The following is a 111,891-nucleotide window of genomic DNA, read 5'->3' on the forward strand; positions in this document are numbered from 1 at the left end:
ACGTCACGCGCACCCACGTACGTGGCGTGGGTGATGGGTGCAGGCGTGTGCGGGTCCACAGAACGGATCCGCGCCGCAGGTGGCTGGGACGAACGGTATTTCCTGTATTACGAGGACCACGCCTTCGGCCTGGATGCTTGGGCCCGTGGACAGGAGGTGATCCTGGTTCCCGGTGTTTCCTGGGTGCATGCATGGAAGCGTGATACCAAGAAATTCCGACTTCAGCCTTGGACTAGGGAGATCGCCTCGGCTTGGCGCTTTTACTCGAGGCATCCGGAATTGCTTATGGTGCCGCTCCCAGGGGCCCGCCGCAGGTGGCGGGGGCAGTTCCACAGATTTGGGGATCCCGTCGAGCAACAGGGTGATTTGTGAGCCGGTATCTGGGCGCTCAGGCCAAGAGTGGCGCCGCCCCTCTAAGCCGCTATTCGTTTCCGGCCCTTACATCACAAAAGTCATCCCTATTGGAGGTTTAGCAGTGTCCAACCTGTCGAGCGGGGTGCCGTCCCTGACTGTCGCATACTACCTGCCTCAGTTTCATCAGATTCCTGAGAACGACGAATGGTGGGGGCCCGGTTTTACAGAATGGACAAATGTCAGCAAGGCTACGCCGCAGTTTGATGGTCATGACCATCCACGGCAGGTCGAGACACTCGGGCAATACGACTTGCGGACCGTTGAAGTCATGCACCGTCAGGCAGCACTTGCCAAGCAGTACGACGTGGATGCCTTCTGCTTCTATTTCTACTGGTTTGATGGCCGCCGGCTACTGGAGCGTCCGGTCGACAACTACATCCGGTCAGGTCCGGAATTCCCCTTTTGCCTCTCATGGGCGAATGAAAACTGGACGCGACGCTGGGACGGCAAGGAGCACGAGGTTCTAGTGGGGCAAAATTACTCAGGCTCCACAGCGGAGGAGATTTTTGCAGATTTTCTTCCGTACTTTCGGGATGAACGTTATCTTCGGGTGGACGGCGCCCTGGTCCTTGTTATCCACCGAATCGATCACATCCCAAATGCTGCAGAGCTTGTGTCCCAATGGCGCGTTTTGGCGCAGGAACACGGACTTGGTGAGCTTCATGTTATTGCCGCCGAAACCAGGTTCGGAATCCAACCAGGGTGGTACGGTGTCGACGCGATCGCGGAATTCCCACCCGTGGGCTCGAACACCCTGGCATCAGCACAGCTGCTTCCGGTTAAGGGGCTCCGAGACGATTTCGCAGGCCGGATCATGTCCTATCAGCGCATGGCGAAACGGTTCATGCGCAGAAGGCAACCGTCATTCATCCGATATCGGGGCGTTGCCCCTGGCTGGGACAATACGGCCCGCCGCGGAAATAAAGCCACGATTTACGTGGGCCATAACCCGAGGGACTACGCGGAGTGGCTGTCCCATGCGAGAAGTACGGAGGATAACCGGCAAGGCACGGGACTCGTCTTCGTTAACGCGTGGAACGAGTGGGCCGAAGGCGCGTATCTTGAACCGGACGCCAGCTGGGGATTCGCATTTCTAGAGGCAACTCAGCGGAATTTCCGTCCTCTTCCAGCTTCGCCGAAGCCGGGAATGGGGGAACCCTCGTGGGCCTGGCTACGGTCGCTCGCACTGGCCGGCATGGGCAGCGTGCTAGCGGTGCTGCGCCGTGCCCGGCGCCCGGTGCAATGAGGGCTTGTAGTCCGGAGATGTCCAGCCTGGCAAAAGAGGTTGCAGACTCGCTGAAGCAAGGCGACCACCTGCGCCACCGCCACCAATGCCTTAGGGCCGTGGTGACTGCGGCAGTGCTGGTGGTTCTGCTCGTGGTGCCCGCACGTAGGCCAACTAAGCCCGTATCTGCGAAGCTTACTTTCGTCCTTGCAAATCCAGTCGCACATGGGGCGCGTCTTGGAGCCGCCGTTGTGGAGGCGCTTGGCGGCGTGACCGTAAACCTCGTGGGAGACACCAGGCTCGCAGATGCCCCCCTGTCCCGCGGAATGTACCATTTCCCCAGCCTTACTGTCCGGTCCTTTGGCCCGAGCCTCAGTCCCGCCCACCTGTGGCGTGCTCTTGGACTGCGTCGGCGGACGGTACTCAGGGCCACCCATTACCAGGGCCTTTCACAGACTTACCTTGAGGTCCTTTTTGTCCTGCAGGCAGTGCGCTACGATTTCGCCCACTCATGGGTATCCAGTTTGCCCAAGGATCATTTATGGCTCGCGGACTTCGACCGGCCCGCTTATTGCCGGCCGCTGATTTGGCAGGCGAAGAAGCTCGGTCGGAAAACCGCTACCTTGGTGCATGGCAGTCCCAACCAAAACTATCTGCCGCCAGTCGCCGACCAGGTGCTGGTATGGGGTGACTCCCAGCTTCGGTGGTTTCGCGCGGCAAGCCCGCAAAGCCACTGCCACGTTGTCGGGAGACCGGAAATTCGAAAGTCGGTTGCACCCGCGCCGCCACGACGGCTGAGGGTCATGCATTCGATGGAACGGCTGTCCGAGACGGAACGGGAGTCCCTGGTCCGTCTCTGCGCGGCGGCCACGGGTTGGGGCCTGAAGTGCAGTATCCGGCCACACCCCAGTTTGTCGGGGGCAGACCTCGACGATGACTGGAAGGCCATAGCAGGCTCTTTCCGGATTGAGGATGGTTCCGATTTCTGGGAGTCGCTCATTCCCGGCGATATTGTGGTAGGTATCAATTCGACGGCGCTCATTGATGCGCTGACCATCGGCGTACCCGCGCTGACTCTTGCGGATTCTGAAAGGGAGCTTCCGTGTGATCTGGACAATCTCCGGGAGGCCTCGATTCCGCTGAGGGCCGCGCTGTTGCGATTTGAGCGGGAGCCGGCTTTGGAACGTTCAGGGGCGGACATACTCACGCATCCGGGCCTGCTGGAGGTGGCACCTTTGCTGGTCGCCGCTACTGGCACAAAGGCTGCAGGATTGGTGCGAGACACAGTCGCGGGGATGGTGGCCTAAGAAATTCCGTACTCCGGGGCATGTCGTACCGATAAAAAGGCGACTTGCGAGACATGGTCCGCCGACTCAGAAGTGCCTGGAAGCGCCAATTTCGGGAGCCGCGCCAGTAGCATGCCTTGGCCAAGGAACGGCAGTCCGCGTTCCATCTTCTCTCGGCAACTCCGATGACAGTTCTGCTGCCCCAGGGTGCGCCCGACGGGACCTGGATGCGGCCACGGAACGACCACCCTTCGATGGCAATTCCTTCGAGTAGTACCCGTAGTTGTAGGCATCTGCGCCCTTGGCGGGGACGCGGTTGAGCACAACCCCCAGAAGGTTGGCCTCGACCAGCCTGAGGTTCGAAAGGGATTTTTCGAGATCATGCCTCTTTATTTTTTGAACGCCTACCACAAGGACGACTCCCCCAACGTGCTGGGAAAGAACTGCCGCGTCCGTCACGGGCAGTAGAGGTGGCGCATCAATGATCACTGTGTCGAAAGCCTCTCCCAGCCGTTCGATCAGATGCTGCATCTCTGATGATCCAAGCAGTTCACTGGGGTTCGGGGGTATCTGCCCGGACGCAAGGACGTAGAGTTCGTCGTCGCCCCACGGCTGCAGCAGGTCATTCACGTTTGCCGCGCCGACGAGGGCTGTAGTGAGGCCGGCATTGCGCTCAAGCCCCAAGTATTCAGCAACCATTGGGCGCCGCAGATCCGCGTCAACAAGGCAAACGGTGCGGCCGGCCTGAGCCAATGCGATCGCAAGGTTGGTCGCCGTTGTGCTCTTACCCTCCCCAGGGAGGGACGAGGTAATAAGCACGGTGTTTGCCGTCCCTGTCACGTTGGCGAACTGCAGATTCGTGCGCAGTTGCCGAAACGCCTCGGCCCTGGGACTTTGGGGGGCGTGCTGGGTAACCAAAGGCCTGCCCTCGGCGTCCTGGTCGTAGGAAATTGCTCCGAGCAGGGGACTCTCGGTCACTTGGCGAAGGTCGTCCTCATTGCGGATTCGGGCGTCCAGGGTAGTGCGCAACAGTGCAAACCCAACTCCGAGCAAAGTGCCTGTCAACATGCCAAGTATGAGGTCCAAACGGGTATTCGGGGCAGAGGGGTATAGCGGCGCAACAGCCGGCTTTATCACCGAAAGACTTACCGGGGAAGTCCCTCCAGCCTTGGGCTTCTCAAGCATGTCCACGGCTTTGATCAGGCTGTCACCGACGGCCGCGGCAATGGCGGAAGCCTGGACAGGCGAACTATCCTCTACGGCAATGCTAATTAGCACCGTGTTAACGTCGGTACGCGCTTTTACTTTGCCTGCCAATTCTTCAGCGGTGAGAGTCAGCCCTAGGGTGTCTATGACGGGCTGCAGCACCACAGGGGAAACTACGGTCTTTACGTATGACTGGACACGCGCTTGGGTAAATGTGTTTCCCTGCTGTAATTCCTGAACCGTGCCGGAACCTTGTATAGCAACAAAAAGTTGGGTCTCAGCTGTGTAGGTGGGCTTCGAGAAAAGAGAAACCGCACCCCCCAACAGCAACCCGGCGAGGGCGAACGCAACAATAATTGTCCAGTTGCGGCGCAAGATCCGCAGGTAGTCGCGCAAGTCCAAGCCTGTTTCCCCCTGAGTAGACGCCCGTCAGCTCTGCCAATTATCCAGGCAGCCATTTGCGGATTTTTCGATTATACCTGTGGCGGCCGGCTCAGGACTCGGGGCTCGTTCAGATGCCTCGGGGTCGTTGTGGTGCCAGCTCCCAAGATTCGCGCCTCTCCACGACGGGAGGATCTCGTCTGTCCAACTTGTCCTTCCGTGCTAAGTAGGAGAACGTCAAAGCAACCGCATATGCAAGAAGTACGTAACCCAGCACTTCATAAAGTGAGCCGCGGAGCACGATGAACAATAGCGCGGCGAGGGGAATCTCCAGCAACGACGTGAACAGGGTGGCATGTTGGACCCTGCCCAACACGAGGCCCACGACTGTAAACACGACAAGCACCCCGGACCCGGCCCCGATCAGGTCGGCTTCACCCCAGAGTGGCATCGATACATTGGTGTATCCCATCCCAGTCGACGTCGCGACTGCAGGGCCGGATGCGTCGCCCTGGACTCCTTGACTAAGCACGGGAATCCAGCGCAAGAATGGTGCAATGGCCAGATCGGCCCGGCTTATGTCGGTGTTGAGTTCGCCGTGCAGGGACACCTCACGGGTCAGCATTTCGAAGGCATCGTAGTCGAATGTTGTCAGTGTTTCCGATGGTGCCGTAATTGCCACTTCGGTCGCGCCAGTTCCGTCACCACGTAGGAGGTCAAGGGTAGGGAATACGGTCACGAAAGCCAGGATGACCCCTGCGGGCATCCAGCGCCGCGCTTGTGGACCAACGAGTGCGGCTGTGAGGGCAACAAGGAAACTGCCTGTCAGGAACCGCGAGCCGATCAGCGGGTTTGTGACCAAGAACGAGAGCAGCGCCGAAAGGACCAGAGCGGGAACGGGTATGTTGAGCCCCTTTTTCCGCAACAGGATGGCCATCGCGGGTAGGACGATTGCGCCCGCGTTCGACAGAAAGTACAGGCTCCCGAACCCTGGAAGCCCTTCGTTTGCGGCAAGGCCGGATTGGAACGCCTGGCGTCCAGAAAACATCGCAGGCCCCATTAGTATGGAGAACAGGGCGCCGATACTTCCGTGAACAAGTAATGCGCTCATGACTCCGGTTTTCAACCGGGGCGAATCGGTCGTGCGCTGGGATGAGTTATTGCATGTTTGTCCCCGCTCGCGGAATCTCATCGCCACGAACCCTGTGATGACGGCGGCGTGGCCCATAAGGACTATCCGTTGCGCGTTTGAAATGTCTCCCTCATGAAGCATGCCTCCCCAAGGGAAGGTCCCCTCGGCCAGTTGATAAGCGGCGGCGAGGCCGAGGAACACCAACGACCAAGTCCAGTAGACCGACCATGCAAAACTGTGCTCTCGCGACAGCACAGAGTAGTAAAGCGCAACTGTGGGAACTAGGACCATCAGCAAGGCCTGCACAGTCACGTCAGGCGGCCAGTCAATGTGGCTCGCCGAAAAATTCAGCGCGGGTATGGTGAGCGCCGCGAGAAGCCCCGCATAGATGGCTGCCAAGGCGGGTCTTTGTATGCTCACTTTTCGCAGTATAGATGAACTGACGCCTCGACCGTCGACTACCCGCGGGTGTATAGAAATCAACCGAGCGAGTGAAGGCACCCGTAATGATTGGATGCACACTGCCGATGAACTAATCTGGTCCCCGCGGATCAACCACTTCGGACGAATTGAACGCCGATTAGGGCCACCTTGGCGCGGTACGTGTCTCCCGCGGCAGCTGCGTTGCGGTCCACCCGCACTACTATGGGCGCTGTGCCACGCGCCTTCCCGGATGCAATCTTGACTCGGGCCACCCGTCCGGCCACCCCTGGCGAAGGCTGCGCCGTACCGGGGTTGGGGGTGATTCCGCTGCTGGTCAGTTGGCCCTGGATGATGAACGAGTAGTTCAAGTCCCACACCACATTTCCTGCTGACCCATCAGTGGCTGTCCAAACGATGTATGCGTCGAAAGACTCCCAGTCGTTGGGGAGCGCGCCTATTTGCCCAACGACCTGTTCAACGCTGGATGCGTCCAGCAGCCATGACATCGGATAACCGACGCCCGGCACGCCGGCCAGTGTTGGGATGCCGGTAATAGCGCCCATGCTGGAAGCTGGAAGGAAAACCTGTTCGGGACTGAACGTGTTTGAATTGATCCCGCCGAGCGTGCAGGTCCGAAACTCATATGTGCCGAACTTTGAAGAGGTAGGAGAGCCTGTAAACCCCCAGCCGTCCGCTCCTTCGGTAATCAGCCGGTCGAAGTTGCCCAGGCTGTTCGTGGAATCCACGTCGAACCCATGACCCTGGGTTGAAGGGTCGGTGCCTATCCTACGGAGCTGAACATTGCACAGTCGGAGTCTGGTGTTGTTGCGGGCCACCACACCAGACTGTCCCAGTTGTATCGCGAGGACGTTCTCAACCGTCACAGTGTCAGTATTCTGGAGGACGAATCCGTTGCTGAGCGATCCTTCCGCTCCGGCGTTTCCAAGGATGTCGGCGTCACGTATGGATGAGTTGTTTACATACGTGAGCGTATAGACGTCGGCTTTGGCTTCTGTGTGTTTGTTGCCAGACATTGTTAGGCCTCGGTGTGGGGCCAAGGGTGTGCCGGTGGCCACTATGTGCCGGCCTCTCCCGTTGCTGTCGAAGTAATTGCCTGCGATGAGGGCGTGGAGAAGTCTGGCGGCTGGGCTGATTTCTATTGCCGCGTCAGCTGCTGTGTGGCCTATGTTGTGGAATCGGTTGTCCTTGATCACATGACCACGGTTTTGGTCGGCGTTGGGACCCGAGTGGTAGGCGCTGTCTTTCCCGTCGACCACTATCCCCTTCAGACAATTAGAGAAGAGCGAACCTACAGCTTTCACGTTTCGGCAGTGTGTGCGATAGGCCTCCGACAGGCCTTGGAAGGTGACGCCCCGGAATTCGGCATCGCCGTTGCCGTCGACGTCTCCAAAAATCTCTGGACCACGAACAGTAGCCCCTTCGCCGTTAACGTTTGTCGAGTCACCGACGAACGCCACATCCTCGAATACAATTCCAGGTGCCTTGACCCTGACCGCTCGCAGTCCCGGGGTTGTGAACTTCAATGCCATCGCGTAGCCGTCGCGCGGGACACCAAGAAGCCGTATGTTGCTCTTAGTGATATCAGCCCAGGCAGTCGTGAACAGATAGCCGCCGCCCGTGGTCCGCTGTGGAAAGAAAATCGTTTCACCCTGATCGGCATCCGCTATTGCAGCATCTACCGCCGGCGTCCAGTTCTCCCCAAATGTTCCGGCCAAGGAAGAGTAGCGCATGATGCTGCGCATGTACCCGTACGTCGCGGAAAGATTGGGCAGTTGGGCAAGAGGTACCTTCGAGTTTCCGTCCAAAGTCGCTACGCCGCTGGCAGCTCCTTTTTCTGCCACCGGTACGTAGGTCTGGGCGTTCTTGTCTCCCGCCGCCGCGAAAGCGGTATTGCCGTTTAACGTTGAGACTGCAGAGGATCCTGTGAAGACTGTGATCAACGCTCCAAAGTGAAATAAGCTTCGCCGGTTGACACTGGCTCTCGTTGACAGCGGCGGTTCTGCTTTCTTTCGCCATCCCACAGTCATCCACCTCCCTTAGGGAGATAGACGTTTGGATCTAGTGCAGTCGCCAACATGGCTACAAACTATTTTTTTGGAAGTGTCCGAACAACAGTGGGGGATACTTGGATTTTTTACAGGAATTACTTACGTGCGGGGCTGGGTACTTGCTGGGTGTAATGATTACCGCCGGTCAGGCAACCTCGTGGGCGAGCTGTCCTACGGTGCGGGCGCGGAACAACTTACCGCGTATCCAGATCCTCAAACACCAGGAACGTCTGCGTATCCAGCACCCCAGGCATGGACTGCAGCTGGTCGAAGATGACCCGCCGGAGATCGGTGTTGTCGGTGGCTCGGACCAGCAGGATCACGTCGAAGTCCCCGCCCACCAAGGCGATGTGGTGGACCTCTGGAATCGCCCGCAGCTGTTCACGGAGCTCCCGCCACGAATGCTGCCGCACTTTCAGCGTCACATACGCGGAAGACTTCAGGCCCGCCTTGATCGGGTCCACCAGAGCCGTGAACTTCGTCAGGACGCCCTCGCCGGTCAACCGGGAGATCCGAGTGTAGGCGTGCGCCCGGGAAATGTGGACATTCTCCGCCACCTGCGTCACGGACATCCTGCCATCGCGGGTCAGCTCGGCGATGATCTTCCGGTCCACATCATCCAGGGGAACCGCTTCGTCCGCCTTCAGTTCAGTCAATTTGTCCACAACTCCCGCCCGTAGCGCAGCTCACACATGCAATTCGTCTTTCAGACTAGGCCAACTTGGCGCTCATCTCCATGATTCAACAATTGGGTGGATACGAAACGATCCTCAGGGCCATACTGGGAACGAATAGTGGCTACAGAAGGACGGACCAATGACGATCTCCGCAGACGAAGCTGTCAAGAAATTCGGGATCACCGTGGAGGATTACCTGCTGCCGGCGCGGCACATGATCCAGATGGTGGACCCGGATGGCCGGCTCCGGGCCGAGGCCGAGCAGGGCACCGAACCTGGCCATGAGTACCCACTCCCGGGTGATGACGAACTTCTGGCCGCCTACGAGCAGCTGGTGGTCGGACGCCGCGTCAATGACCAGAACTCCGCACTGGTCCGGCAGGGCCGCATGGCCGTCTACCCTTCCAGCCATGGCCAGGAGGCCTGCCAGGTAGCGGCCGCGCTCTGCCTCTCCGACGGGGACTGGATGTTCCCTACCTACCGGGACGCCGTCGCCGTGATGGCCCGCGGCGTGGACCCGGTGCAGGTGATGACGATCTTCCGCGGTGACTGGCACGGCGGCTACAACCCCGCGGAGCACAAGGTGGGCATCCAGTGCACCCCGCTGACCACCCAGCTGCTGCATGCCGTCGGCGTCGCCCACGCGGCCAAGCTCCGCGGCGAGGACACCGTGGTGCTGGCCATGTGCGGCGACGGCGCCACCAGCGAAGGCGACTTCCACGAAGCACTGAACTTCGCCGCCGTGTTCCACCTGCCTGTGGTCTTCTTCGTGCAGAACAACAAGTACGCGATCTCGGTGCCGCTGGCGCACCAGTCCGTGGCACCGTCGCTCGCCCACAAGGCCGTGGGCTACGGTATGGCCGGCGAACGCGTGGACGGCAACGACGTCGTGGCGCTCCTCGCCGTCCTGGACCGCGCCGTCAAGCTCGCCCGGGAAGGCTCCGGCCCGCTCCTGGTCGAGGCACACACGTACCGCATGCAGGCGCACACCAACGCCGACGACGCCACCCGCTACCGCGCGGACAGCGAAGTCGCCGAGTGGGTCGCCAAAGACCCGGTCACCAGGATGACCGCCTACCTGAAGGACCGCGGAATCCTCGACGCGGAGGAAGAAGCCCGGATCGCCGCGAAGGCGGAAGACGTGGCCACCCAGCTGCGCGAAGGCCTTAGCGAAGACGTCCCGGTGGACCCGCAGGAGCTCTTCCGGCACGTCTTCTCCAGCCTTACACCCCAGTTGGAGGAACAGTCCGCCATGCTCGCCGACGAACTGGTACGCGAAGCAGCATCAGAGGAGGCCGCGAAATGAGCCCCACCATCACCACCTCGTCCGAGGCGAATGGCAACGTCAGCGCCGCCACCGCCCGGGCCGCAGCCACGGCGGCTGCCACTGCCGAAGCCACCGGGCCGCAGCCGGTCACCATGGCCAAGGCACTCAACACCGCCCTGGCCGACGCCATGCGCGCCGACGAATCCGTCCTGGTCTTCGGCGAGGACGTGGGCATGCTGGGCGGGGTGTTCCGCATCACCGACGGGCTCACCAAGACCTTTGGCGAGCAACGCTGCTTCGATACACCCCTGGCCGAGTCAGGCATTGTAGGCATGGCCGTAGGCATGGCTATGAACGGCATGCGCCCCGTCATCGAAATGCAGTTCGACGCCTTTGCCTACCCGGCGTTCGAACAGATCGTCAGCCACGTGGCCAAGATGCACAACCGCACCAAGGGCGCCGTCAAACTGCCCTTGGTCATCCGTGTCCCCTACGCGGGAGGCATCGGGGGAGTGGAACACCACTGCGACTCTTCCGAGTCCTACTACGCGCACACGGCGGGTTTGAAGGTCTACACTCCGGCCACAGTGGCGGACGCCTACCGGATGCTGCGCGAGGCCATCGACTCCGACGACCCCGTCATGTTCATGGAGCCGAAGAAGCTCTATTGGTCCAAGGACATGGTGGACCTGGAGCAGTTGCGGGAACAGCACTTGGCCAACGCGGACGCCGGGACAAGCTCGGAAGGCCGCGCCGCCGTCGCGCGTTCCGGCACTGACGCAACGCTCATCGCCTACGGCCCGTCCGTCCCCACCGCGCTCGCCGCCGCTGCGGCAGCCGCCGAGGAGGGGCGCTCGCTGGAGGTCATCGACGTCCGCTCCATCGTGCCGTTCGACGACGAAACCGTCTCCGCGTCCGTCCGCAAGACCGGACGCGCCGTGGTGATCGCCGAGGCGCATGGGTTCGCGTCCGTGTCCTCCGAGATCGTTGCCCGGGTCCAGGAACGCTGCTTCCACTACCTGGCCGCGCCCATCCGGCGCGTCACCGGCTTCGACGTGCCCTACCCGGCGCCCAAGCTCGAACAGTATTACCTGCCCAGCGTGGACCGCATCCTCGACGCCGTAGACGACCTCCAGTGGGAGAACTGACCATGAGTGACACGAAAGTATTCCTCCTGCCGGACCTCGGCGAAGGCCTCACCGAAGCCGAACTGGTCAACTGGCTGGTATCCGTTGGCGATGAGATCCGCGTGGACCAGCCCATCGCCGAAGTGGAGACCGCCAAGTCCATGGTGGAGGTCCCATCCCCATATGCCGGAACCGTCGCCGAGCTGCACGGCGAACCGGGGCAGACGCTCGACGTCGGCAAGCCGCTTATCTCGGTGACTCCCGCAGGTGCCACGCCGCAGAAGCCCGAGGAGGCAGCTGCCGAGACCTACCGCGAGGAGGAGAAGGCTGGGTCCGGCAACGTCCTTATCGGCTACGGCACCCCCGGCGGACACGGCGCAACCCGCCGCACCCGTGCGCCCAAGCGGGCCGCGACTGCCACGGTCGGCGCACCTTCAAAGGAGGCTGCGGCTTCTGAGCCCGTCTCCTTGGGGACCGACCCTGCCGAGGCGCCGGAACTCACCCTGCTCCGGACCCGCGTTCCCGGGAAGATCGGCGCCGTCATCTCGCCCCTGGTCCGTCGTATGGCCCGGGAGCACGGTGTGGACCTGGGCTCCGTGAGCGGTTCAGGCGAGAGCGGTCTGATAATGCGCCGCGACGTGGAGGCAGCCATCCATACCCCATCGGTTAAGACCGTTGAAACTGCGCAGGTTGAACCCTCCACGGCTCCGGTGCTTGAGCCCGCCACTGCCAAACAGGTTTCGGAGCATACTGATGCGCGGACCGGGCTGGGCATCTCTTCGCGTACGCCGGTCAAGGGCGTCCGCAAGGCCGTTGCCGCCACGATGGCACGCAGCCGCTCCGAAATTCCCGAGGCAACCGTCTGGGTGGACGTGGACGCCACCGGTTTGCTGGAGCTTCGCAAGGGACTCAAAGCCGGCGGTTCCCAGGTGCCTGGGCTGCTGGCCTTCATTGCACGTTTTGTCACAGCCGGGCTAAAAAAATACCCGGAGCTCAACACCCGGATCGAAACTTCGGCCGACGGATCCCAGGAGATCATCGGCTTTGACGGGGTCAACCTCGGCATCGCCGCCCAGACCGACCGCGGCCTGGTGGTACCCTCGGTCCGTGCCGCGGAGAAGTTGACCGCCCGGGAACTGGACGCTGAGATCCGCCGGCTCACCGACGTCGCACGCCAGGGCAAGGCGACCCCCAGCGAACTGGGCAGCGGCACCTTCACGCTGAATAACTACGGCGTGTTCGGTGTGGACGGTTCCGCCGCGATCATCAACTACCCCGAGGTTGCCATCCTCGGCGTTGGCCGGATCATCGACAAGCCATGGGTGGTGAACGGTGAACTGGCTGTCCGCAAGGTCACCGAGCTGACGCTCACGTTCGACCACCGCGTCTGCGACGGCGGCACGGCGGCGGGTTTCCTGCGATTAGTGGCAGACGCGATCGAAAGTCCGCAGGGGCTGCTGGCGGAGATGTGATCAGGGGTACCCAGTCCTTGCGCAGGAGACACCCAGAGATGAGTCAGTTCCCCTGTGCTGCCTTCGGGTCGTCGAGCAGGTCCAAGAGGTATTGGCCATAACCGCTCTTAGCGAGGGGGAGAGCACGATCGCGAAGCTCGTCGTCGTTGAGAAAACCTAGCCTCCATGCGATTTCCTCAGGGCAGCCAATGGCGCGGCCCTGACGTTTTTGAACGGTGCGCACGAAGTCGGCCGCATCGTTGAGGTCGTTGAAAGTTCCCGTGTCCAGCCAAGCTGTGCCCCTTGGGAGGATTTCTACTTGGAGTTTTCCACGGTCAAGATAAGCCCGGTTCACATCCGTGATTTCGAGTTCGCCGCGGGGGGATGGCTTCAGATCGCGCGCGATTTCGATGACCTCGTTGTCGTAGAAGTAAAGGCCCGGGACGGCGTAGTGGCTTTTCGGAGCGGTCGGCTTTTCTTCGAGAGACACTGCCCTGCCGGTCGTATCGAACTCGACGACACCGTACGCTTTGGGGTCGGCCACGCGGTAGCCGAAGATGGCGCCGCCGTCTATCTTGTCGAAACGGCGGAGCTGAGCACCAAGTCCCTGGCCGTAGAAAATGTTGTCGCCCAATACGAGTGCAACTGGACCCGTGCCTATGTGCTCGGCGCCTAGGATAAACGCCTGGGCAAGTCCGTCAGGGGACGGCTGTTGGCTATAAGTCAGGTTTACGCCGAACTGGGAGCCGTCTCCGAGCAGTCGTTGGAACTGGTCTGCGTCATGGGGTGTTGTAATGATCAGGATGTCCCGTATCCCCGCGAGCATTAGTGTCGACAGAGGGTAGTAGATCATCGGCTTGTCATAAACCGGCACCAGTTGCTTGCTAATTCCCGAAGTAATCGGATGAAGTCTGGATCCGGTCCCCCCGGCGAGAATGATTCCACGCATAGGAACATCCTTGCCGCCATTCAGAGTTCGGCCAAATCCAGCTGCTGTGGAACGATGATTTACATGCAGAATTTCCTCGTTACCGGTGGCGCGGGCTTCATTGGTTCCAACTTCGTCCGCTACCTGGTTGACAACACTCCCCACCACGTCACCGTGCTCGACAAGCTGACCTACGCAGGAAATCTCGAATCACTTGCCGACCTCCCCGACTCGCGCTTTGCGTTCGTGCGCGGGGATATCGTTGATGCCGGGCTGGTCGACAGACTGGTGGCCAAGGCCGACGTCGTAGTTCACTACGCGGCAGAGTCCCACAATGACAATTCGCTGCAGGATCCCAGGCCATTCCTGAATACGAACATCATCGGGACATACACTCTGATCGAGGCTGCCCGCAGATACGGTAAGCGTTTCCACCACATCTCTACCGACGAGGTCTATGGGGACTTGGAACTGAATGCTCCGGACCGGTTCACTGAGTTGACTCCCTACAACCCGTCCAGCCCCTATTCCTCCACAAAAGCGGGGTCCGACCTGCTGGTGCGGGCATGGGTGCGTTCGTTTGGCCTGCAAGCCACGATCAGCAACTGTTCCAACAACTACGGCCCCTACCAGCACGTGGAGAAGTTCATCCCGCGCCAGATCACCAACGTCATCGACGGTATACGACCGAAGCTGTATGGCAAGGGGGAAAATGTCCGCGACTGGATCCACGCTAGTGACCACTCATCCGCGGTTCTTGCCATTATTGACAGGGGGACCATCGGCGAGACGTACCTCATTGGAGCAGACGGTGAGAAGAACAACAAAGACGTTGTGGAACTCGTCCTCAAGCACATGGGCCAGCCGTCTGATGCATACGACCACGTCATAGACCGACCCGGCCACGACCTCCGCTACGCCATCGACTCCACCAAGCTGCGAACGGAACTGGGCTGGCAGCCTGAGTTCTCAAATTTTGACGCCGGTATTGAAGACACGATCGAATGGTACCGGGACAACGAAGCATGGTGGCGTCCCCAGAAAGCCGCTACCGAAGCCCGCTACAAGGCCCAAGGCCAATAACGATGTCAATCGAGTTCTCCAAAAGGCTAGCTGCCCACGAAACGCCCATCCCCGGCGTAGTCCTCTTCGATTTGCCGGTCCACGGCGATAACCGCGGGTGGTTCAAGGAAAACTGGCAGCGTGAAAAGATGGTGGCGCTCGGGCTGCCGGACTTCCGCCCGGTGCAAAACAACGTCTCTTTCAACGCGAAGACCGGCACGACCCGGGGCATCCACGCCGAACCGTGGGACAAGTTCATCTCTGTAGCTACGGGGCGGATTTTCGGAGCCTGGGTGGACCTGCGTCAGGGCCCGTCGTTCGGTGCAGTTTTCACCGCTGAATTGGATCCCAGCCAGGCGATCTTCATTCCGCGCGGCGTGGGCAACGCCTTCCAGACCTTGGAAGACAACACGGCGTACACGTATCTGGTCAACGATCACTGGTCGGCGGACGCGCAAGGGAACTACACATTCCTCAATCTCGCGGACGAAGAGGCTGGGATCGGGTGGCCGATTCCCTTGGAACTGGCCGAACTCTCCGAAAAGGACAGGGCCCACCCGCGGATGGCCGAGGTGGCTCCAATGCGACCTAAGAAGATCCTGGTCATCGGCGCGGACGGGCAACTGGGTAAAGCGATGCGCAGCGTGTGGGGCGCCAATCCGTCGGTGGAGTTCGCATCACGAGCTGAGTTCGACCTCGCTGATGCAGATTCCTTCCGCAGCCGGAACTGGAACAATTACTCAACGATCGTCAACGCCGCAGCCTACACCGCGGTGGATGCAGCGGAAACGGCTGAGGGGCGGACAGCCGCCTGGGCGATCAACGTGACAGCAGTCGCGCAGCTTGCGCAGGTAGCGGTCGCCCACGATCTCACACTGGTTCACGTGTCGTCGGACTATGTCTTCGACGGCACCCAGGGATCGCACCGTGAGGATGAGCCGTTCTCCCCGCTGGGCGTCTACGGACAGACGAAGGCAGCAGGGGACGCCGTGGTCAGCGTCGTCCCACGGCATTACATTGTCCGTACGAGCTGGGTGGTGGGCGATGGACACAACTTTGTCCGGACCATGGCATCGCTAGCCGAACGCGGAGTTGAGCCCTCAGTGGTCAACGATCAAGTGGGCTGTCTCAGCTTTGCTAGCGACATTGCTGCGGGCATCGTGCACCTCCTGGAATCCCGGGCTGCGTTCGGAACCTATAACCTCAGCAACGACGGCCCGCCGCAATCATGGGCTGACGTTGCCGCCACGGTATACGAACGGTCCGGCAAATCCCCTGCAGCAGTTCGGGGAGTGAGCACTGCGGCGTACTTCTCCGGTAAGGACGCCGCCCCGCGCCCCGCAAACAGCGTCCTTGACCTCAGCAAGATCAGGGCCACAGGATACAATCCAAGGACGGCCGAAGATGCGCTGGCAGACTATCTGGGGAAGTAGGCCAAGCTCGCTGTAACGCAGATGGCTACGATGTTTGCACCCCGAGGATGACGCATCAAACCCCAAGATTTCCCCATCCCGCCAAAGCCCCGTGAAGGGTTTGCCTAGGTTATCCACATAAGCGCCTGTTTTTGCTTTCTTGGCGCCGGCGCCGTGCTCCCATGGAAGAAACCACCGTAAATCTCCGCCTCGCGGCGGCTTCCATGGGAGATCTTTTGGGGAAACATCTGGCACGGGCAGCTGCACGGCGCAAGGCACAGCAGCGGCGCAGCATCATCCGGCTGACCGTCGGCGCGGGAACGGCCGTCGTGGCACTCTCGGCCCTCGCGCTGACCGCCAACGGCGCCGTGGCCACCCCGCAGTCCGTACCGTCCAACGCCACTGCCGCGGACGGAGCCGCCGTAGACGCTCCCGAAGCCGGTGCAGCGGTGGCCGTCGCGGCGCCGTCCTCCGCTTCGCTGTCCTACACCCGCACCACCGTGGCCACCATGGCAAAACCGAAGCCCAAGAAGCTGAAGCTGGCCGTAGCCGCGGCCACCCCGGTGCGGCCCGCCGCCGCGACCGTCGCCCCGGCTGCCCCGGTGCGGCCTGCCGACGGAGCCCTGCTGGCGCCGCTGGAATTCCTCAACCCCAGCTCACCGTTCGGCCCGCGGACCAGCCCGATCACCGGCAAGCCCGGCGAGTTCCACTGGGGCAAGGACTTCGCTGCCCCCTGCGGCACCGGCGTCCACGCCGCCGACGAGGGCGTTGTCCGCGCTGCCGGCTGGGCCAAGGGCGGCGGCGGAAACCATGTTGCAGTGGACCACGGCAACGGGCTGGTCACCACCTACAACCACCTGGCAAGCATCGGCGTCCGCGAAGGCCAGGCCGTCAAGCCCGGCGAGCTCATCGCCACCGTGGGCACCACCGGCTCCTCCACCGGATGCCACCTCCACTTCGAAACCATCAAGAACGGAGCGCATACGGATCCGGCCGCCTGGGAACTGCTTCCCGTGCGCCCCGCGGCGGCCGCCGTACGGTAGCTCCCGGCGCTGGCTCCCCGAAACTCCATGCCCCGGTAGGTAGAATCGACGCCAAGACGAACGAACACTGCTTTGCCGGAGGTACGGAGAAACAATGTCAGAATGGCTCGAAGTCGGCGCGGACAACTATGTGCTGGTCACCGAAGGATCGCAGCTGAACACCGGACTCGTCGTCGGATCCGAACGGGCCATGGTCATCGACACCGGTTGCGGGCCGCGCCAGGGCAGGCAGATCCTCGATGCGGTGCGGGAAAAGACCCAGCTGCCCCTCGTCGTCGTCAACACCCACGCGCATTACGACCACTTCTTCGGCAACGCCGTGTTCGCCGAGGCCGGCGTCACGGAATTCTGGGCCCACCAGAACTGTGCCGCGGAAATCGACGAGCGCGGGGATCTGCAGCGCCGCTTCGTCGGCACCTTGGAACCCGAAATGTCCGCCGGCGAAGGCGAGAACGTGGAACTCGTTGTCCCCAACGTCATCGTCAAGGACCAGCCCATCCTCGTGGACCTGGGCGGGCTCACCGCCACCCTCTTCTACCTGGGCCGCGGCCACACCGACGGCGACCTTCTGGTGGGGACTCCCACCACCCTGTACGTCGGCGACCTCGTGGAACAGGGCGCCCACCCCTCCTTCGAGGACTCCTACCCGGAGGAATGGGCGGACGCGCTCCGGCATATCTCCGCCCTCCGCCACCGCTACGAATTCCTCATCCCCGGCCACGGCCAGCCCTGCAGCGACCAGTTCGTCAAGACCATGGCCAACACCATGAGCACCGCCGTCCGCCAGGCCAAACAGTCCATCCGGGACACCCCGTCGGACGCCACCAAGGCCATCCCCGTACTGCCCTACGGCCCCGAACAGTCCCGCTGGTTCATCAAGCGGCTGCAGGAGACCCGGCACGACCACTAAAGGCTCCGCGGGGCTCGCCTGTCACGAAGTTTGACGTGACTTGTCAAACGCGCGGAGGCCCGGTAGCGTCACGCGTGATCCGACATGGGGGATCGACCGCGACCACTGGAGGCACTGATGGCCTTGCACGACTATGCCCTGGCGCTCTGCGCGCTCCTCGGCACCTTGCTGGTTCCATTCGCCGTCCTGTACCAGCTGCTGCGGCATAAGCGCCGCACCGTCCCGGCTCCGGTCCCCGCCGCCCCGCAGAAGGACCAGGTGTAACCGTGCCGTACGTCGACATCAACCCGCACAAGAACCGGCCCAAATGGCAGGGCTACACCGTTCTGGTGCTCCTCCTGATGGTCACCGTTTCGGTGGTGGGAGCGGCGCTGACCCGCGTTTGACCACGGCATCCGTGCCAAAAACCCCTAGACTTACTGTGAAAAGCAGTGTTGCAGAACCTATGCCGAACGTCCGGGGGGACAGACATGCCTGATCCGGCGGATCACAACGCACGCGCCCATGCAGACGATGCAGGGCAGCCGCCGCTGCGCCGACGCCGCGACCTTCGTCGCGCCGCAGGCGACCTTGGCGATGCCCGGACAGGAACCATGCCAGCCGTACCCCCACCCCCTTCCAAAGCGCCCGACGCCGGCACCACAGACCTGCGCCGATCCTCCTGGGCGGAGGCGGCCGCCGCAGCCGGCGAGACAGAGACGGCGGGGGAGCCGCCGTCGTCGGACGCCGCTCCCGAAACCCGGACCTCCCGCCGCGCCCGCCCCACCGTGGCGGATACCATCGCCGGCAGCCCCATGCCGGACTTCATCAGCTCGCCCGGCCTCTTCGTCAAGGAGCAGAAACCGCGGCCCGTGGGCGGCGTCCGCGGGGCGTTGTACAGCCTGACCGGCGGCGCCGTGAACCTCGGCCCCGGCGCCCGGCAGCGCGAGGAAGAGGAACTGGAGCAGCGCATCTCGCGGCAGCTGCAGGGCCACTACAACACCGCGATCCTCAGCCTCAAGGGCGGAATCGGCAAGACATCCACCACCGTGGGCGTGGGCCTGACGCTTGCCCAGTACCGTGGCGACGCGCCCTGCGCCATCGACGCCAACCCGGACTCCGGCGACCTGGTGGAACGCGCGCTGGGGGAGGGCATCTACCAGCAGTCCGCTCCCCGCACCATCAGCGACCTGCTGGAAAACATCGACTCCGTGGACTCGCTCACCGCGCTGGCCCGATACATGCACCACGCCGGCCGGCTGCACCTCATTGCCGGCGAGCAGGACCCTGAGGTCTCGGACTCGCTGACGGCCGAGGAATACCTGCGGATCCGCCGGCTGATCTCCTCCTATTACACGGTGGCCCTGACCGACTGCGGCACCGGCGTCACCCACAACGCCATGCGCGGGATCCTGCAGTCCGCGGACAGCCTGGTCATCGCCGCCGGGTACGCCGTCAGCGGCGCCAAGCGCGCCCGCAGCACCCTGCACTGGCTGGCCAGCCACGGCTACGAGGAGCTGGCCCGCAACGCCATCGTGGTCATCACCGACAAGGACGCCGTCTCCTCCCGGGTGGACAAGGACGCCATCGAGGACCACCTCGCCGGGATCTGCCGCGAGCTGATCGCCGTGCCCCACGACCGTGGAGTGGCCGACGGCGACCTGGTCACCCTGGACGCGCTGCGCCCCGAAACGCGGCGGGCCTACAAGGAGATCGCCGCGGCCATCGTGGACGGGTACCGCTAAGGCCGCTCCCCGTGAGTGGCCCGTGCCAATAATGTTGACCGCGCTATGTCCAGGAGTTCCGTGCGGCTACCCCTGAGGCGAAAAACGGCCGAAAGCAGCAGATTGATATAGCCGTGCCCAACCCATGTGGAATCGTCTGCAAGTGCTGCCCCGATCGATTTCGGATCCAACGAAATAAACGTCAGCTCGCTCGACTCCCAGTCGTCCGGCGCAGCGCCTAGCTTTCGCGCGCTGTGAATCTCGGCATTTGTCCATTTGGTCTGGCTCAGATTCACATGGCCCAATAAGGCCCACTCGTATCGGGTTACGTCGCAGATCAGACTGTGAAAAGTAATCCTTTGCCGGACGTCGGGTTCCCCGCTCAAATCAATTCCGAGTTCCTCCTCAATACCGCGAAGCGCAGTCAGATAGGGATCAGGAAGGTCGGTCTTTGCGTTGATGTCTGCAAGCGCCATTCCCTCGTTGACCGAGACATGACGTAGGTTCTTCGCACTGCTGGCTTTGCCGCTCCGCTGGGTCAGCACCAAGTGGTCGTCTGCCGTCTCTACCGTGAGATTGATGCCGAAGGAATTGGACAGGCCGGGGAGAACGTCCCACAGGTCCTCTGCGGAGAGGTCCCGACCAGCGTCATCAAGGCTCTTATAGCGATTTTCCCAAGCCTCGGCGATGGCTTGAAATGAGGCGTAGTCGGTGACGGCGTAGCCGAGGTCAATGGTGGGTTCTTCATGGTTGCCTGTCCGGCTGATCCTGATTCTCCTCAGAGCGACTTTCTGCGCGTTCCAGGCTTCAGGAGCGGCCTCCAGTGCCATCCGTTTTTCCAGAATGGCTGCCTCGAGAACCGCAGGTGACGCCGGGCGCAGCGGTTCGCGAAGGCTTTGAATGAGACTTGGCGCTGGCTGGTCTGGAAGCCTGCTCGCGGTCAAGTGACGTTCGGAAAACCCGCGTGGGGCAAATTGCCGTATGTAGATCTGATGCTTGGCGGCACCAACCGCAAACGTTTCGGAAAGGCCGATTAGCTTGGCGTCCTGAGCCGTCCTGCGTCTGCGAAGAAATTTTCCGGCCGTGACATTCCAAACCGGGTGAATAACCCGGCTGGTGATATTAAGGAACTTCTCGGCAAGAATTCCTGCGACGGCACCACCTACAGTGGTTGATGCATAGGAGAGCGTTTCAAATAACCAAAGAGGCACGCAGCCAGCTTATGTGAACAGCGTGACCGTTTCGCTGGATGGTCGAATCGACACGGCGCAGTGCCCGGTCTAGACCCCTCCCTAACTCAGGCCGGGACGTCCGGTGCCTCCTCGTCGAAGCTGAAGCCGCAGGCGCAGCGGTAGGTGAGCGGGCCGCCGTCGTTCTTTTCGTCTGCCCGCTCTGGCGGATGTTCCGCGAGCAGCTGCATCGGCTCGCCGCAGTGGATGTGGGTGGCCATCATCTTCAGCAGCTGCGGGTCCTCCACGGGACGGTAATGGACGCGTGCGCTGGGCTGTACAGGGGTCATGGGTTGCTCTTTCCAAGTGTGTTCAGCAGGGACTGGCACGGGGCACTGCCGACCCGTCTATGTCCTGCTGATGGAAAGTTCCGCCAGTGTGAGCGCATGGGATTCCGGTTGCGCCGGCGGCCCGGTGGAGAGGACGGCGTCGCCCGGCAGCCGGTGGAACAGCTGCGGAGGATCCACCACGCCGGTGCGCAACGGGGCAGGTTCACCGCGCGGGGCGAACCTGCGCTCGGAATCGTCCGACAGCTCTTCCGGGTCACTCGAGGCGCCGGGCTCGTCAGAGCTGGTCACGGCGGCCGCAGCCGGGAAGTTGTTGCCGGGGAGGTCGTAGCGGGTGCCGTGCGAATAGGTGGCTGCCCCGGTCAGGAGGAGGGCTGCCAGGACGCACACGAAAAGGCTTCGCAGCGACCGGAGGCGGCGAAGCGGGCTGACAGCTGGCCGCCTCATCGCGGCCACTTTCCCGTTTCTCAAAAGCACCTCTTCCAGCGTAGCCCACGCCCATGTGCCATGGGTCACACCTTGGTTACTTTTGATCAGTCGCATCCGCCCCGCTTCGCTGCACCAAACGTCCGCTCGGGCTGGGACGCCCGGTTTTCTTGAGCGAACCTTTGGGCGGTTCTTCGGCGGTTCCTGAGCTTCCGGACTTACCTTAGGGCTAAGAATCCGGGCGCGGAGGGAGCGGTAGCAATGAGCATCACCGAATACGTTGTGGCCCTGGGCGGAATGCTGGCCTCCATCGGGGCGGCCGGGCTGGCTGCCGCGGGCGTGATCCGCTGGAAGGCCCGGCATTAGGCCCCGAGCTTGGAGCTATCAATTGACTTTCGATAGGTTTTGATCGAAGCTCAATCTATGACTGCAACTCGCCTGGCCGTGCCGGCTCTTCGGATCGTCCTGGTGGTGGCGTTTTTGCTGCTGCTCGTCTTCCAGACCCTGTCCCTGCCCGGGCAGTTCGCGCACATGGCCCGGGAGAACCCGAACGACGCCCCGCTCCAGTGGCCGCTGACCGTCTTTGCCGTGCTCGAGTTGGCATGCGTGCAGGTGGTCATCATCAGCACGTGGAAGCTGCTCACCCTGGTCCGGCACGATCGCATCTTCACCGCGGCCGCCATGGTGTGGGTCAATGCGATTGTTTGGGCCATCGCTGCCGCCTGGCTGATGCTCGCAGGGGTGAGTGCCGCCGTCGTACTCAATGCAGACGATCCGGGCCTTCCCATGCTGCTGATCCTGCTGCTGGTGGCCGGTGCCGCGCTGGGCCTTGTGGTGGTGGTGCTCCGCGCGCTGTTGAGCCAGGCCACGGAACTGCGCGCGGATATGGAAGCGGTGATCTGATGCCCATTGTGGTCCGGATCGACGTGCAGCTGGCGCGGCAAAAGATGAGCGTGGGAGAGTTCGCCGAGCGGGTAGGCCTGACGCCGGCCAATGTGGCAGTGCTGAAGAACGGGCGCGCCAAGGCGGTCCGGTTCAGCACGCTTGAGGCAATGTGCCGGGTGCTGGACTGCCAGCCCGGCGACCTACTGGAATTTGTGGAGGAATAGTCCCGCCTGCTGTGCAGCAGCGGGCGGTCGCTTCAGCTCCTGAGGCTGCTGGCCGTCACCTCGAATTCCTCAACGGCAACGATCTCCCGCTTCTCCGCCGCGCTCACTTCGTTCCTGATCCTGTTTGCGGCCTCGCGGCTGGCGGCGATACTTTCCTCGCTGTCCCAGAGCGTGATGGAAAGATCCTTGCCGTCTTTACCGCTCAGGTAATAGATGCCTTGGCAGCCGGGGATTGCCAGGACCGCTTGGACGGTCTCGTCAGGGACCGAATCCGAGACAGTCTCAGGCCCTGTTTTGTATGTGCTGACTCTTGCGAACATTGCAGTTCCGCCCCTTTGAATGCCTGGGATGGGCGGCCCCACTGGCAGGGCCGGTTTCTGAACCCAGCCCATAAGGCGAACTTTACGCCCGTGCCAGGGCTGCGGCTACGGCTTCCTGCAACCCTCGCAGCAGGCCTCTTCAGCCGCTGCGGCTGGGCCATCAGGCACAGCCGGAACGGTGCAGCAGGCGTCACCGCGCCAGGCGTTGATGCCCTCGCGGACGGCGATCGCGGCGATGGCCAGGGCGGCAACGGAGTCGGCCCACCACCAGCCCAGTGAGCTGTTCAGGAGCAGGCCAACCAGCAGCACGGCTGAAAGGTACGTGCACAGCAGGGTTTGCTTGGAGTCCGCCACGGCCGTCAGTGAACCGAGTTCCCGGCCCGCCCGCCGCTGCAGCCAGGACAGCAGCGGCATGATTGCCAGGCTGAGTGCGGCGATGACCAGACCAGGCGTGGAATGTTCCGCCCGTTCGCCGCCGATCAGAGCGCCCGCGGCATCAAACGCCACGAATGCAGCCAGCGCAAAAAACGAGAGGGCAATAATCCGCAGCGTGAGGTGCTCGCGGCGTTCCGGGTCCTTGGCGGCGAACTGCCAGGAAAGCGCGACGGCGGACGCCACCTCGATCAGCGAGTCCAGCCCGAAGCCGAGCAGCGCCGCGGAATCCGCCTCGCTGCCAGCCCACAGCGCCACTCCCGCCTCGACCAGGTTGTACGAAATGGTGAGCGCGGCGAAAAGGCGGATGCGGCGCGTGAGGAGGCTCCGCCGTCGTACGTCCAGTGCGGTGCTCACGCGCGGCATGTCCCGTCCGGAGCGCAGCAGGCGGGGTCCACGGCAAGCACGACGCCGATCAGGTCGCGGATGGCGTGGCCCAACCGGCCGTCGGCCAGTTCGTAGCGCGTTCGCCGGCCGTCCGGCACCGCCACCACCAGCCCGCAGCCGCGCAGGCAGGTGAGGTGGTTGGACATGCTCTGCCGCGACACCCCCAACGCCTCCGCGAGGTCCGAGGGGTAAGCGGCTGAACCGGACAGTGCCAGCAGGATCCGCGCCCGCGTGGGGTCCGAGACGGCGTAGCCGAACCGGGCCAGCACCGGGGCGTGGGTCAGTGTCTCCATACCTCCCAGAGTACATCCTGGGATGTACTAATCAGGAACCGCTCTGGTCGAACGCCCGCTTGGCCGCTGCCTGTGCGTCCTTGAGGGCCTGCTCGGCCGGCTTGGTGCCCAGGAGTGCGGACGCGATGGCGTTGTTGAGCTCGGTCTTGATGGCCTGGCCCGCGGGGGAGGCGCCCAGTGATTTCCCTTCCGGCAGGACGTCGTAGAACGTGCCGATGGTCTGGTCCAGTCCGGCGTTGCCGCTCGGCTTCACGAACTGCTCGCGCACCAGTTTGTCGGCAGAGGGTGAACCGGTGAAGAGTCCGGTGTTGACCGCGCCCGGCTTCGAAGCGATTTTCTCTGCCCGTGCCTTGCCGGCTGCCTCCCACGCGTCGTCGTTGACCAGGGCAGTCATCCATGCGCACGCGGCATCGGCGTTCTTGGCTCCGGCGGGTATGACGAACGAGGTGCCGCCGGCGACCGTGAAGGGCTTGCCCTCCTTGTCCTTGAACGGCGTGGCACCGATCTTGACGTCAGGGTTGGCCGAAGTCAGCACGTTCACGTACCACTGCGCGTTGACCTGCGCGCCCACCTGGTTTTTGGCGAACTGGTTGTCCTTGCCGAAGGTGTCGAACGAATCTGAGAAGCTCTTGGCCTTCGCGTAGCCGCCCTGCGCGTCGTAAATCTCCTTGAGGAAGTTGACCGCCTCAACGTTGGCCGGATCGTCCAGGGCCGGGGCGCCGTCGTCGTCCATCAGCTTTCCGCCCTGGCCCAGAAGCCACAGCTCGCCCTGGCCGCCGGCCACTGGATCAAAGCCCAGTGTGCCGGGCGTGCCGCCCTTCGCTTTGTACGTCTTCGCGATGGCTGCCAGCAGCTTGTCCTTGTCCGAGGTGTCGATGTCCTCCGCCGACACCCCTGCCGGTTCCAGTACCGCAGGGTTCGTGATGATTGCCGCGGGCTGGTAGAACTGCGGCACCGCCCAGATCTTGTCCTGGTAGGTGACCTGCTCGGTCACGGCCGGATAGAACTGCTCCGCCGGGTCCATCTCGTGGGCCTTGAAGCAGCCGTCGAGCGGCTTGATGAGGCCCTTGGCTGCATACGTCGCCACGAAGGCGCGGTCCATCTGCACCACGTCGGGCACGTCTCCGCTGGCGGCCCGGGTGGTGAACTTCTGGGCGTCGAAGGACGTCTCGTCCATGGTGATCTTGACGTCAGGCATCTGCGATGCGGCGTAGTCCATGCGGGCCTTCCCCACATCGTCGGCGTTATCGAAGGCCCACGCGCTGAGTGTGCCGGTCGCTTCTTTCTTGAAATCCGCCGCTTCTTCGGGGGAGTTTTCCTCTCCTCCACCACACGCGGTCAGGGTCAGGACGGCCATGGTGACAACTGCCAAACTCTTCTTGGGAAGACGTGCTTTCATAGGTTCCCGGTTCCATTCATCTCAGAGCTGTCAGGAAAAGCTTCGGCCTGGAGCTAATGTAAGTATGCTTACTCAACCGAAAGCTAGCTGAAGGAACATCCGGAAGCAAGCGCGGCCGATCGCGTCATCCGGCCTCGTTGGGGGCGGACCAGAGCGGGAGGAGATCTTATGGGAACGCGGAAGTACAACCGCCGGGAAGCGCTGGCGGGGTATCTCTTCATTTCTCCCTGGATCCTGGGATTCACCGTCTTCATGCTGGGGGCAATGGCCTACAGCCTGGTGATCTCCTTCAGCCGCTACAACCTGGCCACCGACGTGGCAAGGCCCGCCGGCATCAAGAACTACACGCTGCTCTTCGAGGACCCCAAGGTGGCCGTCTCCCTGGGCAACACCCTGTTCTACGCCGTCATGGCGGTCCCGCTGGAGATCTGCGTGGCACTCGCGCTGGCTCTGCTGCTGAACCAAGTGGGGCGCGGCGCCGGCTTCTTCCGCACGGTTTACTACCTTCCCAAGATGACGCCGTCGGTGGCCACGGCTGCGGTGTTCCTCCTGTTGCTCAACGGAAACACCGGCGCCATCAACCAGGTCCTGGGATTTTTCGGCATCGCGGGTCCTCAGTGGCTCATTGATCCCGCCTGGGTGAAGCCGTCCATCGTGCTGATGACCATCTGGGGCGTGAGCGGGACGATGGTCATCTTCCTGGCCGCGCTCAAGAGCGTGCCGAAGGAACTGTACGAGGTGGCTGCCCTGGACGGGGCGGGGCCCGTGCAGAAGTTCTTCAACATCACACTGCCGATGATTTCCGGGGCCATGTTCTTCAATGTGATCGTCCTGACCATCGCGGCCCTGCAGGTCTTCGACCAGGCCTACCTGCTGTTCTGGCGGGACCAGACCAACGCGTCCCCGGAGGCCTCGCTGTTCTACGGCATCTACCTTTTCCAACAGGCGTTCCGCGAGTTCAACTTCGGCTTCGCTTCAGCCATGGCGTGGGTCCTGTTCCTGATCATCCTGGGAATCAGCCTGGTCCAAGTGAAGCTTGGCAACAGATTTGTTTACTACGAAGGGGAGAAGCGCTGATGGCCACCACCTCTGTCCAGCAGCAGGCGCCGCAGCTCCCTAAAATCAGCTCGGGTAAACCCAGGGCTCGGCCCCGCTTCGGCAAGATTGCCTTGTGGGCGCTGTTGCTGGCCATCAGCGCGGCGTTCCTCTACCCGCTGGTGTGGCTCATCGCCGCCAGCCTCAAGCCACGCGGCGAGGTGTTCGACAACGCCCTGATCCCGCGCACGTTCACCCCCGAAAACTACATCCAGGTCTGGTCCGAACTGCCGCTGGTGAACTGGGTGACCAACAGCTTCCTGATCGCGGTACTTGCGGCCTCCTTCGTCACCATCAGCAGTGCCATGGTGGCTTTCGGCTTTGCATACTTCCGGTTCCCGGGGCGGAACTTCCTATTCGGACTGGTCCTGGCCACCATGATGCTCCCCGGCGCGGTGACGATGGTGCCCCAATACCTGATCTGGAAAAATCTCGGCGCTCTGGGGACCTGGATTCCGCTCTTCGGCATGAACCTCTTCGGTTCGGCGTTCTACATCTTCCTGCAGCGGCAGTTCTTCCTCGGGCTGCCGCGTGAACTATTCGAAGCGGCCCGGATCGACGGCGCGAGCTACTTCGGACTCTTCCGCCGGATCGCCCTCCCGCTGTCCGTCCCCTCGCTGGTAGTGATCTTCATCTTCGAGTTCCAGGCCAGCTGGAACAACCTGCAGTCGGCACTGATCTACCTGAACGCCGGGTCGGTGGAGGGCTTCACCGCGCCGTTGGGTATCGCTTATGCCATGACCAGGTACAGCCCCACCAACGGCGGCCAGGGCGACTACCAGTTCGTCATGGTGGCCACCCTTATCATCACCCTGCCCATGCTGCTGCTCTTCGCCTTCGGACAGCGGCACTTCATTGAAGGCGTGGCCACCGAGGGGCGCAAGGGCTGACGGGCGTCCGCGTCGCCGTTCAGTTTCACGGCGTCCTGTTTAAACCCAAAAGTGCAGCTACCCGTATCTTCAGGTACAGCTGCACTTCGGAGGTTTTAGCACGGCCTTGCGGCCAAAGTTTGGGGGCTTCCCTGGGCCCGTAGCTGGGCGCGGCGGGAGCCGGAACGTTTTATGCGGCGAGCGGCGCGGCTGCCTGCGCGGTGGCGCGGCGTGGTGCCAGGACGCTGATGGAACACGGCGCCTGCCCGGGGTCGATTTTGACCGGCAGGTGGTGGGTCTCCGAAGACGCCCGGAGCATTTCCAGGGCCGCCTCATCCACGCGGGCGTGGGAGATATCCAGTTCCAGATCGAGGCCGTTCTTGAGGGAGTTTGCCCTCTTGGCCACTACATACAGTGCGTTGACGCTGTGGACGGTGATATGCCCCTTTGCAATCACCTGCGCCTTGGCGTGGTCCAGATCCACCCGGACCACGATGTTGAGCTTCGAATTCATTTGTTGGAAAAACCTTCCCCTGCATTGGCTGCGACGCTGCAGCTTCTTGCCTTGGCCGTTTGCATCAGCCTCAACCAGAGTAGGGGCCGAGTGTGACGTGCGCAACATTTACGCGTTTATTACATCGGATGGGCATATTCGACTCTGGGCGTGGCACCCGTTCCGGCGCAGAATGGGGGGACCACACGGGGACGGGACGGGGCCGATGCAGCGGGATCCAATCGACGTACTGATCGTGGGCGCCGGACCCACGGGGCTGACCCTTGCCGTCCAGCTGGCCCTGCTCGGGGTGCGCATCCGGATCATCGACCGCAGCGCGGACCGGGTCCACGAATCCCGCGCGCTCGCCCTCCAGCCGCGCTCCCTGGAGGTCCTGGCCGGACTCGGCGTGACGGACGGACTCGTGGCGGCCGGCAACCGTGCCGTGCAGGTCAAGCTGCACCTCCGGGACCGGGTCCTCTCCGTGCCGCTGTTCGACCTGGGTCTCGAGGACACCGAATACCCCTACCTCCTGTTCCTGTCCCAGGCAGAGACCGAGCGCCTCCTCGAGGAACGGCTGGCCGGGCTGGGCATCACGGTGGAACGGCAGGTGGAGCTGACGGACCTCACCCAGGACGCCGGTTCCGTGACGGCGGTGCTGCGCCACGCTGGAACCGGCCCTGCCGCCGACGAGACTGTGCGCGCCGCCTACGCCGTGGGGTGCGACGGCGCCCGCAGTGCCGTCCGCCGCATCGCCGGAATCCCGTTCAAGGGCAGCACCTACCCGCAGACCTTCCTCCTCGCCGACGCCGAAGCGGACGGGCTCGAGCGCGGCGCCGCCCATGCGTTCGCCTCAGCGAAGGGCATTTTGCTGTTCTTTCCGCTGGGCTCCCCGGCCACGTGGCGGCTACTGGCCATCAAGCGGACGACGGCGGCCCGGCCACCGGGCGCTCCGGAGGCCACCTTGGATGAAGTCCAGGCAGCCGTCGATGACTACACCGGCGGCACGGTGCGGCTGCACGACGCCGCCTGGATCACGGAATTCCGTATCCACCTGCGCGCCGCCGCCCGCTACCGGTCCGGCCGGCTGTTCCTGGCCGGCGATGCCGCGCACGTCCACAGCCCGGCCGGCGCGCAGGGCATGAACACCGGCATCCAGGACGCGGTGAACCTCGGTTGGAAACTGGCGCAGGCCCTCGCCGGCACCGGCGGCCCCAATCTGCTGGACACGTACCAGGCCGAGCGGCAGCCCGTGGGCAAGGCGGTGCTGCGCCTGAGCAACCGGCCGTTCCGGATCGCCACGTCCCTCAATCCGCTGGTCAGGTTCGCCCGGTCCCGGGTATCGCCGGTGGTGGCGCCCCTGGCCGCCAAAGCCACGTGGGGGCGTGCCCGGCTTTTCCGCACCATTTCCGAGCTCGGGATCGGTTACCGGCGCAGCGCGCTGTCGGTCAACGGGCCGGGCCCGCGGGTTAACTGGCGGCAGGTTAGATGGGGGCGCGTTAAATCGCGGCACAGCGGACTGCGTGCCGGAGACCGGCTGCCCGATACGCCCGTGGTCTACGAGGGTGAAACCACCACCCTGCACCGGGTACTCGCCGGCCCGGCATGGCACCTGCTGCACTGGCGCCTGCCGGATGGAGGCGCGGCTCACTACCTGGTGCGCCCGGACGGGTACATCGGCTACTGCTACATGGGAGATAACGACGAGGGGGCCGCCGGGCTGGCGGAGTACCTCAACCGCTGGGTGGGATGACGACGGCGGACGCATCCCGCCGTCGTACGTTCACCCCACCGTTTCCGGGAGCCTCCCGGTGAGCACCGTGACGGCGGCGGCGGACCAGCGCTCGCGCTCCGGTTCGTACGAGATGACCACCGACTCGTCCGACTCCTTTGCCTCATCCATGGACAACAACAGCGCATCCTCCACGTGCCTGGCATACTCAAGCCGGTCGGCGAGGCTGCCCTGGAGGTCGGCGTCGTCGATGAGCGCGTGGCCCTTGCCGTCCACGATGACCTTCAGGGAGTACCCCTGTTCCTCGTGCAGGGAACCCCTCGTGGACGTGATTTCGGTGATTCTGTCTGCCCGGACCAGCCCGTTGCCCAGCGTGCGGATCCATACATCACCCATGGAAAGACCTCCTTGTGGTTGGGGGCGCGGAACAGTGCCCCTAAGGCGAAATGTACTCCTCCGCGGCCCGTTTGTGACCCCCGGATTTTCGTGTGCCTGGCTGCGCAGCGACGCGCGGGCTCGCTGCGCAGGGACAGTCCCTGCGCACCGAACCCGGACCTCGGGCCGCAGGCAGGATCGGGGGAGTGGACCGCTATCCTCGAGACATGACTGAATCCGCCCTCGAGGCCCGGCCCGGCCCCGCACAGAAGGCCCTCTGGTGGCTGCAGGACTACCTGTACGCGGCGGGCTGGCAGGTGCGGGGGATGCTCTCGCGCGTGCAGCCGGGGTCGTTCCACCAGGGCCACCGCAGCCCCGTGGTGATCATCCCCGGTGTGTACGAGAACTGGCAGTTCATGCTCCCGCTCATCCATGCCATCCACGACGCCGGCCACCCGGTCCACGTGGTCACCGTCCTGCAGCGGAACAAGCTGGAGGTCCCGGTGGCGGCACGGCTGGTGGCCCAGCACCTCGAAGAAGCCGGGCTGCGTGATGCCGCGCTGGTGGCGCACAGCAAGGGCGGGCTGATCGGCAAGTACGCCATGCTGAGCCTGGACCCCGAGCAGCGGATCAGCCGGATGGTCACGGTGTGCACCCCGTTCCTGGGGTCGCGTTACGCCCGTTACATGCTGCTGCCCAGCCTCCGGATTTTCTCTCCGCGCAGCGCACTGACCCGGGAACTGGCGCGCGAGGAAACCATCAACAGCCGGATTACCTCGCTGTACGGGCCGTTCGATCCGCACATTCCCGAGGGGAGCGTCCTGCCCGGGGCCACCAACATCGAGCTGCCCGTGGCGGGGCACTTCCGGATCCTGGGCGACCCGGAAACCGCGCGGATCATCGTGGAGCAGCTGAACCTTCCCGGGCAATGACCTTCAACGGAAAATACAACGGCGGCCGGCAGGCGCCGCTGGAACCTGACCACTCGCCGTCGGGCAACCCGGCAGAGCGGCGGCAAAGCAGGTGGGCCACTGTCCTGGCGGTTCTGCAGCGGCTGCTGTACCTGCTGGTGACCGTCGCCGTGGGCTGGGCGGTGTACTACTTCTTCCTCGCGCGGCTGGCCCGCGGACCTGAACAGGCCTGGGTATTCCTGCCCGTGTGGCTGATCCTGGCCTACGCCCTGCTGCCGCGCATCCACAAAATCCTTAGCAGCCTGTACATCCCCGATTACTTCATCGGCCGGGCCAGGACAGGCGACGGTGTGCTCGGCGACCCCGTGAACCTGGCGGTGGTGGGGACCGGGGAGGAGCTGCGGCGGGCGATGCGGACCGCCGGCTGGGTGGAGGCGGATCCGATAACGCCGGGGACGGCGTGGCGGACGCTGACCTCGACGGTGCTGGGGCGGAGCTACCCGGAGGCCCCGGTCAGCGCGCTCTACGTCTTCGGTAATCGGCAGGACCTGGCGTTCCAGCGGGAGATCGACGGGAACCCGCGCAAGCGGCACCACGTCCGCTTCTGGAAGTGCCCTGACGGGTGGATGCTGCCGGGCGGCCTCTCCGTTGACTTCGTGGGGGCCGGGACCTACGACCGCAGCGTGGGGCTCTCGCTCTTCACATTCCAGATCACGCACAAAATCGCCGACCGGACCGACGAGGAACGGGACTTCATCATCGAAACGCTGCGGATAGCCAAGGCCGTGCAGTCCGTCCACGTCATCCGCAACTACTCCAGCGGCTACCACCACCGCAATGGCGGCGGTGACTCCATCCGCACGGACGGGCACCTGCCCATCATCGACCTCTACCAGCCCGGCCGGCCGGATACGGGTTCGGCCGGATAGGCTCGGTTGCTTAGCTGCAGCTGACGGTGCGGGTCAGCGGGGTGGCGCTGCGCCAGGTGTTGGTGGAGTTGACCGGTGTGTAGAGCCCGCGGACCGTGTACGTGTAGTCCACGGTGCTGCCCTTTGCGGCCGAAATGGTCAGCGTGTGTGACTCAATACTCCCGACGGGCTGGACCCGGTTGGTGCTCTCGGTCCCGCTGGTGATAGTGACGTCCAGGAAGTTGGCGTAGGGAACGGTCTCCCTGACGTTGACCGTCAGCGTGAGGGTCTTCTTGCTGGAGCACACCGGGACCACACTGGTGTCGGTGGGGGACCCGATGGTCGCGGTGCCCACCACGGCCTGGGCCACTGCCTGCGTGGTGAATGCCGCCTGGGCTGCCGGGGCTGCCGCAAAGCCCAGCAGCAGGCACCCTGCCGAGGCGGCGGCGGCCCAGCACGCAACGGCGTCCCTGGCCGCGGGCCTAGCCATTCTTCCCGGTGGACAGGGCAGGCTCCCGCCGCCAGATGGAACGCAGCACACCAAGCACCAGGATCGCAGGCGCGCCGTACATCAGCGAGTTCAGCACTACAGGCTCGCGGAGGGCGCGGACGGCATGTCCAAGGGCAGGAACAGTGAATACGTGTTTGTGGACGGTTTTGCCGTTCAACGATGCTTCCCAGGGATCCACGCCGTTGTTGGCATCACCCTTGGTGCGGACCGCCGTCGAGCCGTCCGCGGCAGTGAACACCTTGGTGACCCGGTGTGTCTCCACCCTCCTGTCCTCAACCGGGATGCGGTACGTGATGATGTCCCCAGCCCGGATATCGGAGACAGGCACCGGGACGGTGACCACGACGTCGCCCGGATTGATCAGGGGGGACATGGACCCGGTCAACATGGTGGAAGTCTGGTAACCGAAGATCCGGGGACCGACGGCGAGGAACAGCAGGGCGGCGACGGATATGATGACCAGCCCCGTGGTGAGGACGCCGACGGCGCGGCGAACTACTGCCGGCACGGAAGAAGTCCCGCCGTCCACGTGGGGGGTGCGGGGACGGCGGGACAGGGTGGGGGTGCTGCCGGTGGTTACCGCAGGATCGGTTCCGATGCTCATCGCGGTGCAGCCCCCTGGGTTGAGTTTGTGATCCTGCGGTGGTGTTGCCCGGCGCAGCCAGCTTCTCGACGGCGCCGGGCAAATCTCGGTGGCCTAGCTGACCTTGCTGGTGCGCTGGGTGGCGTCGAAGGTGAACTTGATGGTGGTGGTCAGGCCCTGGAAACTGTTGTCCGCCGTGGCGGGCAAAGAGGTGGTGATCTTCAGGTTGTCCGAGGCCCCGGCCGTCACCGAGGCGAGGTTGCTAAGCGCTCGGGCGCCCAGGACGCCTGTGGTGGCCAGGACCGTTTGGGAAGTGCCGCCGCAGGTGTCGGGACCGTCGGCTACGGTGGTCCACGTCGTGCTGCAGGACTCAATTTTCAGCTGAAGGCCGTTGGTGGCGTCGGTAGTGAGGACGTTCGCCGTGGCACCTGTCGGAAGCGCGGTGGTGAGCGTAACGGTGTTGAAGCCGGAAGTACCGGCGTTGCTGAGCGTTGCAACCCTCTCCACCGAGTCGCCGGGCAGGAGGCCCGTGACGGTGGTGGTGAGCGTGCCGTTGGCCAGATCGATGTTGGTGCTGCCGGCCGTGACTTGCTGGTCTGCTGCGGTGGTGCTGTCCGTGAATCCACCGTACGTGCCGAGGCCGGCTACTGCAGCCGCCGTTCCGACAAGCGCTGCTGAGGCCAGGACCTTGCCGGCCGTGGTGCTGATGCTGAGACCCATGAGAATGTCCTTTGTGTGTCAAAAGGTCCGCTCCCCACGCGGACCGGCCGCCCCCCAGTGGACCAGCCGTACGCCGAATTTTTTGGTTCCGGCACAACACATCCTTCCCGGGGCACATCAAATTACGCCGGTGTATTTCATCAAGATTTGCTCAAATTTGGCGATGTTTTCGCAGGTCAGCGCGTTGGCGCGTCCCGGCGCCGAGCGGCAAAAGCGAACAGCGACGTGGTGGCCACGGCGCCCAGATATCCTGCGATGACGATCAGCGCGATGCCCGCCCAGAAGTAGTTGGTGCTGCTGGCCTGCGGGCCCCCGGGCGCGATCAGGGCCAGCGAATACACGGCAACAGCAGCTGAGACCAGCCCGATGGCGACCGGCAGCGTCAGCCACATCCGCGCCGATCCCAGGTGCCGGCCAAAGCCTTCCCACGCGTTCCACATGCCGCGGCGCATGATCAGCCAGCCCGCCGGAATCATGAACGCGCCCACGACCAGGAAGGCGGCCACCACGTCGGCCGGCCGGTGCCACTGGTTGATCAGGGTGGACACTCCGGACGCGATCGCGAACGTCCCGCCGATGAAACCGGCCATCGGACGCCACCGCGGCGATGCCATCAGGAACACCGCAGCCGCCGCGGAGGCCGCAAGCGTGGTGTGGCCAGAGGGGAGCGAATTCAGCTCCAGCGTGATCACACCCTTGTCCGGGCGGGCCGGGAGCAGCGCCTTGAGCACCTGCGTGGCCACGTTCGCGCCCACGCACGCGCTGATGGCAATCGCTGCTTCCGCCCAGTGCCGCCTGATGACGGTCACAAACAGGACCACGACGGCGGCCATCACCAGTGAGATGGTGGGCAGCAGGTCAAGGAACTTGGTGCTCGCCTTGCCGGCCGGACCGTGGATTTCCACCGCTTCCACCAGCGCGGACTCGTCGATGAACTGGCCCGTGGTCGTCTGGACAAAAAAGTAGTACGTGGCCACCAGTCCCGCGACGCAGGCCAGGGTGGCCGTGGCGAACAGCGCCGCCGAACCCGGAGCAGGGCGCGCTGCTGCCCGGACCTGTGCCAGCCGTGAAAAAGTCATCGGATTAAGCGTGTCACAAAAAGCTGGGAGCCTGCTCCACCCAACTATGTCGCGCTAAGTGCCGTTTTGGGGCCTCAAAACGGCACTTAGCGCTACCTAGTTGGGCTCGGAGGACGGAGCGGGGGCTGCGTCGAGGCGGGGGAGTGCTGCCGCCGCGATGAGCGCCGCCAGCGCACCCAGCCCGAACGGAAGCACCGTCAGCGTGGCGACGCCGCCCACCAGAAGCGGTCCGCCGGCGTCGCCCAGTTCCCGGCCCAGCTCCGCCGAACCCATCGTCCGGCCCATCCGCTCCGGCGGCGTCGTGTCGGCCAGGTGCGCGAACGCCAGCGGGGTCGCCGCGCCAATGCCCGTACCGATTGCCGCAGCCGCAAGGAAAATGGTGACCGGACCGGGGGCTGCCGCCACCAGACCGACGCCTGCGGCGATAAGGAGGAGCCCCGCCGTCGTGCCCTTATTGTCCGAAACCCGGTGGAGGTCGCGCATGCGCCCCATCCATGGCTGCGCCAGGACGGAACCCAGCGCCACCACGCTCACCGCGGCGGTGCCGGCCACTGCGTCCATGCCGTGCCGCGTCGCCAGCGCCGGGAGGAAACCCACCGCCGCGCCGAGGGCCCCCGTCGACGCCGCCAAAACCAGCGTGGGCACCAGGAACCGCCGCTCGCCCACCTGCCGTGCCAGGTCCACGACCGTGTACCGCTGGCGGGGGAGCGGCTCAAGGTGCGGAACTGCCACGAGCACCCACACTGCGGTGACCGCAGCCAGCGCCGACAGCGCTCCGAACAGCAGCGGGAACCCGCCGGCGAAAATCAGCCCCGCACCCAGCAGCGGCCCGATGATGTAGCCCAGGCTCTTCCACGACCCGTAGCGCCCAAAGTAGGTGCCCGCCTGGCCGCCGCGCGCCAGCCTGGCCACCATCGCAGAGGACGACGGCGAGAAGGCCGACGCCGCCGCGCCCTGTCCCAGCCGGGCAAGGGCGAGCATCAACGGGTCGGCCGCCCACAGCCCGATCAGGGACAGCGCGGCGAAGCCCAGGAGGCCGCCCACGATCACCGGTTTGGGCCCGATCCGGTCACTCAACGCGCCGAAGACGGGCTTGAGGAACACCTCGGACACGTCGTAGAGCGCCAGCAGGATGCCCAGGTTCAGGAGGGTCAGGCCGATGTTGTCACTCTGCGCACCCAGGCCGGCCGCGATGCTGTGCGCACCGAAGGCCGTGACGAACCCGGCGGCATAGAGGGGCGCGGTGGCTGCTCTTGTCGTAGTGATGCTCATGCCCTTTTGGAGTAGTTGTGGTCCCTTAGGCGATTTGCTCCAGAATACGTTGGCTGCCCTCGACTCCCGGCAGTGACATGTGGCGGGTGGTGACGGCGGCGGCGAGGCTGTGGTCGTGGGTGACGAGCACCAGCGCCGTGTCATGCTTAGAGACTTGATCCAGAAGGCAGCTCATGGTCTCCTCCTGGGTGAGCAGGTCCAGGCGGGATGTGGGTTCGTCCGCGAAGAGCACTTTTGGTTTGACCAGCATGGCCCGGATGATCGCCAGGCGCTGCAGTTCCCCGCCGGAGACACTGGCAGGCCAGCGGTCCAGCAATGCATGGTCGAGGCCGAGCCGGTCCAGGAGCACTCCGACCCGGCGCGGGTCTGCACGGTGGCGGCGGACCACGTCGTTGAAGCTGTCCTTGATCCTGACCCGGGGCGCGAAGGCGACGGCAGGGTCCTGGTAGAGCTTCTGTGCCTGGCCTCCGGACAAACCGTGGTGCTGGACCGTTCCCGTGTCGGGGCGGAGCAGCTTGAGCAGGATCCCTCCCAGCGTGGTCTTGCCGCAGCCGCTGGGGCCGGTCAGCGCGAGCCGTTCCCCGGCGGCAATCTTCAGGTCGAGGCCCTCGAAGAGGGGGCGGTCGCCGTAGGCTTTGCGCAGGCCCGTTGCCTCAATGAGGGTGGTGCTGCTGCAGTCAGGGGTGCCCCGCCAGGACGGGTTCCACTGGCTGGGCTCAGCCGCGAGCAGCCGGCGGGTCCATGGGTGGGCCGGCGCCGTGAGCACCTGGTCTGCGGGACCCTGCTCGACGATGGCGGCCTGTTGCATGACCAGGACTGTTCCGCCCAAGGCCCGCGCGAGGTCCAGGTCATGGGTGATGGTCAGCAGTGAGCCGCCGCGCCCGATGTGCTGAATAAGCATCTCGGCCAGGGCGTCCCGGGATCCGCTGTCCAGGCCCTTGGACGGTTCATCGGCAATGAGCACTGCCGCCCCGCCCATGGTGGCCGCCGCGAACGCGACCCGTTGCGCCATGCCGCCGGAGAGGGTGTGCGGATAGGACCGGCCGACTCCGTCCAGGCCCAGTCCGGAGAGACGTTGCTCAGCCCGGGTGAGCGCCGTTCGCCGCCCGTGCCGGTTCTTGAAGAACGCGGGGTTTCCCTCGGCAACCTGGGCGCGCACCGGCATGGTTGGATCGAGCGCAAGGACCGGCTCCTGGGGAAGCAGGGCGAGGTGCCGCCCCCACAGCCGCTGCTGCGCGCCGGTGTCCGACAGGGAAGACCATTCGTCGCCGATGCGGAGCCGTCCGGTGACGTCCAGGCTCGACGGGAGGCTTCCCATCAGGGCGTGGGCCAGGAGGGACTTGCCCGACCCGCTTTCTCCTACGATGGTCACCGCCCGGCCGGGTTCCAGCGTCATTCCGGGGACGTCCACCAGGGTGCGGCGGTTGTGACTGACACAGACGTCGAGCAGTTCGATGGTCATCGGCGGTCCTCCTGGGAACGAAGTCCGAGCAGCCCCACCAGCAGCAGGAGCAGTACCGCAACGGGCGCCAGCACCATCCAGGGGGCTTCGTGGTAGTAGGGCAGGGCTTCGGTGATCAGCAGTCCCAGTTCAGCGGTAGGCGGTTTCAGGCCGACGCCGACATAGCTGAGCGTGGACATCGCCAGGACTGCGGTCACGAGGCCGAGGGTGGCCATGCTCAGCAGTACCGGGGCCAGTTCCGGCAGAAGATGGCGCCGCACGATGTGCACCGGTCCCAGCCGCAGCATGGTGGCGGCCTCCACCGCGGGACTGGCCAGGATGCTGACGGAACGGGCCCGCACCACCCGGAAATACTCGACCCACTGGGCCAGTGCGATACCGAGGTAGATCGTCCACAGCTGCCCGGACGCCAGCGCCGCGAAAATGAGCACGATCAGCAGGGCAGGCAGCGCCAGGAAGACCTCCGAGATGCCGAGCAGCGCCTGGTCCAGCCAGCCACGCCGCCATGCCGCGAGCAGGCCCAGGGAAATGCCGGCTATGGCGGCTGTGGCCACGCACAGTGCCGCCAGCCCCAACGACAGCCTCGTGGCGTGTGCCAGCCGGGCCAGCACGCTGCGTCCCAGGTGGTCATGCCCCAAGGGCTCTATCGGCGAAGGGGGCTGCAGGAACTGGCTGAGGTCCTGTCCCGAATACTCTCGCCACACCAGCGGGCCGATGAGGGCAAAGAGCACCAGGGCTGTGAGCAGTGCGGCGGAAACCAGTCGGGCGGTGTCTGCGCTGCGGAATCGTTCCGCCGTACCCCATTGGATGGCGGGCTGCAGTTGGGTGCGGGTGGTCATCGGTCCTCCCGGGTACGGGGGTCAAGGGCGAGTACGGCGAGATCCACTGCCGTCGAAACGACGACGACGATGAGAGCCAGCGCCAGGACGGTCGCCTGCATGGCGGGAATGTCACGCCAGAAAACTGCATGCACCAGGGCGTGGCCGAGCCCGGGCCAGGCGAAAAGGCTCTCAACCACCACCACGCCTTCCACCAGGATGAGGATTTGCACGCCGACGTAGGCCACCAATGTCACCCCGGCGTTGCGCAGCACGTGCCGGGCAAGCACCATTTTCTGTGCCAGCCCCTTGGTCCGTGCGAAGTGGACCTGTTCGGACTGCAGGATCCGGGCAACAGTATCCCGGGTCACCCGCGCGAAAAGTCCGGACAGGCCGATGGCCAGGGTCAAGGCGGGGAGTACGATATTGCGGCCCTCGCCGTGGCCGGCTGCCGGAACCCAGCCCAGCTGGACGGAGAACACGATGATGAGCAGCAGTCCGAGGGCGAAGGGCGGTAAAGCGCGGACGAGTGCAACGTAGGTGTCGGTGAGCCGGTCAAATGCCCCGCCCCGGGAGCGGGCAGCGAGTACTCCGATAACCGCGCCTACAGCGACCGAGACCAGCAGCGCCACCGCGGCCAGCTGCAGGGTGGCTGACAGGTGATGGCCCAGTTCACCGATGACCGGGGCGCCGGTCACCAGGGAGGCTCCAAAATCCAGGCGCACCGCGTCCAGGATCCAAGCGCCGAGCTGCTCCCATGCCGGCGCGTCCAGGTTCAGGTCCGCGCGGATTTCGGCAGCGGTGGCGGCATCCACCTTGTCATAGCCGTAGCGCCCGGCCGCGATGCGGAAGGCGATATCGCCCGGCAACTGCTGGACGATGACGAAGCAGGTAACAGTGACCACCAGGGCCACACCGGCCGCCTGGGCGGCGCGGCGCACGAGGATCCGCGCGGCGGCGGCCGCAAGCGAAGGGCCGGCCGCAGCCTGGAATACGGTCACACTCATTTGGCGTAGGAAGCTGAGGCCAGGTTCCAGCTGCGCTCCAGCGGGTCAAGGACGAACCCCTCAACGGAATCGTTGACGATCACGCTCTGGCGGTACCAGGAGACGGGGATGACCGGCAGTTGGTCCTGCAGTGTGCCCGCTACTGCCTCCCGGGCGGACTGTGCCTTTTCGCCGGTGTGGTCCGGGTCCGTGGCCAGGCGGCCCAAGGCATTCTGCATTCCCGCATCGCTCCAGTTCATGGCGCCCCAGTCGCCGCCGCCAGCAGCGTAGTCCTTCAGCAGGGTCACCGTGGGGTCCGGCACCAGGGCGAAGTTGCGGGTGAACAGTGCCATGTCCAGCGAACCATCGGCGTGGCCTGCGGGAATCTCACTGGAGTTGTCCACCCGTACGTCGACGGTGACGCCTACCTCAGCCAGGGCCGCCTGGATGGCGGTGGCCATTGTCGGCAGTTCGGCACGGTCGGGGAACGTCAGCAGGGTCAGCCGGAGGGGTTTCCCGTCCTTCTCCCGGACGCCGCCGGAACCCTTGGACCAGCCGGCTTCATCCAGGAGGGCAGCGGCACGGTCAAGGTCCTGGGCCAGGGGTTCCAGTGCCTTGTCATGCCACGCCTCCAGGGACGGCGGGAACATCTGCGTGGCGGCGATGTCGGGGTCCCGCAGCACGGCAGTGGCCATCGCCGGACGGTCCAGGGCCAGGGACAGCGCCTTGCGCACCCGCTCATCGGACAGGGCGGGATGTTCGGCGTTGAGCTTCAGCACGATGGTGCGCGGCAGCAGCGCGGATTCCACCCGGACCCCTGGCTTGCCCTTGATCCGCTGCAGGCTGGTCGGGTCCATCCCGAAGGTGATGTCGGCCTGTCCGCTCTCGGCCATCAGGGCGCGATTCTCAGCCCGGCCCACGCTTTTGTAGACCACCCCCTCAACGGCAGGTGCCTGCCCCTCGTAACCGTCAAAAGCTTCCAGCTCGATCCGTGCGGGCGGCGCCACCTCCACCACTTTGTACGGGCCGGACCCCACCACCTGCGTCACCGTTCCGTCCTTGGCGTAGGAGGACGGGGCCAGGATCTGGGTGCTGGTGGCGGCAAGGACTGCCGGTAGCGGGGCGAACTGCTTGGACAGCTCGATGACGACAGTTTCGCCGTGGGCACGGACTGCCGTGATCGGTGCCGTGGCGAGGGTGTTGGCTTCAGAGGTTCGGGCCTTTTCCAGGGCTGCGACGACGGCTGCCGCATCTACCGGAGTTCCGTCGTGGAACGCTGCCCCTTCCCTTAGCGTGAATTCCCAGGACAAGCCATTTCCTGCCGCCTTCCAGTGAGTGGCGAGGCCGGGGCGGAGGCGGCCGGCGCCGTCGGCGTCCACCAGGGTTTCAGCTACCTGGAGGCGGGTGAAGATGCCCTCCGCGGCAGCGGGGTCCAGGCTGTGGACTTCGTAGGGGCCGATGACGTCAAGCACGTCCTTGCCGGCGGCGCCTCCCGCAGTGTGGGGAGTGCTGCCGCAGGCCGTCAGCGCAGCAAGGGAAAAGGTGATTGCGGCGGCGGCCGACAGCAGGAAGGAGCGCAAAGGCATGGGTGTTTCCTAGGTTGAAAGGTGTGCGGGTGCGGGCACGGGCGCCGCGGTCTTGCTGACGTCTGAATCTACTGGGCGCCCGAAGGGGTGGGCGCAGACCGGAGCGGCGGCTGCGGGCAGCAGGGGGCTGCGCATGACGCTTCGGCTGCCCGCCGGTCCTCCCGCTCCCGGTCGAGGGCCTGTTTGGCTTTCTTGCGCACTTTGCTCTTGGGCATGGGTTCCTAAACGTGGATAGCGGGGGCGGGCCCAAGGAACTCTATATGAGAAGGATTCTCATTAGCAAAAGGCGACTGACATCTCTGTACGGAAATGCGTAACTTTTGGCAGTGAGTCCGGCTCCAGCCGCCAACCCGGGGTCCGCCCCGGCCCGCGGGTCCAGAAAGTTACGCAAACCCGCAGGGGGCGCTCGGTACAGTGAACGGATGCCCCCGCTTTCCGCCGCTGTCCCGCCCGACATGCCCCCCACAGTGCCGCCGCTCGAACAACTCCTGGCCGGCGCACACGTGGTCAGACTTCCCATGCGGGTAAAGTTCCGCGGCGTGACGGCCCGGGAGTCGCTGCTGATCCAGGGCCCGGCGGGATGGGGGGAATTCTGCCCGTTCCCCGAGTACGGCGACGCGGAGGCCTCCCGCTGGCTAGCAGCTGCCGTCGAGGCCGCCTGGCAGGGTTTCCCTGCGCCGCTGCGCGACAGTATCCCCGTTAACGCCACGATTCCGGCCGTCCCCGCGGACCGTGTGCCGGAGTTGCTGGCCCGCTTCGGTCGGGTGGATGCGGTGAAGGTCAAGGTCGCGGAGCCGGGGCAAACACTCGCCGAGGACGTCGCCCGCGTGGAGGCCGTCCGCGCAGCCCTTCCGCAGGCCGCCCTCCGGGTGGACGCGAACGGAGGCTGGGACGTGCCAGGGGCTGTCGAGGCACTGACCCGACTCGCCGCCGTCGGCCTTGAATACGCTGAGCAGCCCGTGCCGTCCATCGAGGGGCTGGCGGCCGTGCGCGCTCAACTGCGGGACGCCGGGACGCCTGTCCTGATCGCCGCGGACGAGAGCGTGCGCAAGGAAACCGACCCCCTCCGCGTGGCCCGAGCCGGCGCGGCGGACCTGATCGTGGTCAAGGTGGCGCCGCTTGGGGGAGTGCGGCGCGCGCTGGAGATCGTGGCGCAGGCCGGGCTGCCCGCCGTCGTAAGTTCGGCGCTGGACACGTCCGTGGGAATCCGCGCCGGCCTGGCGCTCGCTGCGTCCCTGCCGGAATTGCCGTACGCGTGCGGGTTGGGGACAGTGTCGCTGTTCGAGTCGGACGTAACCCTGGACCCCTTGACGGCCGACGACGGCGCCATCCGCCTCCGCGACGCGGCCCCCGACGCCGGGCTGCTGCAGCGCTATGCGGCTCCCGCGGAACGGCGCGATTGGTGGCTGGCCCGGCTCCGCCGCGTCCACGCCCTGTTCTGAGAGCGTTCCTGTAGGCAACTCTCAGTTCACCTGGACTTCATCTCGGCGACCCCTGCGTGTAGGAAACGGCTGGCAGGGTGGGCGGGACCCCACAAAGGATTTTGGAAGGCCCCCCATGTCTGAAACGACTGCCCGTAAGTTCCCCCTCCTGCCGATGCTCGGCCACACCAAGGGCAAGCGCAGCGCCGTTACCTGTGCGCTCAAGTGCGACAACGCCTGTGCCGGCGATGTCTGCAACACCAGTTCCAACAGCTACTTCCGCGACATCGCCTCCGCAACGATGTCCCGCCGCGCCGCCCTGGGCTTTGGCGCCGCCGGTGCCCTCGCCGTCGTACTCGGGGGTGCTGTCACCTCGCCGGAGAAGGCGAATGCCGCCGGCCTGTCCAAGGCAGCCACCGAGGGCTTCGCCAAGTCGAAGCTCCAGTTCTCTCCCATTCCGTCGATTGACGCCATGGTGGACGCTGTTACTGTCCCCGAGGGCTTCACCTGGAAGCCGGTCATCCGCTGGGGCGACCCGATGTTCAACGACGCCCCGGTGTTCGACATCAACAACCAGACGGTTGAGGCGCAGGAAAAGCAGTTCGGCTACAACAACGACTACACGGATATCCTCGAGATTCCGGGCAGCAAGGGCCGCCGGGCAGTCATGTTCTCCAACCACGAGTACACCAACGACGCCCTCATGTTCCCGCCCACAATGCCGGCAGAGCAGGTCCGCGCCGTGGGCCAGGCCGCACACGGGCTGTCCGTCGTGGAACTGGAGCGCCACAACAAGAACCAGCCGTGGACCTACGTCAAGGGTGCCGGGCTGAACCGCCGCTACCTGAACAGCACCGTTTACGAACTGACCGGCCCCGCCGCCGGTTCCGCCCTGGTCAAGACCGTGGAGGACCCCGCAGGCCGCTTCATCAAGGGCACGCTGGGCAACTGCGCCGGCGGCACCACGCCGTGGGGCACCATCCTGTCCGGCGAGGAGAACTTCCAGGGCTACTTCGTCTCCGAAGGCACCTCGGCGTCCGACAAGCGCTACGGCCTGACCTCCAAGGCCACCGCCCGCAAGTGGGAACTGGACGACCCGCGCTTCGACACCCGCAACGCCGGCTACGAGAACGAGTCCAACCGCTTCGGCTACATCGTGGAAGTTGACCCGTTCGACCCCACGTCCACCCCGAAGAAGCACTCGATGCTGGGCCGCTTCAAGCACGAGGGCGCCAACGTGATCATCGCCGAGTCCGGCCACGTGGTGGCCTACTCCGGCGACGACGAGCGCTTCGACTACCTGTACAAGTTCGTCTCCAAGGACAAGTACATCGAAGGCGACCGCAAGCACAACATGACGCTGCTCTCTGCCGGCAGCCTGTACGTCGCACGCTTCACCGGCAACTCTCCGGCAGCGGAGATCGATGGCACCGGCAACGTTCCGTCCGACGGCGCCTTCGACGGCATCGGCGAATGGCTTCCCCTGGTGGTGGACGGCAAGTCCGCCGTTCCGGGCATGTCCGTCGAGGAAGTCCTGGTTTACACCCGCCTCGCGGCGGACAAGGTCGGTCCCACCAAGATGGACCGGGCCGAGGACGTGGAGCCCAGCCTGCACACCGGCAAGGTCTACGTGGCCTGCACCAACAACTCCGCACGTGGCACCGGCACGAAGGAAGGCGCCACCGAGGTCAACCCGCGCAACCAGAACCGCGACGGCCACATCGTGGAAATCACCGAAACCGGCGACCAGACGTCCACCACCTTCACATGGAACCTGCTGATGGTGTGCGGCGATCCGGCCCAGGGTGACGTCACCTACTTCTCCGGCTTCCCGGTGGACCAGGTTTCGCCCATCTCCTGCCCGGATAACCTTGCCTTCGACTCTGTGGGCAACCTCTGGATCTCCACGGACGGTGCACCCAGCGGCATCGGCCGCGCCGACGGGCTCTTCAAGGTCACCTTGGAAGGTGCTGAACGCGGCAAGGTGGAGCAGTTCCTGGCTGTCCCGCGCGATGGAGAGACCTGCGGACCGATCATCCACGACGAAGAGCGCACCGTGTTCGTCGCCGTGCAGCACCCGGGCGAGGACGGCTCGTTCGAGAACCAGGTGTCCTTCTTCCCGGACTACGTTCCGGCTGGTACGACGCCGGCACCGGGCCAGGCGCGCGCGCCCCGGCCGTCGGTGATCCAGGTGTTCCGCACGGACGCCTAGCTCCCGTTCCCTCCCGCCTCCCCGGGACGCTCTCTCACTTCCTGCGGTTTCGGGCCAACGCTCTCTCACCCTTCGCGCCTTACGGTTCGCAAGGTGAGAGAGCGTTTGGGTTTAAGCGACGGTAAGTGAGAGAGCGTCCGGGGGTGGGAGACTGGTTTGGTGACTTTCCTGAACTCTCTCGAGGCGGCGCGGATCGCCGTCGGGATAATGCTCGACGGCGGTGTGCGGCACGTGGTGGTCTGTCCCGGTTCGCGGTCCGCGCCCATGGCCTACGCGCTCGCAGAGGCGTCCGCAGCGGGGCGGGTGGAGCTGCTGGTCCGGATCGACGAGCGGAGCGCCGGGTTCACCGCGCTCGGCCTGGCGCTGTCCACCGGCTCCCCGGCCGCCGTCGTCACCACGTCCGGAACCGCCGTCGGAAACCTGATGCCCGCCGTCATGGAGGCCAACCACGCCGCCGTCCCGCTGCTGGTGATTTCCGCAGACCGGCCCGAGGAGCTCCGCGGAACCGGCGCCAACCAGACCACGGTTCAGCCGGACCTCTTCGGTGAGCAGGTGCGGTTCGCCGTCGACGTTCCGGCCGGAACCGACCCGCAGCGTGCCGTAGAAACCGCACTGTCCGCCGCCACGGGTGCGTTCCCGGACCTCCCGCCCGGCCCCGTGCAGCTGAACCTGGCCTTCCGGGACCCGCTGGTTCCGGCCGCCGGCGAGAAGATGCCCGCGGCCGCCGGGACACAGCGTTTCCGGGTGGGAGCCGAACCGCTGGTGATGAACCTGCCTCCGGCCCCGGAACATCTTCCGGAACGGCGCACCGTGGTCCTGGCCGGGCACGACGCCGGACCCGTGGCCGAGGCTTTCGCGCGCGCACACAGCCTGCCGCTTCTGGCCGAGCCGTCCTCCAACGCCCGCTTTGGCCCCAACGCCGTTGGCCCGTACCGGCTGCTGCTGGAGCACTTCGGCCCGGACTCTGCCCAGCCGATTGAGCGGGTGGTCCTGTTCGGCCGGCCCACACTGTCCCGCCCGGTCGCCGCTCTCCTGGCCCGCCCCGACGTCCCGTCAGCGCTCTATCAGCCCGTTCCGGTCGCCTGGTACGAGCCAGGCCGGCGCACGGAACTGCCCCTCGAAAGCCTGGCCGACCTCGCCGATTTCGCCGGCCGGGGGAGCGGCGGCTGGCTGGATGCCTGGCTGCTGGCCGGGTCCGCCGCGCAGCACGCGCTGGACGGAGTGCTGTCCGCTGAAGCTCCTGCCAGAGGCCCGTCCGTCGCGTCGCTCGTGTGGAAGCACGCGCGCGGGCAGCTGCTGCTGGGCTCCTCCAACGGGATCCGCGACGTGGACCTGGCCGGCCTGCCCGCCCCTGAACCCGCGGCCACCGTCTACGCCAACCGCGGCCTGGCCGGGATCGACGGCACCATCTCCACCGCCACCGGCTTGGCGATCGGCGCCGGCCAGGACACCACGGTCCTGCTGGGCGACGTCACCTTCCTCCATGACGCCGGCGGCCTGCTCCTCGGCGCCGGCGAGGACGAGCCAACCCTCCGCATTGTGGTACTCAACGACTCCGGCGGGGCCATCTTCGGACTCCTGGAGCACGGCGCCGTGGAGGAGTCCGGGAACTACGGAGACGCCGTCGAACGCCTCTTCAGCACCCCGCACTCGGTGGACATCGCGGCACTCGCCGCAGCGTACGGCGTCGGACATTCAGCGGTAAGTACGACGGCGGGTCTCGCCGAAGCGCTTGGCCAGCCGCTGCAGGGGCGCACGATCATCGAGGTGCGGACGAACCGGCGGGGGCTGCGGGGCCTGCACGCGCGGATCAAGGAGGCCGTTGCCGCGGCGGTGGAGGGTGTGCTGGCCGGGTAGGCGCTGGTCCGGGCAAAGCGCGCTGGTTTCGGACTGACGCCCCGGTTTCGGACTGCGGCTGCCCGGGCCCCGGGCGCGGACGACTGGAACCGCAGCCTCGGTCCGGAACCGCAGCGTCGGGTAGTTGTCCACATGGCCTCTGTGCCCCCTTCCTGCCCCCGAGAGTAGGGCAGAGCATCGTGCCATGGACCAGATTCCCCTGATTCTCAGCAGCGACTACGCACGGGTTGGCCAGGACAGCCGGACGTTGTCCCGCCGCGCTGCGTCCAAAGAGCTCTGCAGGATCCGGCAAGGGGTCTACGTATCGGCAAAAGAGTGGAACGCGCTCAAACACTGGGAGCAGTATCCGTTGCTGATTCGGGCGGCCGCTGCGACGCTCCAATCACGGACGGTGTTCTGCCGCGAGTCCTCTGCTGCTGTTTGGGGCATTCCATTGCTCGGGACCCAGCAGATCGTGCACGCGTTGACAGCTGATGGCGGCGGAGGACGTTCGCGGGCGGGTGTGCGACGGCACCGCGGGGATCCGGAAGCGGCGGACGTTCAGCTACGGTCCGGTCTGTGGGTGACCGGAAGGCTGCGCACGGTGTTGGACCTGGCGGCGTTTGGAACGTTCGAACAGGGCGTGGCCGCGGTGGACCATGTGCTCAAGCCGGACCCCGTCCAGCGGCTCCTGCCCCTGACCTTGGCCGAACTCGAAGGGTCCATAGGCCCGGAATACAGTGCAGCGGCTGCCCGGCGCATTCGAATGGTGCTTGGCTTCGCGGACCCGGCCTCAGGCTCGCCCGGGGAGTCACTCAGCCGCGCCTATATGTACATGGAAGGCTTCAAGGAACCGCGCCTCCAGACCGAAATCCGTGACCGGAGGGGATTTGTGGCGTTGCTTGACTTCGAGTGGCCGGAGGAGGGGCTGGCCGGGGAATTCGACGGGCTGGTGAAGTATCAGAAGGCCGAGTACCTGAGCGGCCGCACGCCGTCGGACGTGGTGGTTGCGGAGAAACGGCGCGAGGACCGGATCCGTGCCGCCGGCCGCAGGGTCATCCGCTGGACGTGGACTGACCTGGCGGACCGGGCGGCTTTCGCGGCCATGCTGGAGCGGGCGGGCGTTCCCCGGACCCGGTTTCGGGCCTGCGCTCCGGGCATCTGCTACGAAAACGGACAGCCGCCACGTGGATCCACGTAGCGGCTGTCCGAAATCGGTGCGGAAGTCCGAGCCTAGTCCTCCAGGTCGATGTGCGTCGGGTCCAGCACCCGGCGCAGGAATTCCTTGGTACGCGGCTGGGTGGGGGCACTGATGACCTGTTCGGCCACGCCTTCCTCCACCACCACGCCGCCGTCCATGAAGACCACGCGGTCCGCCACTTCGCGGGCGAAGCCCATCTCGTGCGTGACCACCAGCATGGTCATGCCTTCCTTGGCAAGGTTGCGCATGACGGACAGGACATCGCCCACCGTTTCAGGGTCCAGGGCGGACGTGGGCTCGTCGAAGAGCATCAGTTCCGGGTCCATGCTCAGCGCCCGGGCAATGGCAACGCGCTGCTGCTGGCCGCCGGACAGCTGGTCCGGGAAGCGGTCCGCCAGGTGCCCCAGGCCGACGCGCTCAAGGTTGTGTTGGGCCACCTTGTCCGCCTCTGCCTGCGAACGCTTCAGTACCTTGGTCTGGGCGATGGTGCAGTTGCGCCGGGCGTCCAGGTGCGGGAACAGGTTGAACTGCTGGAACACCATGCCCACCTTGCGGCGCATCCGGTCGATGTCCACCTCGGGGTCCGTGGCTTCAAAGCCGCCCACATGGATGCTGCCCTGGTTGGGTGTTTCCAGCAGGTTCACGCACCGGAGCAGGGTGGACTTGCCGGAACCGGACGGACCGATCAGGCACACCACCTCGCCGGGGGCCACGCTGAGGTTGATGCCCTTGAGCACCTCGTTGGAGCCGTAGGACTTGCGCAGGTTGCTGATGTCCACGCCTGCCGCGTTGATGGGGGAGGTGCTGCCGCTGGGGTTAGTGACGACGTCGTTCATTGTCTTCCCTGCCTATCGCTTGGTCCGCGCGGAGCGGCTTTCGAACTTCCGGGCCAGGAGGCTCAGGGGGATGGTGATGACCAGGTAGAAGGCACCCGCTACGAGGAGCGGCGTGAGGCCCGCACCCAGCGAGGAGATGCCGTCGCGGCCGAACTTGGTGAGTTCAAACTGGGAGGCAGTCAGGCCCAGGACGTAGATCAGCGAGGAGTCCTTAGTGAGCAGGATGACCTCGTTGGTCAGGGGCGGCAGGACGATCTTGAAGGCCTGCGGGATCACGATGGTGACCATTGCCCGCCACTGCGGCATGCCCAGCGAGCGGGCGGCCTCGAGCTGGCCCTTGGGCACGGCCTGCAGGCCTGCGCGGAGGGTTTCTGCGATGTAGGCCGAGGCCACCATTCCCAGCGAGATCATGACCACGACGGTCACGTTCCACGAAACGCCAAAGGCCAGGGGAACGCCGTAGCCGAAGGCGATGAAGACCAGAAGGGCCGGGATGCCGCGGAAGAATTCGATGTACGCGGTGGCGATCCACCGGTAGAGGGGGAAGCTGGAAAGCTTCATGAGGGCCAGAAGGAGGCCGCCGGAAAGGCCCACGATAAAGCCGAGGGCGGTGTAAATCAGCGTGTTGCTCAGGCCCGTCAGGATGATTCCCGGGAACATCGGGCCGATCTTGCCGAAGTTGAAGACGCTGTTGGCGACGGTCTTCCAGTCGGTGGCCAGGACCAGCGCGGCAACTGCGACGATGAAGATGCCGGCCTGGACGTAAAGGCTTACTCTGGCGCGCTGACTTGCGGTCATTGCCATGGGGTGCTCACATTCGTTGTGCGTGGCTGAGGCCCCGGACGGACTGGGGACAGTGCGTCCGGGGCCTCAGCTGCGTGTTCTCAGGGGCTATGCAGGAGCCGTGGCCGCGATGGCCGTGGGCTGCCTACTTGGCGGTCTCGCCGAACCAGGTGGTTTCGAACTTCTCCAGGGAGCCATCATCCTTCAGGCGCTTGAGCGTGGCGTTGACCTTCTCGGCCATCGCGGTGTTGCCCTTCTTGATGCCGATGCCCAGCTGCTCGCCCGTGCTGTAGTTCTCCACGCGCTCCCACTTGTCGTTGTCCTTGATGGCGTAGGCCAGGACGGACTGGTTGCCCAGGGCGGCGTCGATGGTGCCGGCCTGGATGGCCTGCGTGAGAAGCCCGGTGTCCTCGAACTGCTGGGCGTCGATGCCCTTCTCGGACGCGTACTTGGCGCCGGTGGTGGCCTGCTGGACGCCGACCTTCTTGCCCTTGGCGTCCTCCAGGCTCTTGATGCCGGAGTCCTTGGAGGCGAGCAGCGTGAGGTCGTCATCCATGTACGGCGTGGAGAAGTCCATGACGTTCTTGCGTGTGTCCGTGATGGAGACCGAGGAGATGGACAGGTCGCACTGGGTCAGTGCGGTGCCGGTCTCGATGGCCTCGAAGGAGCTGTCCACGATGCTCAGCTCGGCGTCGAGGTCCTTGGCGATTTCCTTGGCGATGTCGATGTCGAAGCCTACCGTCTCGCCGTCCTTCTCAAACTCGAACGGCTCGTAGGGGACATCGGAGCAGACCGTGAGCTTGCCGGCGTTGATCAGCTGGACGCCGCCTTCGGACGCGGCCGGGGTGGAGTTGCCGCCACATGCCGTGAGCGTCAGGGCTCCGACGGCGAAGAGTGCTGCTGCCTTGGCAGTGATCTTGGCCGTGGCCAGGGACTTGAGCTGCATGTTTCTTTACCTTTTGTTGCAGGGAATATGCCGTACTAAATCGGTACATAGTGTAGCGCCGATTATGAGATGTGCATCACAGGAAACTTTGTTTCACTATTGGATAACTAAATGGGCTCAGAAATCAAGCGGGCACCGCCGGTGGGTGTCTGTTATTTCGGACTCCCGTTGGGTGGGGGTCAGTTGCGGATGCCGAGGGACTCCAGCATCGGCCGGAACTTGGCCCACGTCTCCGCAAGCTCGGCCTCCGGCTGCGATCCGTCGACGATGCCACAGCCGGCATACAAACGCACGGTATCCCGAGACTCGATCACGGCCCCGCGCAGCGCGATGCCCCACTCGCCGTTCCCTGCCGCGTCCAGCCAGCCCACCGGCCCGGCATACGGTCCGCGGTCCAGGTGCTCCAGCTTGCGGATCAGCGCGCCCGCCACCTGCGTCGGCGTTCCGCATACGGCCGCGGTGGGGTGCAGCGCATTGATCAGCGCCAGGCAGGTGGGCACGTGCCCCTCCACCTCGGCCAGCTCCGCCTTCACGTCCGACGCCAAATGCCACACATTGGGCAACTCCAGGATGAAGGGCTCGTCGTGCGCGTTCATGGCTTCGGAGAACGGCGCCAGCTGCGAGGTCAGCGACTGGATGGCGATCTCATGTTCGTGCCGCTGCTTCTCCGAACCGGCCAGGACCCGCGTGGCGTAGTCCATCGGCGCGCCGTCCTCGCCGTGGGCATCGCGACGGTCCAGGGTCCCGGCCAGCACGCGCGCCTGGGCCGTGCGGCCCTCCACCTGGATCAGCATCTCCGGGGTGGCGCCCACAAGGCCATCGACGCCGTAGGTCCAGCACTCCCTGTAGCGGGAAGACAGTTCACGCAGGACGTTCGCGGCATGTACGCCGGCGGGAACAGTCGCCACCACGTCCCGCGCCAGCACGAGTTTCTCGAGGGCTCCCGTGCGGATTTCCGCCACGCCGGCGGCCACCGCGGCCATCCATGCCTCCTCGGTCAGGGATCCCGTGTGCAGGGTTGCGCCGGCGGCCAGGGTGACGGGACGTACGACGGCGCCGCCCGCCTGCCCGGGAACGGCACCTTCCGCAGCGTCCCCGGCGGAGTCCGCTGCCGCCGTCGTTCGTTCTGCGTTGGAGCCACTGCCCGGAACCGGACCCATGCCCGGAACGGAACCGGCGCCCAGCCAGCGCGCCAGCGCGGCGAGCGCTCCCGCTTCGGTGAGGGGGCCGTCGTCGAACGTTAACTGGGTCAGCCAGGCTTGGTTGTCCCGCACGCCTACCACGATCTCGGGCACGATCAGGCGGGACTCGTGCGCCGAGGTCTTGGAGAAAGCGAAGGAACCGAAGGCCACGGGGCCGGTGCCGGGAAGCTCCACGGCGTCGGTGACGTCCGCTTCGAGGACCAGGTGCCGCCACCAGATGTCGGCCTCGAGGAAGCGCTCCGGGCCCGTGGCCGTGAAACGCGCGAGCTCACCAAAACCCGCCAGCCCGGCTTCGCGGCGGGTCCAGCAGAGGACATCGTCGCGCACCAAAAACGACGGCAGCCCCCCGGGGAATGCTTTTCCATCCAGGGGGACTGTCAGTGACTTTATGAGGCCGGTGCGCGTGCTCGTCATGATGGAACAACACTACTCCGGCGCGCCGCGCGCCCCCGCGGAAGGCCGGCAGCGCCGCGGGGGCGTCCCCGGTGGTCCGCGCCCAGCCGAACATTTGAGACAATGTCATGGTGAACCGAGCATCCTTGGATAAGCGTCCGGACGAAGTAGCCACGATGTTTGACGACGTCGCACCGAAATACGATGTCGTCAACGATGTCCTTTCGATGGGGCAGACCCGCCGCTGGCGGAAGATCGTGGTGGAGGCGATGGAGGTTTCCAAGGGCCAGCGCGTCCTGGACCTGGCCGCCGGCACGGGCACTTCCAGCGAGCCATATGCCGATGCGGGCATAGACGTGGTGGCCTGCGACTTCTCACTTGGCATGCTGAAGGTCGGCAAGCGCCGCCGCCCGGACATCAACTTTGTCGCCGGGGATGCCACCAACCTGCCGTTCGCGGACAACACCTTCGACGCCACCACCATCTCCTTCGGCCTGCGCAACGTGAACCGGCCCAAGAAGGCGCTGGAGGAGATGCTCCGCGTGACCAAGCCGGGGGGCCGCCTGGTCATTGCCGAATTCTCCCAGCCGGTGGTTCCGCTCTGGCGCACCATGTACACCGAGTACCTCATGCGGGCCTTGCCGGCCATCGCAGTGAAAGTCGCCTCCAACCCTGACGCCTATGTCTACCTGGCAGAGTCCATCCGCGCCTGGCCGGACCAGGACCACCTCGCCGCCTGGCTGCAGGAAGCCGGCTGGGAAAACGTTACCTACCGCAACCTCACCGGCGGCATCGTCGCCGTCCACCGCGCCTTCAAGGCCCCGGAGACCACCCCGGATGGGGCAGCGGCCGCCATTGCCGCGCATAAGGGCCCGGTGGCCAAGCTGCGCCGAAACATCGTCCGCTGACCTGTGAAGGTACTGATTGTCGGGGCCGGCCCGGCCGGATCCACCGCCGCGTACTATCTGGCCAAGGCCGGGATCCAGGTCACGGTGCTGGAAAAGACCAGCTTTCCGCGCGAGAAGGTGTGCGGTGACGGGCTGACGCCGCGGGCGGTCCGCGAGATCCAGAAGCTTGGGCTGCCGCACCCCGAGGGCGAAGGCTGGCGGCGGAATAAGGGCCTGCGCCTGATCGCGGGCGGCCGTACCATCGAGCTGCCGTGGCCCGAGGTATCAGACTTTCCGCAGTACGGGCTGATCCGGACGCGCCTGGGCTTCGATGAGGAGCTCGCGCGCCATGCCCAGGCCGCAGGCGCCGTGATCCTGGAACGCCACAGCGTCACCGAAGCCGTGCGGGAGGAGGACGGCCGCGTTACCGGTGTCCGCGCAGCGCTGCTTGACGAGTCCGGACGCAAGACGGGGGAGACGCTCGAATTCAGCGCCGACGTCGTACTTGCCGCGGACGGCAACTCCACCCGGACTGCTGTATCCCTCGGAATGCATAAGCGCGACGACCGCCCGCTCGGCGTCGCCGTCCGCACCTACTTCACCTCGCCCCGCACCGACGACGACTGGATGGAGGGCTGGCTGGAACTCCCCGGCCGCGACGGCAAGCTCCTGCCCGGCTACGGCTGGGTGTTCGGTGTGGGGGACGGGACCTCCAACGTGGGCCTGGGCATCCTGAACTCCTCCAAGGAATTCGGCAAGCTCGACTACAAACAGGTCCTGCGCGAATGGACCGCAGCGATGCCCGCAGAATGGGGCTTCACGCCGGAGAACCAGGTGGGCGAAATCCGCGGCGCCGCGCTGCCCATGGGCTTCAACCGCACACCGCACTACTCTCCGGGCCTCCTCCTGCTGGGCGACGCCGGCGGCATGGTCTCCCCCTTTAACGGGGAGGGAATCTCCTACGCGATGGAGTCCGCGCGGTTTGCGGCAGAGTTCATCATCGACGCTTCCTCGCGCACACATGCAGCAGGCGGAATGTACGACGCCGACGCGCACCTGTCCCGGTACGCGGACTATGTACGGAACCAGTGGGGCTCGCACTTCACGCTGGGCCGGGTGTTCGCCGCGCTGATTGGGAAGCCCTCGGTGATGAAGCTGGCGTTGCAGACGGGCATGCCGATTCCGGTTCTGATGCGGTTCGTGGTCAGGCTGCTGGCCAACCTGACCGACCCGTCCGCGAAGGGAGTCCAGGACCGGATGATCAGGATCCTCGAATCATTGGTCCCCGCCACATCCAATGCTCCGGTTGCCTCGAATCAGCGGTATCCGCAACAAAAAGTTAGGGTTAACCCGTGACCAACTCCGCAGACCACAGCTGGACGCACGCCGGGCACGGCCTTCCGGACACCGAACCCAGCCTCGACACCACCGCCATCGCCACGGGACTGCAGCTGCCCGCAGGGTTTGCGGCGATCGCGGAGGACCCTGAGCTCGGCCCCGCCATCACCAACAACCTGGCCCGCGTGGAGAAGAAGCTCCGGGAGGCCATCGCCAACTCCGACCCCCTGGCTGACGCAACGTCGCGGCACCTGGTGGAAGCCGGCGGCAAGCGGATCCGCCCGCTGTTGACCCTCCTCTGTGCCCACCTCGGAGACGCGAGCCGTCCTGCTGTGGTGCAGGCCGCCGTCGTCATGGAACTGACGCACCTGGCCACGCTGTACCACGACGACGTGATGGATTCCGCCCCGTTCCGCCGCGGCGCCCCCACGGCACATGAGGTCTGGGGCAACTCGGTGGCGGTCCTCACCGGTGACCTCATCTTTGCCCGCGCGTCGATTCTGGTGTCCGAGCTCGGTTCGCGCGCGCTCGGCATCCAGGCGCGGACGTTTGAACGGCTGTGCCTGGGCCAACTGCACGAAACCGTGGGGCCGCGCCCGGACGAGGACCCGGTGGAGCACTACCTGTCCGTTATCGCGGACAAAACCGGTTCGCTGGTGGCTGCGTCCGGCCAGCTGGGAGCGATCTTCGCCGAGGCGGATCCCGCCTACGAGCCCGTCCTGGTGGAGTACGGCGAGAAAGTGGGCGTGGCGTTCCAGCTGGCTGACGACGTCATCGACGTGACTGGCGTGAAGGTCAAGTCCGGCAAGTCGCCGGGGACGGACCTGCGCGAAGGTGTGCCCACCCTGCCGGTGCTGCTGCTGCGGAAGGCCGCCGATGAAGGTGACCAGTCCGCCGTCGAACTCCTGAAACTGATTGACGGCGATCTGAGCTCAGACGAAGCGCTGTCCGCTGCGGTGGCCGGGCTGCGCGTGCACCCTGTCACTGCTGAGTCCTGGGTCGTGGCGCGGCGGTGGGCCAACGAGGCCATTGCCGCCCTGGCCCCCCTGCCCGAGGGCGTGGTCAAGGACTCGCTGTCCAACTTCGCACTGGCCGTGGTGGACCGCGCCAGCTAGGTCAACTGCTTTTTTAAGGCCCGGCTCTCCCTGGACGTTGTCCGCGGCGCGCCGGGCCTTTTTTGGCGCTGCTTGGAGTCGCTGCTTAAAAACGATAGCCCCGGTTCGCAGCAACGATACGAGTCATACGTTGCGTTGAACCGAGGCTATCTCTCCGTTCGCATCAGACCCGCCGGAGGCGTTTAGCGGATCCGTGAACAGCTTATGACAGCTTTGTCATATTACGCAAGTCCCGATTTACGGTGTCTGTCACAGGGTTTTCCCCGCCGGGTTTCCCCAGGTTTGAATCCGGCAACTGGCTGACAGGCGGCGAAATTGGGGGACACGCCGTCGGACGCTCTGAAAGGTGGGGAAAACCGGCGCGGGGTGCCGACAGGCTTTGCACATAGAGCTGATTGGGGCTGACGGCCGGGGCGCCGATCAAGTGTTCTGAATCTATGGATCTCTGCAGGTTTCTGCACTATGCCGGCTCAGTAGCCCGAAGGACTACACTCCTGAAGGCTGGATTCTCGGAGCGGGAAGTTCGCAATGCCGTGGCTGCCGGGGAGATCCGAAGGCTGCGGCATGGTGTCCTGGCCCTCCCGGAGGCGCCGGCGGACATGGTGGGCGCCGTCTTGGGCAATGGGCTTCTGACCTGTGCGTCCGGGGCGGCGCACCGAAACCTCTGGGTGCTGCACCAGCCGGAGCAACTTCACCTGGCCTGCCGGCATGGCGGGACCAAAACCGCCGTGGTGCACCGTGAAACCTGGGTGCCTCCGGATACTCCCAGGCCGGTGGCCAGCACCACCGATGTACTCTTGCACGGGCTTCGCTGCCTTCCTGGAGTGGAGGCCGCAGTGATGACCGAGAGTGCTGTGCGGCAGGGGGTGACTACGCTCCCTTACCTCCGCGCGCGGCTCCCCGGCAACCGGAACGGCGCTGCCCGAAAAGTCCTCGATTTGGTGGACGGCACCGCGGACTCAGCCATTGAGGTGGTGGCCCGGCTGATCTTCCGCAGTGAGGGGATCTACACCGAAACCCAGGTGGAACTGGAGGGCATCGGCATAGTGGACTTCCTGCTGGAGGGATTCCTGATTGTGGAAATCGACGGTTCCACTCACCTGGAGCCGCGTCAGGTCAAAAAGGACCGGAAACGGAACAACGCCGGCACCCTGAATGGCTATGCAGTACTCCGGTACGGCTACGCCGAGGTGGTCTACCACCCGGAGCGGATCATCAGCGAGGTCTGGCAGGTCCTGCGGGGCAGAGTTGTCCGCTGAGTTTCCCCAGGTTTGGATTCGGGACGTGGCTGACGCGCCGGAAATCCGGGGGGACACGCCGTCGGCCACTCCCAAAGGTGGGGAAACCCGGCGGCGGGTCCGCTGGAAGCCGGGCCCCGGGAAGCCCTACTCTTCGTCCTCGAACGCCCACTCGAACATGTCGAAAACGAACTCGGAGAAGGTGCCTTCTTCGGACTTCCACTGGCCGCGGGCGTTGTTGCGGCGGTACACGATGGGGTCCGGGATGCTGAGGTCACCGGTCCGAAAGCCCCAGGTGAAGGCCTCCTCCTCGTCCTCGAGGAACATCAGGAAGCCTTCATCATCAACTTCGAGCTCTTCGGGGTCCCAGAAGTAGTGGTACGCCTCCATGAGGTCCTCGCAGCCGCCCAGTGCCAGGTAGAACTCGCGCAGGACCAGCGGGATCTGGAACTGGTGCTCGGCGAGGGCTGAGTCCAGTTCCTCCGGGCTGAGCCCGTCCTCCTGCTGCCATTCGTCCTCGAGATACTTCGGAACAAGCGCGCGGAACTTCTCGAGGAACATGTCAGTCATGCTCATATCCTAGCTAATCGCGGGTGCCCCACTCGCCGGTCGGACCCGCGCTGCGCTGCCATCCGCGGACCGCCAGCGGGATGTGCCACGACCGCCGCCAGGCCACCACGCGGAACGCGAAGACCACGCCCGCCACGGCGCACGCGGTCAGCGCATTAAAGGACGATGTGACCCACAGGACGGCGGTGAGGGTGGCCCCGCTGAAGGCCGGCAGGGCATAGAGGTCGCGGGCGTCGAATAGCTGCGGCACCTCGTTGGCGGTGATGTCGCGCAGCAGCCCCCCGCCCACGGCCGTCGTCACGCCCAGCAGCACGGCCGCGAACGGGTTCATGCCCAGGGTCAGTGCCTTCAGGGTGCCGGTGATGCAGAACAGGGCAAGCCCGCCGGCATCGAACAGCACCAGGAGGGAGGTGTACCGCTGGACGCTGGAGAACAGGAAATACACCAGCACCGTGGCCAGGACGGGCGGAACCAGGTAGGCAGGGTTGGTAAAGGCTGCCGGGACGGAGTTGAGGATGATGTCCCGGATCACGCCGCCGCCCAGGGACACCAGCGATGCCAGCAGGAGGGAACCCACAAAGTCGAACTGCTTGCGTGCGGCCAGCAGCGAGCCTGAGACCGCAAAGAAGAACACGCCCGCAAGATCCAGCCACACCAGGGCGATGTCAAAAGGGAATGTCATGGAACGTCCCTGCGGTTAAAAGAGGGCGGACAGCGGCGGCTCCAACGTTACGCTAGCCCCTATGAACAGCCCGGTAATGATCGCCTGTGCCCACGGCACCTCCAGCAAGCAGGGAGCCGCGGAGGTCAATGCCCTGCGCGCCGCCATCGCCGCACTCCGCCCCGGCCTGGACGTTCGGGAAGCCTACGTGGACGTTCAGGAACCCGACCTGGTTGATGTGGTGGCGGGCCTGCCGGAGGGGGCGGAAGCCGTCGTCGTGCCCTTGCTGCTGAGCGTTGGCTACCACGTCAAGGTGGACATTGCGCGGGCCGTGAAGAGCCGGCCCGGCATGGCCGCCGCCCAGCCGCTCGGCCCTGATCCGCGCCTGGCCGCGCTGCTTGACCAGCGGCTGCGCGAGGCCGGCGCCACGGACAACGACGCCATCATCCTCGCCGCAGCAGGTTCCTCCAACCCCAACGCGGCCGTCAGTGTAGAGGAGCTGCTGGGACAACTGCGGCAGCTGCGGTCCAACCGGATGGTGGCCGCGTACGGTGCCTCCGCCAAGCCTTCCGTGCCCGACGCCGTCGCCATGCTCCGCGAGGAACTCGCCGGGGGTGCCGGGGCGGGGGAGTCCGCGGGAGGGGTCGACGTCGGCGGGCGGGTTGTCATTGCGTCCTACCTTTTGGCGCCGGGTTTCTTCCACGACCAGCTGGCGAAGGCCGGTGCGGACCTGGTCACCGAACCTCTGCTGCCATCTCCGGTGCTCGCCGAAATTGCGCTCGAAAGGTACGACGCCGCCGTCGCCGAAGCCAGCGCCTCCGGCGTTTCGTGACGAAATATTTCCCTAGGTGACTTAGCGTTTCCGGACCTTTGTAGCCCCCTCGGAGCGGGACCTACAGTCGATGCATGACTGATACAGCTCTAGCCGGAGCGTCGGCGGATTCCGCTGCCGCCAAGCGCCCCGCCCGCCCGTCCCGCCCCGCCGCCAAGCCGCACGGGCAGTGGAAGGTGGACGGCAAGGCGCCGCTGAATGCCAACGAAACCTGGAAGCAGGAAGACGACGGCCTCAACGTCCGCGAGCGTATCGAGACCATCTACGCGCAGGAAGGCTTCGACGCCATCCCCAGCCAGGACCTGCACGGCCGCTTCCGCTGGTGGGGCCTCTACACCCAGCGCAAGCCCGGGATCGACGGCGGCAAGACCGCAACCCTTGAACCGCACGAGCTCGAGGACAAATACTTCATGCTCCGCGTGCGTATCGACGGCGGCGCGCTCACCACCGAGCAGCTGCGCGTCATCGGCCAGATCTCCGTGGACTTCGCCCGGGACTCCGCCGACCTCACGGACCGCCAGAACATCCAGCTGCACTGGATCCGCGTGGAGGACATCCCCGAGATCTGGACCCGCCTGGAAGCTGTTGGCCTCTCCACCACCGAGGCCTGCGGCGACGTGCCCCGCGTCATTCTCGGTTCCCCCGTGGCCGGCATCGCCAAGGATGAGCTCATCGACCCCACTCCGCTCATCGAGGAGCTGGGGGAGCGGTTCATCGGCAACCCGCTGCTGTCCAACCTGCCGCGCAAGTACAAGACAGCCATCACTGGCCACCCCAGCCAGGACGTGGTCCACGAGATCAACGACTTCGCCCTGGTGGGTGTCCGCCACCCGGAACTCGGCATTGGTTACGATCTCTGGGCCGGCGGCGCGCTGTCCACCAACCCGATGCTCGGCAAGCGCCTGGGTGCCTTCGTGAAGCCGGAACAGGCCGCCGACGTGTGGCTTGGCGTGACCAGTATCTTCCGCGACTACGGCTACCGGCGCATGCGCACCAAGGCCCGCCTGAAGTTCCTGATGGCGGACTGGGGTCCGGAGAAATTCCGCCAGATCCTGGAGGACGAATACCTCGGCTACAAGCTGGCCGACGGCCCCGCCGCGCCCAAGCCCACCACCCCCGGCGACCACGTGGGCGTGCACGAGCAGAAGGACGGCAAGTTCTTCATCGGCGCCACCCCGGTGGCCGGCCGCCTGTCCGGCGCAGCGCTGGTCAAGCTCGCGGACACCCTCGAAGCCCGCGGTTCCTACCGGCTGCGCACCACCCCGCACCAGAAGCTCGTTGTCCTGGACGTCGAGAAGGAGCAGGTGGAGCCGCTCGTCGCCGAGCTGGACGCCCTGGGCCTGTCCGCCCGCCCGTCCGTGTTCCGCCGCGGCACCATCGCCTGCACCGGCATCGAGTACTGCAAGCTGGCCATCGTGGAGACCAAGCACACCGCCGCCACCGCCGTGGCCGAGCTGGAGCGCCGCCTGGCCGACCTCGCCGAATCCGGCCAGCTGCCGCAGGCGCTGTCCCTGCACATCAACGGCTGCCCCAACTCCTGCGCCCGCATCCAGACCGCGGACATCGGCCTCAAGGGCATGATGCTTCCCACGCCCGACGGCGATCCCTCCCCAGGCTTCCAAGTCCACCTGGGCGGCGGGCTGGCTTCCAAGGACCGCGAGGAAGCAGGCCTGGGCCGGACGGTCCGCGGCCTGAAGGTCTACGTGGACGATCTCCCGGACTACGTGGAACGGGTTGTCCGCACCTTCGTGGCCCAGCGCGCCGAGGGCCAGACCTTCGCGGAGTGGGCCCACGCAGCAGACGAGGAGGCACTCCAGTGAGTAAGCACGCGCTCGGGGCCGACCCCGTTGTTGATACCGCTGAGGCCGCCGCGCAGGTTGAGGAGACCGTGGCAACTGCCGCTCCCAAGCTCCGCTCCCACGAAGAGCTGAAGGCCCTCGCCGAAGCCGGCGCCGCCGAGCTTGGCTGGGACGCTCCGGCCGCTGACGTGATTGCCTGGGTGGCGCGCAATTTCGAGCTGCCCGCCGTCGCCGTCGCCTGCTCCATGGCTGACGCCGTCCTGCCCGCCCTGGTCGCGGACCAGCTGCCCGGCGTCGACGTCCTGTTCCTGGAAACCGGCTACCACTTCCCGGAAACCTACGCCACGCGTGACGAGGTGGCAGCGAACCTCCGCGTCAACGTGGTGGACGTGCTCCCGGAGAACACCGTGGAGCAGCAGGACCGCCTCCTGGGCAAGGACCTGTTCCTCCGCGATGCCGCCCAGTGCTGCGCCCTCCGCAAGGTGGCCCCGCTGCAGCGCACCCTCGCTGGCTACGAACTCTGGTTCACCGGCGTCCGCCGCGACGAGGCCCCCACACGGACCAACACCCCGCTGGTGACGTGGGACGACAAGAACGGCCTGGTCAAGGTCAACCCGATGGCCGCCTGGACGTTCGACCAGTTGGTCCAGTACTCCGACGACAACCTCCTGCCCGTCAACCCGCTCCTGTCCCAGGGCTACCCGTCCATCGGATGCCAGCCCTGCACCCGCAAGGTGGCTCCCGGCGAGGACCCCCGCGCCGGCCGCTGGGCAGGAACCAACAAGACAGAATGCGGACTACACGTATGAGCACTTACTTAACCGAGGAGCCCCAGGTGACTGAAGCCGCCGTATCCACGCGCCTCTCCAGCCTGGACACCCTCGAATCCGAAGCGATTCATATCATCCGCGAGGTTGTTGCCGAGTTTGAGAAGCCCGCGCTGCTGTTCTCCGGCGGCAAGGATTCCGTGGTGATGCTGCACCTGGCCACCAAGGCGTTCTGGCCGGGCAAGGTCCCGTTCCCCGTGCTGCACGTGGACACCGGCCACAACTTCCCCGAGGTTATCGACTTCCGCGACCGCACTGTTGAGCGCCTGGGCCTGAAGCTCGTAGTGGGTTCCGTGCAGGAGTTCATCGACCGTGGCGAACTGGCAGAGCGTGCCGACGGCACCCGCAACCCGCTGCAGACGGTCCCGCTGCTGGACGCCATCCAGCAGAACAAGTTCGACGCCGTGTTCGGCGGCGGCCGCCGCGACGAGGACAAGGCGCGCGCCAAGGAGCGCATCCTCAGCCTCCGTGACGAGTTCGGCCAGTGGGACCCGCGCAACCAGCGTCCCGAGCTGTGGAACCTCTACAACGGCCGCCACACCGTAGGCCAGCACGTCCGTGCGTTCCCCATCAGCAACTGGACCGAGCTGGACATTTGGCGCTACATCGAGCGCGAGAACATCGAGCTGCCCGGCCTGTACTACGCCCACGAGCGCGAGGTCTTCGCCCGCGACGGCATGTGGCGCGCAGTGGGCGAGGTTTCCCAGCCGCGCCTCGATGAGGAAGTTATCACCAAGACCGTCCGTTACCGCACGGTGGGGGACATGTCCTGCACCGGCGCCGTCGAGTCCAACGCCTTCACCGTGGCCGACGTCGTGGTCGAAGTCGCCGCCTCCACCCTGACCGAACGTGGCGCCACCCGCGCAGATGACCGCATCTCCGAGGCAGCCATGGAAGACCGCAAGAAGGACGGGTATTTCTAATGAGCACCGATACTTTGGCTTCGGAGCTGGAGACAGCACTGCCCACTACGTTGTTCCGGTTCGCCACCGCAGGGTCGGTCGACGACGGCAAGTCCACTTTGGTGGGCCGCCTCCTTCACGATTCCAAAGCCATCCTGGCTGACACGCTTGACGCCGTTGCCCGGACTTCGGCCGACCGCGGCTTTGGCGGGGAGAAGGGCGGGATCGACCTCGCCCTGCTGACCGACGGACTCCGCGCCGAGCGCGAGCAGGGCATCACCATCGACGTGGCCTACCGCTACTTCGCCACCGACCGCCGCAGCTTCATCCTGGCCGACTGCCCCGGGCACGTGCAGTACACCAAGAACACGGTGACCGGCGCGTCCACCGCGGATGCCGTCGTCGTCCTCATCGACGCCCGGAAGGGTGTGCTGGAGCAGACCCGCCGGCACCTGTCCGTGCTGCAGCTGCTGCGCGTGGCCCACGTGATCGTGGCCGTGAACAAGATCGACCTGGTGGACTTCAGCGAGTCCGTGTTCCGCGAGATCGAGGCGGACGTGCAGCAGGTGGGCCGCGAACTCGGCCTCGGATCCGATGGAATCAGCGACCTGCTGGTCATCCCCGTGTCCGCCCTCGACGGCGACAACGTGGTGGACCGGTCCAAGCGCACCCCCTGGTACACCGGCCCGGCGCTGCTGGAGGTCCTCGAGACCCTGCCCGCCGCCGACGAACTCGAAAGCCACTTGGAGAGCTTCCGCTTCCCCGTGCAGCTGGTCATCCGGCCGCAGGGCGCCCTGGCTCCCGACGCCGTGGCCGCCGGCCTGGACGTGGAGGCCTACCGTGACTACCGCGCCTACGCCGGCCAGATCACCGAGGGCTCGGTCAAGGTGGGGGACAAGGTCTCCGTGCTGACGCCTGGCCAGTCCCCGCGCACCACCACGGTTGCGGGCATCGATTTTGCCGGCGCCTCCCTGGAGGAAGCCGCGGCCCCGCAGTCCGTCGCCATCCGGCTGGCCGAGGAGTTCGACGTGGCCCGCGGAGACACCATCGCCGCTGCGGGAACCGTCCGCGAAGCATCGGCGGACCTGTACGCGGCGCTGTGCTGGCTGTCCCCGAAGCCGCTGCGCGAGGGCCAGAAGGTGCTGGTCAAGCACGGCACGCGCACGGTCCAGGCCATGGTCCGCAACGTCTCCGGCAAGCTGGACCTGGCGTCCTTCAAGCTCGAGGGCGCGTCCAGCCTGGAGCTGAACGACATCGGCCACGCACAGCTCCGGCTCGCCGCCCCGCTGCCGCTGGAGAACTACCTGCACCACCGCCGGACCGGAGCGTTCCTGGTGATCGATCCGCTGGACGGCAACACGCTGGCCGCCGGCCTGGTCAAGGACCACCCGGGCGACCACGAGGATGAGCGCTACTCGATCTGATGTCGCACAACCGGCCCTCGCCTGCTTAGCCGGTGCCACCCGGCAACGGTTATGCGGTTTCGGGCCGGTTATGCGGGGTCGGCTTCGAGGATCGACTTCAGCTTCTGCAGGTCCTTGCGGTTCTCCCGGCGCATCAAAGGTGCCATGAAGACCCCTGCCAGCCGTGAGAAACCCGAGGGTCTCCCGCTGTTGCCGAGGGTCATGCGCGTCCCGCCGTCGTCGTCCGTCCAGGTGTAGGTGGTCTGCATGGGGAAGGGGCCCTGCGCGGTCCGCATGACGAGCCGCTCGCCCGGCACGAATTGCACGAATTCGTAGGTGTAATTGAGCTCGCGGCCCAAGAATTTGGCCGTGAACGCGACCCTGGATCCGGTGCCGGCAGGGCCGTCCGTGAGCCGCTGCGCGCGGTGGATGTTGGCGTACCACTGCGGCGCGTTGTCCGGGTTGGCCGCGTACTCCGCCACCTCGGCGCGGGGACGGTTGATAACAATCTCGGTCTGGACATTCACCATGGGTGCCTCCTGGTTACGGGGTTAGTCTGGAACCCACGTTAGTCCGGGGCGGCGGGAGGACCATGGAAACCATTAACGGCAAGCTGCTGAACTGGGCGTCCATCCTGGATGAGAAGACCCGCGAGCAGGCTGTGATGACCGCCGGCCTGCCGTTCATCTACCCGCACCTGGCGCTGATGCCGGACGCTCACCTGGGCAAGGGCGCCACCGTGGGCTCCGTGATTCCCACGCTCGGCGCGATCATTCCGGCGGCGGTGGGTGTGGACATCGGCTGCGGCATGATCGCGGTGCGGACGCAGTACTCCGTGGCCGACCTGCCCGCCGACCGGCGGCCGCTGCGCGAAAGCATCGAGCGGGCTGTCCCCCTCTCTGCCGGGCACAACAACAGGAAGGTGCTTCCGACGGCGGCGCCCCGGGTTGCGGAGCTGCAGTCACGTGCCGCGGTGGCCGGGTTCGATCCGGCCCGGTACGTCCCGGCCTGGGACCTGCAGCTGGGGTCGCTCGGATCGGGGAACCACTTCATTGAGGTCTGTGCGGACGAGAATGACGGCGTCTGGCTGTTCCTGCACTCGGGCTCGCGGGGGATCGGCAACAAGATCGCCCAGCACCACATCGGCGTTGCCAGGCAGGTGGCTGCCAGGCTGAAGGTGCGCCTGCCGGATCCGGACCTGGCCCACCTGGAGGAGGGGACGTCCGAGTTTGACCGGTACATCGCCGAACTCCGCTGGGCGCAGCACTTCGCCCTCTTGAACCGCGAGGAAATGATGGACCGGGTGACTGCCCAGTTTGCGCAGTTCGTGGGCGGGCCGGTCAAAGAGCTGGAGCGCATCAACTGCCATCACAACTTCACCCAGCAGGAGACGCATTACGGAAAGTCCGTCTGGGTCTCACGCAAGGGCGCGATCAAAGCCGAGCCCGGCGATCCGGGACTAATCCCGGGATCCATGGGAACGGCGTCGTACGTCGTGGCGGGGCTCGGGAACCCGGCGTCGCTGAACTCCTCGCCGCACGGGGCAGGCCGGGAGTACTCACGCACCGCCGCCCGCAAGGCCTTCACCCTTGAGGAGCTCAAGCGGGCAATGCGGGGCATCGAGTTCCGCGCCTCCGAAGCCTTCATCGACGAAATCCCCGCCGCCTACAAACCCATCGATGTGGTAATGCAGGATGCCGCGGACCTGGTCGCGGTGCGGCACAAGCTCCGGCAGCTGGTCAACGTCAAGGGGAACTAAACCGTGTCTCCGAGGCCGAATGTGACGCCAGATTAACCCGCGTGACCCCCGGTTTCCGCGTCATTGAATGGGGTTTGGGGCACTCCCTATGGTGAAACAATGACTAGTTCCAAGCCCGGTATGCGGCGCATCGTGGCAGGCGAAAGCGCGGTGCCCCGGCGCAGGCGTGCCATCGAGGCCGCCTTGGCCATCGGGCTTGTCCTGCTGATCGTGGCAGGAGCCGTCGTGGCGTCCAACCTCTCCCGGAATCCGGAAGCGGAAGCCGCGGACACAGGCCCGGCCGCCGAGCTCCGGCTGGGCTACTTCGGCAATGTAACGCACGCGCCGGCGCTGGTGGGCGTCAGGAAGGGGTTCCTCGCCGAGGCCCTCGGCAGCACCACGCTCAGCACCGAGACTTTCAACGCCGGCCCGGCAGCTATTGAGGCCCTCAACGCCGGCGCCATCGACGCTGCCTACCTGGGACCCAACCCCGCCATCAACTCCTACGCCACCAGCAGGGGCGAATCCGTACGGGTCATCGCCGGGGCGGCGGCCGGTGGCGCGCAGCTGGTGGTCGAGCCCGGCATCAGCTCGGCGGCGGACCTGCGCGGCAAAACACTGGCCACGCCCCAGCTGGGCGGCACCCAGGATGTGGCCCTGCGCGCCTGGCTCACCAAACAGGGATTCAAGACCAACGTGGACGGCAGCGGCGACGTCGCCATCAACCCCACGGACAACGCCCAGACCCTGAAGCTCTTCCAGGACGGAAAGCTCGACGGCGCGTGGTTGCCTGAGCCTTGGGCGTCGCGGCTGGTGCTCCAGGCCGGAGCCCGGGTGCTGGTGGACGAGAAGGACCTGTGGGACGGAACCGGAACCGGCAAGCCTGGCCAGTTCCCCACCACCGTGCTGATCGTGAACCAGCAGTTCGCTGCCGCCCATCCCGAGACTGTCCAGGTGCTGCTGGCCGGGCACGCCGAGGCGGTGGCCTGGCTGAACGCGGCGCCGGAAGCAGAAAAAGCGCAGGTCATCAACGCAGCGCTGGAGGAAGACGCCGGAGCGGCGCTTCCCCGGAACGTGCTGGACCGGGCCCTGGCCAACATCACGTTCACCCTGGACCCGCTGGCCGGAAGCTACCCGCGGCTGTTGCGGGACGGCGTCGAGGCGGGGACCACGAAGGAGGCCGACATCAATGGCCTGTTCGACCTTCGCGCACTGAACCAGGTCTCCGGCGCCGGCGCGCCGTCAGGTGCCGACCCGATATCCGCCGCAGGCCTCGGCCAGGACTGACCCGCTTTCCCACAAACTTAAGGACTCACCATGCCAGTCGTACTGGAACACCTGGGCAAGCGCTTCGGCGACGGCGCCCCGGTCCTGGATGACGTCAATGCCAACATTGCCCCGGGTGAGTTCGTTGCCCTCCTTGGTGCGTCGGGCTGCGGCAAGTCCACCCTGCTGAACATCATCGCGGGACTGGAGGCACCGACGTCGGGCGCTTTGGAAGTGCCCAGCGACGGAGCGGCGTTCATGTTCCAGGACGCGGCGCTGTTCCCCTGGCTGACCGCACTGGAGAACGTCCAGCTGGCGCTGAAGATGCGCGGCGTGGGCAAGGCGGAGCGGCAGGCCAGGGCACAGGAGCTGCTTGAGCTGGTGCACCTCGGAGCCGCCGGCGACAAGCGCCCGCACGAACTCTCCGGCGGCATGCGGCAGCGCGTATCCCTGGCCCGGGCGCTGGCCCAGGACCGGCAGCTGCTGCTCATGGACGAGCCGTTCGCCGCGCTCGACGCGATCACCCGCGACCTGCTGCACGACGAACTCGAGCGCATCTGGAAGGAAACCGGACGAACCATCGTCTTCGTGACCCACAACGTCCGGGAAGCCGTGCGGCTGGGCCAGCGCGTGCTGCTGCTGTCCTCCCGCCCGGGCCGCGTGGTCCAGGAGTGGGACGTCACCGAGGAACACCGAACCGACGCCGGGCTCGCCGGCCAGCTGACCGGGGTCATTACCGCCCGGCTGCGGGAGGAGATTCGCCGCCATGCCAAGTAACCCCACCCCGTTGGAGGACAAGCCCCGCGCCGACGCCCCGCACATCCACGCCGCGCTGACCCGCACGTCCACCGGGAACGAGGACCTGCGGGAACTTGAATCCGGGCTGGATTCGCTGCAGTCCGACGCCGCGGGCAAGCACCGGATCGACTGGTCCCGCGCGTTCCTCCCCGTCGCGGCGCTGGCTGTGCTGGTCCTCATCTGGCAGTTCTATGTGTCCCTCGGCTTCAAGCGGCGGGACCAGGTCCCCGGGCCGCTGGATGTGCTGGGCCAGCTGGGGACCCTCTGGGGTGACGCCAAGCTGCAGGAAGCGGTGTGGACTTCGCTGGAGCGCGGGCTGGTCGGCTTCCTGATTTCGGTGGCCATCGCGACGCCGGTGGGGCTGTTGCTGTCCCAGGTCGCGCCGCTCCGCCGGGCTTTCGGACCGCTGATCTCCGGGCTCCAGGTGCTGCCGTCCGTCGCGTGGGTCCCGGCGGCCATCATCTGGTTCGGACTGACCGACGCCACCGTCTACTTCGTGGTGTTCATGGGGGCGATTCCGTCCATCATCAACGGGCTGATTTCCGGCGTTGACCAGATCCCGCCGCAGTACCGCCGCGTGGGGACCGTGCTGGGTGCGTCCCGGCTGCAGATGGCGCTGCAGATCATCCTGCCGGCCGCCCTTCCGGGCTACCTGGGCGGCCTGAAGCAGGGCTGGGCGTTCTCGTGGCGCTCGCTGATGGCTGCCGAAATCATTGCTGTGGGCGGGACCATTGGGTTCGGCCTCGGCTCGCTGCTGGACCAGGGCCGCGATCTCTCGGACATGACCATCGTGATGGCCGCGATCCTGCTGATCCTCGGCGTCGGCATCCTGATTGAGCTGCTGGTGTTCGGCCCGATCGAGAAGCGGCTCCTCCGCCGGCGCGGGCTCCTGGCCGGCAGCACCCGCTGAACCGGGGGAGGGAACGGCCTTCTCTGGCGTCCCCGGCCCGGCCGGGTATAGCTTGAACCGTAGCCGGCAACTCCTGCGAGTCCGGGCTGGCGCTAAGCGTGAGGCGGACACATGGAACGTGCGGTCGGAACGGATGAAGGCGTACTGGCGGGGATAGGTTCGACCCCCCTGATTGAACTGCGGAAAGTTGTGCCGCCCGGCTCTGCCCGGGTGCTCGCGAAACTGGAGTTTGCGAACCCTACGGGGAGCATGAAGGACCGCATGGCCTTGGCGGCGGTCACGGCTGCAGAAGCCCGGGGCGACATCGGCCCGGGGGACACCGTCGTCGAGTACACCGCCGGGACCACAGGCATTTCCCTGGCGCTCGTCTGCGCAGCCAAGGGCTACAAGCTCCATGTGGTTTTTTCCGACGCGTTCAGCGACGAGAAACGGCGGACCATGGAAGCGCTGGGGGCCACCGTCGAAGATGTTCCCAGCGACCACGGAAAAATCACGGAACAGCTGATCAAAGCCATGATCGCCCGTGCCGGTGAGTTGAGCGCACAGCCGGGCCACTGGGCCTGCGACCAGCTCAACAACCATGACGCCATCACGGGCTACCTGGCCCTGGGCGAGGAGATTTGGCAGCAGTCCTACGGCCGCGTTGACGCCTTTGTCCAGTTCGTGGGCACCGCCCACTCGATCCACGGGACGGCGCGCGGCCTGCGGGCACACATCCCGGGGGCCTGCATCATCGCGGCGGAACCCGCCGAATCGGCTGTGCTGTCCGGCGGACCGACCGGGTCCCACCGTATTGAGGGCACGGGCATTGGGTTCGTTCCGCCGTTGTGGGAACCTGCCGAAGTCGATGGGATCGAAAGGGTCACCTCCGACGAGGCCATGGCGATGAGCCGGCGGCTTGCCCTTGAAGAGGGAATCTTCGCCGGTACCTCGTCCGGCGGGAACGTTGTGGCGGCCCTGCGCATCGCCAAAGGCCTCGGCCCGGAAGCCACCGTGGTCACGGTCATGGTCGATTCCGGGTTCCGGTATCTCAGCACCGGCCTGTACGGGGACTGACTATGTGACGCAGGATTACCTTGCGTGAACTGGTGTTGCTGGGCCTTTGTGGGTGATTGTGACGCGGCTCTACCGTTGATTCATGGCAATTCAGGATATCTACCCCACAGCGCTGCGGCTGCTCGGCCGTCCCGTGCTGGTGGTGGGCGGGGGACCGGTGGCTACACGCCGCGCCAAGGGCCTGCTCGACGCCGGTGCCGTTGTCACCGTGGTGGCTCCCGTTGCCTCCGCAGCCCTCCAGGACCTGGCCGACGCCGGCCTGGTCACCTGGGTAGCGCGCCCTTACGTTTCGAGTGACGTCGACGGCGTCTGGTTCGTCCAGACCGCCACCGGCGATCCCAGCGTGGACGCCCAGGTATCGGCCGACGCCGAGGCGCAGCGCGTTTGGTGCGTCAATGCCTCCGACCACGAAGCTTCCGCAGCCTGGACCCCCGCCGTGGCCGAAGTGGATGACGTCAAGATCGCCGTCAACGCCGGGGGAGACCCGCGCCGCGCCATGGCCGTCCGTGACGCCGTGGCCACCGCCCTGGAAACCGGGGATCTTCCGCTGCGCCGCCGCCGCGCCCACCGCGGCTCCGTTGCGCTGGTGGGCGGAGGACCAGGCGATACCGGCCTCATCACCGTCCGCGGCCGCCGGCTCCTGGGTCAGGCCGATGTCGTGGTTGCCGACCGCCTCGGTCCCCGCGAACTGTTGAACGAACTCGCCCCTGACGTCCGCGTCATTGAGGTGGGCAAGACCCCCGGCCACCACCCCGTGCCGCAGTCTGAGATCAACCGCATCCTGGTGGAAGAAGCCCTCAAGGGCCACCGCGTGGTCCGGCTCAAGGGCGGCGACCCGTACGTCCTGGGCCGCGGCGGCGAGGAAGCCGAGTACTGCCGGCAGCACGGCGTCGAGGTCGAGGTCGTGTCCGGTGTTACCTCCGCGATTTCCGTTCCCGCAGCCGCGGGCATCCCGGTCACGCACCGCGGTCTTGCCAAGGGCTTCAGCGTGGTCACCGGCCACGAGGAACTGTCCGAGGTTCCGGCCCGTGCAGACCACACCATCGTCCTGCTGATGGGCGTCGGTCAGCTCCGCGAATCCGCGTCCGCGCTGGGCGAAGCCGGCCTGCCGCAGGACACCCCTGTTGGTATCGTGGAGAACGGCTATTTGCCCAACCAGCGCGTGACGATTGGCACGCTTGGTTCGATCGCCGACCAGGCCCAGGCCGCCGGCGTCGCAAATCCCGCAGTCATTGTCATCGGCGACGTAGTGCGCGTGAGCCCGTTCGCTCCGGCGCATTTCAAAACCGCTGACTACGGCACCACCACCCCGAACAGCCCCCGCAAACCCCGAGTCCTCACCTCCTAGCCGAACAAAAGGAACACAGCCGTGTCATCAAGCACCACCGTAGGTTCTGCCGAACGTCCGCTGCGCGTCGCCGTCGTGGGCTCTGGCCCGGCCGGCGTCTACGCCGCGGACATCCTCACCAAGAGCGAGGCCGTCAAGAGCGGCGAGCTGACCGTGAGCATCGACCTCTTTGACCGCTACCCGGCACCCTACGGCCTGATCCGCTACGGCGTTGCCCCGGACCACCCGCGCATCAAGGGCATCGTCAACGCCCTGCACAAGGTCCTGGACCGCGGCGACATCCGCTTCTTCGGCAACGTGGACTACGGCACCGATCTCACCATCGAGGACCTCCGCACCCACTACGACGCCGTCATCTTCGCCACCGGCGCCATCAAGGACGCGGACCTGAACATCCCCGGCATCGAGCTGGAAGGCTCCTTCGGCGGCGCCGACTTCGTCTCCTGGTACGACGGCCACCCGGACGTGCCGCGCGAATGGCCGCTGGATGCCAGGGAAATCGCCGTCCTCGGCAACGGAAACGTCGCCCTGGACGTGGCCCGCGTCCTGTCCAAGCACGCCGACGACCTGCTCAGCACCGAGATCCCGGACAACGTCTACGCCGGCCTGAAGAACTCGCCCGTCACGGACGTGCATGTCTTCGGCCGCCGTGGCCCCGCCCAGGTCAAGTTCACCCCGCTGGAACTGCGCGAACTGTCCCACTCCAAGGACGTGGACATCATCCTCTACCCGGAGGACTTCGAGTTCGACGAAGAATCGGACCGGCAGATCCAGAGCAACAACCAGACCAAGACCATGGTGGGCACGCTCACCAACTGGATCGCCGAGCAGCCCGAGGACGTCTCCGAACTGACGGCCTCCCGCCGCCTCCACCTGCACTTCCTGCACAGCCCGGTGGAGATCTACGACGACCCGGAGACCCCGGGCAAGGTTGCCGGCATCAAGTTCGAACGCACCGAGCTGGACGGCACCGGCAACGCGCGCGGCACCGGCGAGTTCATCGACTACCCGGTCCAGGCCGTGTACCGCGCCATCGGCTACTTCGGTTCCGCCCTGCCGGACGTTGAGTTCGACCACAAGAAGGGTGTGGTGACGAACGACGGCGGCCGCGTCCTGGACGCCTCCGGCACCCACGTGCCGGGTCTCTACGCCACGGGCTGGATCAAGCGCGGACCGGTCGGCCTCATCGGGCACACGAAGGGCGACGCCCTGGAAACCGTCACCTACCTGCTCGAAGACCGCGAAAATCTGCCGGTCGCCGAGGCGCCCGCAGAGAGCGCCGTCGTCGAACTCTTGGAAAACCGCGGCGTGGAGTTCACGTCCTGGGAAGGCTGGCTGGCCCTGGACGCCCACGAACTGGCGCTGGGCGCGGCTGCCACTGAGGCCGGCGGCTCGCACGGCGTGGAGGTCAAGCGTGAGCGCATCAAGGTTGTCCCGCGTGAGGACATGGTCACCATCTCCCGCGACGGTGTAGCCGCCCAGGTCTAACGCCGGACCGCTTTACCGCCCTGCACCGCCTGCCGCCATGAGCTCCAGGCGGTGCAGGGTTTCGCGGTTCCGGACCGAAATCGCCGGATCACGGAACGCCTTGGGCACCCGCTTTCCCGGCCCCCGGATCGCGTCCTCCATGATGGTCACCAGGCACTGGTCGCCCCGGTCCTCGAGCGTCAGCACCACTTTTGCCTCGCCCATGGGCCAGCCGCGCGCCACCAGCTCCAGCCGCTGACCGGGCTCCACGGCGGTGACCCGGCTGCTGTCGTTGATCACCAGCGGCCAGGCGCCGACGGAGTGGTAGAGCCGGGCACCTTCCTGCGGCCAGTGGTCGTCCACCGCCCGGATGCGGGAAGCGCCTACCACCCAGCCGGAGTACAGCCAGCCGTCGGAGATCACCTTCCAGACGTTGGCGGCGGGGGCATTGAACAGCCGGGACACGGTGGACATGGCGTTCCTTCCATAGGGTCGGTGGGGAAATCCTACATGCGTCCGAAACGGGCGCGGATGAGCGCGAAGATGCCGTAGGCGATGAATCCCACGCCAATGGCCACCAGCAGGTAGGGCCCGAACGGATGCTCACGGAGGGCCTTGAGGCTGCCGTCCAGCCCGGTGGATTCCTCGGGGCGGTGCTTGGCAGCGGCGATGACGAACAGCAGTCCGGCGAGGTTGAGCGCAACCCCCTTGGCCGCATGCCCGGCGACGCCGAGAGTGTCTATGAGGCGGCCCCGGCGGGTACCGTCGAACGCCAGGAGCTCCTCCTTGAAACCCCGCCGAAGGCCCTTGATGACGAAGTAGACCCCAACGCCCATGATGGTCAGGCCGAGGGCGGCCAGCACCCACGGGCCCAGCGGGTGGGCCATCAGGGCGGCGCTGAAATCCCGGGTGCTGTCCCCGGAGTCGCCGGGCATTCCCGTGGCGAAGCCCGCGAAGCTGAGGCCCACGCTGGCATAGGCCACCGAAAGGAAACCTGACGAGACGAGCTTGGCCGCGCGTTCCTTGCGCGGGAGGTGCCGGGCACGGAGGGTGGCCTCGCTGGCCTGCCACAGCCCCAGTCCAGCGCACGCAGCCACGCTCGCCCACATGACGGCCGGTCCCCAAGGGTTCGCGGCCAGCTGTTCTATGGCACCCGTGGGTTCCGCCTGCCCCGGCTGGCCCAGCGCGATGGCGACGGCGATGGCACCCACGATGAGGTGCAGGAGGGCCATCACGGCAAAACCGGCGCGCGCCAGTACATCCAGGGCCTTGGCATTGGACGCGTCCTCGATGACGTCCGCGGCCTGGCTGAGGGTGGAGTCGGGGTTTGCCATGGCCTCAGCCGTTCATGGGCCCTTCGGCGCGCAGCTTCTCGGCGCCGGGTCCTTCAACGTGGATGGTGCAGCGGACCACCAGGCGGCCCGGAGCGTTCTCCAGTTCCACCAGGGAGTCGTCCCCGCTGAGCACCGTGAAGGCCTCGGATCCGGGAACCGCATCCACCCCCTTGGCGGCTGCCGTTTCCCGGGCGTTCTTCAGCGCCTCACGCTGGAGCCCCTCCACGTAGGAGGTGTCGGATTCACGTGCCGGGTCCCCGAAGGCCCAGCCAAATAAGGTGCCTGTCATTCCCATGGCGACGATATTACGGGGTCGCGCCGCGAAAAGACGGACTTTCGTAACATTAGTAAGTGTGCTTACGATAAGGGCAGTGCGGCCCCTGCGGCTGCGGGCCGGCACAGTGAAAGCCGGCACAGTGAATCCGAATCGACGTTAGGAACGCATCATGGCAGGAAACCTCATTGCCCGCTCAGTCCACGACCTGACGGCGGCAGCATGGTTCGGCGGGTCCCTCATGGGCGCCATCGGCCTCAACGGGGCGGCAGCCCAGGCCAAGGACCCGGCCGAACGCACCCGGCTCTCCAGTGCCGGGTGGATGAAGTGGGCGCCGGTCCAGACAGCCGCCTTTGCCTCGCACCTGGTGGCGGACCTCGCCATCGCCTGGGAGAACAAGGGGCGGATCGCCAAGCAGGATGGAGTTGCCCGGGACACGGCGATCAAGACGGCGGTCACGGTCGCAGGCGCAGCGGTGACGCTGTACTCGGGCATCCTGGGCAAGAAGGTGGAGAAGCTTGCCGGCGAGGGCGCCGAGGGTGCCACCGAACCCCGTTCCGGCGCCTCCGAAGAGCTGAAATCCGCCCAGGAGCAGCTGAAGATGCTGCAATGGGTCATCCCCGTCTTTGCCGGCGCAGTGGTTGTCCTCGGCGCGAAGCACGGCGAGATGCAGCGGCCCAAGAACGTCCTCGCGGGCCTCCGCGGTTAGGCACCCGGCTGGCCCGGGCGGCCTCCACCACACGCAAATGACGACGGTCCGGCACCCGGGTGCCGGACCGTCGTCGTGCGTCCGCTCTCCGAAGAGGCTAAACCGGGTGGGTATTGGCCGGCGGCAGGTCCGGGTTCATGTCCGTGAGGCTGGGGTCCTCCGCGGTCCACACCTGGATGATTGCCCAGACGACGGCGGCGAGCGGCACTGAGAGCACCGCGCCGACGATTCCGGCCAGGATGGTTCCGGCGGTCAGTGCCATCAGGATCACCAGCGCGTGCAGCTGGAGGGACTTGCCCATGACGATCGGCTGCAGGAGATCGCCCTCCAGCTGGTTGACCGCGACGACGACGGCCACCACGATCAGCGCCACCACCGGTCCGTTGGCCACGAGTGCAACGAGCGCCGCGAGGATGCCCGCAACCGTGGCACCAACCAGCGGGATGAACGCGGTAATGAAGACAATGATCGCCAGCGGGAAGGCCAGCGGAACCTGCAGGATCAGCAGGGCGGCGCCGATGGCGACGGCGTCAACGAGCGCCACGATGGCGGTACCGCGGACGTAGCCGCCCAGGACCTCCAGGGTGCGGCGGCCTACCCGGCGGAGTTTCGCCTCGCGGAGTCCGCTGAAGGGCCGGAGCAGGAAGTTCCAGATATTGGCCCCGTCCTTGAGGAAGAAGAAGAGAATAACCACCATCAGGGCGGTCCCGGCCAGGAATTCAGTGACAACGGAGAGTCCCGTGATGGCTCGTGAGCGCGCCTGGCTGCTGGTGAGGAAGTCAATGATTCCCTGGCGTGCCTCCTGCAGCTGGCCCTGGTCGAGGGGAACCGGACCGTTCAGGAGGAAATTCTCCAGCTCGTCCAAGCCGGACGAGGCCTGCTGGGCCAGATCGGCCCATTGGTTCCGTACGGACAGGTATATGATCGTCCCGACGCCGGCCAGCAGGGCCAGGAGTGCCACGAAAGCTATGCCGGTGGCCAGCCCGCCCGGGACATTGCGGCGGCGAAGCATGTTAACGAAGGGGCCGATGGCGGCAGCCAGGATCAGGGCGATAAGGACCGGGATCACCAGTAGTTTGATCTGCATCAGTGCGTAGACGGATACGGCTGCCAGCAGCAGGATCAGCAGGACCTGCGCGGCCCGGGTGCCGACCCTTCCCAGACCGTCGGCCCAGAGCGAGGCCGGTCCTGTTTTTGGAACCGGGGGTACTGCTGCCGGCGGGGCTTCGGTGCAGGCCCGGCGGGCGGCAAGGCGTGAAAAGGGCGCCATGGGAACTCCTCGTGGTGGGCTGGCGCCTGCGGACCAGGTGGACAGCAGGCGTGACTACCTCGTCTGACAGTAAGCCTACTGAGTGTTCCCGGGCGGCAGAAACCGACACGGCCATCGGCGGGGCGGTGGACGGAGTCGGCGCTACTCTGCCAGCCACTCCGCGCAGGAGTTCAGGTTCCGGCTGACCGTGGCCACGGCCGCTTCCTCGTCCCGGCGCTCAATGGCAGCCAGCAGCGCCCCGTGGCCTTCGTGCGGCAGTCCCTCGAATCCCGGCCGGCTGTGCTGGACGAGCAGGTCCTGGTGGAAGGCGGCCCCGAAACTGGCGTACAGCTCGTGCAGCAGCGGGTTCGCGGAGGCCAGGGCGACGCGTTCGTGGAACCGCCAGTCGGCCTCCGCCCATTCCGCGTAATTGCCGGCCTTCCAGGCCCGGTCCCGGGTGGCGAGGAGGCTGCGTAAGGCGGTGACGTCGTCGTCCGTTGCATGGCGTGCGGCCAGCCGCGCGGCCTGGGTGTCGAGCCCCAGCCGGACCTCCAGGACGTGTTGCTCGGTGTGGTCCTGGTAGAGCCGCCGGGCCGCCCCGGATATTTCGCTGGTGGCCCGGACATAGGTGCCGTCGCCGCGCCGGACTTCCAGCATGCCGGTGTGCGCTAAAGCTTTCACGGCTTCCCTGAGGGTTCCGCGCGAGACGCCCAGGCCTGCCATGAGCTCGGGCTCGGACGGAATGCGCCGGTCCAGGGGCCATTCGCCGGACTGGACCATGGCGCGGAGTTTGGCGGTGACTTCCTCGGCCAGGGGCTGGCGGTGCGAGGGGCTCAGTTCCATGGCTGCTCCTACTTCCCTCCGGTGCCCGCGGGCCCGCCGGCAGCGCCGGTGCCGGCCCGGGTCCCGGTCATCGCCCGGCCGGTCACCAGGTGCGAGACGACGATCTGCACCAGGGCAAGCGCCAGCAGAAGCGCGAGCGGCAGCGTCCAGGACCCGGTGGCGCTGTGCAGCAGGCCCATTCCGAACGGTCCGGTGGTGGCCAGCAGGTAGCCGGTGGACTGCGCCAGCGTGGACAGCGCGGTGGTCTCGGCGGTGCTGGCACCGCTGCGGCTGATCATCACCATCACCAGCGGGAAGATGCCCAGCCCAAACCCCAGCAGCACGGCCGGCAGCACGGCCAGTTCCGCCGGAAGGAGCAGCAGCAGCGCGAGTCCGGCGGCCATCGTGGCGCTGGCAAGGTAGAACGCCGGCCGGAGCATCCGTGGCCGGGATCCGATGGCGATCAGCACCATGCCCGCCGGCACGGACACCAGCTGCATCAGCCCGAACAGGAGCCCGCTGTCCGCTGCGCTTCGTCCCATGGTGGTGAGCATGTACGGGAACCAGCTCATGATCGCGTAGGCCAGCAGTGACTGGAGCGTGAAGATAGCGGTGAGCAGCACGCCCTTTCGGGTCCGCAGCAGCGGCCACGGTGAAACACGGGCGGCGGGGGTGCGGGGTTTGTTGCGGTGGGCATGCAGGGCGACAGGCAGGAAGCCAAGGAACGCTGCCACTGCGGTAATGCCGATCGCCCCCACAGCGGCCGACGGCGACCCCAGCGCCTGCGCCAGCGGCACCACGGCGACGGATGTCACGGTGGCTCCGGTGGTCATCGTCACCGTGTAAAGCCCGGTCATCAGCGAGGTGCGGTGCGCGAAATGCTCGCGGATGAACGACGGCATCGCCACGTTGCACACCGCCAGCCCGGACATGCCCACGATGCTGCCTGCCACCAGCATGCCCGTCGCCGGAACGCCGCGCAGCAGCAGCCCGCCGGCCAGCATTGCCAGTGCCAGCAGGATCGCATTTTCCACGCCCAGCCTGCCCGTCAGCCACGAGGTTCCGGCGCCCGCCAGCGAAAAACAGAGGGTGGGAATGGACGGAATGATCGCAGCCACCAGTGTCCCGTACCCCAGGACCGCCTGCAGGTCGTGCAGCAGTGCGGACGCGCCGGTAATGCCCGCGCGGAGGTTGAGACCAATGAGGATCAGAGCAATGACACCGAAAACGACGGCGGAGCGCGCCGCGCGTGCGTCCGCCGGGGCCATCGAGGTAGTGACCGCAGTGGGGGCAGCGACAGTCCGGGGCGCCGAAGGCGCGGCGGACTGCGAAGGTGGCGTTGGCATACCTCAAGGGTAAACGTTAGACGTTTGACGTCTAGTGGTTTGTGGCCAACCTCTCCCGGCCCGGCGGCAGGCGAAATAGACTGCAGGAAACACCACGGCGGAAGGACAGCCATGAACTTCGAGGGCATGGAAGTCGAGATGAAGTACGACGCCGGCGCGGCGGCCCGGGTGCCGGGGCTTGCGGAGCTGCCCGGGGTCGCCCGTGTTGCGTCTCCCCGGGTGGACAGCCTCACCGCGGTGTACTTCGACAGCCCGGGACGCGCGCTGGCCGGCCGCGGGATCACGCTTCGGCGGCGTACGGGCGGCACGGATGAGGGCTGGCACCTGAAGCTCGCGCCGGAACAACCGCCGGGGAATGGCGCCGATGCGGAGCCCGGAGCTCCCGAGGCCCGGCGGCGCCGCGAGCTGCACGCACCGCTGGGCCGCGCCGACGCCGTGCCGGATGCGCTCCTGGCCCACCTGCACGTGCACCTGCGCGGTGCCGACCTCGCTCCCTTGGTGCGGCTGGAAACGCAGCGGACCACGCACGCCCTCTACGGCCCCGACGGTACCCACCTGGCGGACCTGGCCGACGACAGCGTGACGGCCAGCCTCCTGCCCGCCGGAGGGGGGCCGTACCAGTGGCGGGAGTGGGAATTCGAACTGGTGCACGGCGGGCCTGATCTCCTGGGGCCCGCCGCGGACCTGCTCGCAGCGGCAGGCGCCACCCACACCGCGCACGGGTCGAAACTGGCCAGGGCGCTCGCGGCGCTCGCAGAACCCCTCCCGGCGGACACCAAGAGGCCCCCGGGCGAAAGCACCCCGCAACTGGCGGCGGGCAAGGAAGCGCCGGCTGCCGCCGTCGTCGGCCTATATTTTGCAACTCACCTGGACAAGCTGCTGGGCAATGACCCGGGCGTCCGGCTGGAGGAACCTGAGGCCGTGCACAACATGAGGTCCGCAGCGCGGCGGCTTCGGTCCGCGCTGGCCGCGTACCGAAAGCTGTACTCGAAGGCGCCTGTGCGCAGGCTGGCCGAGGAACTCAAGTGGCTGGGCGGCATGTTGGGCGGTCCGCGCGATGCCGAGGTCCTCCGGGAGCGGCTGGACCGGCACGCCGCGGAACTGCCGCCGGGGAAGGACTCGGCGGGAGCCCGGGAGCGGCTGGACCGGCACGGCGCGGAGGAGTTCGACGCCGGATACCGCCGCCTGCTGCTTGCGCTGGAGTCGGGGCGCTACTTCCGCCTCCTCGACGCGCTCGAGGATTTCCGGGACGCTCCGCCGCTGCGGCTCGACGGGGCCGGCACGAAGGCTACCCGGCGCGGCAGGAAGGTGTCCGCCCGGGCCGTCGCGAAGGCGGCAAAGCGCCTCCGCCGGGCCCAGGATAAGGCGTCTGGCACCGCCGCCGAGGGCGATTATGAGGAAGCGCTTCACCGGGTGCGGAAGGACGCCAAGCGGCTGCGGCACGTGGCAGAGTCAGCGGAACCTGTGCGGCGCAGGGCCCGCAAGGTGGCGAAGGCCGCACACCGGCAGCAGAAGGTGCTGGGCGATTTCCACGACGCCGTCATCGCCCGGGACCTGCTCGCCCGAATGGGCAGCGATGGACCCTATGCCGTCCTGCACGCAAGGGAGATCGAGTTGATGGCCGCGGCGGAGAAGAAATACCGGAAGGCCCGGAAGAAATCCCGCCGCCTCCTGCACGGCCGGATCACATAACGCCGTCTCAGGCGCGTTGAGTGGGCCGGGACTGCCCCCGCGTTGCAGGAGGGGAGGGGGCGGACGGGCGGGAGGCGAGCCGGGCCACGGCCAGCGCCAGCCACAGCTGCACGCGGTCCGCGGTGACGGCGGGGTCGTATCCGGTGAGTTCGGTGATCTGTGCCAGCCGGTAGCGGACCGTGTTCCGGTGCAGCGTCAGCTCCTCGGCAACGGCAGCCACCGACCCGTTGTTGTTCAGGTAGCTTTCCAGCGTGCCCATCAGTTCGGAACCGTGGGCGGCATCGAAATTTCGCAGCGGAGTGAGCGATTCGTGGGCCATGTCCGCCAGCGGCACGTCCTCGCTGGCCAGCAGCAGGGAGGTCAGGCTCAGCCGCTCGGGTTCGTTGACGGGCAAGCCATGGCTGGCGGCGTCCCGGGCTTCGTAGTAGCTCCACCGCAGGCCGTTCGGTTTCGTATACGCCCCGCCAATCCCGATCGTCGCGTGGATCCCGGCTTCGGCGAGGTGGTCGCTGAGCCGGCGCGCCAGCGCAGGTGCCGCCCCGCCGTCGTCATTGACCACCAGCACCAGGTCCTTGTTGACGACGGCGGCCACCGCCTCCCCGAGTTCGCGCGGCACCGAGGTGCTGGCCAAGGCCTTGTGATGGGCCGCGGACACGGCCAGCAGCACCACGTTCTTGCGCGTGCTGTTGATGCCCACGCCGGCCAGGCGGCGCTGGGCCTCGCTCGTTTCGAGGGCGCCGTTGATGACGTCGTCCAGCACCTGCCCGCACAGTGCCCGCTGGGCCTGCCGCTGCTGGACCATGTTGTTCAGCTCCACGCTGATCAGGTTCTGGGCGTAGCCGATGATCCCGGTGTCCTCGAACGGTTGCCGGACCCACAGGGTGCACGCGTCCCGGCGGCCGGTTGGCACGGGGTAGGAGGACCAGGTCCCTGCGGACGGCACCTCGCCGGTGCTGTTGTAGAGCTCGGCCGTGAACTGGGTCAGGGCTATCCCGGTGCGCAGCATGCTGCCCAGCTGCTTGAGCAGCTCGCTGAGCCCGCCGCCGGTGAGGAGTGCACGCGCCAGCACCTGGTGCCCGGCAATCAATCGCTCCAGCTTGGCGTAGTGGTCCGCGGACTGGGCGTCCGCCACCAGCTTGCCGATGGCGATGAACGGCGTCTCGTACGGAACCTCCACCACGGGCAGGCCCCACCGGTTGGCCTCGGCCAGCAGCGCCGACGGCACGGTTTCGTGCGAGAGCCCCACGCCGAAGCCGATGCCCACGGCACCGGCGCGCTGCACTTGGCGGACAAAGCGGCGCTGGTCCGGGGCGGACCGGAGCCGCAGTCCCGTGGTGAGCACCAGTTCGCCGCCGTTGAGGAAACGCTGCGGGTCCTCCAGTTCGGTCACCGCGACCCAGTTGATGTCCTGGTGCCAGGTGGTCTCGGCCAGCCCTGCCTTGGACAGTTTCAGGGAACCGACACCCAGCAGGGCGGCAAGGGAAATAGCCATGGACCAAGGATAGTTCGATGCTGGTCAACCGCACTAAAGATTGCGGGCGACGGTGTGCAGGTGGCTATTCCCTGCCATGGGGTGCTGGCATAGGCTCGAGACAGAGCCAGCCGTCCGCTGCCGCCCACCCGCGCGGCCGCCGACAGCCCCACAGAAAGAGGTTGTACACCGTGGTCCAAACCTTGCAGAACTTCATCAACGGCGAATTCGTGACGCCCGCAGGCACCGACCTGCTGGACATCGTGAACCCCACCAACGGTGAAGTGGTGGCCAAGTCGCCCGTGTCGGTGGAGGCAGACGTCGATGCTGCCATGGCCGCCGCCAGGGACGCCTTCAAGTCCTGGAAGCACGTCACGCCGGGCCAGCGCCAGCTGATGCTGCTCAAGCTCGCGGACGCCATCGAGGCCAACAGCGACGAGCTCGTAGAGGCCCAGCACCGCAACACCGGCCAGGTGCGCTCGCTGATCGCGTCCGAGGAAGTGGCCGCCGGCGCCGACCAGCTCCGGTTCTTCGCAGGCGCCGCCCGCATCCTGGAAGGCAAGTCCGCAGGGGAGTACTTCGAGGGCCACACCTCCTACGTCCGCCGCGAACCCATCGGCGTGGTGGCCCAGGTTGCCCCGTGGAACTACCCGTTCCTGATGGCCATCTGGAAGATCGGCCCCGCGCTCGCCGCCGGCAACACGGTGGTCCTGAAGCCCTCCGACACCACCCCCGAATCCACCCTGGTCCTGGCCCGCCTGGCCGGGGAGATCTTCCCGGCCGGCGTGCTGAACGTGGTCCTGGGCACCGGACGTACCGGCTCGCTGATGGTGGAGCACAAGGTGCCGGGCCTGGTGTCCATCACCGGTTCGGTCCGCGCCGGTATCGCCGTTGCCTCCGGCGCCGCAAAGGGTCTCAAGCGCGCCCACCTGGAGCTGGGCGGCAAGGCACCGGCCATCGTCTTCAAGGACGCTGACATTAAGAAGAGCGCCGCCGCCATTGCCGAGTTCGCGTTCTTCAACGCCGGCCAGGACTGCACGGCCATCACCAGGGTGCTGGTGGAGGAGTCAGTGCACGACGACGTGGTGGCGGCCATGGTGGAGCACACCAGGACGCTGCGCACGGGCTCGCAGGATGACTCGGAGAACTACTTTGGTCCGTTGAACAACGTCAACCACTTCAACGCGGTGAGCTCTGTGGTGGCCAACCTGCCGGAGAACTGCCGGATCGAAATCGGCGGCCACCAGGCGGGGGAGAAGGGCTACTTCTTCGAGCCCACCATCATCACCGGCGCCCGCCAGACGGACGACGTGGTCCAGCACGAAACCTTCGGCCCGGTGATCACCGTCCAGAAGTTCAGCACCGAGGAAGAAGCCGTGGAGCTGGCCAACGACGTTGACTACGCCCTTGCCTCCAGCGTCTGGACCACCAACCATGGAACGGCCATGCGCCTGAGCCGGGACCTGGACTTCGGCGCCGTGTGGATCAACACCCACATCCTCCTCACCGCCGAAATGCCGCACGGCGGGTTCAAGCAGTCCGGCTATGGCAAGGACCTCTCCATGTACGGCGTGGAGGACTACACGCGCATCAAGCACGTTATGTCCGCCCTCGACTCTTAAGAAAGCATTCATAATGACCACTACCGCATCTGACATCACCTTCCGCCTGGAGCAGAAGCGCCGCGTGCAGGCCGATTTCCCGGGTCCCAAGTCCGTGGCACTGGCAGAACGGCGCAAGGCCGTGGTTGCCGCCGGCGTCGCGTCCGGCGTTCCCGTCTACGTGGCGGACGCCGACGGCGGCATCATCCATGACGTGGACGGCAACTCCTTCATCGACCTCGGCTCAGGCATCGCGGTGACCAGCGTGGGCGCGTCCGACCCCGCCGTCGTGGGTGCCGTCAAGGAAGCCGTGGAGCACTTCACGCACACCTGCTTCATGGTGACCCCCTACGAAGGCTACGTCGCCGTAGCTGAGCAGCTGAACCGCCTCACCCCCGGCGACCACGAGAAGCGCACGGTGCTGTTCAACTCCGGCGCCGAGGCGGTGGAGAACGCCGTGAAGGTGGCCCGCCTCGCCACGGGACGTGACGCCGTCGTCGCTTTCGACCACGCCTACCACGGCCGCACCAACCTGACCATGGCGCTGACCGCCAAGGCCATGCCGTACAAGACCAACTTCGGACCGTTCGCCCCCGAGGTGTACCGGATGCCGATGAGCTACCCGTACCGCGAGGAGAACCCCGCCATCACGGGCGCCGAGGCAGCCAAGCGCGCCATCACGATGATCGAGAAGCAGATCGGCGGCGAGTCCGTGGCCGCGATCATCATCGAACCCATCCAGGGCGAGGGCGGCTTCATCGTTCCGGCAGAAGGCTTCCTGCCGGCACTGGCTGAATGGGCCAAGGAGAAGGGCATCGTCTTCATTGCCGACGAGGTCCAGTCCGGGTTCTGCCGCACCGGCGAATGGTTCGCGGTCAACCATGAGGGCGTGGTGCCGGACATCATGACCCTCGCCAAGGGCATCGCCGGCGGCATGCCGCTCTCTGCGATCACCGGCCGCGCGGACCTGCTCGACGCCGTCCACCCCGGCGGGCTGGGCGGCACCTACGGCGGCAATCCCGTAGCCTGCGCCGCGGCGCTGGCATCCATCGGCACCATGGAGGAGTACGACCTCGCCGGCCGTGCCCGCCACATCGAAGCCGTCGCCACCGGCCGCCTCCGCGAACTGCAGGCGGACCTGGCCGGGACCGGGACCGGCGTCATCGGCGATGTCCGCGGCCGCGGTGCCATGCTGGCCATCGAGCTCGTTCAGGCGGGCTCGAAGGAACCCAATCCTGAACTGACCAAGGCAGTAGCCGCCGCCTGCCTCAAGGAGGGTGTCATCATCCTCACCTGCGGAACCTACGGCAACGTGATCCGCCTGCTCCCGCCGCTGGTCATCACGGACGAGCTGCTCAACGACGGGCTGGACGTCCTGGCAGCTGCCATCAAGGCCCACGCGTAACAGCCGCTGCCCTGCGCGCCGCCGAGTTCTTCCGGGCGGCGCGCAGCATGTCCAGCGTCAGCAGGAGCAGTGCCAGCCACACCACGCCGAAGCCGATCCACCGCTCCAAGGGCATGGCTTCGCGGAACACCAGCAGCGCCACCACGAACTGCAGCAGCGGCGCCATGTACTGCAGGAGGCCGATGGTGGTCATAGGCAGCCGGCGGGCCGCAGCACCAAAGAACAGCAACGGGACCGCCGTGATCACGCCGGAGGCCACCAGCAGCCAGAAGTGCCCCGCGCCCTGCGCGGTCAGGGTGGCGGTGCCGTTCAGGGCGAGTACCGCCATGGTGGCCGCGGCGAACGGCGCCAGCACCATGGTTTCCACGCTGAGGCTGGTCACTGCGTCCACCCTTGGCCCCACGCGTTTTTTCACGAAGCCGTACAGGCCGAAGGTCACCGCCAGGGTCAACGCAATCCAGGGAAGCTTTCCGTAGGAGTAGGTGAGCACGCCCACCGCCACGAAACCGGTTCCGACGGCGGCCCACTGCAGCGGCCGCAGCCTTTCCTTGAGCACGAACACGCCCAGGAGCACGGATACCAGCGGGTTGATGAAGTACCCCAGCGCCGCCTCGACGGCCTGCCCGGTGGTCACGCCGTAGGTGTAGGTGAGCCAGTTGGCGGCGATCAGCGCGGCAGCCAGGGCCAGGGACCCGAATACCTTCCGGTCGCGGAAGGCCGCTGCCAGCGCCGGCCAGGCACGGGTGGCGGTAATGAGCAGGACGCAGAACACCAGCGACCACACCACCCGGTTGGCCACGATTTCGACGGCACCCGCCGGCATCAGCGCGAAGAAGTACAGCGGGAGCAGCCCCCACAGCCCGTAAGCGCCGACGCCGAAGAGGATTCCCGCCGTCGTCTCCTTGTCCACGGCCTTGGGGCCGGACGGCGTGGCCCCGGGAGATGTGGTGCCGGGCGCCCGGGGGCCTGCGGAGCGTGGGGCCGCTGCAGTGGCAGGGGCGCTGGCGGGGGTTACTCCATCGGGTGTAGGCACGCAACCCATAACATCACCACCGGGGCAGGTATTCCAGCACGCCATGCGGGGGAAAACGGCACTGATCAGTAGGCTTGCTTTCATGACACACGCAGCCCCGTCCCGGTCCGCGCCATGAGGCTCCGGCGCAGCAACGCCAACGGGCGCGGATACCGCCGCGTGGCAGCCGGCACGGGCTTCAGCTACCGCGACCTCGATGGCTCCACCCTGCCGCCTGGACCCATCCGCGACCGGTTGGAAAGCATCGGCATCCCGCCGGCCTGGACGGACGTGTGGATCTCCCCCTTCGAGAACGGCCACATCCAGGCCACCGGGCTGGACGCGGTGGGGCGCCGGCAGTACATCTACCATCCGGAATGGCGGGAGCGGAAGGACCGGGCCAAGTTCGACCGGTCCCTCCAGCTCGCCGAATCACTGCCCGCCGCGCGCCGGAAGGTGACGATGGACCTGCGCAGCGAGGGGTTCTCCCGCGAGCGGGTCCTGGCCGGGGCCTTCAGGATGCTGGACAGCGGGTCGCTGCGGGTGGGCTCCGAGCGGTACACCAACGAGAACGGCAGCCGCGGCCTGGCCACCCTGCTGTGCGCGCACGCCCAAGTGCGCAAGGACCGCGTCATGCTTCGGTTCCCGGCCAAGAGCGGCAAGTTCTGGGAGTCCGAAATTGACGACGCCGACCTGGCCGCCCTGGTGCGGTCGCTTAAGCGCCGGGGACCCAACGCCAGGCTCCTCGCGTACAAGGAGGGCCGGCGGTGGCGGCCGGTCACCAGCGCGGAGATCAACGCCTACGTCAAGGAGCGGACGGGGTCCGACTTCACGGCCAAGGACTTCCGGACCCTGCGCGGCACGGTGGCTGCCGCCGGGAGCCTGGCGCAGACCGGCGTCCGCCGGACGGTTGCTCAGCGGAAGCGCGCGGTGAGCCAGGCGATGCAGGAAGCTGCGGCGGTGCTGGGGAACACGCCGTCGATCGCGCGGAAAAGCTATGTGGACCCCCGGGTGGTGGACCACTACAACGACGGCGAAACCATCGACCCCCGCCGCGCCGATTCCGGCGAGGCCGAACTGCGGGCACTGCTGTACCGGGAGGGCAGCGTGGTCCCGCTGCGGGCCTCATAAGCGTGTCAATCTAGAATGGAAGGCGGTGCGCCAAGGTCCGGCGCATCCTCATCGTAAGAAGGGCTCCCGGTGTCCAACCACAGCGAAACCGCCTCCACCCGTCCCCTCCGCGTCGCCATCGTGGGCGCCGGTCCGGCCGGGGTCTATGCTGCGGACATCCTCACCAAATCGGCGGGCGTGAAGGACGGCGACTTCGAGGTCAGCATCGACCTCTTCGAGGCCTATCCGGCACCGTACGGGCTGATCCGCTACGGCGTCGCCCCGGACCACCCGCGCATCAAGGGCATCGTCAACGCCCTGCACAAGGTGCTGGACCGCGGCGACATCCGCTTCCTGGGCAACGTGACCTACGGCCGCGACCTGACGCTGCACGACTTCCGCGCGTTCTATGACGCAGTGATTTTCTCCACCGGCGCCATCAAGGATGCGGACCTGAATATTCCGGGTATCGAGCTTCCCGGGAGCTTCGGCGGCGCGGACTTTGTGTCCTGGTATGACGGGCATCCGGACGTTCCCCGCGAATGGCCGCTGGAGGCACGCGAGATTGCGGTGATCGGCAACGGCAACGTGGCGCTGGACGTGGCGCGCATGCTGATCAAGCACCCCGAGGAACTGCTCAGCACCGAGATCCCGGACAACGTCTACCAGGGGCTGAAGTCCTCGCCGGTCACGGACGTGCACGTGTTTGGCCGCCGCGGCCCTGCGCAGGTGAAGTTCACGCCCCTGGAGCTGCGCGAGCTCAGCCACATGAACGACGTGGACATCGTGCTGTACCCGGAGGACTTCGAGTTCGACGAAGCCTCCGACGAGGCCATCCGCACCAACAACCAGACCAAGACCATGGTGAACACGCTCACCAACTGGCTGGTGGAGGAGCACGCCGAGTCCGAGAACCCGTCCTCCCGCCGCCTGCACCTGCACTTCCTGCACAGTCCGGTGGAAATCCTCGCCGAAGGCGGAGAGAGCAGCGGGGCGGGCAGGGTGGGCGCCATCAAGTTCGAGCGGATGCAGCTGGACGGTACCGGCAACGCGAAGGGAACGGGGGAGTTCGTTGAATACCCGGTCCAGGCTGTATACCGGGCCATCGGCTACCATGGATCCGCGCTGGACGAGCTGGAGTACGACGCCAAGCGCGGTGTCATCCCCAACGAGGGCGGCCGTGTCCTGGACGCCGAGGGCAGGCCGGTTCCCGGCATCTACACCACCGGCTGGATCAAGCGCGGTCCGGTGGGCCTGATCGGCCACACCAAGGGCGACGCACTGGAGACCATCGGCTTCCTGCTGGAGGACCGGCTGGCGCTGCCCCCGGCCAGCAACCCGGACCCGCAGGCCATCATCGACCTGCTGGAGGAACGCGGCATCGAATACACCACGTGGGAAGGCTGGAACAGGCTCGACGCCCACGAGGCAGCCCTCGGTGCGGCGTGGACTGCGGACCGGTCCGCTGACGGAGCCGAACCCGTGGTCCGGGAGCGCATCAAGGTGGTCCCGCGCGAAGAAATGATCAAGATCTCCCGCGCCTGACATCCGCGCATGGACAAGAACTCCCATTGGAGTTAGTGTCATTAACATGAATGCGGACGGGCCGACCCGGCCCTATGCCTCACCCAAGCGGGCGGCTGCGGCTGCGGAAACCGGCCGGCGGATCCTGCAGGCCACCGAGGACCTGTTCCTCGAGGGCCCGCTCGCGGACGTCACCCTCAATGCGGTCGCAGCCCGGGCCGGAGTCACAGTCCAGACCGTCATCCGCCGCTTCGGCGACAGGATGGGCCTCATCCACGCCACCGCGGAAGCCGCGGCAGCGAGGGTGGCCGGCCAGCGCAACGCCGCGCCGCCCGGCGATGTCCGGGCCGCCGTCGCAAATCTCCTGGAGCACTACGAAACCACCGGCGCGCTGGCGCTGAAGATGCTCGCGGAAGAGGGCACTTCCCCGGTCATGGCCGAGATTACGGCCGCCGGACGCCAATTCCACTGGCAGTGGTGCGAGCGCGTTTTCGCACCCTACCTGGCGGAAGACCTGTTTGCGGACACGGCGGAGCGCCACCGCCGCCTTGCCCAGTTCGTCGCCCTCTGCGACGTCTACACCTGGAAACTGCTCCGCCTCGATGCAGGACTCAGCCGGGACCAGGTGGCCACCTCACTTCTTGAAATGCTGGGGCCCTTTAGCTGGAGGCCATAATGTCCACCGTCCTTGCCTACACCTCACCCGCCATCGGCCACCTGTTCCCGATGGTCCCGCTGCTCCTGGAGCTGAAAGCGCGGGGGCACGTCGTGCATGTCCGCACTCTGCCGGCGTACGTGGATCACCTGCGCCGCGAAGGCCTGGAAGCCCGGCCCATAGACGCCCGGTTGCTTGATCTCATGCACCGCGACTACACCGCGACCTCCATCAAGGCCAACCTCGCCCTGAGCACCGCCACCTTCACCGCCCGCGGCCTGGTGGACGGGCCGGACCTGCGCGCGGCCATTGCAGAGACCAGTCCCGACCTGCTGCTCGTGGACATCAACGCCTGGGGCGCCCGCACCGTGGCCGAAAACAGCGGAATTCCGTGGGCGGCCTTCAGCCCCTACACCCCGCCGCTTCGGTCCAGCGGAACCCCGCCTTTCGGACCGGGGCTCGATCCCATGCCGGGCCCGTTGGGCAGGCTCCGGGATGCGCTGGTGCGGCCGCTGGTGACCGGTGCGGTCGAAAAGATCATGCTGCCCGGCATCAACACCATGCGCGCCGACCTGTCCGGCGGCACACTTCAGCCGGTCCGCGGAGTGGACGACTTCTTCCGCACGGCGCCGCTGCTGCTCGTGGCCACCGCCGGGCCGTTCGAGTATCCCCACCCGGACTGGGGACCGGACGTCCGGATGATCGGTGCGCTGGGCTGGGAACCGCCGGCGGAAGCTCCCGCGTGGCTGGACGCCCTGCCGGATCCCGTTGTCCTGGTCACCACTTCCTCCGAGTACCAGGCGGACGAGGACCTGGTACGAACGTCCCTGGCGGCGCTGGAACACGAGCCGTTTACCGTCGTCGCCACTCTTCCGGCGAGCAAGGAGGCCCCGGAGCCGCCCGCCCAGCTGCCAGCCAATGCCCGGCTTGAGCGCTTCCTGCCTCACGGGCCGGTGCTGGATCGTGCCGCCGTCGCCATCACCCACGGCGGGATGGGCGGCACCCAGAAGGCGCTGGCCAAGGGAGTGCCAGTGGTGGTGGTTCCCTATGGCCGGGACCAGCATGAGGTGGCTGCCAGGGTAGTGGCGGCCGACGCCGGCGTGCGGCTAAAGCGCAAAAACCTCACCCCCGAGAAGCTGCGCACCGCCGTCCGGGAGGCCCTCACGAAGACCGCAGGCGCCCGGCGGGTGGCTGCCGGCTTCGAAGCGGCGGGCGGGGTGCGGACGGGCGCCGACGCACTCGAGGAGCTGCTCAGCCCGGCCCGAACTGCGTGACTTCTGGATCCCTGACTCAGCTGCAGCAGCGCCATTCCGAGGACAGCCGCAGCTGCCGGTGCCGACAGTGACGCATCAGCGGCCGGGCCTGCTTCAGTGTGATGGGGGTTACAATAGCCGGGCGGCGCAGCGTCGCCGTGCCTGCACCCCGGGAGTTCAATGACGAACCTGATCACGCGCCAGCAGCACAGCGCCCTGGCCGGCCATGAGCGGCTCGATGGCGGCCTGGCGTTTCCGGGCGTCGAAGAACTCCCCGGAATCCGGACCCTGATCCGCGAATCATGGCAGCGGTCGGCCGGGTTCAAAGCGGACCCGGACAGCCCCGGCGCCCCGCTGGCCCTGGACCTCGAAGAACTCGAGGACTACCGCCGGCAGCATCCGCTGGCCACCATCATGCCCGTCATCCACAAGCTCCTGGTCCAGCCCAGCCATGACAGCGGCCTGCTGGTTGCGGTGGGCGACGAGGTGGGCCGGCTGCTCTGGGTGGAAGGCGATCCGGCAATGCAGCGCCGGGCCGAGGGCATGATGTTCGTCCCCGGCGCCGACTGGTCCGAGGCGACGGTGGGCACCAGCGCCCCCGGGACCGCGCTCGCCCTGGGCCGGGGCATCCAGATTTCGGGTGCCGAGCACTACCAGCGTTCCGTGCACCCGTGGAGCTGCACCGCCGTTCCCTTCCACGACCCCGACTCGGGCGCCGTCCTGGGCGTCGTGGACATCACCGGCACGGACAGCGCCGTGGCGCCGCACACGTTGTCGCTGGTGGAAGCCACGGTGGCAGCCGCCCAGGCGCAGCTGCGCGTCGAGCGGCTCCAGCTGGCGGCGGAGCTCGCCCGCAAACCGGTACGACGGCGGCAGCAGGCTTCCGCTTCCCGCCCGCCAAGGGCGGAGGGCAAGGAAGGCAGCCTCTACCGCAACAGCCTCCAACTGCTGGGCCGCGACCAGGCCCTGCTGAGCATCGGTGGCAGGACGGTGGCGCTGTCCGCCCGGCACAGCGAGATCCTCGCCCTGCTCAGTGCCCACCCGGAAGGCCTGACAGCTGAGCAGCTGTGCCTGCAGCTCTATCCCGGGGACGGCTCCACCATGACGCTGCGCGCTGAAATGGTCCGACTCCGCAAGATACTCCAGCAGCTCAACCCCGAAGCCGTGCCCGGCTCGAGGCCGTATCGGCTGGCCATGGATCTGGTGCCCGACAGCAACCAGGTCCTCAACTGCCTGCAACGCGGAGCCCACCGGATAGCGCTGGAGATTTACCGGGGCGCGGTGCTGCCGCGGTCCGAGGCGCCGGGGATCGTGGAGCTCCGGGCCAGGGTGTCCGGGCTGCTTCGGGAGGCGGTCCTCACCGACGGCAGCGCCGAGTCCCTCCTCAGGTATGCCGGGCTTCCCGAGGCAAGGAACGACGTCGTGATCCGCCGCGCTGCGCTCCGTCTCCTGCCGCCGCGCTCACCCAAGCGGGCCGCCGTCGTCGCGGACCTCGAGCGGCTGGAAGCCGAGCTCAGCGCGTAGCCGGCCCCCGCCGTCGACCGTTTCGTAAGACTGGTGCCCGGGCATGTGGTGGGGCGCAACCTTGCTGCAACCTTTGCCCTCCTACGCTGATGCCAGCGGCAGCGCCCGTGTCGGGCCGCCGAACACTGCACAGCAAAGGAGCTCGCAATGACTGTTTACGCACAGCCCGGGACCGAAGGTTCGAAGGTCACGTTCAAGGACCGGTACGAGAACTGGATCGGCGGCGAATGGGTGGCTCCCGTGAAGGGCCAGTACTTCGAAAACATCACCCCCGTGACCGGCAAGGCCTTCTGCGAGGTGGCCCGCGGAACTGCTGAGGACATCGAACTCGCTCTGGATGCCGCGCACAAAATCGCGCCGTCGTGGGGTAAAACGTCGGTGGCCGAGCGCGCGGCGATCCTCAACAAGATCGCCGACCGCATCGAGGAAAACCTGGAGATGCTGGCGGTGGCCGAGTCGTGGGACAACGGCAAGCCGATCCGCGAAACCCTCAACGCCGACATCCCGCTGGCGGCGGACCACTTCCGCTACTTCGCCTCCGCCGTGCGCGCCCAGGAAGGCCGGCTCTCGCAGCTCGACGACGACACCACGGCGTACCACTTCCACGAGCCGCTCGGCGTGGTGGGCCAGATCATCCCCTGGAACTTCCCCATCCTGATGGCGGTGTGGAAGCTGGCGCCCGCGCTCGCAGCCGGCAACGCCGTGGTGCTCAAGCCCGCCGAGCAGACGCCCAGCTCCATCCTGGTGCTGATGGAACTCATCGGCGACCTGCTGCCTGCCGGCGTGGTCAACGTGGTCAACGGCTTCGGCGTCGAGGCGGGCAAGCCGCTCGCCTCCAGCTCCCGCATCCGCAAGATCGCCTTCACGGGTGAGACCACCACCGGCCGGCTCATCAGCCAGTACGCTTCGAACAACCTGATTCCGGTCACGCTGGAACTGGGCGGCAAGAGCCCCAACATCTTCTTTAACGACGTTGCGCAGGAGAACGACGCCTTCTACGACAAGGCCCAGGAAGGGTTTGCGCTGTTCGCATTCAACCAGGGCGAGGTCTGCACCTGTCCGTCGCGCGCGCTGGTCCAGGAGGACATCTACGAATCCTTCATGGCGGATGCCGTGGCCCGGGTGGAGAAGATGATCCAGGGCAACCCGCTGGACACCGAAACGCAGGTGGGCGCCCAGGCCTCCAACGACCAGCTGGAGAAGATCCTGTCCTACATCGACATCGGAAAGCAGGAAGGCGCCAAGGTCCTCACCGGCGGCGCCCGCGCGGAACTGCCCGGCGACCTGGCCGGCGGTTTCTACGTCCAGCCCACCGTGTTCGAAGGCCACAACAAGATGCGCATCTTCCAGGAGGAGATCTTTGGCCCGGTGGTGGCAGTGACGAAGTTCAGCGATTACAACGACGCCATGGGCCTGGCCAACGACACCCTGTACGGCCTGGGCGCCGGCGTCTGGTCCCGGAACGGCAACGTGGCCTACCGCGCCGGCCGGGAAATCCAGGCCGGACGCGTCTGGGTCAACAACTACCACGCCTACCCGGCAGGAGCCGCGTTCGGCGGCTACAAGTCCTCAGGCATCGGGCGTGAAAACCACGCCATGATGCTGGACCACTACCAGCAGACCAAGAACCTGCTGGTCAGCTATAACGAAAACAAGCTGGGTTTCTTCTAAGCCGTGGAAAACGCAGTGTTGGACGCCGCCGTGACGCTGCCCGGGGAGGATTTCTCCCGGGTGGCGCTCACGGCGCCTGCCGCGGACCTGCTCCGGAAGCTGTGGCTGCAGCACGGGCCGCTGATGTTCCACCAGTCAGGCGGCTGCTGCGACGGCTCCGCGCCGATGTGTTATCCGGCCGGCGAGTTCCTCACCGGGGATTCGGACGTCCTACTGGGCCGGTTCGACCTGGCGGCGGAGGGAACGCACGACGGCGGCGCGCGCCAGCGTGCCGACGCGGCCCAGCCGCTGGAGTTCTGGATGTCGCGGGAACAGTTCGCCTACTGGAGCCACACGCACCTGACCGTCGACGTGGTCACCGGGCGCGGAAGCGGGTTTTCGGTGGAGGCGCCGGAGGGCAAGCGTTTCCTGATCCGCTCCACGCTGATGGACTGGCCGGCCTAAATGTTCGCTGATGCGGCACGAGGCCCGTCACGGCGCCGCGTGCCTGCCCACCCACTCCACCAGCGGGCGCAGCCGTTCCCACCGCGTTGAGATTTCCTGCGCCGCCGCCGGCGTGGCCAGCCAGTCGGGCCTGCCCAGCTCCAGGCCGGCAGACAGCGACTTGTATTGGAGCAGGTCGGAGCGGGGGTGGTCCCGGTCAAAACCCCGCGGCACCGTTTTGAGTTTTTCGCCGTCCAGGGTAAATCCCGCCGCCGCCACGCCGTCAACTATCTGCCGGAGCGCTTCGCCCGTGGCGGCGGCATCCACCGAGTTCCGGTAGCGGGCCAACTGCGCCGGAGTGTGGGAATGGTACCCGCCGCCGACCAGCAGCCCGTCTGCGCTGATCCGCAGGTAATAGCCCACGCCTTCCAGGGTGGATGCGAAAGCGCCCTGCGCTGTCTTGTACGGCGACTTGTCCTCCGAAAACCGGATGTCCCGGTTGGGCCGGAAAAGTTTGCCGGGGCCGAACCGGGGCGCCAGCTCTGCCAGCAGGGCCGTAACCGGATCACGGACCAGGCTGGTGTAGCTGTCCTTGTGCTCCTGCCACCACTGCCGGTTGTTGTTTTCCTCCAGTTCGGCATAAAAGCTGAAGGCTTCGGGAGGAATTCCCTGGAAAGTAGTCATGCACCGAGCCTAAGGAGGCCTGCCCCCGGACGCCACGGTCCCGCCGTCGTATGTGGAAAACACTCCGCCCCGCTACGGAAGCCGTAGCGGGGCGGAAGGATAAGTGGAGGACTTAGCCGATCTTGTTGGCTGCCTCAGCCTCGGACTGCGGGGCGGCGCCCAGGTTGGCGCGCAGCTTGGCGCCGAGTTCGGCGTCAACATTGGTCCAGTACTGGATGGCGCGTTCCTTGATGCCGGGGCTCTTCACGCCGCCCACGGCACCGGTGATGGTGTCCAGGAAGCGGGCCTTGGCGGCGTCGTCGTAAACCTCGCGGTACAGCGTCCCGGCCTGGACGAAGTCACTGTCCTCGGCGTGGAGGGAATGGGCAGCCAGGGTCAGCTCGCCGTCGTTCTCCCAGCCGCCGGCCGGGTTCTGCGGCTCAACGGCGGCGGGCCCGCCCATGGTGTTGGGCGCGTATACCGGAACGGAGGGGGCGTTGAACAGGTAGCGGCCGGCGCCGTCCTGGCTGTAGTTGTTGACCTGGCTCTTCGGCTGGTTCACCGGGATCTGGGCGTGGTTGGTGCCCACGCGGTAGCGGTGCGCGTCAGCGTAGGAGAAGATGCGGGCCTGCAGCATCTTATCCGGCGAGGCGGCGATGCCGGGAACGAAGTTCGACGGCGCGAAGGTGGCCTGCTCGATCTGTGCGAAGTAGTTCTCCGGGTTCCGGTTCAGCTCCATCGTGCCCACCTTGATCAGCGGGTAGTCAGCGTGCGGCCACACCTTGGTGAGGTCGAACGGGTTGAAGCGGTAGGTCTTGGCGTCCTCGTACGGCATGACCTGGACGTGCAGGTCCCAGGACGGGAAGTTCCCGGCCTCGATGTTCTCCGAGAGGTCGCGGATGTAGAAATCGGCGTCGGACCCGGCCAGCGCCTCGGCCTGCTCGGAGGTCATGGAGTTCACGCCCTGGTTGGACCTGAAGTGGTACTTGACCCAGAAGCGCTCGCCGGCGGCGTTGATCCACTGGTAGGTGTGGGAGCCGTAGCCCTGCATTTCGCGCCAGGAAGCCGGCAGGCCGCGGTCGCCCATAAGCCAGGTGACCTGGTGGGCGGACTCGGGGGAGAGCGTCCAGAAATCCCACTGCATGTCGGCGTCGCGCAGGTGGGTGCCCGGCAGGCGCTTCTGCGAGTGGATGAAATCCGGGAACTTGATGCCGTCGCGGATGAAGAACACCGGGGTGTTGTTGCCCACGAGGTCGTAGTTGCCCTCGGTGGTGTAGAACTTCACGGCGAAACCGCGGGGGTCGCGCCAGGTGTCCGGGGAGCCGTTTTCGCCGGCGACGGAGGAGAAACGGATCAGCATCTCGGTCTCGACGCCCGGCTGCAGGAACGCAGCCTTCGTGTACTTGGAGATGTCCTCGGTGGTCTTGAACGTGCCGAATGCACCGCCGCCCTTGGCGTGCACAACGCGCTCCGGAACCCGCTCACGGTTGAACTGGGCAAGCTTTTCCACCAGGTAGTGGTCAGTCAGGATGATGGCGCCGTCGGCACCAACTGACTTCGAGTGTGCGTCGGACGTAACCGGTGCACCTGACTGGGTTGTGGAAACGGCAGTCATTGTTCTCCTATTTCTCTTTTTCTTGCGAGGGACTGTGGGGAGGAAGCTGTTGTGCCTGCTGGCACTCCTGGCAGATGCCCTGGTAGAGGACGTCGGCGATCTGGATGGTCATCGGCTTGGCATCGGGGTTCCAGTGCGGCGTCAGGCAGGGGGCGTGCCCGACGGCGCAGTCGACGTCCTCCACGCGGCCGCAGCTGATGCAGACGGCGTGGTGGTGGTTGTCGCCGACGCGTGTCTCATACAGTGCAGGCGAGTGGGGCGGCTCGAACCGCCGCAGCATGTTCAGGTCGGTGAGGTCTCCGAGCACCACGTAAACGGACTGCGCCGTCAGTTCCGGCAGCTCCGCGCGGGCCGCGGCAAGGATGCTTTCAGCCGGGGAATGCGGATGGCGCTCGACGGCGGCCAGCACGGCGAGGCGCTGCTTGGTCACCCTCCGGCCGTGGGCACGCAGGGCGGCAGCCCAGGAGTCGTGGCCATCCAGAAGTTCCGTCATGGGACCATTCAAGCACTTATTATGAGCATCTCATAATAAGGCGTGGCTAAGCTTCGGAGCGGCCCCGTTTCCGGTGCAGCACGCCTTCCGACCTCCGCTGTCGGCGCTGCCCAGTATGGTGTCAGGGTGGGGAGACTGCTGGCAGACGTGACGCCGCTCAGGGAGAGCCCGGCGTTCCGCAGGCTGTGGCTGGGATCCGCGGTGTCCGCCGTCGGAAGCCAGCTCACCCTGGTTGCGGTCAGCCTGGAGGTCTACCGGCTGACGCAGGACAGTTTCTACGTGGGCCTGCTCGGCATCTTTGCTCTGGTACCGCTGGTGTTTGGCGGGCTGATGGGCGGCTCCATCGCGGACTCGCACGACCGCAGGACCGTGGCGCTCGGCGCCACCGCCGTCCTCTGGCTGACCACCGGGATGATCGCGCTGCAGGCCTGGCTGGCGCTGGGAAATATATGGATCCTTTATGCGCTGGTGGCACTGCAAAGCGGGGCCCAGGCCATCAACCAGCCCGCCCGCAGTGCCATCATCCCCAACCTGGTCCGGCGCGAACTGCTGCCCGCGGCCAATGCGCTGAACATGCTGTCCATGGGCCTGTCCATGACGGCCGGACCGCTGCTGGCAGGACTGCTGGTGGCGGGGGTGGGGTTCGCTTGGACCTACACGTTGGATTTCGCCAGCTTCGCGTTTGTGCTGTGGGCGGTATTCCGGCTGCCGCCGATGCCGCCGGACGGCCGCCGCAGCAAGGCGGGAATCCGTTCCGTGATCGAAGGCTTCCGTTTCCTGGGCACCCGTCCGAACGTGCGGATGACATTCGTTATCGACCTCATCGCCATGGTCCTGGCCCAGCCCCGGGCGCTGATTCCCGCCATCGGCGCGGTGATGATCGGCGGTGGGGAAGCCACCGTGGGCATCCTCCTGGCGGCCACCGCGGTCGGGGCCTTCCTGGCCGGCCTGTTCTCCGGACCGCTGGGCGGCATCCACAAACAGGGCACCGCGGTGGTGCTGTCGGTCATGGGCTGGGGCGCGTCCATTGGCGGCTTTGGCCTGGTGGTGCTGCTGGCCGGGCGTTCCCCTGACGGTGCCGTTACGGGCTGGCTGGTGCCGGCGGCGCTCTGCTGTGTCCTGGCAGGCATCGCCGATTCCATCAGTGCCGTCTTCCGGAACACCATCCTGCAGTCGGCCACCCCGGACCACCTGCGGGGACGGCTTCAGGGCGTCTTCATCGTGGTGGTGGCCGGCGGGCCGCGGGTGGGGGACCTGCTGGCAGGCGGCGCGACTAAGATTTTGAGTGAGGGCTGGGTGCTGCTGCTCGGCGGCGTGCTGTGCATCGGCGCCGCGTGGCTGGCCGCCAGGCTGCAGCCGGGCTTCACCGCGTACGACGCCCGCCGCCCGGCCCCTTAGCGGCAACTGTTCGCGTTCCAGACGGGAGTGGAAATGCACAAGCACTACAACGGACTCAAAACCGCGGCGCTGTTCGGCGTTCTCTGGGCGGTTCTGCTGGGACTCGGCGGGCTGATCGGCCTCAATACCCGCAGCTCCACGCCCATCTGGATCATGGCGCTCGTGGGTGTTGCCACCACTGCGTACGGCTACTGGAACAGCGACAAGATCGCCATCCGTTCCATGCAGGCATACCCGGTCACCGAGGCCCAGGCACCGCAGCTGCACCAGATCGTGCGTGAGCTCTCCGTCCGGGCCAACCAGCCCATGCCGCGCATTTACCTTTCGCCTACGATGAACCCCAACGCCTTCGCCACCGGCCGCAACCCGAAGAACGCGGCGGTCTGCTGCACCGAGGGGATGCTCCAACTGCTGGATGCGCGCGAACTCCGCGGAGTACTGGGCCACGAACTGATGCACGTCTACAACCGGGACATCCTTACCTCGTCCGTGGCGGCCGCCGTCGCCGGCGTCATCACCTCGGTGGGCCAGATGCTGCTCTTCTTCGGCGGCGGGGACCGACGTAACGGCAACCCATTGGCCATGATCGCCATGGCGCTCCTGGCTCCGTTTGCAGCCTCGCTGATCCAGTTGGCCATCTCCCGCACCAGGGAGTACGACGCCGACGAGGACGGTGCACAGCTCACCGGCGATCCGCTGGCGCTCGCCTCAGCCCTGGCGAAGATCGAGCGCGGCGTCGCCGTCGCGCCGCTGCCCCAGGACCAGCGGCTGGTCAACGCCTCGCACCTGATGATCGCCAACCCGTTCCGGGGCGGGGCGATGACCAAGCTGTTCGCCACCCATCCGCCCATGCGGGACCGGATTGCCCGGCTTGAGCGGATGGCAGGCAGGCCGCTCGCCTAGCTGCGGAAGTTGACGAACTGCAGGTCCGCCTCCTCGAAGTCCTTGAGCAGGGCCATGGTGGCCTGCAGGTCGTCGCGGGACTTGGACGTGACCCGCAGTTCGTCGCCCTGGATCTGGGATTTGACAGACTTCGGGGCCTCGTCGCGGATGAGCTTGTTGATCTTCTTGGCCAGGTCCTGGGCGATGCCTTCCTTGATGGAGGCTTCCAGACGGAATTCCTTGCCGGAGGCGTAGGGCTCGCCGGTGTCCAGCGACTTGAGCGAGATGCCGCGGCGGATGAGCTTGGACTGGAGGACGTCCAGCACGGCCAGGACGCGTTCCTCGGAGTTGGCCTTCATGAGGATCTTTTCGCCGCTGAAGTCCACCTCAGCGCCGACGCCCTTAAAGTCGTACCGCTGGGCCAGTTCCTTCTGGGCCTGGTTCAGGGCGTTGGCCACTTCCTGCTTGTCCACTTTGCTTACGACGTCGAACGTTGACTCGCCTGCCATGACTCTCCTTATGCGGTGGTGCGGGGTAGGGCCCTGTGCGCGGACGGGGCCGGGGATCACTGCGGTCAAGCCTAATACGGATGCCTCTTCCGGTGGGGTCTGGGATTCACAGTTCCCTATCAGCGGAAACGGGGACGGAGCCCCGCCTGATCCGCCCTCGAACTCCGCGGGAAATAACGGGTTCCCTGCCGCCATCAGGCCCGATTCGATTCTTCGGCGGAAGTTCTGTAAAGTTGTCTTGCCCGCGGTTACCGGAAGCAGAACGGCCTGGAAACAGACGCTCTGCAGACTGCATCGGCGGGTACTTCTTTGAAGTTCGGCAGATTACCCGAGCGGCCAAAGGGGGCTGACTGTAAATCAGCTGGCAACGCCTACGGGGGTTCGAATCCCTCATCTGCCACCCTTGTGAAAGCCTCCGGAACCACTAGGTTCCGGGGGCTTTTTCGTGCCCTTGGTGGTGTCCGGCTTTTCCCCGTTGAAAGGTCAATTCCCCGCGGCGTTTCACGGGGAATTGACCACCAGACGGGGAGTGGAACCAGCCGTCGACACTGCCCGCAGCGTCGGCGTAGGCTGGCAGCATCGGCGTATGAGCCCCGATGCCCTGCGTCGATACTTTCATCGATGAAGGAGGATCCAATGAGTGCTGTGCGTGAGTTTATGACCACGGACGCGCGCTGTATCAAGGAAAGCCAGTCCCTCGTGGACGCGGCCCGGATGATGATGGACCTGGATTGCGGATCGCTGCCCATCTGCGGAGACGACGGCAAGCTGACGGGCATGGTCACCGACCGGGATATCGTCCTGAAGTGCGTTGCCACCGGCCGTAACCCGGCTGAGATGATGGCACGCGAACTCGCTACCGGCCGGCCGCACTGGGTTGACGCCGATGCCACTATCGACGCCGCGATTGAGCTGATGGAAAGGCACCAGATCAGGCGGCTGCCGGTCATTGCCGATCACAAACTGGTGGGCATCATCAGCCAGGGCGATATTGCACGGAATTACACCGAGCAGCGGGTTGGCGAGTTGGTGGAACATATTTCGGAGCGCCACCCCGCCTAAAGGGCGAACGCCCTACTGACCGCACCAATGGCCGCTTGCCGGCCATGTCCGCGGATCGGACCCCTTTCTTGGGGCCGGATCCGCGGACAGCTTTTTTAATGCGCCCACGCCAACTTCGCGGGCCAACAGCTTCTGGGGTCAGTTCAGCGCAATCAGCAGCATCTGGCTTGTCCCGGGAATGCAGGTCTGCAGGATGGCCCGCGGGAATCCGCCGAACACCGCCACCACGTCGTTGGTCGTCCCGGGATTGGGGACCTGGCCGCGGCCTGTCACGGTGTACGTTCCATAACCCGGCAGGCTCACGGTTTCGCCCACCCCGATACCGGAAAAACGTGCCCACCCGCCGCAGAAGTCGTGCTCGGTGATGAACAGCGAGTAGCCGTCGTTAGGGGTGAAGTGGATGGGCCCGATGCACGCGTCGATCAGTTCCTGCCCGCCGGACCCGGCGACATGGATGGTCCGCACTGCGGGTGCAGGCGGAGGAGCAGGTGCCGGTGCCGGAGCCGGGGGCGGAGCGGGGGCGGGCGCGGGTGCTGGAGCGGGTGCAGGGGCAGGCGCGGGTGCTGGAGCCGGAGGGGGTGCGACGGCGGCGGCAGCTGCCTTCGCGGGCGACGGCGCCACGGCGGCCTTCTTGACAGAAGCCGGAGTTCCCGTCTGGGATGGGGCGGCCGGGCCGGCGCCCGTTCCTGAACTGCCGGCCGGGCTCGCGGCGGGATCGGCGAAGGCGTCGATGGGGAGGGCGGGGTGCACACGCCTGGCGGTGTAGTCCGCCAAAGCCGGGCCGTCGGTCGCAACTGCGCCGGCCGCCGTCGTACCCCCCGTGGCGGTTCCTGCGTCCTGTCCGTTGAATACTTCAGGCGTTGCGCTGAGGCTGAGGGTTGCGATGGTCAAGACTGCAACAAGGGCGCCCGCCGCCGCTCCCGCCCGGCGGGCGGGGTAGGGGAGCCCGGGGCCGGCAGGTCCGGTGCCTGGCGAAGGGGCGGTGAAGTCACTAGGGGGAATGGTGTTGAAGGGGTCCTCTTGCGGGTTCATGGGTAGGCCGTCCAGCTGCGGTCCTCCGGCCGGGGCGCGCCGCGTCACAGGCGGATACTCGGCACCCCGGAGTCGGACAGGTGATCAGGGTGCGCCGGTGGCCCCGGCATCACGCCGGAGCCACCAGGGCGGAAGCGACCGCATACCCAGAAAATACGGAAGCCTGAACGGGACCGGATCCCGGCAGCTAACTCCGGAAGACCCGACCCTGCGTGGTCCTAGGAATCCCGAGTCTAGGAACGGGCCCCGGCGCCCGGCACGAGTACGCGGTACCCGGAAATCCGTGAGATTCGCTGGAGGGCCCGCACGGGTGTACTCAACTGGGGCAGCGGACTACCTGCCTGACGGGCGGGCTGCCCGCTGCCCGTCGCGTTTTGTTACTAGCGGGTAACATAGGCGCCATGCACCTGATTCTGCGAACCATCCTGATGCTTTTCCGCTCTGCCAGGCGGGCGCCGCTGACCATCTGGGACACGTCGTCGCTGCCGATGCGCGTCCTGCCCACTGACGTGGACATCGCAGTCCACGTCAACAACGGCATGTATTTTTCGCTGATGGACCTGGGCCGGTTCGACCTCATGGTCCGCAGCGGTGTGTGGAAGCGGATGCGCCGGCGCGGCTGGTCTCCGGTGGCGGCGGGGGAGACCATCGCGTTCCGGAAGTCCCTCCAGCTATGGCAGCGCTACACCATCGAGACGCGCATCATCGGGCTGGACACCAAAGCGGTCTACTTCGAGCAGCGCATGGTGTCCGACGGCGAAATTTACGCGCGCGCGCATATCGCCACCCGGCTGGTCGCCAGGGGGCGGCCGGTCAGCCAGGACGAGATCCTGGAAGAATTCGGGCAGCCTCCGGCCGGCCTGGAACTGCCCGAGTGGATCCATGAGTGGCGGATCGCCAACAGCCTCCCGGGCGCCCGCACCCCGGCACCGCACGCCTGGCACTCCTGAGCGTCAGGCCCCGACGTCGCGCCGTTCCAGTGCCGCGGCCGCCAGCACCACCAGCGCCGCGGAGAGCGCCCACAGCCATCCGGCGGCGGACCAGTCGGCGCCGCTGGCCACCGGCGAGTTCCCGTAGGCCCAGTGGTACGGGCTCAGGTTCAGCAGCCATTCCACGTCCTCGCTCTGGCGGCCGACGGCGTTGAACACGTACCCGAGGACGCCCACCGCCGCCCCGGCTGCTATGCCGTCGGTCTTCCGCCCGGTCACTGCGCCGGCACACAGGGCCGCCGTGCCGCTCAGGAGTGCCAGCCCGGCGAAAAGGACCGAGGCGCCGAAAAGGTTCTCCATCTTGATGCCCAGCTGTGAGGGCTCGTTGAGGAACCAGACGAGCAGGAAGACCCAGGCCGAGAGCACAACGATCCGCAGCGCCAGGGCCAGTGCCCGTTCCAGCACCACCTGCACCCGCCGGACGCCGTGTGCCAGCGTCAGTTCAAGCTGGCCGGATTCCTCGTCTCCGCCCACGGCGGCCGCACCCCAGGCGACGGATGCGATGGTCATCAGGAGGAAGCCCAGCAGCCCGTACAGTGTGGCCTGGGTGTAGCCGGGCCCGGTGGCGATCTGGTCGTAGTTCAGCGCCTTGGTCATTTCCGCCGGAAGGGCATCGATCATGTCCTGCATTTGTGCGCTGCCGCCGATGGACGGATAAAGCGGCAGGTACAGGAAGCATGCGCCCGCCAGCCCGGCGGCCCAGGCGAGGGTGGAGCGCCACGAGTCCACGAAGGAACGGCGGAACAGGGGAAGCGCAGTTTTCATCGCCCCTCCTCCTGCGGAACCGAGTACATCTTCAGGACGGCGTCCTCCAGGTCCGGTTCCTCCAGGACCAGGTCTACGAGCTCCAGCCAGCCCAGCATCCGGACCAGCGGCTGGATAGGGCCGGAGAGGGTCGCTGACAGCGTGACCGAGCCGTCGGACTCAAGCACCTCCACGTTTCCGACGCCGGGCACCTCACTGAGCAGCGCAACGGCGTCGTCCGCTGAAATTGCATGCGCCGTGAACCGGACGCGCCGCTGGGCACCTTCCCGGAGGCCGCTGACTGATTCGACGGCGATGATGCGCCCGTCGCGCAGGATGGCGACGGTGTCGGCGGTCTGCTGCACCTCGCTGAGAACGTGGGAGCTGAGGAATATGGTTTGGCCCCGGTGCCGTGCTTCGCGGACCATGGCGTGGAACTCCTGCTGCACCAGCGGATCCAGGCCGCTGGTGGGCTCGTCCAGGACCAGCAGCTCGGGCTGGTGCATGAACGCCTGGACCAGGCCCAGCTTCTGCTTGTTGCCTTTGGACAGCTTGCGGGTGTGCCGGTCCAGGTCCAGTCCCAGGCGTTCGGCCAGCTCGTCGACCCGGCCGGGCGGTACTGGACCGCTGATGGCCTGGTAGTGGTTCAGGAGCTTCCGGCCGGTGACGCGGCCCTCCAGGAAAAGCTCGCCCGGCAGGTAACCGATGCGCCGCCGCAGCTCCGGACCGCCCGCCCGCGGGTCCGTGCCCAGAACCCGGACTTCGCCGCCACTGGGCCGGATGATGTCCAGCAGGCACCGCATGGTGGTGGTTTTGCCGGCGCCGTTGGGCCCGATCACGCCGAACACCGAACCGGGCTCTACCGTGAAATCCACGCCGTGAAGCACCTCCCGCCGGCCAAAGCTCTTGGTCAGGGACCGTGCCGAAATCGCGGCGGTCATGAGCCCTCCTGTCGCACGCACGCTTCGCTGTTGCCCTCAGGGTAAGCGCCGCAGGGTGCACTGTATACGGCCTAACGTCCCGTATTCCCGATGACGCGGGGAGCGAACACCGCCCCAAATGGGGAACCATTCCGCGTACCGTGGACACATGGCTACCCTTGACATCACAGGTGAACAGTTCGCATCGACCATCGAAGGCAACGACATTGTCCTGGTGGACTTCTGGGCGGAGTGGTGCGGTCCCTGCAAGCAGTTCGGGCCCACGTACTCTGCTGTTTCCGAGAAGCACCCGGACGTAGTGTTCACCAAGGTGGACACGGAGGCTGAGCAGCAGCTCGCCGCCGAGGCCGGCATTTCTTCCATCCCCACCCTGATGGCGTTCCGCGAAAAGGTGCTGGTGTTCTCCCAGCCCGGTGCGCTGAACGCCCAGCAGCTGGAGCAGGTTGTGGAGGCCGTGAAGGGCCTGGACATGGAAGAGGTCCACGCGCACGTGGCGCGCCAGCGGGCAGAGGCCGCCGCCGCAGCAGGCCAGCCGGCAGGCCAGCAGGACGGCACACAGATCCCGGACGCCTAGTCCCTTAAACCATCGACTGCTCCGTAAGTGCCACCTGAACCTTCAAAAGGGCACTTACGGAGCAGTCGATGCTTAAGACCGGCCGCGCTAGATCCGCTCCACCTTCACGGGTTCGGCCAGCAGCGCGCTGAGGGATTCGTTCAGGTCCTGCACCGCGATGCCCTTGGAGTGCTTCTCAAGGTCATCCTCCGACGCCCAGCGCTCGGTCAGCACCAGCTTTTCCTCGGTGGCTTCGGTCAGCTCGTAGCGGATGCAGCCGGGTTCGTTCACCACTTCGTCAATGGCGATTTCCAGGGCGAGCTTCACGCGGAAGAACTCGCCGTCGTTGGGGATGAACGTGGCCTGCAGGTCGATGGGTGCACTCATGCGTTTCAGAATACCGGCCGGCGCCGGCCCGATGCGGTAGCGTGCCTTCCATGCGCGCTTACACCGCCGGCGACACTGACGTCCCGCTGCTCGAAGAGACCATCGGCCACAACTTTGAACGGATTGCAGCGCAGTTCCCGCTGCATGACGCGCTGATCGAGGCGGCCCCGGTCCCGGGTGCGGATGCCCGGCGATGGAGCTACACCAAGATGAACGACGACGTCGACCGCCTGGCGCGCGCCCTGCTCGCCTTGGGCATTGCCAAGGGGGAGCGGGTCGGCATCTGGAGCCCCAAATGCGCCGAATGGACCCTCCTGCAGTACGCCACCGCCAAGGTGGGCGCGATCCTGGTCAACGTCAACCCGGCCTACCGCAGCCACGAGCTTGAGTTCGTGGTTAAGCAGAACGGCATGCGGATGCTGGTCGCCGCGCCCTCGGACCGCAACAGCGACTACGTGGGCATGGCCCGCGGCGCGCTCACCACCTGCCCGGAGCTGCGCGAACTCGTCTTCCTGCCGGCGCCGGGCGGGGAAGGGCCCGGCGGGGATGCGTACGACGCCGGCGTCCCCCTCAGCGAGGCAGAGCTGACGTACGGCGAGCTGCTTCGGCGGGCTGACGCCGTCGGGCATTCCGTGCTGAAGGAGCGCATGGCGGAACTTGACCCGCACGACCCGATCAACCTGCAGTACACCTCCGGAACCACCGGTTTCCCCAAGGGTGCGACGCTCACGCACCACAACATCCTGAACAACGGCTACGCCATCGGGGAGCTGCTGGCCTATACGGAGCACGATCGCGTGGTGATCCCGGTGCCGTTCTACCACTGCTTCGGCATGGTGATCGGCAACCTCAACGCGCTGAGCCACGGCGCTGCCACCATCATTCCGGGCCGTGGATTCTCGCCCGCCGCGGCACTGGAAGCCGTGCAGGACTTCGGCGGGACGTCTCTGTACGGGGTCCCCACGATGTTCATCGCCGAGCTCGCGCTGGAGGACTTCGGCTCCTACGACCTCTCCACGCTGCGGACCGGCGTCATGGCGGGCTCGCTGTGCCCCATTGAGGTGATGAACCGGGTCATTTCGGAGATGAACATGAAGGACGTGGCCATTTGCTACGGCATGACCGAAACCTCGCCGGTGTCCACCATGACCCGGCAGGGGGACACGCTCCGGCACCGCACCGAGACCGTGGGGCGCACCATGCCGAGGCTGGAGTCGCGGATTGTGGACCCGGCGTCTGGGGAGGTCCTGGAACGGGGGCAGATCGGCGAGCTGTGTACGCGCGGCTATGCCGTGATGGCCGGGTACTGGAACCAGCCGGAGAAAACGGCCGAGTCCATTGACGCCGACGGCTGGATGCACACCGGGGACCTGGCCCGGATGGATGAGGACGGGTACGTGGTGATCGAGGGCCGGATGAAGGACATGGTGATCCGCGGCGGCGAGAACATCTACCCGCGCGAGATCGAGGAGTTCCTCTATACCCACCCGGCCATCCAGGACGTGCAGGTGATCGGGGTCCCGGACGCGAAGTACGGGGAGGAGCTCATGGCCTGCGTGATCCTCAAGCCCGGAGCTGAAACCCTGGACGCGGCGGCGGTGGCGCAGTTCTGCCGCGGGAAGCTGGCTCACTACAAGATTCCCCGGTACGTGGAGGTCCGCGAGAGCTTCCCCATGACGGTGTCCGGAAAGGTCCGCAAGGTGGAGATGCGCGAGGAAGCCGTGGCCCGCCTCCGCCTGTAACCGTCAGTGGCGGCGGTGGTCCTGGATGGTCATCCGCGGGCCGAACGTGGGCTTGCGGAAGCCGCTGGCCTGGATCATCCGTACCACCCGCTGGCGGTGGCCGGTCCAGGGCTCCAGCAGCCGCAGCATGCCGGCGTCGTCCGTCCGGTGGCCGGTCAGTGCGGCACCCACGTAGGCGGCCAGGTGGTAGTCGCCCACGGAGATTGAGTCGGGGCAGCCGTGCGTGCGCTGCACCACCTCCGCCGCGGTCCAGATGCCGATGCCGGGGATGGTCTGCAGCTTGGCAGCTGCCTCCGCCGCGGGCAGCGATGCCAGGCGTTCAAGCGCGACGGCGGACCGCAACGCCCGCATCACGGTGGCCGACCGCTGGGGTCCTACGCCCGCCTGGTGCCACTCCCAGCTGGGGACCTGCAGCCACTGGGCGGGGGTGGGGGCCAGCCGGAGCCCTGCGGGGGCGAGGGGAGCTGCCGGCGGTGGGGACCCGAACCTGTGCACCAGGTACCGGTAGGCCCGGCGCGCTTCGATGACCGTGACCTTCTGCTCCAGGATGATCGGCACCAGCTGGTCCACCATGCGCCCGCTGGCGGGCAGCCGCACGGCGCGGCTCTGCCGCCTGGCTTCACGCACCATCCGGGGGAGCGTGGCATGGAAGGCGGGTTCGTCGAAGCCGGACCAGTCGTCGCCGGAACCGAGGAGCCGGGGCACTGCAGCCACCGCGGCGGCCGCACCGGGACCCCACGCCCGGGCGTCGACTGCGCCGCCGCCCGCGGGCGCGAGGCGCAGCGTCACCGGGCCGTCCGGCGTCGTAAACGCATTCCAGACCACGCCACCCTGCACGCTGAAGGAGGGGTCGCTGGCGCCGCGCAGCAGGGGCCCGAGAGTGCGGAGGAGATCCAATCCGCTGCCGGAATGCCACCGCAGGGAGGCGTCCGCCGCGGCGGCGGGCCGGGCGGTTGCGGCTGCGATGGTCATGCCTCCATCGTCCCACGCCGCCCCGACATCACCGGAAGCGGTAGCTTAGTATCCATGAAGTACGCCCAGTCCGTTTTGGACCTCATTGGCAATACCCCGCTCATCAAGCTGAACCACGTCACGGACGGCATTAAAGCCACTGTTCTGGTCAAACTCGAGTACGTGAACCCCGGCGGATCCATCAAGGACCGCATCGCGGTGAAGATGATCGAGGACGCCGAGCGCGACGGCAAACTCCAGCCCGGCGGGACCATTATCGAACCCACCTCGGGCAACACCGGTGTTGGCCTGGCGCTCGTGGCCCAGCAGAAGGGCTACAAGTGCATCTTCGTGGTCCCGGACAAGGTGGGCGAGGACAAGCGCGCCGTGCTTCAGGCCTACGGCGCGGAAGTCGTGGTGACCCCCACGTCCGTCCCGCCGGACAGCCCGCAGAGCTACTACGGCGTCTCGGACCGGCTGGTACGCGAGACCCCCGGCGCGTATAAGCCTGACCAGTTCTCCAACCCCGCGGCCCCCGGCAGCCATTACGAGACCACCGGTCCGGAGATCTGGCGCGACACCGACGGCAAGGTCACCCACTGCGTGATCGGCGCCGGCACCGGCGGCACCATCACGGGCACGGGCCGCTACCTCAAGGAGGTGTCGGCGGACCGTCCGGACTCCGACGGCGGCGTGGTCAAGATCATCGGCGCGGACCCCGAAGGTTCGGTCTACTCCGGCGGCACCGGACGCCCGTATTTCGTCGAGGGCGTGGGCGAGGACATGTGGCCGGGCAACTACGACAAGTCCGTCCCGGACCGGGTGATCGCGGTCAACGACGGCGACTCGTTCGCCATGACCCGCCGGCTGGCCCGGGAGGAGGGCCTGCTGGTGGGCGGCTCGTCCGGCATGGCGGTGGTGGCTGCGCTTGAGGCGGCAAGGGACCTGCCCGAGGAGGCTGTCGTCGTGGTGATCCTGCCCGACTCTGGCCGCGGGTACCTGGCGAAAATCTTCAACGATCAGTGGATGCGCTCCTATGGTTTCCTCTCCGGCGGCGAGGAAACGTCCGTGGGCGAGGTGATCAAGTCCAAGAACGGCGAACTGCCGGACCTGGTGCATATCCACCCCAACGAGTCGGTCCGGGACGTCATCAACATCATGAATGAGTTCGGCGTCAGCCACATTCCGGTCCTCTCACAGGAGCCGCCCGTGGTGATGGGCGAGGTGCTGGGCGCGGTGGATGAGCGTTCGCTCACGGCCAAGCTGTTCCGCGGCGAGGCGAAGCTGACGGACAAGATTTCCGAACACATGGGCCCCAAGCTGCCCGTGATCGGCTCGCTGGAGACCATCTCAGCCGCCCGCGAAATGCTCTCCGACGTCGACACCCTGATGGTTACGTTTGTGGGGGCACCGGTGGGAATCATCACCCGCCACGACCTCCTGGCATACCTCAGCAACTGACCTGCGCCAACCCGAAAAGGAGCACCATGACTGCCTCTGAGAACCAAGGCTTCAACACCCGCGCCGTGCACGCCGGCCAGGCTTTCGAACCGCGCACCGGTGCCGTTGTCCCGCCGCTGCACTTCAGCTCGACGTATGCCCAGGACGGCATCGGCGGGCTCCGCGACGGCTACGAGTATGGCCGCGGCGGCAACCCGACCCGCGATGCGCTGCAGGAGCAGCTGGCCGCGCTGGAGCTGGGCACGCACGCCTTCAGCTTCAGCTCGGGCCTGGCCGCGGAGGACGCGCTGATCCGCGCGATCACCCGCCCGGGGGACCACATCGTGCTGGGCAATGATGCGTACGGCGGCACGTACCGGCTGATCAGCCGCGTGCTAGGGGAGTGGGGCATCGGGAACACCCCGGTGGACATGGCGGACCTGGATGCCGTGGCCAAGGCGGTGGCCGCGCAGCAGACCCGCATCGTCTGGGTGGAGACCCCCTCCAACCCGCTGATGAAGATCACCGATATCGCTGCGCTCGCCAAGGTAGCGCACGACGCCGGGGCCCTCCTTGTCGTGGACAACACCTTCGCTTCTCCCTACTTGCAGAACCCGCTTGCTTTGGGCGCCGACGTCGTGGTCCACTCCACGACGAAGTACATCGGCGGGCACTCCGACGTCGTCGGCGGCGCCGTGGTGGTCAAGGACGCGGAGCTGGCGGAGAAGATCGGCTTCGTGCAGTTCGCCGTCGGCGCCGTATCCGGTCCGATGGATGCCTTCCTGACCACCCGCGGCCTGAAGACCCTGGGCGTGCGGATGGACCGGCACAGCGAGAACGGCCAGGCCGTGGCCGAATGGCTGCTGGAGCGCCCAGAGGTGGAGGCCGTGCTGTACCCGGGCCTGCCCTCGCACCCGGGCCATGAACTGGCGAAGCAGCAGATGAAGAAGTTCGGCGGCATGGTGTCCGTGCAGTTCAAGGGCGGCGAGGCGGCGGCGCGGGCGGTTGCGGAAAACACCTCCGTGTTCACGCTTGCCGAGTCCTTGGGCGGCATCGAGTCGTTGATGAACTACCCGTCCGAGATGACCCACGCGTCCGTCAAGGGCACCGAACTGGCCGTCCCGGTCAACCTGCTCCGGCTCTCCTGCGGCATCGAGGACGCTGAAGACCTGATCGCGGACCTCGAACAGGCGTTCCGCTCCATCCCGTAGCCACCCGGCCACGCCGAATGGAGACGCCAGTACGCTGGCAGCATGGAACCTCCCGTCGAAGTACCTGCCCGTCCCGTTGCGCTCATCACGGGGGCCGGGCGGCTGGCCGGCATCGGCGCGGGCATTGCCCGGCACCTGGCGGCGGACGGCTGGGACCTGGCCCTGGCGTACTGGCACCCCTACGATGCCCGCATGCCGTGGGGAAGCCAGCCGGACGACGTCGTACGCCTGACTGCCGAGCTGGAAGTCATCGGCGCCCGCGTCCATCTGCTTCCCTCTGACCTGGCTGATCCCGCCGTCCCGGACCGGCTGGTGGCGGACGCCGTAGAGCTGGCCGGGCCGCTTCAGGGGCTGGTGCTGAGCCACGCGGAATCAGTGGATTCGGGCGTCCTGGACACCACGCTTGAGTCGTTCGAGCGCCACTTCGCCGTCAACACCCGGGCCAGCTGGCAGCTGATCGCGGCGTTCGCGCGGCAGGCAACGGACGACGGCGGCGCGATCGTTGCGCTGACCAGTGACCACACAGCGTTCAACCTTCCCTATGGGGCCTCGAAGGGGGCGCTCGACCGGATCATCATTGCCGCGGCGCGGGAGCTGGGACCGCAGGGCATCTCGGCCAACGTGCTGAACCCGGGGCCGGTTGATACAGGCTGGATGACCCCGGAACTGAGGGAGGCACTCGCCGAACGCCAGCCGACCGGACGCCTGGGCACGCCCGCGGATGTCGCCGCCACGGTGGCCTTCCTCCTCTCGCCGGCCGGGCGCTGGGTGTCCGGCCAGCTGGTCAAGGCGGATGGCGGGTTTTCAGCCTGACGGTGGGGGCGGGACGCCGCTGGAGCTGACGCGGTGGCCTTGGTAGCTCCAGACGCCGGACGGTCGTGGCCGGCTCGAACTCTTCGAATACATCCGTCCCCCACACAGCCGCGGGCCCCTACACTGGTGCCATGGAAACCGCCTCCGTCCTTGCCGTGTGCCGCGTCCACCAGCTCCTCGAGGATGAGAGCGCGGTCGGGATCACTGCCATCGACAAGCGCCCGACGGAAGGTCCCGTGAAAATCCACAAGCTGGGCCTCCGCGGCGACATTCAGGCCGACCGATACAACCACGGCGGTGAAGATCAGGCTGTCTACGCCTATTCCCAGGCTGACGCTGAATTCTGGTCGCAAGCGCTGGGCCGCGAGCTTCCGCCGGGCGTCTTCGGCGAGAACCTGCGGGTGGCCGGCATCGAGGCCACCGGCGCGGTGATCGGGGAGCGCTGGAAGATCGGCTTGGATGTCGAACTCGAGGTCACCTCCCCGCGCGTCCCGTGCGCCACGTTCCAGCGGCGCATGGACCAGCCGCAGTGGGTCAAGCGGTTTACCGAAGAAGGCCGTGTGGGCACCTACCTGCGCGTCATCCACACCGGTGCTATTCAGGCCGGGGACCACATCCACCGCACCTTCGTCCCGCGCCACGGCATCACCGTGGGGCAGTGGTTCAGCGAGCCCACGCCGGACCTGGTGGAGGCCCTGCGCGACGCCGAGGCCGATGGCGAGATCCGCCTCCAGGATGAGTACCACACCAAGTTCGACGCCGTCCTGCGCCGATTCGGCAGGTGACCCGGGCGAAGCATCCCGGCGCACGGCGGGCCATGTGCGCAAGCTCACCGCCGCCGTCGTGCGCTGAATTTCCGGTACGGCGCCCCGGTGCCCTACACTTGAAATATCCCCCACTCCGGAAATCCCTTATTCCTGCCCAATTTTTGAGGCAGGACTGGTAAGTGTTGGGGCCCGCGCAAGCGATGCGGGCATTTTCATAGGGAGAGCCGGCTAAAGAAAACGCTGTACAGACTGCTGGGATAGCAGCCAAGAGATGCAGCGGGAAGTCCTGCCACGGGATTGCGAAAGCGCCGGACTTCTGTGACCGGCCGGTCAACGTATGCCCGGCACCCACGGCACACGTACTGCGGCTCCGCTCACCTCGGGTAGTGCCGCCTGGCCCCCTATGGATGAGGAATCTTTCCCTATGCCCGAAAACCAGAACGAAAATTACGACGCCGACACCACAGTGATCGACGCTCCTGCAGCTTCCGCTGCCCCCGCCGAAGCGCCCGCGGCTCCCGCCGCCGAGGCTGAGGCAGAGGACAACTCCGTCAAGTTTGCCGACCTCGGCATCGACGGCCGCGTCCTCGCCGCCCTCCAGGATGTCGGCTACGAAAAGCCATCCCCCATCCAGGCCGCCA

Annotated in this window: 108 protein-coding genes and 1 tRNA gene (2 of these 109 only partly in view); 62 read left to right on the forward strand and 47 right to left on the reverse strand. The window is 66.3% G+C overall.

Going from position 1 to position 111,891, the window contains the following annotated elements:
• The 3 genes from ACFWIX_RS02390 to ACFWIX_RS02400 all read left to right on the forward strand — a co-directional run.
• Positions 1-372, forward strand: partial view of a glycosyltransferase gene (locus ACFWIX_RS02390; protein ID WP_377214507.1) — the 3' end only. It extends 459 nt beyond the left edge of the window; 372 of the gene's 831 nt are visible here — the last part of the coding sequence; the start codon falls outside the window, past its left edge; the stop codon is at positions 370-372.
• 103 nt (positions 373-475) lie between these two features.
• Entirely contained in the window at positions 476-1,660 is a 1,185-nt protein-coding gene (locus tag ACFWIX_RS02395) for a glycoside hydrolase family 99-like domain-containing protein (protein WP_377214508.1), read from the forward strand.
• A gap of 467 nt (positions 1,661-2,127) precedes the next feature.
• A complete protein-coding gene (locus ACFWIX_RS02400; RefSeq protein ID WP_377214509.1) occupies positions 2,128-2,946 on the forward strand; it encodes a hypothetical protein in 819 nt (272 codons plus the stop codon).
• Between the two features lie 66 nt (positions 2,947-3,012).
• On the opposite strand, the gene ACFWIX_RS02405 is transcribed toward ACFWIX_RS02400, so the two are convergent.
• The 4 genes from ACFWIX_RS02405 to ACFWIX_RS02420 all read right to left on the reverse strand — a co-directional run bounded on the left by ACFWIX_RS02405 (position 3,013) and on the right by ACFWIX_RS02420 (position 8,792).
• Positions 3,013-4,533: a polysaccharide biosynthesis tyrosine autokinase gene (locus tag ACFWIX_RS02405; protein ID WP_377214510.1), complete on the reverse strand. Its 1,521-nt coding sequence runs from the start codon at positions 4,531-4,533 to the stop codon at positions 3,013-3,015.
• Between the two features lie 109 nt (positions 4,534-4,642).
• A complete protein-coding gene (locus tag ACFWIX_RS02410) occupies positions 4,643-6,043 on the reverse strand; it encodes a hypothetical protein (RefSeq protein WP_377214511.1) in 1,401 nt (466 codons plus the stop codon).
• A 152-nt stretch (positions 6,044-6,195) separates the two neighbouring features.
• Positions 6,196-8,028 (reverse strand): hypothetical protein, encoded by a 1,833-nt coding sequence (locus ACFWIX_RS02415; RefSeq protein ID WP_377214512.1) that lies wholly within the window; start codon positions 8,026-8,028, stop codon positions 6,196-6,198.
• A gap of 302 nt (positions 8,029-8,330) precedes the next feature.
• Positions 8,331-8,792: an Lrp/AsnC family transcriptional regulator gene (locus tag ACFWIX_RS02420; protein ID WP_377214513.1), complete on the reverse strand. Its 462-nt coding sequence runs from the start codon at positions 8,790-8,792 to the stop codon at positions 8,331-8,333.
• 160 nt (positions 8,793-8,952) lie between these two features.
• On the opposite strand from ACFWIX_RS02420, the gene pdhA reads away from it, so the two are divergent.
• From pdhA to ACFWIX_RS02435, 3 genes are read left to right on the forward strand one after another with little or no spacing between them, the layout of a single operon-like run.
• Positions 8,953-10,119: a pyruvate dehydrogenase (acetyl-transferring) E1 component subunit alpha gene (pdhA, locus tag ACFWIX_RS02425; RefSeq protein ID WP_377214514.1), complete on the forward strand. Its 1,167-nt coding sequence runs from the start codon at positions 8,953-8,955 to the stop codon at positions 10,117-10,119.
• Positions 10,116-11,228: an alpha-ketoacid dehydrogenase subunit beta gene (locus ACFWIX_RS02430; RefSeq protein ID WP_377214515.1), complete on the forward strand. Its 1,113-nt coding sequence runs from the start codon at positions 10,116-10,118 to the stop codon at positions 11,226-11,228. The genes pdhA and ACFWIX_RS02430 overlap by 4 nt, the downstream gene beginning before the upstream one ends.
• Positions 11,229-11,230: 2 nt before the next feature.
• Complete coding sequence (locus ACFWIX_RS02435; RefSeq protein ID WP_377214516.1) at positions 11,231-12,679, forward strand: dihydrolipoamide acetyltransferase family protein; 1,449 nt, start codon at positions 11,231-11,233, stop codon at positions 12,677-12,679.
• Positions 12,680-12,722: 43 nt separating this feature from the next.
• Here ACFWIX_RS02435 and rfbA read toward each other — a convergent pair whose 3' ends face one another.
• On the reverse strand, positions 12,723-13,607 hold the full coding sequence (gene rfbA / locus ACFWIX_RS02440) for a glucose-1-phosphate thymidylyltransferase RfbA (RefSeq protein WP_377214517.1): 885 nt from the start codon (positions 13,605-13,607) through the stop codon (positions 12,723-12,725).
• A 63-nt stretch (positions 13,608-13,670) separates the two neighbouring features.
• On the opposite strand from rfbA, the gene rfbB reads away from it, so the two are divergent.
• The 6 genes from rfbB (at position 13,671) to ACFWIX_RS02470 (ending at position 19,737) form a co-directional block, all read left to right on the forward strand.
• Positions 13,671-14,669, forward strand: coding sequence for a dTDP-glucose 4,6-dehydratase (rfbB, locus tag ACFWIX_RS02445; RefSeq protein ID WP_377214518.1), 999 nt, complete (start codon positions 13,671-13,673; stop codon positions 14,667-14,669).
• A 2-nt stretch (positions 14,670-14,671) separates the two neighbouring features.
• Positions 14,672-16,081 (forward strand): sugar nucleotide-binding protein, encoded by a 1,410-nt coding sequence (locus tag ACFWIX_RS02450; protein ID WP_377214519.1) that lies wholly within the window; start codon positions 14,672-14,674, stop codon positions 16,079-16,081.
• Between the two features lie 161 nt (positions 16,082-16,242).
• A complete protein-coding gene (locus ACFWIX_RS02455) occupies positions 16,243-17,103 on the forward strand; it encodes a M23 family metallopeptidase (protein WP_377214520.1) in 861 nt (286 codons plus the stop codon).
• Positions 17,104-17,197: 94 nt separating this feature from the next.
• Entirely contained in the window at positions 17,198-18,013 is an 816-nt protein-coding gene (locus ACFWIX_RS02460; protein ID WP_377214521.1) for an MBL fold metallo-hydrolase, read from the forward strand.
• 117 nt (positions 18,014-18,130) lie between these two features.
• Positions 18,131-18,277 carry a hypothetical protein gene (locus tag ACFWIX_RS02465; protein ID WP_377214522.1) on the forward strand — a complete coding sequence of 49 codons (147 nt, stop codon included), beginning with the start codon at positions 18,131-18,133 and terminating at the stop codon, positions 18,275-18,277.
• A gap of 206 nt (positions 18,278-18,483) precedes the next feature.
• Positions 18,484-19,737 carry a MinD/ParA family protein gene (locus ACFWIX_RS02470; RefSeq protein WP_377214523.1) on the forward strand — a complete coding sequence of 418 codons (1,254 nt, stop codon included), beginning with the start codon at positions 18,484-18,486 and terminating at the stop codon, positions 19,735-19,737.
• On the opposite strand, the gene ACFWIX_RS02475 is transcribed toward ACFWIX_RS02470, so the two are convergent.
• From ACFWIX_RS02475 to ACFWIX_RS02485, 3 genes are all read right to left on the reverse strand, one after another.
• Complete coding sequence (locus ACFWIX_RS02475) at positions 19,734-20,927, reverse strand: hypothetical protein (protein WP_377214524.1); 1,194 nt, start codon at positions 20,925-20,927, stop codon at positions 19,734-19,736. The two genes, ACFWIX_RS02470 and ACFWIX_RS02475, sit on opposite strands and share 4 nt — an antisense overlap.
• Before the next feature lie 86 nt (positions 20,928-21,013).
• On the reverse strand, positions 21,014-21,235 hold the full coding sequence (locus ACFWIX_RS02480; protein WP_377214525.1) for a hypothetical protein: 222 nt from the start codon (positions 21,233-21,235) through the stop codon (positions 21,014-21,016).
• A gap of 57 nt (positions 21,236-21,292) precedes the next feature.
• Positions 21,293-21,679, reverse strand: a complete 387-nt coding sequence (locus ACFWIX_RS02485; RefSeq protein ID WP_377214526.1) for a hypothetical protein — start codon at positions 21,677-21,679, stop codon at positions 21,293-21,295.
• A 402-nt stretch (positions 21,680-22,081) separates the two neighbouring features.
• Here ACFWIX_RS02485 and ACFWIX_RS02490 point away from each other — a divergent pair, with 402 nt between their 5' ends.
• Both ACFWIX_RS02490 and ACFWIX_RS02495 read left to right on the forward strand, forming a co-directional pair.
• Positions 22,082-22,561, forward strand: a complete 480-nt coding sequence (locus tag ACFWIX_RS02490) for a DUF2975 domain-containing protein (protein ID WP_377214527.1) — start codon at positions 22,082-22,084, stop codon at positions 22,559-22,561.
• Positions 22,561-22,767 carry a helix-turn-helix domain-containing protein gene (locus ACFWIX_RS02495; protein ID WP_377214528.1) on the forward strand — a complete coding sequence of 69 codons (207 nt, stop codon included), beginning with the start codon at positions 22,561-22,563 and terminating at the stop codon, positions 22,765-22,767. Before ACFWIX_RS02490 ends, ACFWIX_RS02495 begins: the two co-directional genes overlap by 1 nt.
• A 32-nt stretch (positions 22,768-22,799) precedes the next feature.
• Here the strand turns inward: ACFWIX_RS02495 and ACFWIX_RS02500 are convergent, their stop codons facing one another.
• The 4 genes from ACFWIX_RS02500 to ACFWIX_RS02515 form a co-directional block, all read right to left on the reverse strand.
• Positions 22,800-23,087, reverse strand: coding sequence for a hypothetical protein (locus tag ACFWIX_RS02500; RefSeq protein ID WP_377214529.1), 288 nt, complete (start codon positions 23,085-23,087; stop codon positions 22,800-22,802).
• 105 nt (positions 23,088-23,192) lie between these two features.
• Positions 23,193-23,885 (reverse strand): cation transporter, encoded by a 693-nt coding sequence (locus tag ACFWIX_RS02505; protein WP_377214530.1) that lies wholly within the window; start codon positions 23,883-23,885, stop codon positions 23,193-23,195.
• Entirely contained in the window at positions 23,873-24,199 is a 327-nt protein-coding gene (locus ACFWIX_RS02510; protein ID WP_377214531.1) for an ArsR/SmtB family transcription factor, read from the reverse strand. Before ACFWIX_RS02510 ends, ACFWIX_RS02505 begins: the two co-directional genes overlap by 13 nt.
• 31 nt (positions 24,200-24,230) lie before the next feature.
• A complete protein-coding gene (locus ACFWIX_RS02515) occupies positions 24,231-25,598 on the reverse strand; it encodes an ABC transporter substrate-binding protein (protein WP_377214532.1) in 1,368 nt (455 codons plus the stop codon).
• 168 nt (positions 25,599-25,766) lie between these two features.
• Here ACFWIX_RS02515 and ACFWIX_RS02520 point away from each other — a divergent pair, with 168 nt between their 5' ends.
• Both ACFWIX_RS02520 and ACFWIX_RS02525 read left to right on the forward strand, forming a co-directional pair.
• A complete protein-coding gene (locus ACFWIX_RS02520; RefSeq protein ID WP_377214533.1) occupies positions 25,767-26,675 on the forward strand; it encodes a carbohydrate ABC transporter permease in 909 nt (302 codons plus the stop codon).
• Positions 26,675-27,583 carry a carbohydrate ABC transporter permease gene (locus ACFWIX_RS02525; protein ID WP_377214534.1) on the forward strand — a complete coding sequence of 303 codons (909 nt, stop codon included), beginning with the start codon at positions 26,675-26,677 and terminating at the stop codon, positions 27,581-27,583. The genes ACFWIX_RS02520 and ACFWIX_RS02525 overlap by 1 nt, the downstream gene beginning before the upstream one ends.
• 169 nt (positions 27,584-27,752) lie before the next feature.
• Here the strand turns inward: ACFWIX_RS02525 and ACFWIX_RS02530 are convergent, their stop codons facing one another.
• The gene (locus tag ACFWIX_RS02530; protein WP_377214535.1) at positions 27,753-28,076 is read right to left on the reverse strand and encodes a hypothetical protein; all 324 of its coding nucleotides are present in this window, start codon (positions 28,074-28,076) and stop codon (positions 27,753-27,755) included.
• A 205-nt stretch (positions 28,077-28,281) separates the two neighbouring features.
• Here ACFWIX_RS02530 and ACFWIX_RS02535 point away from each other — a divergent pair, with 205 nt between their 5' ends.
• On the forward strand, positions 28,282-29,808 hold the full coding sequence (locus tag ACFWIX_RS02535) for an FAD-dependent monooxygenase (protein ID WP_377214536.1): 1,527 nt from the start codon (positions 28,282-28,284) through the stop codon (positions 29,806-29,808).
• A gap of 30 nt (positions 29,809-29,838) precedes the next feature.
• Here ACFWIX_RS02535 and ACFWIX_RS02540 read toward each other — a convergent pair whose 3' ends face one another.
• Positions 29,839-30,183, reverse strand: a complete 345-nt coding sequence (locus tag ACFWIX_RS02540; protein ID WP_377214537.1) for a hypothetical protein — start codon at positions 30,181-30,183, stop codon at positions 29,839-29,841.
• A gap of 206 nt (positions 30,184-30,389) precedes the next feature.
• Between ACFWIX_RS02540 and ACFWIX_RS02545 the strand changes: the two genes are divergently transcribed.
• Together ACFWIX_RS02545 and ACFWIX_RS02550 are read left to right on the forward strand one after the other, a co-directional pair.
• Positions 30,390-31,094, forward strand: a complete 705-nt coding sequence (locus ACFWIX_RS02545) for an esterase/lipase family protein (RefSeq protein ID WP_377214538.1) — start codon at positions 30,390-30,392, stop codon at positions 31,092-31,094.
• Positions 31,091-32,002, forward strand: coding sequence for an LssY C-terminal domain-containing protein (locus ACFWIX_RS02550; protein WP_377214539.1), 912 nt, complete (start codon positions 31,091-31,093; stop codon positions 32,000-32,002). The genes ACFWIX_RS02545 and ACFWIX_RS02550 overlap by 4 nt, the downstream gene beginning before the upstream one ends.
• Before the next feature lie 10 nt (positions 32,003-32,012).
• Here the strand turns inward: ACFWIX_RS02550 and ACFWIX_RS02555 are convergent, their stop codons facing one another.
• The 9 genes from ACFWIX_RS02555 to ACFWIX_RS02595 form a co-directional block, all read right to left on the reverse strand.
• Complete coding sequence (locus tag ACFWIX_RS02555) at positions 32,013-32,471, reverse strand: hypothetical protein (protein WP_377214540.1); 459 nt, start codon at positions 32,469-32,471, stop codon at positions 32,013-32,015.
• Positions 32,464-33,096 carry a signal peptidase I gene (locus ACFWIX_RS02560; RefSeq protein ID WP_377214541.1) on the reverse strand — a complete coding sequence of 211 codons (633 nt, stop codon included), beginning with the start codon at positions 33,094-33,096 and terminating at the stop codon, positions 32,464-32,466. Before ACFWIX_RS02560 ends, ACFWIX_RS02555 begins: the two co-directional genes overlap by 8 nt.
• Before the next feature lie 93 nt (positions 33,097-33,189).
• Positions 33,190-33,795 carry a TasA family protein gene (locus tag ACFWIX_RS02565; protein ID WP_377214542.1) on the reverse strand — a complete coding sequence of 202 codons (606 nt, stop codon included), beginning with the start codon at positions 33,793-33,795 and terminating at the stop codon, positions 33,190-33,192.
• Between the two features lie 176 nt (positions 33,796-33,971).
• Positions 33,972-34,874, reverse strand: a complete 903-nt coding sequence (locus tag ACFWIX_RS02570; RefSeq protein WP_377214543.1) for a phosphatase PAP2 family protein — start codon at positions 34,872-34,874, stop codon at positions 33,972-33,974.
• A gap of 96 nt (positions 34,875-34,970) precedes the next feature.
• Positions 34,971-36,146 (reverse strand): MFS transporter, encoded by a 1,176-nt coding sequence (locus ACFWIX_RS02575; protein ID WP_377214544.1) that lies wholly within the window; start codon positions 36,144-36,146, stop codon positions 34,971-34,973.
• A 25-nt stretch (positions 36,147-36,171) separates the two neighbouring features.
• Complete coding sequence (locus ACFWIX_RS02580; RefSeq protein ID WP_377214545.1) at positions 36,172-37,608, reverse strand: ABC transporter ATP-binding protein; 1,437 nt, start codon at positions 37,606-37,608, stop codon at positions 36,172-36,174.
• The gene (locus ACFWIX_RS02585; protein ID WP_377214546.1) at positions 37,605-38,447 is read right to left on the reverse strand and encodes an ABC transporter permease; all 843 of its coding nucleotides are present in this window, start codon (positions 38,445-38,447) and stop codon (positions 37,605-37,607) included. The genes ACFWIX_RS02580 and ACFWIX_RS02585 overlap by 4 nt, the downstream gene beginning before the upstream one ends.
• Positions 38,444-39,433, reverse strand: a complete 990-nt coding sequence (locus tag ACFWIX_RS02590) for an ABC transporter permease (protein ID WP_377214547.1) — start codon at positions 39,431-39,433, stop codon at positions 38,444-38,446. The genes ACFWIX_RS02585 and ACFWIX_RS02590 overlap by 4 nt, the downstream gene beginning before the upstream one ends.
• Positions 39,430-40,998 (reverse strand): ABC transporter substrate-binding protein, encoded by a 1,569-nt coding sequence (locus tag ACFWIX_RS02595; RefSeq protein WP_377214548.1) that lies wholly within the window; start codon positions 40,996-40,998, stop codon positions 39,430-39,432. The genes ACFWIX_RS02590 and ACFWIX_RS02595 overlap by 4 nt, the downstream gene beginning before the upstream one ends.
• Positions 40,999-41,420: 422 nt before the next feature.
• Here ACFWIX_RS02595 and ACFWIX_RS02600 point away from each other — a divergent pair, with 422 nt between their 5' ends.
• The 4 genes from ACFWIX_RS02600 to ACFWIX_RS02615 all read left to right on the forward strand — a co-directional run bounded on the left by ACFWIX_RS02600 (position 41,421) and on the right by ACFWIX_RS02615 (position 47,668).
• Positions 41,421-42,440 carry an o-succinylbenzoate synthase gene (locus ACFWIX_RS02600; RefSeq protein WP_377214549.1) on the forward strand — a complete coding sequence of 340 codons (1,020 nt, stop codon included), beginning with the start codon at positions 41,421-41,423 and terminating at the stop codon, positions 42,438-42,440.
• 115 nt (positions 42,441-42,555) lie between these two features.
• Positions 42,556-44,631, forward strand: a complete 2,076-nt coding sequence (locus ACFWIX_RS02605; RefSeq protein WP_377214550.1) for a PhoX family protein — start codon at positions 42,556-42,558, stop codon at positions 44,629-44,631.
• Positions 44,632-44,790: 159 nt separating this feature from the next.
• Entirely contained in the window at positions 44,791-46,488 is a 1,698-nt protein-coding gene (gene menD, locus ACFWIX_RS02610; protein ID WP_377214551.1) for a 2-succinyl-5-enolpyruvyl-6-hydroxy-3-cyclohexene-1-carboxylic-acid synthase, read from the forward strand.
• 184 nt (positions 46,489-46,672) lie between these two features.
• The gene (locus ACFWIX_RS02615) at positions 46,673-47,668 is read left to right on the forward strand and encodes a hypothetical protein (RefSeq protein ID WP_377214552.1); all 996 of its coding nucleotides are present in this window, start codon (positions 46,673-46,675) and stop codon (positions 47,666-47,668) included.
• A gap of 32 nt (positions 47,669-47,700) precedes the next feature.
• Here ACFWIX_RS02615 and ACFWIX_RS02620 read toward each other — a convergent pair whose 3' ends face one another.
• From ACFWIX_RS02620 to ACFWIX_RS02635, 4 genes are all read right to left on the reverse strand, one after another.
• Complete coding sequence (locus ACFWIX_RS02620) at positions 47,701-48,504, reverse strand: amino acid ABC transporter ATP-binding protein (protein ID WP_377214553.1); 804 nt, start codon at positions 48,502-48,504, stop codon at positions 47,701-47,703.
• A 12-nt stretch (positions 48,505-48,516) separates the two neighbouring features.
• Positions 48,517-49,308, reverse strand: a complete 792-nt coding sequence (locus tag ACFWIX_RS02625) for an amino acid ABC transporter permease (RefSeq protein ID WP_377214554.1) — start codon at positions 49,306-49,308, stop codon at positions 48,517-48,519.
• Between the two features lie 124 nt (positions 49,309-49,432).
• Positions 49,433-50,233, reverse strand: a complete 801-nt coding sequence (locus ACFWIX_RS02630; RefSeq protein WP_377214555.1) for an ABC transporter substrate-binding protein — start codon at positions 50,231-50,233, stop codon at positions 49,433-49,435.
• A 179-nt stretch (positions 50,234-50,412) separates the two neighbouring features.
• Positions 50,413-51,849, reverse strand: a complete 1,437-nt coding sequence (locus tag ACFWIX_RS02635; RefSeq protein ID WP_377214556.1) for an isochorismate synthase MenF — start codon at positions 51,847-51,849, stop codon at positions 50,413-50,415.
• A 110-nt stretch (positions 51,850-51,959) separates the two neighbouring features.
• Between ACFWIX_RS02635 and ACFWIX_RS02640 the strand changes: the two genes are divergently transcribed.
• The 4 genes from ACFWIX_RS02640 (at position 51,960) to ACFWIX_RS02655 (ending at position 56,427) form a co-directional block, all read left to right on the forward strand.
• The gene (locus tag ACFWIX_RS02640; protein ID WP_377214920.1) at positions 51,960-52,736 is read left to right on the forward strand and encodes a demethylmenaquinone methyltransferase; all 777 of its coding nucleotides are present in this window, start codon (positions 51,960-51,962) and stop codon (positions 52,734-52,736) included.
• 3 nt (positions 52,737-52,739) lie between these two features.
• Entirely contained in the window at positions 52,740-54,071 is a 1,332-nt protein-coding gene (locus ACFWIX_RS02645; protein ID WP_377214557.1) for a geranylgeranyl reductase family protein, read from the forward strand.
• Positions 54,068-55,168, forward strand: a complete 1,101-nt coding sequence (locus tag ACFWIX_RS02650; protein WP_377214558.1) for a polyprenyl synthetase family protein — start codon at positions 54,068-54,070, stop codon at positions 55,166-55,168. Before ACFWIX_RS02645 ends, ACFWIX_RS02650 begins: the two co-directional genes overlap by 4 nt.
• A gap of 533 nt (positions 55,169-55,701) precedes the next feature.
• The gene (locus tag ACFWIX_RS02655) at positions 55,702-56,427 is read left to right on the forward strand and encodes an endonuclease domain-containing protein (RefSeq protein ID WP_377214559.1); all 726 of its coding nucleotides are present in this window, start codon (positions 55,702-55,704) and stop codon (positions 56,425-56,427) included.
• 126 nt (positions 56,428-56,553) lie between these two features.
• Here the strand turns inward: ACFWIX_RS02655 and ACFWIX_RS02660 are convergent, their stop codons facing one another.
• Positions 56,554-56,976, reverse strand: coding sequence for a hypothetical protein (locus ACFWIX_RS02660; protein ID WP_377214560.1), 423 nt, complete (start codon positions 56,974-56,976; stop codon positions 56,554-56,556).
• 13 nt (positions 56,977-56,989) lie between these two features.
• The gene (locus ACFWIX_RS02665; protein WP_377214561.1) at positions 56,990-57,658 is read right to left on the reverse strand and encodes a trimeric intracellular cation channel family protein; all 669 of its coding nucleotides are present in this window, start codon (positions 57,656-57,658) and stop codon (positions 56,990-56,992) included.
• Between the two features lie 61 nt (positions 57,659-57,719).
• Here ACFWIX_RS02665 and ACFWIX_RS02670 point away from each other — a divergent pair, with 61 nt between their 5' ends.
• From ACFWIX_RS02670 to ACFWIX_RS02690, 5 genes are all read left to right on the forward strand, one after another.
• Positions 57,720-58,469, forward strand: a complete 750-nt coding sequence (locus ACFWIX_RS02670; RefSeq protein ID WP_377214562.1) for a sirohydrochlorin chelatase — start codon at positions 57,720-57,722, stop codon at positions 58,467-58,469.
• Positions 58,470-58,543: 74 nt separating this feature from the next.
• The gene (locus tag ACFWIX_RS02675; protein ID WP_377214563.1) at positions 58,544-60,289 is read left to right on the forward strand and encodes a nitrite/sulfite reductase; all 1,746 of its coding nucleotides are present in this window, start codon (positions 58,544-58,546) and stop codon (positions 60,287-60,289) included.
• The gene (locus ACFWIX_RS02680) at positions 60,286-61,077 is read left to right on the forward strand and encodes a phosphoadenylyl-sulfate reductase (protein WP_377214564.1); all 792 of its coding nucleotides are present in this window, start codon (positions 60,286-60,288) and stop codon (positions 61,075-61,077) included. Before ACFWIX_RS02675 ends, ACFWIX_RS02680 begins: the two co-directional genes overlap by 4 nt.
• A complete protein-coding gene (cysD, locus tag ACFWIX_RS02685) occupies positions 61,074-62,018 on the forward strand; it encodes a sulfate adenylyltransferase subunit CysD (protein WP_377214565.1) in 945 nt (314 codons plus the stop codon). Before ACFWIX_RS02680 ends, cysD begins: the two co-directional genes overlap by 4 nt.
• Positions 62,018-63,421 carry a sulfate adenylyltransferase subunit 1 gene (locus tag ACFWIX_RS02690; protein WP_377214566.1) on the forward strand — a complete coding sequence of 468 codons (1,404 nt, stop codon included), beginning with the start codon at positions 62,018-62,020 and terminating at the stop codon, positions 63,419-63,421. Before cysD ends, ACFWIX_RS02690 begins: the two co-directional genes overlap by 1 nt.
• A gap of 68 nt (positions 63,422-63,489) precedes the next feature.
• Here ACFWIX_RS02690 and ACFWIX_RS02695 read toward each other — a convergent pair whose 3' ends face one another.
• A complete protein-coding gene (locus ACFWIX_RS02695; protein ID WP_377214567.1) occupies positions 63,490-63,930 on the reverse strand; it encodes an SRPBCC family protein in 441 nt (146 codons plus the stop codon).
• Between the two features lie 62 nt (positions 63,931-63,992).
• On the opposite strand from ACFWIX_RS02695, the gene ACFWIX_RS02700 reads away from it, so the two are divergent.
• The 7 genes from ACFWIX_RS02700 (at position 63,993) to ACFWIX_RS02730 (ending at position 72,004) form a co-directional block, all read left to right on the forward strand.
• Entirely contained in the window at positions 63,993-65,159 is a 1,167-nt protein-coding gene (locus tag ACFWIX_RS02700; RefSeq protein WP_377214568.1) for an RtcB family protein, read from the forward strand.
• A gap of 120 nt (positions 65,160-65,279) precedes the next feature.
• Positions 65,280-66,425, forward strand: coding sequence for an ABC transporter substrate-binding protein (locus ACFWIX_RS02705; protein WP_377214921.1), 1,146 nt, complete (start codon positions 65,280-65,282; stop codon positions 66,423-66,425).
• 30 nt (positions 66,426-66,455) lie between these two features.
• Positions 66,456-67,181, forward strand: coding sequence for an ABC transporter ATP-binding protein (locus tag ACFWIX_RS02710; protein WP_377214569.1), 726 nt, complete (start codon positions 66,456-66,458; stop codon positions 67,179-67,181).
• Positions 67,171-68,112, forward strand: coding sequence for an ABC transporter permease (locus ACFWIX_RS02715; RefSeq protein ID WP_377214570.1), 942 nt, complete (start codon positions 67,171-67,173; stop codon positions 68,110-68,112). The genes ACFWIX_RS02710 and ACFWIX_RS02715 overlap by 11 nt, the downstream gene beginning before the upstream one ends.
• A 111-nt stretch (positions 68,113-68,223) precedes the next feature.
• Complete coding sequence (locus ACFWIX_RS02720; RefSeq protein WP_377214571.1) at positions 68,224-69,168, forward strand: PLP-dependent cysteine synthase family protein; 945 nt, start codon at positions 68,224-68,226, stop codon at positions 69,166-69,168.
• Between the two features lie 82 nt (positions 69,169-69,250).
• A complete protein-coding gene (gene cobA / locus ACFWIX_RS02725; RefSeq protein WP_377214572.1) occupies positions 69,251-70,516 on the forward strand; it encodes a uroporphyrinogen-III C-methyltransferase in 1,266 nt (421 codons plus the stop codon).
• Between the two features lie 21 nt (positions 70,517-70,537).
• A complete protein-coding gene (locus tag ACFWIX_RS02730) occupies positions 70,538-72,004 on the forward strand; it encodes an FAD-dependent oxidoreductase (protein ID WP_377214573.1) in 1,467 nt (488 codons plus the stop codon).
• Positions 72,005-72,016: 12 nt separating this feature from the next.
• On the opposite strand, the gene ACFWIX_RS02735 is transcribed toward ACFWIX_RS02730, so the two are convergent.
• From ACFWIX_RS02735 to ACFWIX_RS02745, 3 genes are read right to left on the reverse strand one after another with little or no spacing between them, the layout of a single operon-like run.
• A complete protein-coding gene (locus ACFWIX_RS02735; RefSeq protein WP_377214574.1) occupies positions 72,017-72,457 on the reverse strand; it encodes an SRPBCC family protein in 441 nt (146 codons plus the stop codon).
• A 32-nt stretch (positions 72,458-72,489) separates the two neighbouring features.
• Positions 72,490-73,317 (reverse strand): DUF1206 domain-containing protein, encoded by an 828-nt coding sequence (locus ACFWIX_RS02740; RefSeq protein WP_377214575.1) that lies wholly within the window; start codon positions 73,315-73,317, stop codon positions 72,490-72,492.
• Positions 73,318-73,321: 4 nt separating this feature from the next.
• Entirely contained in the window at positions 73,322-73,606 is a 285-nt protein-coding gene (locus ACFWIX_RS02745; protein WP_377214576.1) for a hypothetical protein, read from the reverse strand.
• A 157-nt stretch (positions 73,607-73,763) separates the two neighbouring features.
• Here ACFWIX_RS02745 and ACFWIX_RS02750 point away from each other — a divergent pair, with 157 nt between their 5' ends.
• The gene (locus tag ACFWIX_RS02750; protein ID WP_377214577.1) at positions 73,764-74,300 is read left to right on the forward strand and encodes a hypothetical protein; all 537 of its coding nucleotides are present in this window, start codon (positions 73,764-73,766) and stop codon (positions 74,298-74,300) included.
• Positions 74,301-74,397: 97 nt separating this feature from the next.
• On the opposite strand, the gene ACFWIX_RS02755 is transcribed toward ACFWIX_RS02750, so the two are convergent.
• From ACFWIX_RS02755 to ACFWIX_RS02765, 3 genes are all read right to left on the reverse strand, one after another.
• Positions 74,398-75,570, reverse strand: coding sequence for an AI-2E family transporter (locus tag ACFWIX_RS02755; RefSeq protein WP_377214578.1), 1,173 nt, complete (start codon positions 75,568-75,570; stop codon positions 74,398-74,400).
• A 141-nt stretch (positions 75,571-75,711) separates the two neighbouring features.
• Positions 75,712-76,392, reverse strand: coding sequence for a FadR/GntR family transcriptional regulator (locus tag ACFWIX_RS02760; protein ID WP_377214579.1), 681 nt, complete (start codon positions 76,390-76,392; stop codon positions 75,712-75,714).
• Positions 76,393-76,400: 8 nt separating this feature from the next.
• Positions 76,401-77,717, reverse strand: coding sequence for a CynX/NimT family MFS transporter (locus tag ACFWIX_RS02765; RefSeq protein ID WP_377214580.1), 1,317 nt, complete (start codon positions 77,715-77,717; stop codon positions 76,401-76,403).
• 111 nt (positions 77,718-77,828) lie between these two features.
• On the opposite strand from ACFWIX_RS02765, the gene ACFWIX_RS02770 reads away from it, so the two are divergent.
• The gene (locus tag ACFWIX_RS02770; protein ID WP_377214581.1) at positions 77,829-79,409 is read left to right on the forward strand and encodes a CHAD domain-containing protein; all 1,581 of its coding nucleotides are present in this window, start codon (positions 77,829-77,831) and stop codon (positions 79,407-79,409) included.
• Positions 79,410-79,416: 7 nt separating this feature from the next.
• On the opposite strand, the gene ACFWIX_RS02775 is transcribed toward ACFWIX_RS02770, so the two are convergent.
• Positions 79,417-80,901, reverse strand: coding sequence for a PucR family transcriptional regulator (locus tag ACFWIX_RS02775; protein ID WP_377214582.1), 1,485 nt, complete (start codon positions 80,899-80,901; stop codon positions 79,417-79,419).
• A 170-nt stretch (positions 80,902-81,071) separates the two neighbouring features.
• Here ACFWIX_RS02775 and ACFWIX_RS02780 point away from each other — a divergent pair, with 170 nt between their 5' ends.
• Positions 81,072-82,502, forward strand: coding sequence for an aminobutyraldehyde dehydrogenase (locus tag ACFWIX_RS02780; RefSeq protein WP_377214583.1), 1,431 nt, complete (start codon positions 81,072-81,074; stop codon positions 82,500-82,502).
• 13 nt (positions 82,503-82,515) lie between these two features.
• Positions 82,516-83,886, forward strand: coding sequence for a 4-aminobutyrate--2-oxoglutarate transaminase (gabT, locus tag ACFWIX_RS02785; protein ID WP_377214584.1), 1,371 nt, complete (start codon positions 82,516-82,518; stop codon positions 83,884-83,886).
• Here the strand turns inward: gabT and rarD are convergent.
• Positions 83,870-84,928, reverse strand: coding sequence for an EamA family transporter RarD (gene rarD / locus ACFWIX_RS02790; RefSeq protein ID WP_377214585.1), 1,059 nt, complete (start codon positions 84,926-84,928; stop codon positions 83,870-83,872). The two genes, gabT and rarD, sit on opposite strands and share 17 nt — an antisense overlap.
• 105 nt (positions 84,929-85,033) lie before the next feature.
• Here rarD and ACFWIX_RS02795 point away from each other — a divergent pair, with 105 nt between their 5' ends.
• From ACFWIX_RS02795 to ACFWIX_RS02825, 7 genes are all read left to right on the forward strand, one after another.
• The gene (locus ACFWIX_RS02795; protein WP_377214586.1) at positions 85,034-86,029 is read left to right on the forward strand and encodes a DNA topoisomerase IB; all 996 of its coding nucleotides are present in this window, start codon (positions 85,034-85,036) and stop codon (positions 86,027-86,029) included.
• A 69-nt stretch (positions 86,030-86,098) separates the two neighbouring features.
• The gene (locus ACFWIX_RS02800; protein ID WP_377214587.1) at positions 86,099-87,553 is read left to right on the forward strand and encodes an FAD-dependent oxidoreductase; all 1,455 of its coding nucleotides are present in this window, start codon (positions 86,099-86,101) and stop codon (positions 87,551-87,553) included.
• Positions 87,554-87,599: 46 nt separating this feature from the next.
• A complete protein-coding gene (locus ACFWIX_RS02805; protein WP_377214588.1) occupies positions 87,600-88,208 on the forward strand; it encodes a TetR/AcrR family transcriptional regulator in 609 nt (202 codons plus the stop codon).
• Entirely contained in the window at positions 88,208-89,461 is a 1,254-nt protein-coding gene (locus ACFWIX_RS02810; protein WP_377214589.1) for a glycosyltransferase, read from the forward strand. Before ACFWIX_RS02805 ends, ACFWIX_RS02810 begins: the two co-directional genes overlap by 1 nt.
• Positions 89,462-89,620: 159 nt before the next feature.
• A complete protein-coding gene (locus ACFWIX_RS02815; RefSeq protein ID WP_377214590.1) occupies positions 89,621-90,964 on the forward strand; it encodes a GAF domain-containing protein in 1,344 nt (447 codons plus the stop codon).
• A gap of 147 nt (positions 90,965-91,111) precedes the next feature.
• On the forward strand, positions 91,112-92,635 hold the full coding sequence (locus tag ACFWIX_RS02820) for an aldehyde dehydrogenase family protein (RefSeq protein WP_377214591.1): 1,524 nt from the start codon (positions 91,112-91,114) through the stop codon (positions 92,633-92,635).
• A gap of 3 nt (positions 92,636-92,638) precedes the next feature.
• Positions 92,639-93,079, forward strand: a complete 441-nt coding sequence (locus ACFWIX_RS02825; protein ID WP_377214592.1) for a DUF779 domain-containing protein — start codon at positions 92,639-92,641, stop codon at positions 93,077-93,079.
• A gap of 27 nt (positions 93,080-93,106) precedes the next feature.
• Here the strand turns inward: ACFWIX_RS02825 and ACFWIX_RS02830 are convergent, their stop codons facing one another.
• The 3 genes from ACFWIX_RS02830 to ACFWIX_RS02840 all read right to left on the reverse strand — a co-directional run bounded on the left by ACFWIX_RS02830 (position 93,107) and on the right by ACFWIX_RS02840 (position 95,829).
• Entirely contained in the window at positions 93,107-93,742 is a 636-nt protein-coding gene (locus ACFWIX_RS02830; RefSeq protein ID WP_377214593.1) for a DUF2461 domain-containing protein, read from the reverse strand.
• Between the two features lie 112 nt (positions 93,743-93,854).
• Positions 93,855-95,336 carry a catalase gene (locus ACFWIX_RS02835; protein ID WP_377214594.1) on the reverse strand — a complete coding sequence of 494 codons (1,482 nt, stop codon included), beginning with the start codon at positions 95,334-95,336 and terminating at the stop codon, positions 93,855-93,857.
• Positions 95,337-95,343: 7 nt separating this feature from the next.
• On the reverse strand, positions 95,344-95,829 hold the full coding sequence (locus tag ACFWIX_RS02840) for a Fur family transcriptional regulator (protein WP_377214595.1): 486 nt from the start codon (positions 95,827-95,829) through the stop codon (positions 95,344-95,346).
• 126 nt (positions 95,830-95,955) lie between these two features.
• Between ACFWIX_RS02840 and ACFWIX_RS02845 the strand changes: the two genes are divergently transcribed.
• Together ACFWIX_RS02845 and htpX are read left to right on the forward strand one after the other, a co-directional pair.
• Entirely contained in the window at positions 95,956-97,227 is a 1,272-nt protein-coding gene (locus ACFWIX_RS02845; protein ID WP_377214596.1) for an MFS transporter, read from the forward strand.
• Positions 97,228-97,260: 33 nt separating this feature from the next.
• Positions 97,261-98,130 carry a zinc metalloprotease HtpX gene (htpX, locus tag ACFWIX_RS02850; RefSeq protein WP_377214597.1) on the forward strand — a complete coding sequence of 290 codons (870 nt, stop codon included), beginning with the start codon at positions 97,261-97,263 and terminating at the stop codon, positions 98,128-98,130.
• Here the strand turns inward: htpX and ACFWIX_RS02855 are convergent.
• The gene (locus tag ACFWIX_RS02855) at positions 98,127-98,618 is read right to left on the reverse strand and encodes a YajQ family cyclic di-GMP-binding protein (protein ID WP_079596566.1); all 492 of its coding nucleotides are present in this window, start codon (positions 98,616-98,618) and stop codon (positions 98,127-98,129) included. The two genes, htpX and ACFWIX_RS02855, sit on opposite strands and share 4 nt — an antisense overlap.
• A 318-nt stretch (positions 98,619-98,936) precedes the next feature.
• Between ACFWIX_RS02855 and ACFWIX_RS02860 the strand changes: the two genes are divergently transcribed.
• Positions 98,937-99,018: transfer RNA gene (locus tag ACFWIX_RS02860), tRNA-Tyr, on the forward strand.
• Positions 99,019-99,254: 236 nt separating this feature from the next.
• The gene (locus ACFWIX_RS02865) at positions 99,255-99,680 is read left to right on the forward strand and encodes a CBS domain-containing protein (RefSeq protein WP_377214598.1); all 426 of its coding nucleotides are present in this window, start codon (positions 99,255-99,257) and stop codon (positions 99,678-99,680) included.
• Between the two features lie 138 nt (positions 99,681-99,818).
• Here the strand turns inward: ACFWIX_RS02865 and ACFWIX_RS02870 are convergent, their stop codons facing one another.
• Positions 99,819-100,571, reverse strand: coding sequence for a peptidoglycan-binding protein (locus ACFWIX_RS02870; RefSeq protein WP_377214599.1), 753 nt, complete (start codon positions 100,569-100,571; stop codon positions 99,819-99,821).
• A 542-nt stretch (positions 100,572-101,113) separates the two neighbouring features.
• Here ACFWIX_RS02870 and ACFWIX_RS02875 point away from each other — a divergent pair.
• Positions 101,114-101,662: an acyl-CoA thioesterase gene (locus ACFWIX_RS02875; RefSeq protein ID WP_377214600.1), complete on the forward strand. Its 549-nt coding sequence runs from the start codon at positions 101,114-101,116 to the stop codon at positions 101,660-101,662.
• 3 nt (positions 101,663-101,665) lie between these two features.
• Here ACFWIX_RS02875 and ACFWIX_RS02880 read toward each other — a convergent pair whose 3' ends face one another.
• Both ACFWIX_RS02880 and ACFWIX_RS02885 read right to left on the reverse strand, forming a co-directional pair.
• The gene (locus ACFWIX_RS02880; RefSeq protein WP_377214601.1) at positions 101,666-102,466 is read right to left on the reverse strand and encodes an ABC transporter permease subunit; all 801 of its coding nucleotides are present in this window, start codon (positions 102,464-102,466) and stop codon (positions 101,666-101,668) included.
• Positions 102,463-103,386, reverse strand: a complete 924-nt coding sequence (locus ACFWIX_RS02885) for an ABC transporter ATP-binding protein (RefSeq protein ID WP_377214602.1) — start codon at positions 103,384-103,386, stop codon at positions 102,463-102,465. The genes ACFWIX_RS02880 and ACFWIX_RS02885 overlap by 4 nt, the downstream gene beginning before the upstream one ends.
• Before the next feature lie 148 nt (positions 103,387-103,534).
• Here ACFWIX_RS02885 and trxA point away from each other — a divergent pair, with 148 nt between their 5' ends.
• A complete protein-coding gene (trxA, locus tag ACFWIX_RS02890; protein ID WP_377214603.1) occupies positions 103,535-103,960 on the forward strand; it encodes a thioredoxin in 426 nt (141 codons plus the stop codon).
• An 87-nt stretch (positions 103,961-104,047) separates the two neighbouring features.
• On the opposite strand, the gene ACFWIX_RS02895 is transcribed toward trxA, so the two are convergent.
• Positions 104,048-104,326 (reverse strand): putative quinol monooxygenase, encoded by a 279-nt coding sequence (locus ACFWIX_RS02895; protein WP_377214604.1) that lies wholly within the window; start codon positions 104,324-104,326, stop codon positions 104,048-104,050.
• A 50-nt stretch (positions 104,327-104,376) separates the two neighbouring features.
• On the opposite strand from ACFWIX_RS02895, the gene ACFWIX_RS02900 reads away from it, so the two are divergent.
• Positions 104,377-106,068, forward strand: a complete 1,692-nt coding sequence (locus ACFWIX_RS02900) for an AMP-binding protein (RefSeq protein ID WP_377214605.1) — start codon at positions 104,377-104,379, stop codon at positions 106,066-106,068.
• 3 nt (positions 106,069-106,071) lie between these two features.
• Here ACFWIX_RS02900 and ACFWIX_RS02905 read toward each other — a convergent pair whose 3' ends face one another.
• Positions 106,072-107,040 carry a DNA-3-methyladenine glycosylase family protein gene (locus tag ACFWIX_RS02905; RefSeq protein ID WP_377214606.1) on the reverse strand — a complete coding sequence of 323 codons (969 nt, stop codon included), beginning with the start codon at positions 107,038-107,040 and terminating at the stop codon, positions 106,072-106,074.
• A 54-nt stretch (positions 107,041-107,094) separates the two neighbouring features.
• Here ACFWIX_RS02905 and ACFWIX_RS02910 point away from each other — a divergent pair, with 54 nt between their 5' ends.
• The 5 genes from ACFWIX_RS02910 to ACFWIX_RS02930 all read left to right on the forward strand — a co-directional run.
• Positions 107,095-108,480, forward strand: a complete 1,386-nt coding sequence (locus tag ACFWIX_RS02910) for a cystathionine beta-synthase (protein WP_377214607.1) — start codon at positions 107,095-107,097, stop codon at positions 108,478-108,480.
• A 26-nt stretch (positions 108,481-108,506) separates the two neighbouring features.
• Complete coding sequence (locus ACFWIX_RS02915; RefSeq protein WP_377214608.1) at positions 108,507-109,670, forward strand: cystathionine gamma-synthase; 1,164 nt, start codon at positions 108,507-108,509, stop codon at positions 109,668-109,670.
• A gap of 42 nt (positions 109,671-109,712) precedes the next feature.
• Positions 109,713-110,483: an SDR family oxidoreductase gene (locus ACFWIX_RS02920; protein WP_377214609.1), complete on the forward strand. Its 771-nt coding sequence runs from the start codon at positions 109,713-109,715 to the stop codon at positions 110,481-110,483.
• A 131-nt stretch (positions 110,484-110,614) separates the two neighbouring features.
• On the forward strand, positions 110,615-111,268 hold the full coding sequence (locus ACFWIX_RS02925) for an MOSC domain-containing protein (protein ID WP_377214610.1): 654 nt from the start codon (positions 110,615-110,617) through the stop codon (positions 111,266-111,268).
• 406 nt (positions 111,269-111,674) lie between these two features.
• Positions 111,675-111,891, forward strand: partial view of a DEAD/DEAH box helicase gene (locus ACFWIX_RS02930; RefSeq protein WP_377214611.1) — the start only. 1,805 nt of this gene lie beyond the right edge of the window; the window shows 217 of its 2,022 coding nt (coding positions 1-217); the start codon lies at positions 111,675-111,677; its stop codon lies beyond the right edge, outside the window.

Origin of the sequence: Pseudarthrobacter sp. NPDC058362 (assembly GCF_042723515.1) — a bacterium.
Taxonomy (GTDB): Bacteria; Actinomycetota; Actinomycetes; order Actinomycetales; family Micrococcaceae; genus Arthrobacter.

Excerpts from the sequence above, each read along its gene's own strand:
- ACFWIX_RS02695 (WP_377214567.1), bottom strand. The coding sequence starts at position 63,930 with ATGGTGAATGTCCAGACCGAGATTGTTATCAACCGTCCCCGCGCCGAG.
- ACFWIX_RS02575 (WP_377214544.1), bottom strand. The coding sequence starts at position 36,146 with ATGAGCATCACTACGACAAGAGCAGCCACCGCGCCCCTCTATGCCGCC.
- ACFWIX_RS02510 (WP_377214531.1), bottom strand. The coding sequence starts at position 24,199 with ATGGAGACACTGACCCACGCCCCGGTGCTGGCCCGGTTCGGCTACGCC.
- ACFWIX_RS02660 (WP_377214560.1), bottom strand. The coding sequence starts at position 56,976 with ATGACTGACATGTTCCTCGAGAAGTTCCGCGCGCTTGTTCCGAAGTAT.
- ACFWIX_RS02570 (WP_377214543.1), bottom strand. The coding sequence starts at position 34,874 with ATGACTTTTTCACGGCTGGCACAGGTCCGGGCAGCAGCGCGCCCTGCT.
- ACFWIX_RS02900 (WP_377214605.1), top strand. The coding sequence starts at position 104,377 with ATGCGCGCTTACACCGCCGGCGACACTGACGTCCCGCTGCTCGAAGAG.
- ACFWIX_RS02880 (WP_377214601.1), bottom strand. The coding sequence starts at position 102,466 with ATGAAAACTGCGCTTCCCCTGTTCCGCCGTTCCTTCGTGGACTCGTGG.
- ACFWIX_RS02485 (WP_377214526.1), bottom strand. The coding sequence starts at position 21,679 with ATGAGGCGGCCAGCTGTCAGCCCGCTTCGCCGCCTCCGGTCGCTGCGA.
- ACFWIX_RS02605 (WP_377214550.1), top strand. The coding sequence starts at position 42,556 with ATGTCTGAAACGACTGCCCGTAAGTTCCCCCTCCTGCCGATGCTCGGC.
- ACFWIX_RS02710 (WP_377214569.1), top strand. The coding sequence starts at position 66,456 with ATGCCAGTCGTACTGGAACACCTGGGCAAGCGCTTCGGCGACGGCGCC.
- ACFWIX_RS02540 (WP_377214537.1), bottom strand. The coding sequence starts at position 30,183 with ATGGGTGATGTATGGATCCGCACGCTGGGCAACGGGCTGGTCCGGGCA.
- ACFWIX_RS02555 (WP_377214540.1), bottom strand. The coding sequence starts at position 32,471 with ATGGCTAGGCCCGCGGCCAGGGACGCCGTTGCGTGCTGGGCCGCCGCC.
- trxA (WP_377214603.1), top strand. The coding sequence starts at position 103,535 with ATGGCTACCCTTGACATCACAGGTGAACAGTTCGCATCGACCATCGAA.
- ACFWIX_RS02700 (WP_377214568.1), top strand. The coding sequence starts at position 63,993 with ATGGAAACCATTAACGGCAAGCTGCTGAACTGGGCGTCCATCCTGGAT.
- ACFWIX_RS02590 (WP_377214547.1), bottom strand. The coding sequence starts at position 39,433 with ATGAGTGTGACCGTATTCCAGGCTGCGGCCGGCCCTTCGCTTGCGGCC.
- ACFWIX_RS02535 (WP_377214536.1), top strand. The coding sequence starts at position 28,282 with ATGCAGCGGGATCCAATCGACGTACTGATCGTGGGCGCCGGACCCACG.
- ACFWIX_RS02525 (WP_377214534.1), top strand. The coding sequence starts at position 26,675 with ATGGCCACCACCTCTGTCCAGCAGCAGGCGCCGCAGCTCCCTAAAATC.
- ACFWIX_RS02770 (WP_377214581.1), top strand. The coding sequence starts at position 77,829 with ATGAACTTCGAGGGCATGGAAGTCGAGATGAAGTACGACGCCGGCGCG.
- ACFWIX_RS02620 (WP_377214553.1), bottom strand. The coding sequence starts at position 48,504 with ATGAACGACGTCGTCACTAACCCCAGCGGCAGCACCTCCCCCATCAAC.
- ACFWIX_RS02925 (WP_377214610.1), top strand. The coding sequence starts at position 110,615 with ATGGAAACCGCCTCCGTCCTTGCCGTGTGCCGCGTCCACCAGCTCCTC.
- ACFWIX_RS02480 (WP_377214525.1), bottom strand. The coding sequence starts at position 21,235 with ATGACCCCTGTACAGCCCAGCGCACGCGTCCATTACCGTCCCGTGGAG.
- ACFWIX_RS02630 (WP_377214555.1), bottom strand. The coding sequence starts at position 50,233 with ATGCAGCTCAAGTCCCTGGCCACGGCCAAGATCACTGCCAAGGCAGCA.
- ACFWIX_RS02505 (WP_377214530.1), bottom strand. The coding sequence starts at position 23,885 with ATGCCGCGCGTGAGCACCGCACTGGACGTACGACGGCGGAGCCTCCTC.
- ACFWIX_RS02765 (WP_377214580.1), bottom strand. The coding sequence starts at position 77,717 with ATGCCAACGCCACCTTCGCAGTCCGCCGCGCCTTCGGCGCCCCGGACT.
- ACFWIX_RS02495 (WP_377214528.1), top strand. The coding sequence starts at position 22,561 with ATGCCCATTGTGGTCCGGATCGACGTGCAGCTGGCGCGGCAAAAGATG.
- ACFWIX_RS02565 (WP_377214542.1), bottom strand. The coding sequence starts at position 33,795 with ATGGGTCTCAGCATCAGCACCACGGCCGGCAAGGTCCTGGCCTCAGCA.
- gabT (WP_377214584.1), top strand. The coding sequence starts at position 82,516 with ATGACCACTACCGCATCTGACATCACCTTCCGCCTGGAGCAGAAGCGC.
- ACFWIX_RS02670 (WP_377214562.1), top strand. The coding sequence starts at position 57,720 with ATGAACAGCCCGGTAATGATCGCCTGTGCCCACGGCACCTCCAGCAAG.
- ACFWIX_RS02915 (WP_377214608.1), top strand. The coding sequence starts at position 108,507 with ATGACTGCCTCTGAGAACCAAGGCTTCAACACCCGCGCCGTGCACGCC.
- ACFWIX_RS02490 (WP_377214527.1), top strand. The coding sequence starts at position 22,082 with ATGACTGCAACTCGCCTGGCCGTGCCGGCTCTTCGGATCGTCCTGGTG.
- ACFWIX_RS02715 (WP_377214570.1), top strand. The coding sequence starts at position 67,171 with ATGCCAAGTAACCCCACCCCGTTGGAGGACAAGCCCCGCGCCGACGCC.
- ACFWIX_RS02820 (WP_377214591.1), top strand. The coding sequence starts at position 91,112 with ATGACTGTTTACGCACAGCCCGGGACCGAAGGTTCGAAGGTCACGTTC.
- ACFWIX_RS02600 (WP_377214549.1), top strand. The coding sequence starts at position 41,421 with ATGCCCCCGCTTTCCGCCGCTGTCCCGCCCGACATGCCCCCCACAGTG.
- ACFWIX_RS02560 (WP_377214541.1), bottom strand. The coding sequence starts at position 33,096 with ATGAGCATCGGAACCGATCCTGCGGTAACCACCGGCAGCACCCCCACC.
- ACFWIX_RS02690 (WP_377214566.1), top strand. The coding sequence starts at position 62,018 with ATGAGCACCGATACTTTGGCTTCGGAGCTGGAGACAGCACTGCCCACT.
- ACFWIX_RS02470 (WP_377214523.1), top strand. The coding sequence starts at position 18,484 with ATGCCTGATCCGGCGGATCACAACGCACGCGCCCATGCAGACGATGCA.
- ACFWIX_RS02520 (WP_377214533.1), top strand. The coding sequence starts at position 25,767 with ATGGGAACGCGGAAGTACAACCGCCGGGAAGCGCTGGCGGGGTATCTC.
- ACFWIX_RS02580 (WP_377214545.1), bottom strand. The coding sequence starts at position 37,608 with ATGACCATCGAACTGCTCGACGTCTGTGTCAGTCACAACCGCCGCACC.
- ACFWIX_RS02500 (WP_377214529.1), bottom strand. The coding sequence starts at position 23,087 with ATGTTCGCAAGAGTCAGCACATACAAAACAGGGCCTGAGACTGTCTCG.
- cysD (WP_377214565.1), top strand. The coding sequence starts at position 61,074 with ATGAGCACTTACTTAACCGAGGAGCCCCAGGTGACTGAAGCCGCCGTA.
- ACFWIX_RS02450 (WP_377214519.1), top strand. The coding sequence starts at position 14,672 with ATGTCAATCGAGTTCTCCAAAAGGCTAGCTGCCCACGAAACGCCCATC.
- ACFWIX_RS02740 (WP_377214575.1), bottom strand. The coding sequence starts at position 73,317 with ATGGCAAACCCCGACTCCACCCTCAGCCAGGCCGCGGACGTCATCGAG.
- ACFWIX_RS02750 (WP_377214577.1), top strand. The coding sequence starts at position 73,764 with ATGGCAGGAAACCTCATTGCCCGCTCAGTCCACGACCTGACGGCGGCA.
- rarD (WP_377214585.1), bottom strand. The coding sequence starts at position 84,928 with ATGGGTTGCGTGCCTACACCCGATGGAGTAACCCCCGCCAGCGCCCCT.
- ACFWIX_RS02830 (WP_377214593.1), bottom strand. The coding sequence starts at position 93,742 with ATGACTACTTTCCAGGGAATTCCTCCCGAAGCCTTCAGCTTTTATGCC.
- pdhA (WP_377214514.1), top strand. The coding sequence starts at position 8,953 with ATGACGATCTCCGCAGACGAAGCTGTCAAGAAATTCGGGATCACCGTG.
- ACFWIX_RS02595 (WP_377214548.1), bottom strand. The coding sequence starts at position 40,998 with ATGCCTTTGCGCTCCTTCCTGCTGTCGGCCGCCGCCGCAATCACCTTT.
- ACFWIX_RS02430 (WP_377214515.1), top strand. The coding sequence starts at position 10,116 with ATGAGCCCCACCATCACCACCTCGTCCGAGGCGAATGGCAACGTCAGC.
- htpX (WP_377214597.1), top strand. The coding sequence starts at position 97,261 with ATGCACAAGCACTACAACGGACTCAAAACCGCGGCGCTGTTCGGCGTT.
- ACFWIX_RS02545 (WP_377214538.1), top strand. The coding sequence starts at position 30,390 with ATGACTGAATCCGCCCTCGAGGCCCGGCCCGGCCCCGCACAGAAGGCC.
- ACFWIX_RS02775 (WP_377214582.1), bottom strand. The coding sequence starts at position 80,901 with ATGGCTATTTCCCTTGCCGCCCTGCTGGGTGTCGGTTCCCTGAAACTG.
- ACFWIX_RS02910 (WP_377214607.1), top strand. The coding sequence starts at position 107,095 with ATGAAGTACGCCCAGTCCGTTTTGGACCTCATTGGCAATACCCCGCTC.
- ACFWIX_RS02855 (WP_079596566.1), bottom strand. The coding sequence starts at position 98,618 with ATGGCAGGCGAGTCAACGTTCGACGTCGTAAGCAAAGTGGACAAGCAG.
- cobA (WP_377214572.1), top strand. The coding sequence starts at position 69,251 with ATGGCAATTCAGGATATCTACCCCACAGCGCTGCGGCTGCTCGGCCGT.
- ACFWIX_RS02920 (WP_377214609.1), top strand. The coding sequence starts at position 109,713 with ATGGAACCTCCCGTCGAAGTACCTGCCCGTCCCGTTGCGCTCATCACG.
- ACFWIX_RS02550 (WP_377214539.1), top strand. The coding sequence starts at position 31,091 with ATGACCTTCAACGGAAAATACAACGGCGGCCGGCAGGCGCCGCTGGAA.
- ACFWIX_RS02455 (WP_377214520.1), top strand. The coding sequence starts at position 16,243 with ATGGAAGAAACCACCGTAAATCTCCGCCTCGCGGCGGCTTCCATGGGA.
- ACFWIX_RS02755 (WP_377214578.1), bottom strand. The coding sequence starts at position 75,570 with ATGGCGCCCTTTTCACGCCTTGCCGCCCGCCGGGCCTGCACCGAAGCC.
- ACFWIX_RS02835 (WP_377214594.1), bottom strand. The coding sequence starts at position 95,336 with ATGACTGCCGTTTCCACAACCCAGTCAGGTGCACCGGTTACGTCCGAC.
- ACFWIX_RS02805 (WP_377214588.1), top strand. The coding sequence starts at position 87,600 with ATGAATGCGGACGGGCCGACCCGGCCCTATGCCTCACCCAAGCGGGCG.
- ACFWIX_RS02720 (WP_377214571.1), top strand. The coding sequence starts at position 68,224 with ATGGAACGTGCGGTCGGAACGGATGAAGGCGTACTGGCGGGGATAGGT.
- ACFWIX_RS02435 (WP_377214516.1), top strand. The coding sequence starts at position 11,231 with ATGAGTGACACGAAAGTATTCCTCCTGCCGGACCTCGGCGAAGGCCTC.
- ACFWIX_RS02840 (WP_377214595.1), bottom strand. The coding sequence starts at position 95,829 with ATGACGGAACTTCTGGATGGCCACGACTCCTGGGCTGCCGCCCTGCGT.
- ACFWIX_RS02875 (WP_377214600.1), top strand. The coding sequence starts at position 101,114 with ATGCACCTGATTCTGCGAACCATCCTGATGCTTTTCCGCTCTGCCAGG.
- ACFWIX_RS02635 (WP_377214556.1), bottom strand. The coding sequence starts at position 51,849 with ATGACGAGCACGCGCACCGGCCTCATAAAGTCACTGACAGTCCCCCTG.
- rfbA (WP_377214517.1), bottom strand. The coding sequence starts at position 13,607 with ATGCGTGGAATCATTCTCGCCGGGGGGACCGGATCCAGACTTCATCCG.
- rfbB (WP_377214518.1), top strand. The coding sequence starts at position 13,671 with ATGCAGAATTTCCTCGTTACCGGTGGCGCGGGCTTCATTGGTTCCAAC.
- ACFWIX_RS02585 (WP_377214546.1), bottom strand. The coding sequence starts at position 38,447 with ATGACCACCCGCACCCAACTGCAGCCCGCCATCCAATGGGGTACGGCG.
- ACFWIX_RS02665 (WP_377214561.1), bottom strand. The coding sequence starts at position 57,658 with ATGACATTCCCTTTTGACATCGCCCTGGTGTGGCTGGATCTTGCGGGC.
- ACFWIX_RS02735 (WP_377214574.1), bottom strand. The coding sequence starts at position 72,457 with ATGTCCACCGTGTCCCGGCTGTTCAATGCCCCCGCCGCCAACGTCTGG.
- ACFWIX_RS02885 (WP_377214602.1), bottom strand. The coding sequence starts at position 103,386 with ATGACCGCCGCGATTTCGGCACGGTCCCTGACCAAGAGCTTTGGCCGG.
- ACFWIX_RS02905 (WP_377214606.1), bottom strand. The coding sequence starts at position 107,040 with ATGACCATCGCAGCCGCAACCGCCCGGCCCGCCGCCGCGGCGGACGCC.
- ACFWIX_RS02745 (WP_377214576.1), bottom strand. The coding sequence starts at position 73,606 with ATGACAGGCACCTTATTTGGCTGGGCCTTCGGGGACCCGGCACGTGAA.
- ACFWIX_RS02460 (WP_377214521.1), top strand. The coding sequence starts at position 17,198 with ATGTCAGAATGGCTCGAAGTCGGCGCGGACAACTATGTGCTGGTCACC.
- ACFWIX_RS02865 (WP_377214598.1), top strand. The coding sequence starts at position 99,255 with ATGAGTGCTGTGCGTGAGTTTATGACCACGGACGCGCGCTGTATCAAG.
- ACFWIX_RS02530 (WP_377214535.1), bottom strand. The coding sequence starts at position 28,076 with ATGAATTCGAAGCTCAACATCGTGGTCCGGGTGGATCTGGACCACGCC.
- ACFWIX_RS02615 (WP_377214552.1), top strand. The coding sequence starts at position 46,673 with ATGGACCAGATTCCCCTGATTCTCAGCAGCGACTACGCACGGGTTGGC.
- ACFWIX_RS02465 (WP_377214522.1), top strand. The coding sequence starts at position 18,131 with ATGGCCTTGCACGACTATGCCCTGGCGCTCTGCGCGCTCCTCGGCACC.
- ACFWIX_RS02625 (WP_377214554.1), bottom strand. The coding sequence starts at position 49,308 with ATGGCAATGACCGCAAGTCAGCGCGCCAGAGTAAGCCTTTACGTCCAG.
- ACFWIX_RS02515 (WP_377214532.1), bottom strand. The coding sequence starts at position 25,598 with ATGAAAGCACGTCTTCCCAAGAAGAGTTTGGCAGTTGTCACCATGGCC.
- ACFWIX_RS02795 (WP_377214586.1), top strand. The coding sequence starts at position 85,034 with ATGAGGCTCCGGCGCAGCAACGCCAACGGGCGCGGATACCGCCGCGTG.
- ACFWIX_RS02895 (WP_377214604.1), bottom strand. The coding sequence starts at position 104,326 with ATGAGTGCACCCATCGACCTGCAGGCCACGTTCATCCCCAACGACGGC.
- ACFWIX_RS02760 (WP_377214579.1), bottom strand. The coding sequence starts at position 76,392 with ATGGAACTGAGCCCCTCGCACCGCCAGCCCCTGGCCGAGGAAGTCACC.
- ACFWIX_RS02815 (WP_377214590.1), top strand. The coding sequence starts at position 89,621 with ATGACGAACCTGATCACGCGCCAGCAGCACAGCGCCCTGGCCGGCCAT.
- ACFWIX_RS02705 (WP_377214921.1), top strand. The coding sequence starts at position 65,280 with ATGCGGCGCATCGTGGCAGGCGAAAGCGCGGTGCCCCGGCGCAGGCGT.
- ACFWIX_RS02675 (WP_377214563.1), top strand. The coding sequence starts at position 58,544 with ATGACTGATACAGCTCTAGCCGGAGCGTCGGCGGATTCCGCTGCCGCC.
- ACFWIX_RS02810 (WP_377214589.1), top strand. The coding sequence starts at position 88,208 with ATGTCCACCGTCCTTGCCTACACCTCACCCGCCATCGGCCACCTGTTC.